Here is a 115343-nt window from a genome sequence, read left to right as displayed (position 1 = left end):
GCGCCCGAGGAGGCGCTGACCGAGGCGAACGGCGTCCAGGCGCCGGCCGGGAGCCGGGACCGTCCGCTGCTGGAGTCCCCCGAGTTCGACGCGTGTTCGCTCCAGGCGCGGCCCACGGACCTGATGCGGCGGCGCCAGCACGGCCGGGCGGCCCTCGTGGCGGCCGTGGCCCTCGGGGTGTGCGGCGTCCTGCTCGGCGTCCCCGGGGACGGCTGGGGGCGGGACGGCGCGGCGGCGCCCCTCTACGCGCAGAACCTCTCGGCGGAGCTCGCGCTGGATCCGGCGAAGCTCGGCCGCGTCGAGCCCGCCGCCTGGCGGGACGCCACCCGCTCCGACTACTCGGTGTGGCCCACGCGGGGTGAGCTGGCCGAGGACCGGGAGTTGCTGCGGCGGGCCCTCGCGGTGTGGGCGCGGCCGGGCGAGGGGGTGGCCGTGACGGCGACGCCGGGCACGGCCCCCGGCCCGGCGGCCGGCCCCCCGCAGCTGCTGTACGCGGGCGTGGTGGACGGTGCCTCGGTCGTGCTGCTGCACGACGGGCTGCGGGTCGTCCGGTACGCCGAGCCGCAGGACGGGACGGAGGGCCCGGTGGCGCTGGACTTCGCCCGCGCGGACGCGGCGTCCGGAGCGTCGGCCAGCGCCGTCCTGCTGACCCGCGGCGACGGCAACGCCCGCTACCTGATGGCTCCCTGGGTGACCGAGCTGGCGGTGACCGACCTGCTCAACCCGGGCGACACCGGCACCGCCGTCAAGCGCCGCGCCGACGGCGTCACCGACCCCGTGACCAGCCCGCCGCTCGGGCAGGGGACGTGCACGGCCTGGTCCGCGCTGCGCGTCTCCTCGGCCGGGCGGAAGGACCCGTACCTGGTGACGGACCTCGGCGAGATCACCCCGACACACCTGACCTACGGGGAGCCGGGCGAGACGCCGCAGGACCCGCTGAGCGCCGATGCGGAGGCGGCGCTGGCCCGTACGGCGTGCCAGCTGTCCTCGGTGGCCACCGCCGGGGTGCGCACGGTCAACACCTGGGCCTTCGCGACGCAGGAACTGCCCGAGGACAACGGCACGGGTCGCTGGGTCTGCGCCCGCGCGGAGACCTGGCGCGGCACGGGTTCGCGGGCGTCGGTGCAGTTCCTGCCGCCCGCCGAGGACCCGGCCACGCCCGGCGCCGTGACGGTACGGGTGGAGGACCGTCCGGCGTGCGGCCCCCGCGAGCCCCGGGTGCTCAGCGGCGTGCTGTGGAAGGCCTCGGGCGGCACCTGGTACCTGCTGGCGGCGGGCAGCTCCGAGGTCACCTCGATCACGGCCTCGGGGGACGTCGAGGCCAGCGCCCAGGGGCATCTGCTGGCCGCCGAGGCGACGCAGGGCGCCAAGGCCGACCTCACGGCGTCGCTGGAGGGCGGCGGCGAGCTCACGCCCCTGGCCGGTGAGGCGCCCTGACGCCGACGCCCGCCCCACCCACGCGGCCGTAGGGCCGTCCGGACGCCCGTCGCACCCTCCCCGCGACGGGCGTCCGCCACGTCCGGCACCTTCGGCGGCTCCGGGACGCGCCACGGCGTGCGGCGCGGACGAGCCCGTCCGGCCGTGGGCGGGCGACGCTCGGCGCACCGGCGCGGATCAGTCCTCCTCGCCCTCCGGCGGCTCCGGTTCCCGCACGTACCAGAGATCGAGCACGGAGAGGTGGTACCCGTTTCCGGTGACCACCCGGCTCCCGGAAAGCCTCAGCTCCTCGTCGTCACCGAGGAGGGCGTCGGCGTCGCCCGCAGCCCAGTGGCCGGTGCCGTCCTGGCGGGGGAACGGGCGGGGCGGAGGGGAGGGCGGAGGGAGGAGAAACGTTGCGGCTGGGGCGGGTCCATCGCCTCTCGACCAGGGCACCATCCGGCCTGCCCAGGATGGCGGTGCTTTGTCTCGACGCGAAAGGTGCGCCACTCCCCATGAACGCTCCGGTTCCCCCCTCGGTCGCCGATGCCATCCGGGCCCGCCGTAGCTTGCGTCACTACTCCTCCCGACCCGTCCCGCCGGAGCAACTGGGCGAACTGCTCGACCTCGCCTTGGAGGCGCCGTCGAGCTGGAACCACCAGAGCCGGTCCATCGTCGTGGTCTCCGATCCGGAGGTGCGGGACGGGCTCGTCGCGGCCACCGGTGGGCAGCCGCAGCCGAGGGAGGCGCCGGTCACCCTGGTGTTCGTCGCCGAGAGCACGGCCTGGGAGGGCGACCTCGACGACATCTACGCGCAGGCCCGCGAGCGCGGGGCCTGGAACGAGGCGTTCATCGCCTCCTTCCAGGAGGGCGGGCAGGCGTTCCAGCGGGATCTGGCCGAGCGCGGGCTGCTGCGGGAGTACGCGGTCAAGGACGCCATGATCGCCGCGTCGTTCTTCATGCTCGCCGCCGCCGGGGCCGGTCTGGCCACCTCGCCGATGAACGGCTGGGACGAGCAGGAGGTCAAGAAGGTCATCGGCGTCGACGACCGGGACGACCTGGCCGTCGCGCTGCTGCTGGCCGTCGGCCACCCCGCCGAGGAACGGATCCACCCCGGACGCCGCCCACGGGAGCGGAAGGTCTTCCACGACCGCTACGGCACGTGAGCTCCGGCGGCGCCACCCCACCGACCGCGGTCCACGGCACACGGCCCCACACGTCCCCGCTGCGATCCGCGCCGTCAGGGCTCCCACGGGCCCCGACGTACCACCGGACGAAGAACCACCCGAACCCCGGAAGATCCGCAAGTACCGGATGAGAAAGGCGTGTTGTCCGTGAAGAACCTGGTGCAAGTCGCAGGCGTCATCGATGCTGCCGAGGCGGCCATGCTGGTCGAGGAGAAGACGGACTGGCTGGGCTTCCCGCTGCGGCTGCCGTCCGGCAAGGACGACATATCCGAGGCCGCCGCCACCGAGATCATCTCCGGCCTGCGGCCCCCGCACGCCGGAGTGCTGATCAGCTACCTGACGAAGGCGGACGAGGTCGCCGCCTTCTGCTCCGAACTCGGCGTCACGGCCGTGCAGCTGCACGGGGACGTGGAGGCGGCGGAGCTGCGGGCGCTGAAGGCGGCCCGGCCCGAGCTGTACGTGCTCAAGAGCCTGGTGGTCAAGGAGGACAACGCCGACGAGCTGCTGAAGCTCGTGGACGAGGTCGCCGACTGTGTCGACATGTTCATCACCGACACCTTCAACCCGGCCACCGGCGCCAAGGGCGCGACCGGGCTGACGCACGACTGGTCGGTCAGCGCCGAGCTGGTACGCCGCTCCCCCAAGCCGCTGATGATGGCCGGCGGCCTGAACCCGGACAACGTCGCGGAGGCGATCCGCCAGGTGCGGCCGGCCGCCGTCGACGCGCACACCGGGCTGGAGGGCGCGGACGGCCGCAAGGACCGCGCCAAGGTCCGGCGGTTCGTCAGCGAGTCGCGCCGCGCCTTCGCCGAGCTCGACTGACGCCCCGGGCTCCGGGGCGCGTGCCGGCCCGGCCGCGCCCCGGCCCCCGTACCGACGATCGTCACACCTCGGGGAGGGACCGATCATGACGACGCATGCAAACGTTCACTTACTGCCCCAGACCGACCAGCTCCGCGCACTGCACACGGTCATCCGGAACCGCGACGCGCGCCGCGAGGACTTCGTCTTCCACTCGCGCCGCATCATCCGGATGCTCGTGGAGTCGGCCCTGGATCTGCTGCCCTTCGAGGAGCACGACGTCACCACCCCGGTGGGCGAGACGTACCGCGGGCTGCGGTCCGCCGCGAAGCTCTGCGCGGTGCCGGTCATCCGGGCCGGGGAGAGCATGGAGGCGGAGGTGCGCGACGTCCTGCCGGGCGTCCGCATCGGCAAGGTGCTGATCCAGCGGGACAAGCAGACCAAGCTGCCGCACCTGTACTACTCCCACCTGCCCGACGACATCGCCGAGCGGCACGTGCTGCTGCTGGAACCGATGCTGGCCACCGGCGGCTCGGCGCTCGCCGCGATCGACGTCCTGCTGAAGGCCGGCGTGCGGGAGGAGAACATCGTCTTCGTCAACTTCCTCACCTCGCCCGAGGGGCTGGAGAAGGTCATGGCGGCCCATCCCCGGCTGCGGCTGGTGACGTCCTCCGTGGAGCAGCGGCTCAACGAGCACGCCTTCATGATCCCGGGCATCGGTGACTTCGGCGACCGCTACTTCGGCACCGTCGACTCGGGTGCGCGATGAGCGGTCACCGCGTCATCGGGGACTCCGCGCTGACCGCGCTGGCTCCGGCCGTGTGGGGCAGCACGTACCTGGTGACGACGGAGCTGCTGCCGCCCGACCGGCCGCTGCTCGCGGCGATGATCCGGGCGCTGCCCGCCGGGCTGGTGCTGGTGGCCATCGGGCGCACGCTGCCGCGCGGTGAGTGGTGGTGGCGGGCTCTGGTCCTCGGCGTGCTGAACATCGGGGCGTTCTTCTACCTGCTGTTCGTCGCCGCGTACCACCTGCCGGGCGGTGTGGCCGCGCTGGTCATGTCCGTGCAGCCGATGATCGTGCTGCTGCTGGGCGTCGGCCTGCTGCGGCAGCGGATCAAGGCGATCCAGGTCGCCTCGTGCGCGCTCGGCGCCCTCGGTGTGGCGCTGCTGGTGCTCCAGCCACAGGCGGCGCTGGACGCCGTCGGCGTCGCGGCCGGGCTGGGCGGCGCGTTGTGCATGGCGGCCGGCATCGTGTTCACCAAGCGCTGGGGCCGGCCCGAGGGCGTCGGCCTGCTGACGTTCACCGGGTGGCAGCTGACGTTCGGCGGTCTGGTGCTGCTGCCCGTGGCGCTCCTGGCGGAGGGGCTGCCCTCCGAGATCACGGGCGAGAACGTCACCGGCTTCCTGTATCTGAGCGTCATCGGGGCCCTGATCGCCTACGCGGTCTGGTTCCGCGGCATCGAGCGGTTGCCGGCGCTGGCCGTCTCCTTCCTCGCCTTCGCCAGCCCGCTCGCCGCGACGATCCTCGGCTACGTCTTCCTCGGCGAGTCCCTGTCGGCGGCCCAGCTCGCCGGTGCGGCGGCCGTCGTCGCGGCCGTGGTCATGGCGCAGCCGAAGCCGTCCCGGCGGGGCGGTCCCCGGGCGGGCGGGACACCCCCGCCCGCGCCGCAGGACACGTCCCCGGACACGCCGCAGGCCGCCTCGGGCGAGGCGCCGCAGCCGTCCGTCACCCCGCACCACCGTCCATCAGTCGATCAGGGGGATCTCCGTGGAGACAGAAAACTACGCACGCATTCTCTGTAGACGCCTTGTCACCTGCCTGCCCAGCCTGCTGAACCAGCAGGCTGAGGCACGGCCGGACGACATCGCCGTGGTGGCGCACGACCGGACGCTCAGCTACCAGGAGCTGTCCCGGACGAGCGGTCGGCTGGCGGCCTACCTCCACCACCTCGGCGCCCGGCCCGACGACTGCGTCGGCCTGTTCGTGGACCCGTCGGTGGAGCTGATGACGGGCGTGTGGGGCATTCTCGGCTCCGGGGCGGCCTACCTGCCGCTGTCCCCGGAGTACCCGGAGGACCGGCTGCGGTACATGATCGAGGACAGCCGGACGCGGATCGTCGTGACCGAGGAGAGCCTCGTCGCACGGCTGACGGCGCTCGCCCCGCAGGGCACCCGGATCGTCACGGTGGCGGAGGCCGAGGAGTTCACCGGGCCGCAGCCGCCGGCGGCGTGCCCGAGCACGCTGGCCTACGTCATCTACACCTCGGGCAGCACCGGCAAGCCCAAGGGCGTGATGATCGAGCACAACAGCATCGTGGCGCAGATGCGGTGGCTGCTGACGAGCGGTCATCTGGGCCCGGGGACGACGGTGCTGCAGAAGACCCCGATGTCGTTCGACGCGGCGCAGTGGGAGATCCTCGCCCCCGCGACGGGCAGCCGTGTGGTCATGGGCACGCCCGGCATCTACCGGGACCCGGAGGCGCTGGTCACGGCCATCGCCAAGCACGAGGTGACGACGCTCCAGTGCGTCCCCACCCTGCTCCAGGCGCTGCTGGACACCGAGGCGCTGCCCGCGTGCACCAGCCTGCAGCGGGTCTTCTCCGGCGGTGAGGCGCTGTCCAACCAGCTCGCGCGGCAGTTCGCCGAGCAGCTCCCGGAGGCGTCGCTGGTCAACCTCTACGGCCCGACCGAGTGCACCATCAACGCGACGGCGTACCTGACGGACCCGGAGACGCTGGAGGAGGGCGCCGGCTCGGTGCCCATCGGCATACCGGTGGACAGCACGCAGTGCTACATCCTCGACGAGAACATGGCCCCCGCGAGCATCGGGGAGACCGGTGAGCTGTACATCGGCGGTGTCCAGCTCGCCCGGGGCTACCTCCACAAGCCGGAGCAGACGCGGGAACGCTTCGTGGCGTCCCCGTTCGTCCCCACCGAGCGGCTCTACCGCACCGGGGACCTGGCCTCCTGGAACCCGGACGGCACCATCCAGTTCGCGGGCCGGGCCGACAACCAGGTCAAGCTGCGCGGCTACCGGGTGGAGCTGGAGGAGATCGCCCTCGCGATCGAGGAGCACACCTGGGTGCGCCGGGCGGCGGCCCTGGTGACCGACGACGCGCGGACCGGGTTCCAGCGGCTGGTCGCCTGTGTGGAGCTGAACCCGAAGGAGGCCGCCCTGATGGACCAGGGCGTCCAGGGCGGCCACCACATGTCCAAGTCGAGCAAGCTCCAGGTGAAGGCGCAGCTGTCGGGCGCCGGTCTGCGCGAGGACGCCGGGGGGCGCCCGGTGCTGGCGCTGCCGGGCCGCGCGGAGCCGGCCGAGCAGCGGCGCCGCGCGTTCGCCCGCAAGACGTACCGCTTCTACGAGGGCGGCGACGTCGTCCGGGAGGACCTGCTCAGCCTGCTGGCCCCGCGCGGCGGGGCGGCGCGCTCCCGGCCGCTGGAGGAGCTGACGTTCCCGGAGCTGGGGACGGTCCTGCGCTGGTTCGGCCAGTTCCACAGTGACGAGCGGCTGCTGCCGAAGTACGCGCACGCCTCCCCCGGCGCCCTGTACGCGACCCAGATGTACCTGGAGACCGGCGGGTTGGAGTGCGGCGTCGAGGCGGGCGTCTACTACTACCACCCGGCCGACCACACGCTGGTGGCGATACCCGGCACACCCGAGGTGCCGCCCGGGCGGCTGGTGGTGCACTTCTCGGGCAAGCGCAGCGCGATCGAGCCGGTGTACAAGAACAACATCCGCGAGGTGCTGGAGTTCGAGGCCGGGCACATGGTCGGGCTGTTCGAGGAGGTGCTGCCGGAGTACGGGCTCGACATCCGCCCGCTGGAGTACCGGGAGTCGGTGCGCGAGCGGCTGGACGTGGCGGCGGAGGACTACTACCTCGGCACCTTCGAGATCCGCGCCGCGGACGGGCGGCCCCAGGCGGACCCGACGGAGGTGTTCGTCCAGGCGCACGGCGACCGCGTCGCCGGGCTCCCCGAGGGCCAGTACCGCTACGCGGACGGCGCGCTGGAGCGGATCTCGGACGAGCTGGTGCAGTCCAAGCACGTCATCGCGATCAACCAGGCCGTCTACGACCGGGCCGGCTTCGGCATCACCGCCGTCAGCCGGGCGCCGGAGCCGTGGCTGGAGTACGTGAGCCTGGGGGCCAAGCTGCACCACCTCCAGGCGTCCGGGCTCGGCCTGGGCTTCATGTCGGCGGGCTACAGCTCCAAGACGGGCAACCCGCTGCCGGCCGCGCGGCGGATGGACGACATCCTCACCGGCAGCGGTTTCGACACCGGCCCGCTGTACTTCTTCGTCGGCGGCCGGGTCAGCGAGGAGCAGCTGGCCAGCGAGGGCATGCACGAGGACGCGGTCCACATGAAGGGCCCGGCCGAGATGATCAAGGACGAGCTGGCCGGCATCCTGCCCGACTACATGCTGCCCAACCAGGTCCTCGTCCTGTCCGAGCTGCCGCTGACGGCGAACGGCAAGGTCGACAGCAAGGCGCTGGCCGCCTCCGACGCCGTCACCTCCGCCGAGGTCACCACGCCGTACGTGGCGCCGGGCACGCGGGCGGAGCGCTGGTTGGCCAAGGAGTGGGGCAAGGCCCTGAAGTACGACCACGTCTCGGTGGAGGACGACTTCTTCGCCTCCGGCGGCAACTCCCTCATCGCCGTGTCGCTCATCAACAAGGTGAACCGGGAGTTCGGGACGCGGCTGCCGATGCAGAGCGTCTTCCAGTGCCCGAAGCTGGGCGAGCTGGCCGCCCGCATCGAGAACGACACGGAGGAGTCGTCCTCGCGGCTGCTGCTGCTCAACGGCCGCCCCACCGAGGGGTCCGGGCAGGTGGAGGGCGGCGCGGCGAAGCGGCCCGTCTTCTGCTGGCCGGGGCTCGGTGGGTATCCGATGAACCTGCGGCTGCTGAGCGGCGAGGCCGGCGGCGGACGGCCGTTCTACGGCGTCCAGGCCTACGGCATCAACGCCGGTGAGGTGCCCTACCGGACGATCCGGGAGATGGCCTCGGCCGACGTCTCGGAGATCCTGTCCGTGCAGCCGGAGGGCCCCTACACCCTGTGGGGCTACTCCTTCGGTGCCCGGGTGGCGTTCGAGACGGCCTGGCAGCTGGAGCAGCTGGGCAAGGAGGTGGAGAACGTCCTGCTCATCTGCCCGGGCAACCCGAGCATCCGGTGGGCGGACGGCGACATGTTCGGCCGGCAGTCCTCGTTCGACAACCCGGCCTACGTGGCGATCCTGTTCTCCGTCTTCGTCGCCTCGCTCGGCGGTGAGGACCTGGAGCGCTGTCTCGCCAGGTCGCGTGACGAGGACAGCTTCGTCGACTTCATCGAGGAGGTCGTGCCCGCGCTGGACGAGCAGACGATCCGGCGGATCACCCGCATCGTCGGCGAGACCTACCAGTTCGAGTACACCTTCGAGGAGATGGCCGAGCGCAAGCTGCGCGCCCCGGTGACGATCTTCCGCGCCACCGGGGACGAGTACTCGTTCATCGAGGACGGCACCATCGACGGCGACGGGCCCCGGCCCACCATCGTCGACCTCGACGGCGACCACTACAGCGTGCTGAAGGAACAGGGCGTCGGCGAGTTGGCGTCGGCGATCCGCGAGCGCATCGGCGGCTGAGCCCGCGCCCGCCGCACCGTGAGACACGTGTCCGGTGCCCGGCCCGCGCGGCCGGGCACCGGGCACGCCCGATCCACCGAGGAGCAGCAGTCATGCCCCACGTGAGCCTCAAGCACTACCCCCGCGACTTCACGCCCGAGCAGAAGCAGCGGCTGGCGGACGCCGTCACCCGCCTCGTCGTCGAGCACTTCGAGGTGCCGGAGAACGTCGTCTCCGTCGCCCTGGAGGCCGTCGACCCGGCGCAGTGGCGGGAGAGGGTCGACGCGCCGGAGATCAGCGCCCGTCCCGACCTGCTCATCAAGACCCCCGACTACGGAAACTGAGGCGGCATCCGATGCCCGAACACACCGCCCCGCGCACCACGATCCCGCTGGAGTACAGCGAGGAGGTGCGGGAGGCCCTGCACGCCGGGGAGCCGGTCGTCGCCCTGGAGTCCAACGTCATCACCCACGGCCTGGCCTATCCGGACAACGCCGCGACCGCGAAGAAGGTCGAGGACGCCGTCCGGGCGGGCGGCGCGGTCCCGGCGACGATCTGCATCGACGAGGGCCGCGTCGTCGTCGGCATGAGCGAGGAGCGGATCGAGCGCTTCGCGCAGGCGTCCGGCATCCCGAAGGTCAGCAGCCGGGACCTGCCGGTCGTCCTCGCGCGCGGCGGGACGGGTGCGACGACGGTCGCCTCCTCGGTCGTCGCGGCCGAGCTTGCCGGCATCCCGTTCTTCTCGTCGGCGGGGATCGGCGGCGTCCACCGGGGCGCCGAGTCGTCGATGGACGTCTCCTCCGACCTCATCCAGTTCACCCGCTCCAAGGTGGCCGTGGTCTGCGCCGGGGCGAAGATGATCCTCGACCTGCGGCTGACGATGGAGTACCTGGAGACGCAGTGCGTCCCGGTGATCTCCTACCGCTCCGACGACTTCCCGGCCTTCTACTGCGTCTCCAGCGGCATCCGCAGCCCGCACCGGATCGACGACGCGGACGTGGTCGCGCGCGTCGTGGAGAACCACTGGGCGGCGGGCGCACCCGGCGGCGTCCTGGTGACGACGCCGCCGCGCGCCGAGGACGCGGTGGACCGAGCCGAGACGGAGGCGGCCATCGCGGAGGCTCTGGAGGCCGCCGAACGCGACGGCGTCTTTGGCCAGGCGATCACCAAGTACCTGATGCGCGCGGTCGACCGGGCCACCGACGGCCGGACGGCCGAGGCCAACATGGCCGTGCTGATCAGCACGGCGGAGGTCGGCGGGCGGCTCGCCGCCGCCCACGCCCGGCTGCGCCGCGCGCGGCCCTCCTGACGCCCGCACCCACCCACCACCCGACCACCCACCGACCGAAGGACGGCCCACATGACCGCCACCCCACCGCACTCCGCGCTGTTCGAGCCCCTGACCCTGGGCAAGATCGCCCTGCGCAACCGCCTCGTCATGGCGCCCATGACCCGCAACCGGGCGACCGTGGACGGCCTCGCCACGCCCCTGATGGCCGAGTACTACGCCCAGCGGGCGCAGGCCGGGCTCATCGTCACCGAGGGCGTGCAGCCCAGCCAGGTCGGCCAGGGCTTCCTCAACACCCCCGGCCTGCACACCGACGAGCAGACCGCGTCCTGGCGGCAGGTCACCGACGCGGTCCACGCCGCCGGGGGCCGCATCGTCGTGCAGCTGATGCACTCCGGGCGCATCGGCCACCCGTCCCTCTACCCGAGCGCCCACCGCTCCGTCGCGCCCTCGCCGCTGGCCGCCGGCGGGCAGTGCTTCACGCCGCAGGGCATGACGGACTACGAGGTGCCGCACGAGCTGACGGTCGAGGAGATCGCCGCCACCGTCGAGGACTTCGCCGACGCCTCCCGCCGGGCGGTCGACGCCGGGTTCGACGGGGTCGAGCTGCACGCGGGGAACGGCTTCCTGCTGCACCAGTTCCTCTCCGACAACACCAACCACCGCACCGACGGCTACGGCGGCGACCTCGCCGGGCGCATCCGGCTCACCGTCGAGGTGGCCGAGGCCGCCGCCGAGGCGATCGGCGCCGACCGCGTCGGCCTGCGCGTCTCCCCCGCCAACCCGTACAACGACATCGTCGAGAGCGACACCGACGAGCTGTACGGCGCGCTGCTGCGGGCGCTGCCGCCGCTGGCCTTCCTCCACGTGATGGAGGCCCAGTGCCGCCCGGTGACGCGGACGGTGCGCGAGGCGTGGCAGGGTGCGCTCGTCCTCAACCCGCACCGGGACGCGCAGGCCGGCGCCGTCACCCCCGAGGTCGCCGCCGAGGTGCTGGAGGAGGGGCTGGCCGACGCCGTCGCCCTCGGCGCCCTCTTCCTGGCCAACCCGGACCTGCCCGCGCGCATCCGCGCCGGAGGCCCGTACAACGCGCTGGACGAGGGCACCTTCTACGGCGGCGACCACCGGGGCTACACCGACTACCCCACCCTCGCGTGAGCGTGCCGCAGGCTTCGGACCACCGGAAGGCAGGACACACCACATGAGCGGGACCGTGCAGCGCGAGGAGCGCAAGCTCCTCCTCTTCTCCGGGCGTTCGCACCCGGAGCTGGCCGAGAAGATCGCGGGCCACCTCGGCACCGGCCTGGTGCCCACCAAGGCCGTCGACTTCGCCAACGGCGAGATCTACGTGCGCTACGAGGAGTCGGTACGCGGGGCCGACTGCTTCCTCCTCCAGAGCCACACCGCCCCCATCAACAAATGGATCATGGAACAGCTCATCATGATCGACGCGTTGAAGCGGGCCTCGGCGCGGAGCATCACCGTCCTCGTGCCGTTCTACGGCTACGCCCGGCAGGACAAGAAGCACCTGGGGCGGGAGCCGATCTCGGCCCGCCTCATGGCCGACCTGCTCAGCGCGGCCGGCGCCGACCGCATCGTGACGGTGGACCTGCACACCGACCAGATCGTCGGCTTCTTCGACGGGCCGGTCGACCACCTGTTCGCCCTGCCCGTCCTCGCCGACCACGTGCGCGAGCGCGTCGACGCCGACCGGCTCACCGTCGTCTCACCGGACGCGGGCCGCGTCCGCGTGGCCGACCACTGGTGCGACCGGCTGCACGCGCCGCTCGCCATCGTGCACAAGCGCCGCGACCCCCTCGTCCCCAACCAGGCGACGGTCCACGAGGTCGTCGGCGAGGTGGCGGGACGGGTCTGCGTGCTGGTCGACGACATGATCGACACCGCCGGCACCATCTGCGCGGCGGCCGACGCCCTGTACGCGCACGGCGCCGAACGCGTCATCGTCGCCGCGACGCACGGCATCCTGTCCGGACCGGCCGTCGACCGACTGAAGAACTCCCGCGTCAGCGAGTTCGTCTTCACCGACACGCTCCCCACCCCGAGCGAGGTGGAGCTGGACAAGATCACCGTGCTGTCGGTGGCGCCGCTGCTCGCCCACGCGGTGCGGGAGATCTTCGAGCACGGCTCGGTCGCCGCCCTCGTGGGCGACCTCTGAGACCGGCCACCGCCCCCGGCCGGACGGCTTCGGGGGCGGTGTCGCGCCCGCCCGCGTCTCGTTAGGGTGGCCCCATGGCTACCGGGGTACGGCGCAGGATGGGTGTGGAGGAGCGGCGGCAGCAGCTCATCACGGTGGCGCTGGAGCTGTTCAGCGAACGCTCGCCCGACGAGGTGTCCATCGACGACATCGCGACGGCGGCGGGCATCTCGCGTCCGCTGGTCTACCACTACTTCCCCGGCAAGCACAGCCTCTACGAAGCGGCGGTGCGCGTGGCGGCCGAGGAGCTGGCCGACCACTTCCAGGAGCCGCGCGAAGGGCCGCTCGGCGCCCGGCTGCTGCGCGTGATGGGCCGATACTTCGACTTCGTCGCGAAGAACGGCCCCGGCTTCTCCGCCCTGCTGCGCGGCGGCATGGCCATCGGACCGGCCCAGGCCAACGCCATGATCGACCACGTGCGCCAGCGCGCCTACGAGGAGCTGCTCTCCCACCTCGGGGTCGGCACGCCCGGCCCCCGGCTGGCCCTCGTCATCCGCTCCTGGGTCGGCGTCGCCGAGACGACGGCGCTGACCTGGCTGCAGGACCGGGCCGTCCCCCGTGCCGAGCTGGAGCGTCAACTCGTCCACGACTTCCTGGCGTTGGCGGCCGTCACCGCCACCACGGACGAGGAGACGGCCACTCTGGTGCGGCACGTCATCGCCCAGGAGCCGCCGGACAGCCCCTTCGCGGAGCTGGTGTCCCGGCTGCTGGCGCTCGTCCCCTGAACCGCGGACGGCCTCCCCGCGTCGGTGTCCGCCGTCCGAACGGCGTGCGCGGCGGGCGGCCGTGTCCTGCCCCGCCCGCTCCGCCGGCTGCGGAAGAGTGAGCCCGGCTCCGGACGGACGGGGGCGCACCCCGGCCGCCGGACCGACCGACGGAGGTGTGCGGACATGCGGCGACGGACGTACGGAAAGGCCGTGGCGGCGGGAGCGGCGGCCGCCGCGCTGCTGCTGGGCGGCTGCGGCGACGACGGCGGTGAGGACGGACCCCCGAGCCCGGAGGACGCCACCGGCCCCGCGACCGTCGCGGTGGAGTCCAGCCCCTACGGCGACATCCTGGTGGGCGAGGACGGGTACGCGCTGTACATGTTCGAAGCGGACTCACCCGGCGAGTCCGCCTGCGACGAGGCCTGCGCCGAGGTCTGGCCCCCGCTGACCACGGACGGCGAACCGAACGCGGGCGACCGGGTGGACGCCGACCTGCTGGGCACGGTGGAACGCACCGACGGCACCACCGGCGTCACCTACAACGACCACCCCCTGTACTACTACGAGCCCGACACCGAACCGGGCGATGTCGGCGGCCAGGCCGTCGACGGCTTCGGCGGGCTGTGGTACGTCGTCGGCCCCGACGGCGAGCCGATCGAGGAGGAGCGGCCCGAGGACGAGGCGACCGACGAGCCGGGCCCGTACTAACGGGTCGCGGCCGCGCTCGTTAGTACGGGCCCGGAGATCACGCACGGTGACCCGCATGTGGCGACGGTACGGGAAGCCGGTCACGCAGGACCTCCTTCGCCCCGCAGGTATGCTCCCGCGCGCGCCGCAGCTGCGGCGGCCTCGGCGGCCCGGTCTGCTGCGGCTTCGTCGAGGCTCTCGCCACTGGTCAGCAGGCGGTAGTAGAGGGGGGCGGAGACGGCACGAATCACCTCGTGGACATCGGTGCCCTCAGGCACCTCGCCCCGGTCGATGGCCTGCTGGACGCAGGGTGCCCACTCCTCGACACGGATGTCGTAGAAGCGGTGCAGGGCCTCGGCCGTCTTCGCCTCGCAGGTGGCGGCCGCGATCACTGCCTTGAACAGCGCTCCCTGCCGCGGGTCGGCCAAGGTGCGCTGCACGAGCCGAGCATTGGCCTTGAGATCGCCGAGCAGCGAGCCGGTCTCGGTACGTGGCAGTGACTGCTCGGCCATGTCCAGCAGCAAGTCGGCCACCAGACTGGTCACCGTTCCCCAGCGGCGGTAGACGGTGGTCTTGCCCACCTCGGCACGGCTCGCGATGGCGGCGAGGTCCAGGTGGGCGAAGCCATGCTCCGCCAAGGCGTCCCCAGCCGCCTGCAGCACCGCCGCCCGTACCCGCGCCGTGCGCCCTCCGGGACGGACGGTTCCCGGATCCGCACCCTCAAACCCCATAACGGGACTCCAGTTTCGTTAAGTGCTTACACCTGCTACGTTGAGGGACACGCTAACGGAACTCTGGAACCATTAGCCAGGTCAGTCAACGAGAGAGGAACAGCCATGGAATACAGGCGGCTGGGTGCATCCGGCCTCAAGGTCCCCGCGCTGAGCTTCGGCGCCGGCACCTTCGGAGGCCGAGGACCGCTGTTCGGCGCCTGGGGAAACACCGATGCGCAAGAAGCGCGCCGTCTCGTGGACATCTGTCTCGACGCCGGGATCACGATGTTCGACACCGCCGACGTCTACTCCGGCGGCGCCTCGGAGGAGGTCCTGGGCCAAGCGATCAAAGGCCGCAGGGACCAGGTGATCGTGTCCACCAAGACCAGCCTGCCGATGGGCGACGGCCCAGGCGATGCAGGCTCCTCCCGTTCACGTCTGATCACCGCATGCGAGGACGCCCTGCGTCGACTCGGCACCGACTACATCGACTTGTTCCAGCTGCACGCCTTTGACGCCGGCACGCCGATCGAGGAAGTCCTGTCCACACTCGACGGTCTCGTACGAGCAGGAAAGATCCGCTACCTCGGCATCTCCAACTTCTCCGGATGGCAGGCGATGAAGTCCCTCGCGATCGCGGAGGGGTACGGCCACCCGCGCTACGTCGCACACCAGGTCTACTACTCCCTCATCGGCCGCGACTACGAATGGGAGCTGATGCCCCTCGGGCTGGATCAGGGCCTCGGAGCCCTCGCCTGGAGCCCCCTCGGCTGGGGACGGCTCACCGGCAAAGTCCGCCGCGACCAGCCGCTACCGGCCAATAGCCGACTCCACCACACCGCGGACTACGGCCCGCCGGTCGAGGACGAGCACCTCTACCGCGTGGTCGACACCCTCGACGAGATCGCACAGGAGACCGGCAAGACCATTCCGCAAATCGCCATCAACTGGCTGCTGCAGCGACCGACCGTCTCCTCCGTCATCATCGGCGCCCGCAACGAGGAGCAGCTCCGCCAGAACCTCGGCGCCGTCGGCTGGACGCTCACGCCCGACCAGATGGCGAAACTCGATGCGGCGAGCAGCAAGACGGCGCCCTACCCGTACTTCCCCTACCAGCGCCAGGAAGGCTTCGCCCGGCTCAACCCAGCAGTCGTCGGGCCTCAGCCTGCTGCATGACATCGGTGTCAAGCAGCTGGAGTACAGGCGCGATGTCAGCCGCACCCGGCCGCTCGTCCTCCAGGGGGTCGGCGTCCGGCACCGAGCGCCTGGAGGTGATTCACGCTCCGGCCTCGGCGGCCTCGGCGGCGATCCGGTCGAACTGGGCGCCCATCGCCTCGGCGAGCGCCGTGGCGGCGGAGAGCGGCCGGACCATGACGGTGAACTCGTCGATCTTCCCCTCCTCGTCGAAGTGGAGGAGGTCGCAGCCCTGGACCTGCCGCCCGTTCACCGTGGCGGTGAAGACCAACGCGTGGTCGCGGGAGCCGGGTTGCGCGATCTCACGGACGTAGGTGAAGTCCTCGAAGACGCGCATGACCCCCCGCAGGATGGCGGCGGTGATCGCCTTGCCCGGGTAGGGCGAGAAGGCGACGGGGCTGACGAAGACGACGTCCTCGGCGAGCAACGCCTCGACGGCGACCGCGTCACGGTCCTCGACGGCCTTGCGGAACGGATGCACCACACCACCCCTCATCAATGAGTTGCCTCGGTGCATCGGAGGGTATGACCGCGTCGCGCCGACTGTCCACGAGGCCGTACGGGCGGCGATCACCGAGCGCACGGAGGACGAGTACCGCGCACGGGCCGAGCGGGCCGGGCCGGCCCGGGGCGTCCCGGTGCGGGGCCCCCGGTTCACCGCCGTGCCGGGCGGGAAGGTCTCCCCGTGGAGCCCCGCGTGCGGCGTGGCACGGGAACCGGACGGGGAGGCGGCGGGTGGCACAGGTGGGGCGAAGTGTTCCGGTGAGGCTCGACTTCGTGGTCGGCAGCATGAGTACCGGACGTACGGCGACAGCGCTGGTCGACCACTCCAGCACGCTGGAGCTCGAGCGGCCGGAGACGGGCGGCGCGACCCGCGAGATCGTCTGCGGCCATCCGGAATGCCGTCAGCGACTGCGGGTGCACGTCCTCGGTGTCCGGGAGACCCGGGCACGCCGCCGCACGCTGTGGCGGTGGGCGGCGGTCACCGGACTGGCGTCCGTCGTCTCGTGGACCCTGGTGGCCCTGCTGCTCGGCCACCCGCCCTCCGTGTTCTTCGGGCTCGCCGGGGCGGCGCTGACGGCGACCACCCTCGTGCTGGCGTTCATGGCGCCCGGCCACCTGGGCGTCAGCCGACCCGATCCGGTGCTGACGGGGCCCTCGGGCGGAACCGGCCGCAAGGGACGCCACGTCATCGTGTGAGGAACGCGCCGTGCGGCCCCGTGAATTCCTCGGAACCCATGACGGTGCCGGGTCCGTTCCGGTGTGATCGCCGGGGCGGGCACGGGTGACGCACGATCCAGCGGGGTGAGGGGGACGATGGACGACCCGGAGCGGGTGGGCCGGTACCGCGTGGTGCGGCGGATCGGCGCGGGCGGCATGGGCCGGGTGTATCTGGCCCGCTCGCCCAGCGGACGCTCGGTGGCCGTCAAGGTGGTCCGGCCCGAACTGGCCGAGGACCCCGACTTCCGGCGGCGCTTCGCCCGCGAGGTGGCGGCGGCCCGCCGCGTCAACGGCTTCTTCACCGCCGCCGTGGTCGACGCCGACCCCGACGGGGAACCGCCGTGGCTGGCGACGGCCTACGTGCCCGGCCCGTCCCTGGACACCGCCGTGCGGCGGGACGGCCCCCTCGACGCCGCGTCCGTCGCCGCCCTCGGCGCCGGACTGGCCGAGGCCCTGCACGCCGTGCACGCGGCGGGGGTGGTGCACCGGGACCTGAAGCCGTCCAACGTCCTGGTCACCGACGACGGCCCGCGCGTCATCGACTTCGGCATCTCGGTGGCGGCCGACGACACCGTGCTCACCCGCACCGGCGTCCTGGTGGGCACGCCCGGCTTCATGGCCCCCGAGCAGCTGACCGGGGCGCCGGTCGGGCCCGCCTGCGACGTCTTCGCCCTCGGCGCCGTCCTCGTCTTCGCGGCGACCGGGCGCGGACCGTTCGGCGGCGGCTCCTCCCACGGGCTGGGCTACCGGGTGGTGCACGAGGAACCGGACCTGTCCGGGGTGCCCGCACGGATCGCCGGGGTCGTCCGCCGCTGCCTGGCGAAGGACCCGTCGGACCGCCCGGCCGTCGAAGCGGTGCTGGACGAGCTCGCCCCCGCTCCCGCCCCCGTCGACCCCCGGGAGGCCCTGCGCACGCCACGGACCGCCGAGTCCCCAGCCGTACCGCCTTCACCCACCGTCCCACCCGCCCCGACGGCACCGGCCGTACTGCCAGGGACACCACCCCGGCGGCGTCTCCCGGCCCGGCGCCGCGTGCGGCGCGGCGCGACCGCCGCCGCGCTCGCGGCGCTGATCGCCGGCGTGACCGTGGGCGAGCGGCCGCCGCAGGGCCCGGCCGCCCTGTGGAGCTTCGCCGCGGACGACTCGGTGTACGCCGATCTCACCTGGGCCGGGGAGACCCTGTACGTCGGCAGCTTCGACGACCACCTCCACGCCCTCGACCCGGCCACCGGGAAGCGGCGCTGGTCCTTCCCGGCGGGTGCCGGCGTCATATCCGAACCCGCTTTCGGCGGAGGCGCGGTGTACTTCGCGGACACCTCGGGGGAGGTGCACGCCGTCGATGCCATCACCGGTCAGGAACGCTGGCGGGTCAAACGCGGGACGTGGATCGACTCCTCCCCCGCCGTCGTGGACGGCACGCTGTACATCGGCAGCGACGACCACCGGGTGTACGCGCTGGACACCGCCACCGGCGCGACGCGCTGGACCTTCACCACCGGGGACGACGTGGACACCACTCCGGCGGTGGCGGACGGCACCGTGTACGTCACCAGCCACGACCGGCGGCTCTACGCCCTGGACGCCGAGACCGGCGAGGAACGGTGGACGGCCGCCCCGGGCGACCTCGGCTTCGCCTCGCCCCTGGTGGCGGGCGGGACGGTCTACGTCGGTGGATGGGAGACCCGCCGCCTGTACGCCTTCGACGCCGCCACCGGCGCCCGGCGTTGGGCCTACACCACGGGGGCGGTCATCCACGCCACACCGCTGCTGGTGGACGGCACCCTGTACACCGGCAGCGACGACGGCTTCCTGTACGCGCTGGACGCCGAGAGCGGCGAGCTGCGCTGGAGGTTCGAGGCCGGGGAGCAGATCCACACCACACCCGCCCTGCACCGGGGCGTGCTCTACGTGGGCGCCCACACCAACCGCCTGCACGCCGTGGACGTGGAAACCGGCCGTCAGCTGTGGTCGTTCGACACGGGGGAGGCGGTCATCGCCGACCCCGTCGTCGCGGACGGGCGGGTCCACGTGGCCAACGCCGACGGCGAGGTCTTCGCCCTGCCCGTGGAGACACCGAAGCCCTGACGGCCCGCGTCCCCGCCGGACCGACCGGCGGTGTGGTGGCCAGCGCCCGGAGAACGGCGGCGGCCCGCCCCCGGGCGAGGGAGCGGGCCGCCGGTGTGGTGCGGGTCAGGCGGTCTGGAAGACCGCGACGGTACGGGCGGGGACGGTGAAGGTGCCGGTGTCCTGCGCGTGCGACGCGGACTTCACGGTCTCGTCCGAGCCCGTGGCCTGCGCCTCGTGCAGCGTGTACGCCGTCCCGGCCGTGTCGGTCAGGCGCTGCTCCTGGCTCTCGGGCGTCGCGTTGAAGACGACGACGAGGTCGTCGAGCCGCATCGTGATGACGCCCGGCGTCTCCCCCTCGCCCGAGAGCGGGAAGGACAGCGCGCGCTGTACCTCGGCCGCGTCGGTCAGGGAGAAGGCGTCCTCGGAGGAGCGGATCGTCAGCAGGTCGCGGTAGGCGGCCGAGGCGCCGTCGATCTCCGCGCAGCCGGGGTTGGCCTGCGGGAGGGTCAGCAGCGGCCGGGCGAAGGACCACTTGTCCTCGTTGTCCCAGGCCGGGGGCAGGCCCCGGGCGAAGCCGTTGCCGGCCGAGCAGTCCCAGTTGATGACGTTGAACCAGTCGCCGGAGTTGTAGCTGTTGCGGTCCAGGGACTTGCTGCGCAGCAGGTCGCTGCCGGCCTGGCTGAGCGCCGGGCCCTGGGAGAGCGCGGCCGTCGCCATGGCGAGGACCTGCATGCGCGCCCGGTCGGCGGCGGGGGTGTCGGTGGGCAGTTTGAAGGTGAGCGCGTCGTAGAGCGTCTCGTTGTCGTGGGCGTCGGCGTAGGCGAGCGCGTCGCCGGGGGCGTCGGCGTACCCGGCGGGTGAGCCGTTGTAGTCGACCTCGGCGCCGGTCACCGTGCGGCCGGAGCTGTCGGTGAACCGGTAGTCGGCGAGGTTGCCGGTGAGGCCGACCTTGATGAGGTCCTGGTACTGGAGCAGCCGCGCCTTCTGCTCGGCCTCCGAGCCGTTCGCCTCCGAGTCGTTGGGGTCGGTGTAGAGGCCGGAGGCGAAGCCCTGCACGCCGGGGTCCTCGTCGAAGGGACCGCCGCCGCGCACGGCGTCGCGGGCCCGGTCGGAGAAGGTGGCGATGCCGGTACCGGCCATGTTCTTCTGCGTGGCCTGGACGAAGCGGGCGTCGTCGGCGACCTCCCCGAAGTTCCAGCCCTCGCCGTAGAGGATGATGCTCTTGCCGTCGACGCCGTCCTTCTCCGGCGTCAGCTCGTCCAGCGCGGCGCGGACGGCGAGGATGTTCTCCTTCGGGTGGTGGCCCATGAGGTCGAAGCGGAAGCCGTCGACCTTGTACTGCTTGGCCCAGGTGACGATCGAGTCGACCGTGAGCTTGCCCATCATGGTGTGCTCGGGCGCGGTGTTGGCGCAGCACGTGGAGGTCGCGACGGTGCCGTCCTCCAGGAGCCGGTGGTAGTAGCCCGGCACGATGCGGTCGAGGACGGACTTCTCGTCCTGCCCGGCCGCGAAGGTGTGGTTGTAGACGACGTCCAGGACGACGCCCAGCCCCTCCTCGTTCAGGCTGCGCACCATCTCCCGATACTCGCGGGTGCGGACCGGCCCCTCGGGGTCGGTGGCGTAGGAGCCCTCGGGGACGGTGTAGTGCAGCGGGTCGTAGCCCCAGTTGTAGGCGTCCTCGTCCCGCACCTCGCCCACGCACTCCTGCTGCTTCTCGGAGTCGGCGGGCAGGGAGGCCAGGTCGCAGCCGGGCGTGGCCTGGTCGGCCGGGCGCTCGGGGGTGGTGGCGATGTCGTAGGTCGGCAGCAGGTGGACGTGGGTGGTGCCGGCGTCGGCGAGTTCCCGCAGGTGCGTCATGCCGTCGCTGTCCTTCTCCGTGAACGCCCGGTAGGTGCCCGGGTGCTCGGAGGTCGGGTCGGCGAGGGAGAAGTCCCGCACGTGCAGCTCCTGGATCTGCGCGTCCCGCAGGGCGACCGGCTCGGGCTTGTCCAGCGCGTCCCAGCCGCGCGGGGCGAGCTCCGGATCGTCCAGGTCGACGACGAGGCTGCGCTCGGAGTCCGTGGTGAGCGCCGTCGCGTACGGGTCGGTGACCTTGTTGGTGACGACCTCGCCCGCCTCGGGCGCCCAGACCGTGACGTGGAAGCGGTAGGGCTTGCCCTCCCAGCTCCGGTTTCCGCGCGCGCTCCACACGCCCGTGGCGTCGTCGCGGTGCATGCGGACGGTGCGGCCGTCCAGGTCGAGCGCGACCTTCTGCGCGGTGGGCGCCCACACCGACAGGGTGGGACGTCCCTTGGCGTCGAAGACGGGCCCGAGAGCGGCGTCGGCCGCGCGGTCGCCGTAGACGTCGTCGAGCACGCCGGGGATCTGCACGCCGGTCGCGGCGAGCAGGGCGCCGTTCGCGGCCCGCTGGGTGGCGACGACCTGGCCGCGCAGGGCCTCCCGCACCCGGTCGCGGTCGCGCGGGTCGACGCGGTAGGCGGTGTGGTCGGCCAGGTGCGGGAACTCCTCCCGCTGCTCCTCGGTGAGCCCGCCGTCGACGGGGGTCAGGCGCAGCCAGCGGCCCTCGTGGGCGAGGGTGCCGTTCTCGGCCAGGGCGATACGGCCCTTGCGGTCGTGCAGGAGCTGGGTGGTGGCCGCGTCGTGGTCGGTGTTCCAGACGACGGTGTTCCGGTCGATCCACTGCGCCTCGGCCTGGCCCAGGTCCAGGTCGGGGGCGCTGCCGGTGGTGGGCAGCAGGTAGCCGGGGGTGGCGCTGAGCTTCCACGCCTCGCGGCCGTGGGTGGCGAAGTCCAGCGCCTGGTCGGCGGCTTCGTCCTTCTCGTCGCCCCGGTGGAGGATGTAGCTCAGGGACGTGGCGCCCTCGGCGAGCGGCACCTCGAAGGTGGCGCCGAACGCGTCGCTGCGGACGGGCTGCAGCGGCTTCGCCCAGTCGGTGGGCTCGGCCGCGCCCGTCCAGGTGTGCAGGCCCCAGCCGTCGTAGTCGCCGTCGGGGCGGTGGTAGTGGAGGACGGCGGTGTTCTCGTCCTGCGGCGGGTAGACGCCCTCGGGACGCTCGTGGGCGGTGTCCTCGCCGCCCTGCTCGACCCACACCTCGCCGGAGCGGGCCAGGTCGATCGTGCGGGTGCCGCCGTCGGCGGTGCCGTCCTTCTCGATCGTGAAGCTCAGCGTGCCGCTCTCCTCGCCCTCCGCGGGCTTGACCCATGCGAAGGCGCCGAAGGCGTCGCGGCCGGTGAAGGCGGCGGTGCGGTCCCCGGCGACGAGCTGCCAGCCGTCGTAGTCGCCCTCGGGGCGCTGGTAGTGGACGACGGCCCAGTCCCGCTCGACGGCCGAGGGCACCTCGGGCGCCGGGGGCGTGCCGGAGACGCTGTCGGCCTCGGCGGACGCCGTGCGGCCCGCGTGGTCGACGACGACGGCCTTGTAGCGCAGCGGCGTTCCGGGCGCCACGTCGTCGCCCAGATGCTGGGTGACGGTGAACGGCGCGTGGTCGGCCGTGCCGAGGGTCCGCCAGCGGCCGTCGCCGACCTGGGCGGAGAAGACGACGTGCTGCAGCCCGCCGCCCTCGACGTCCGCGCGCAGCTCGACGGTGCCGGTCGCGCCCTCGCCGGGAGCGGTCAGCGTGATGCCCGGCTCGCCCTCGGGGGCGGGCACCGGCCGGTCGGCGCGGTGGACGACGGCGGACAGGGCCGGGACGGTGACCTCGACGGCCCCGTCCAACGCGGTGACGTCCTCGCCCTCGCCGTACAGCGACGCGAAGCGGGCGCCGTCGGTGCCGACGGGCACCCGCACGGTGCGCGGCTCCTCAGCGTTGTTGAGCGTGACGAGGTACTCGGTCGGGTCCTCGCCCGCGCTGAACCGGGAGGCGGCGTAGACGCCGGTGCCCTCGTCGGCGTACCGCTCGGTCTGGGTGCCGTCGCGCAGGGCCGGGTGCTTCGTCGTCAGCTCCGCCAGGTCGGCGATGGCCCGGTAGAGCGGGTGCCCGGTGTCGTAGGCGTCCTCCGCGTGGGTGCGCTCCGGGCTGCCGATCTGCCGGTTCCTGTCCGCGTCGAGGTAGTCGGGGGTGCGGGAGGCGAAGAGGGGCTGGCGGGCGTCCTTGTCGCCGCCGGGGCCGGTGAAGCCCTGCTCGTCGCCGGAGTAGACGACGGGGTTGCCCCGGCTGAGGAACATCAGCTCGTGGGCGAGGGTGGCCCGGCGCAGCAGCTCGGCGTCGTCCGCCTCGGGGTTGTCCTGGGTGAGGAAGGACCCGATGCGGCCCATGTCGTGGTTGCCGAGGAAGGTGACCTGCTCGTAGGCGTTGGACTCACCCGTGGTGTAGCGGTAGTCCTGCGCGAAGAGGTCGCTCAGCCGGCTCGCGTCGCCGCTGCGCGAGGCGAAGCCCCGGGCGGCGTCCTGGAAGGGGAAGTCGAGCGTGGAGTCGAGCCTGCCCTGCGTCACGTAGCGGGAGGTGACGGCCGGGTCGGCGGAGTAGACCTCGCCGAACATGAAGAAGTCGTCGTTCCCGCGCTTGGCCGCGTAGGCGTCCAGGGCCGTGGCCCACTGCGTCCAGAACTCCATGTTGACGTGCTTGACGGTGTCGATGCGGAAGCCGTCGATGCCGAAGTCCTTGACCCACCGCTGGTAGATCTTCTCCATGCCCTCGACGACCTCGGGCCGTTCGGTCCACAGGTCGTCCAGGCCCGCGAAGTCGCCCTGCTCGGAGGACTCCCCGGCGAACGTCGAGTCGCCCCGGTTGTGGTACATCGTCGGGTCGTTGAGCCAGCCGGGGACCTTGACGTCCTTCTCCTCCTCGGCCACGACGGGCGTGCGGGGGAAGGACTCCTCGTTCACGGCGGGGAAGTGCTCGCCGCCCGCGTGCGTGGCGTCGTCGAACGGCTCGCCGTCCTTCGTCAGGTAGGGGAAGGCGCCCTTGGACAGGTAGTGGTAGGAGTTCTCCTCGTAGGAGATGACGTCGGCGGTGTGGTTGGTGATGACGTCGAAGAAGACCTTCATGCCCTTGTCGTGGGCGGCCTTCGTCAGCGCCTTGAGGTCCTCGTTGCTCCCGAAGTGCGGGTCGATCTGGGTGAAGTCGGTGATCCAGTAGCCGTGGTACCCGGCCGAGGCGTTCTCGCCCTCGCCCTGGACGGGCTTGTTCTTGAACAGCGGCGCCATCCAGATCGCCGTCGTGCCCAGGCCCTTGATGTAGTCGAGCCGGTCGATCAGGCCCTTGAGGTCACCGCCCTGGTAGAAGCCCTTGTCCTCGGGGTCGAACCCGGTCTCCAGCCGGCCACCCGTCAGGCCGCCCTCGTCGTTGCCGGGGTCGCCGTTGGCGAAGCGGTCCGGCAGGACGAAGTAGAACTGCTCGCGGGTCAGCTCGTGCCGGGTCGGTGCGGCGGCGAGCTTCTCCTCCGACGGGGGTGGTGGCGCCGAGGTGTCCTCGTCTGGGGCGCAGGCGGACATGAGCGTCGTGAGCAGGCCGGCCACCAGGGCGGCGGCCGTGCCTCTGCGACGCACGGAGAAACCGTTCAAGGGTCGCTCTCCTTGCGGGACGGTCGGGGCGATCGGGACGGTGCGGTCGGGCAGGGGTGCCGCCCGGCTCCCGTCAGCGGGGACGGGTGGACGGGAGCCGGGCGGCGGGTCTACCGGGCCCGGCGCCGGACCTGGCGGTCAGGCGCCGGGCGGCGCGGTCAGGCGCGCCAGGTGTCGTCGAGCGTGACGCGGCCATCGGCGGGCACGGTGAGGGAGCGGTTGTCCCCGCTCTCCCACGTCACCCCGCCGCCGGAGTCCTTGCGGATGTACTTGTAGGCGCAGGTCGTCCCGGCGGGCAGGTCGACGTCGAGCTTCCACACCGGGTAGGCGGCCGGGTCGAGCTTCGGCGCGTCGGCCGTGTTCCAGCCGCCGAGAGCGGCGCAGTCCCCGGCGACGTGGACGTCCTGCCCCCACTGCGTGGTGGCGTCGACGGAGAACGAGGCCCCGGTGCCGTCCGGCGTCTCGGTGCCGCCGTCGTCACCGCACTCGCGGGCACCGGTGTGCAGGGCGAGGGCCGTGTTCGACTCCAGCGTCGAGGTGAACTGCCCGGAGCCGTTCACCGACACGGTGTCGCCGCTCTGCACGTCGCAGTAGTCGCCCGAGGGCAGCGACGTCTGGAAGGTGCGGGTCAGCGCGGACCCCTCGTGGTTGATGGCGACGTAGGCGGCGTCGCCGCGCCCGAAGGCGATGGCGTCGTTGCCGTTGTCCCACCAGTTCGTGACGCCCTGCCCGTGCGCGGTGTTGCGCAGTCCGACCATCGAGGAGATCTCGCGCCAGTCGTGCTGGCACTTCCACCCGTCCTGGTAGCAGGCGTTCACCGTGCCGCCCCCGGGCGGGCCGTCGTCCTTGGCCGCGAACTCGTACCCCGAGTGGACGTCCGGCGAGCCGTACGGCCAGGCCAGCATGAAGACGTGGGCGAGCGTGTAGTCGGCGCCGTCCTTGTAGGTGAGGGTGTCGCCGACGCGCTCGGTGTCGTGGTTGGCCACGAACACGGCGGACTGCCCGCCGTTCATGTACCCCCAGCTCTCACCGAAGTTCTCCAGGTGGGCGAGGCGTTCGCTCTGGAACATGCGCTTGAGGTCGCGCGCGTACCGGAACTCCTGCACGTCGCCCGTACCGAGGTACTCCGCCGGGTCGACGGCCTCGCCGGCGCCGTGGATGGCCTCCTGCTTCCAGTACACGTTCGGGTCGGAGAGCTTGGACTTGATCGCCGAGAGGTCGTCGGCCGGTATGTGCTTGACCGCGTCGACGCGGAAGCCGTCCACGCCCAGCGACAGCAGGTCGTTGAGGTAGTCGGCGATGCGCTGGCGGACGTACTCCTTGCCCGTCCGCAGGTCCGACAGGCCCACCAGCTCGCAGTACTGCACCTGGTAGCGGTCGCGGTAGTCGATGGAGTCGTTGCGGCAGTCGTTGAAGTCGCCGTCGCTGTAGGGCGCCTGCGGGTAGTCGTACTTCGTGTACGGCGACCCGCCGGTGCCGGTGCCGCTCCCGGCGCTCATGTGGTTGATGACGGCGTCGGCGACGACCTTCACCCCCGCCGCGTGGCAGGTGTCGATCATGTTGCGGAACTGGTCGCGGTTACCGAGACGTCCGGCGATCTTGTAGCTGACCGGCTGGTAGGACGTCCACCACTGCGGGCCCTGGATGTGCTCCTGGGGCGGCGAGACCTGGACGTAGCCGTACCCGGCCGGGCCCAGGGAGTCCGTGCAGGCCCGGGCGACGGAGTCGAACTTCCAGGAGAACATCACCGCCGTGACGTCCTTGGCGCCGGGCGGCGCCGCCTGGACCTGGGGAGCGGGCAACGATACGAGCGCACCTGCGGCACCCGCCACAAGGGCGAGCGACGCGGCCGTGGTTCTACGGACCACGATTCCTCCTGCCTGAGGGAAAGCTGTCTGCGGAGGCCTTCGCAGGGCAACGCGCCGCGCCCGTAAGGCTGGTGGGGGGAAGCGGCCGTGGAGAAGCCGCTGCAAATCACTGAAAGACCGTGGAAGCTCTTCCGAGGCATGACCGTAGAAGACCCCTCCACCGCGGTCAAGGGATCGGACAAACCCACGTAACGAAGGGGTCATCTGACCGCAACATCTATTGCAAGCTCTTGCAAGCTGCTACCTTCGGCCCGTCCCCGGTCCGCGGAGGACCGGGGGTCCGACCCGGACCCCACGCGCCCGGCCCCCCGGGCCGGGGACACCCACGGCCCCGACCGGCCCGCGTCCCACAGGACGCCGCGCGCTACAGGACGCCGCGCGCCCGGTCGATGGCCGCCGCCGCGTTGATCAGCCCGACATGGCTGAACGCCTGCGGAAAGTTCCCCAACAGCTCACCCGTGCGCGGATCGATCTCCTCCGCCAGGAGCCCCAGATCGTTCGCACACCCCGCGACCCGGTCGAACAACTCCTGCGCACGGTCCGGCTCCCCCGCCATCGCCAGCGCGGAGACGAGCCAGAACGAGCACAGCGCGAACGTCCCCTCACCACCGGCGAGCCCGTCCGCGCTCCCCTCGTCGGCGACGCGGTACCGCAACACCAGCCCGTCCTCCGTCAGCCCGCGTTCCACCGCCTCCACCGTGGACCGCACCCGCCCGTCCGTCGGCGGCAGGAACCCGTACAACGGCATCAGCAGCACGGCCGCGTCCAGCTCCTCGGAGTCGAAGGACTGCGTGAACGCCCGCCGCCGCTCGCTCCACCCCCGCTCCAGCACCGCCGCGTGGACGCGGTCCCGCGCGGCACTCCAGGCGGCCGTCCGCGCGTACCCGCCCAGCTCCGGCGCGAGCCGCACCGCCCGGTCCAACGCCACCCAGCACAGCACCTTCGACGACACGTGGTGCAACGCCGGCCCCCGCATCTCCCACATCCCGGCGTCCGGCTCCTCCCACCGCCGCGCCGCCGCGTCCGCCAACCCGGCCGCGAACCGCTGCACCTCCGGATGCAGCTCCCCGAGCCGATCCCGGTACAGGTACAGCGCGTTGAGCAACTCCCCGTAGACGTCCAGCTGCGTCTGGTCCCACGCCCCGTTCCCCACCCGCACCGGACGCGAACCCCGCCAGCCGGTGAGATGGCCGAGCTCACGCTCGGACAGGTCGTGCTCCCCACCGACCCCGTACATGATCTGCAGCGAGGAGTCGACGTCGGCACCGCCCCCGGCCGCGCTCGTCATGAAGGAGACGAAGTCCACGGCCTCGTCCGGGCAGGACCCCAGATACAGCGCCTCCAGCGTGAGGCTGGCGTCCCTGATCCAGGCGTACCGGTAGTCCCAGTTCCGCTCCCCGCCCACCGCCTCGGGCAGCGACGTCGTCGGCGCGGCCACGACCGCCCCCGTCGGCCGGTACGTCAGCCCCTTCAGCACCCGGGCCGACAACCGGACGGTGTCGCGGTGCGGGCCGTGGTAGATGTCGTGATCCGCCTCCCACGAACGCCACGCCTCCACCGTGTCCGCGATCCGCTCCCCCACCGCCTCCGGCGCCGTCGGCTCCGGCGGCACCTCCTCGGGCGGCGCCCACAGCAGCGAGAACCCGAGCCGCTCCCCCGCCCGGACCCGCAACCGGGCCCGCGCCGCGCCGCGACCGTCCCGCAACGCCACAGGCGAGCGCAACGCGCACGGATTCGGACCGCCGAACGTCCGCGCCCCGCGCCCGTCCACCCGCAGCAACGGCCGCACCAACCCGTACTCCGGGCGGGGCACGAACTCGACGTCGAACTCCACCTCCCCGTCCAGCCCCTCCACCGCGCGCAACAGCTCGTGCGGCGGCCGCAGCCCCAGGTCGTGCCCCCGCTGCCCCTCGGGCACGGCCAGCGCGTCCCGCAGGCACGCCGTGCCGCCCGCCGTCGTGAACGTCGTCTCCAGGACCAGCGTCCCCGGCACGTACCGCCGCCGGACGTCGAACGCCCCCGTCGGCGTCACCGACCAGTGCCCCGCGTCCTCGCCCAGCAGCCGGGCGAACAGGGCGGGGCTGTCGAAGCGCGGCAGGCACAGCCAGTCCACGGAGCCGCGCCGGTCGACGAGAGCGGCGGAGCTGCCGTCGGCGAGCATCCCGTAGTCGGCGATCGCGGTGAAGGTCACCCCACGCACCCTGACGGCCCCCCGGCGCCCGGTCCACGACCCTGCGGGCGCCGCCGCCGAATTCCCCCCACCCGGCGGAGGGTGGCGGAGGCGGGGGCGGCGGCCGGGCAAGCACACCACCCACACCCGCACCGAAGCAGGAGGGAACCCCGCATGCGCGGGGAGCAGCGACCGAGGCGAGCCCCCGACCACCGGGCGGAGGGACCATCCCCGCGCGTGCGGGGAGCAGACGGGCGGGAAGTCCGGCACAGTCGGGGCCAGGGGACCATCCCCGCGCGTGCGGGGAGCAGTCGCCGGGGGTCCGGCGGGGCGGCGTACCGCCGGGACCATCCCCGCGCGTGCGGGGAGCAGCCACTGGTGCGCACCGGGCGCCGTGTGAACGAGGGACCATCCCCGCGTGCGCGGGGAGCAGTTCACCGCTGACACGCTGGGCCTGTACGAAGCGGGACCATCCCCGCGTGCGCGGGGAGCAGCCGGTCCGGTGGCGGCCATGGGAGGCAGGACGGGGACCATCCCCGCGTGCGCGGGGAGCAGGATCTGGCCGTGGTTGCGGATCTGACCGCCGGGGGACCATCCCCGCGTGCGCGGGGAGCAGGACGCGCATCCGGGAAGCTCATCGCCTCAGCGGGACCATCCCCGCGTGCGCGGGGAGCAGCAGCTCCCGTTCCGCTCGCGGTACGCCCTGCGGGGACCATCCCCGCGTGCGCGGGGAGCAGGTGCGGATGGTCGATGCGGCCGGGTGCGAAGAGGGACCATCCCCGCGTGCGCGGGGAGCAGGAGCGCGGCCGACTCGATTGCGGCGACAATGCGGGACCATCCCCGCGTGCGCGGGGAGCAGCCCCCGCTCGTCCTGCCAGATGACGAGCGGCTGGGACCATCCCCGCGTGCGCGGGGAGCAGTCGGGGTTGGTGCTCGCGCGGCGGCCGAGGGCGGGACCATCCCCGCGTGCGCGGGGAGCAGGAGCGCGGCCCCCGTGACCCCACAGAAGGCCCTGGACCATCCCCGCGTGCGCGGGGAGCAGTTGTGCAGGCCCGTGGCCCGCACGATGTCCGCGGGACCATCCCCGCGTGCGCGGGGAGCAGAGCCGACCTGCTCGCCGCGAGCCAGGCATGAAGGGACCATCCCCGCGTGCGCGGGGAGCAGACTGCGTGACCTGGGGGTTTGCCGGGGCGGAGCGCGGGTTTTCATGACTTTCGTTGAGTCCGGCAATTCACTCATAGCTCGCATCACCGTCATCGGTTGCCGAAGCGGCGGCGTTTGGAGGCGGTGCTCCAGCCGCGTCGAGGGGTGGTGGTCGGTGCGGGGTCGAGGGGCTTGGCCTTCGGGCGGTGGATGAGGGTGACGCCCTCGTGGTCGACGGGGTGCCAGGCGTGGTCGTGGGTGCGGAAGGTGAAGCCCTGCTCGTTGTCGGTGGTGTGGGCGAGCAGGGCGCGGCCTTGTCCGGCGTACTGCTGGACCTCGTTCCACAGCACGTCCCGGACGCGGGCGGAGGGGTTGCCGATGAAGACCCCGGCGGAGATTTCGAGGAGCCAGCGCGTGAGGAATCCGCGCAGGCCCACCGGGCAGTTGGTCAGGACGATCACGGTCACCAGGTCATCGCCTCCGGGACATCGTCGTCCCCGCCTCCGTAGTTCCGTCCGGCGGCGACCTCCTGGCCGCCGTCGCTGTGGAGCCGGACGACGTCCGCGTCGTCGCCGACGCCCTCGGCGGACGTGGCGCCTGGGATCAGGAGCCGCTTGATGTCGTTGACGCAGCGGTCCAGCAGCCCCGTCTCGGCGATGCGGTCGCGCAGGGCGCGGCGCGTGCGCGAGGCGACGTCCTCGTCGCCTTCGGCGGCGACGTCGAAGGCGAGGGGGATGCCGACCTCGGTCTTGTAGAGGTCGGCGATGTCGAGCACGAACGACAGCTCGTGGCCACTGTGGATGAAGCCGAGCGCCGGGCTGCACCCGAGGGAGGTGACGACGGCGTGCGCGATGCCGTACATGGACTGCGCCGCCGCCGTGATCGCCTGGTTGACGGCGTCGCCGCTGGCGAAGTCGCCAGGGGTGTAGCGGCGCCCGCGCCACGGCACACCCGTGCGCCGGGCCTCCGCCTTGTAGTGGTCCTTGACGCGCCGCCCCTCCCGGCCGAGGAGTTCCTGTCGGGTGAGGCCGGTGGGGTCCTCGTCGGGGAAGCGCAGCCGGTACATGGCTCGGGCGACGGCGAGTCGGCTTCGGGGGTTGGCCCATTGGCGGGCCTGGGCCACCATGAGGGCCGAGGAGCGGGTGAGGGCGCGTCCGCCCGCGTAGTAGCGCGCGCCTTGTTCGCCGACCCAGCAGACGGCGGCGCCCGTCTCGCCGAGGACGCTCATCGCCTGGTGGGTGACGCGGGTGCCGGGGCCGAGGAGGAGGGTGCCGATGGTGGCGGACGGGATGTGGGTGGTGCCGTCCGCGTCCTCCGCCGTGATGGCGTTGGCGTCGCGGTGGACGACGCAGCGCTCCAGGTAGACGAACGAGGTGCGGTCGCCCGCCCGGCTGAGGTGACGCGGGGTGAGGGCCGGGCGGCGGGAGACGGTCGTCATCGCCTCATGCCGTCCGGGCGACGGGTGCGAGGGTCAGGAGGCCGCAGCCGTACGCCTTGGCGCGTCCGATGCCCTGGGTGAGGGTGCGGCGCAGCAGAGCGGGGTCGGTGACCTCCAGCCGGCCCTCGAAGGTGACGGTGACCAGGGTGACGGGCTGGGACTTTCGGCCGGAGGGCGCGGAGCGGCCGGACTTGTCGAAGGCGCGGGCCCGGAGGTCGCCGACGGTGAGTTCGTACTGGTCGCCATGGTGCTCGGTCTTGCTCTTGTACGTGGTGCCGCCGGGCAGGAGCCGGTCGGTGGCGGGCTTCTCGACGATCTGGAACCCGGCGTCCTTCTGGCGCTTCAGCAGCCACCCCATCTGGTGGATCGGGGTGCGGTGGGCAGTGAGCTTCTTGGGCTCGTCGTCCGTGCGCCGGATGGTGTGGACGGGGTTCGCGGTGAGCCGGAACGACCAGCGGCTACCAGCCGTGAGCCGGTCGAGGAAGGGGGCGTAGGGGCGGGTCTCCCATCCGGGCGTCTCCGGGTCGGCGAGCGCGGGCCAGCCGGCCTGCTCGACGAGGTGGGTCAGGTCGGGGCGGGCGGGGCTGACGACGTAGAGCAGCACTTCGGCCCGTGCCCGGTGGTCGATGCGCCACAGCACGCGCGGGCCGTCCGCCGACGTGCCGGTGGTGCCCGGCCCGTCGGACGGCAGCAGGCCGGGGAAGGACGACATGACGGCGGCGTGCAGCCTCTGGGGTGAGCCGAGGAGCCGACGGGCCCCGGGTCGCGCGGAGTTCACGCGGAAGCGGGTCAGGTACATCAGGGACTTTCTTCTTCCAGAGCTTCGAACGGGTCGTGCCGCTGCTGCGGGACACCCGGGTGGGGGACGTCCACGGTGGTCGTCACGACGGTGCGCAGGGCGTAACGGCGTTGCGCCGGGGAGAAGCTGAGAGGCTGGTCGCGTTGCACGTCGCCCGGCTCACCCTCCGCTCCCCCGGACGCCTCCCGCAGGACGTCGAGTCGGACGGTGGCCTCCCGATGCCGCCCCCGGTACCAGAGGGACGCCTGCCACGGCTCGGCGGCCAGCGCCCTGTGGAGGTCGGCATCCTCGCGGACGCGCAGCTCCACCGGCTGGGCTGGCGGGCAGGAGCGCCGTCCGAGGAACGGCGCGTAGACGGGGTCGCGCAGAGCGGCGTGGAGCCGGTGGAGCAGCTGCGCTTCGCCCTCGACGGCGGCGACGAACACGGCGTCGGCCAGGTAGAACCGCTCGGACAGCGGCATGGACTTGCCGGTGTCGCCGTGGTGGGCGGAGTGGAAGTCCCGGATGCGGGTGCCGGGTTGGTCGATGCGGACACCGAAGCGGAGTGCGGCCAGGGGCCGCAGCCCCGCCTCGTCCTGCCGGTCGATGCCGGCCGCCGCCGCGAGCAGCCCGATGACGCCGCTCTTGGTCGGGGCGGACTCGGTGGTGCGGCGGGCGAACCGGGCCGTGGCCCCCCAGGACTGGAGGGGCCCGGCGAGCCGCAGGGTCAGCACGCTCATGCGGGCTTGTCCAGGCGTTCGGCGACGGACCGGCCGACGGAGGCGACGAGCGTGCCGATGTTCTCCACCTCGGTGCCGATGTCGGCGAGCTTGGACGTGTTCGGGCCGACGCGCAGCACCCAGGTGACGGTGGACGCCTCGTCGCCGTAGGCGCGCTCGACGTCGGGGATGTGGGCGGCCAGGCGGTCGCAGGCTTCGCGGACGTGGCCGCCCTGATCGCCGCGCACCGGCTCCTCGAAGGCCGCGACGTAGCTCATCGGACGGGTGGTGCGCAGCGTGACGACGACGGCGTCGGGCGCCGTGTGATGGCCGAAGGTGTTGATCTTCCCCTTGGGCAGCGAGGCGAGGAAGCCGTGCACGAAGGCTTCGACGGCCCGCCGCACGGGTTCGGTGCGCGGCTCGTCCTCGCGCAGGCCCTCCCCCAGGTTGGCCGCGAGCTGGTGGACGCTGAGCGCCGCGTAGCGGTAGAGGGTGGCGGAGTTGAAGTCGACGGTGCCGATCATTCCGGCGCCCGGTTCGGCATCGCTGTTCTCGTCGTCCACGGCGGTGTAGTAGTCCGACTCGTTCTCCACGCGGTGGACGCTGAGCGCGTGGGCGACCTGGACGGCCGCGTCGACGTTGATGTCGGCGACGTCGGCGACCATGCGGCCGAAGAGCGCGATGTCGACGGAGTGCCGGGTGTCCGCGAGTGCCTTGGCGCGACCCTTGTTGTCCTTCTCCTTGAGGAACGCCTTGATGTCGTCCGCGCCCTCGACGGCGAGCCGGGCGAGGCTGTCGAGTTGCCGGGAGCTGAGGAAGAGGAGGTACTTGGACTGGGCGACGGGGGCCTGCTCCCCGTCCTTCTCGGCGTTGGCCTTGCGCTTGGGCACCTCGATCTTCAGCCCGGCGGACTGGATCACCTCCGCCGCCAGCTCCCGCGCCCGCTCCCCGGCCAGGGACTCCTCGACCCGGCCGATGCGGGACGCGAGGAGCTCCACGACCTTCTTCGTGCGCACGCCGAGCTCGCTCGGGTCCAGCAGGTGCTCGTCCGCGAAGAACTCCCTGGTGGCACGCTTCCACGCCTGGCTGGAGACCCGTGCCCTCGGCACTCCGCCGTAGATCGCGGACTTCGGCGCGCCGGTGTCGTCCCGGTTGAGGTTGCTGGGCGGCACGGTCTGGAGGGCGTGCACGTCGAGGAAGATGCGGTTCACGAGGCGTCCTTGTCGTGTGGTGCGGGGTGTCAGGGTGCGTCGGGAGTGTCGGCGGGCCGCTGCCCGTCCGGGGTGGGGTCGCCGCGCCAGGCGTGGAAGGAACGGCCCCACTCGGCGCGCACGGTGGCCGGTCCGCCGTGCCACTGCCAGGCGTAGAGCTGTCCTGCGAGGAGGGCGTAGTCCAGCTCCGCGCCGTGGGTGCGCAGGAGGGTGACGATGTCCCGCAGGCGCTGGGCGAGGCTGGTCAGGTCGGGGGCGGTCCCGGCCCGCACGAGGCGCTTGCGCAGCGGTTCGTCGATCTCCCCGTGCTGCATCGTGGAGCGGATGGCCGCGCCCAGGCCCCGGCGGGCCTCGCGCGTGTCCCGGCGGTGCATGCCGGTGCTGCGGGACTGCTGGTGGACGGCCCACAGCGTGAGCGCCACGTGCACCGCGCCCTCGGCCCGCGCGAGTTCGCTCTCGCGCAGCGGGCGGGCACCGTCGTCGGTGTCGTGCAGGGGGCCGGTGTCCACGAGGTCCCACAGGTCGGGGACGTCCCCGGCAGCGCGTCCGGCGCCGCGACGCAGCCGGGCCACGGCGGCCACGGCCTTCGGCTCGTCGGCGAGGTAGCCCCGTTGCAGGGCGCTGACGCGGCGGCCGGTCAGCTCGGCCACGCGCCGGCGTACGGGAAGGGAAGCGGGTGCGGTGACGGTCGTCATGCGGTGCGCCTTCAGGAGGTGATGGGCGCCGGGGCGGCCTCGGCGCCCGGCGGCTGGTCGGCGGAGAGGAGGGGGTGGGCCAGGCACTCGTCCAGGGCCCGGCGGAACCAGAGCCGGGCGAGCGTGGCGTTGAGCCACTCGGTGCGCTTCTTGAGCTCGACGATCCGCCCCTGCCACGCCGCGTCCCCCGCCTCGGCGATCAGCCGGTCGCCCAGGCGTCCGACGATGCGGTGGACCTCCCGCTGCCAGTGCGACCGCTGCTCCTCGGGGTCACCCAGTTTCGTCAATGACGAAAGCCAACTGCGGTACGGTCCGTCAAGCGCTGCGAAACCAAGTGCGCTAGCCGCCGTGCAGGCTCCTCCATACTCCGAGCCGGTGGCGCGCTTCAGATTGGCGGCGAGGTCAGTCAGGGCCTGGACAGCCCGCTCACTGTCCTTGGCAGCATCCATAGCGGTTCGCGCATAGCAAGGTTCTTCCCGATCGAGTAGAACGACGGCCATCGAGACGCGATCCTCATGCACATCGAAGAACGACGACTTCGCTGGCTTCTTAGCCCATGGTGGGTCGTAGGCCATTCCGATAGTGCAGGCGGAGATGAGGTGACCACGCCTCAGCTCGCCTTCTGCGACCAGTCGTGCGACCCATTCCATAACGACCGGACGGAGAACGTGGGATGGCTCGCTTTCGGTAGTCCTCGACGATCTCCCGACCAGCATGGCATCGAGCCCCCGCCAAGCAGCACGTGAGTGATCATGTCGCAAGGGCTTGTAGACCGGCGAGCGACGCAGTTCCTTCTCCGCCGCATGACTTCGCTTCCAAGAAGTCATCGGTTCGCGATCGAACCTGTTCACGATCTCAAGAGGGTCTCCGTAGCCCAACACGACGCCTATCACCGCCACATCGTCGTAATGGAGTCGGATTCTGCGCGATTGCCAAGTGTAGAGGTCGCGCAAGCCCGTAGGATTTCGAACCTCTCCCCCAGGGCCGCAAGGATCCCTCCGCCAAGCGGGCTTGTCGTTCTGTTCTACACGAAGGCAGTCAGTGTCCCAGGCGATCAAGTTGAGCAGAAGCGTTTCACGGAGGTTTTGACCCTCGACGTATACGGCACCAAGCTTGCCCAGCCAGCCCTCGCCAAGATCGGCACTTGGATATGTCCGGCCCCCTTTGGCACGTACGTCCCCCACAGGTCCGGTCTTGATGCCCGAGGTGTCGTAGGCGTGGGCGTGGACGACCCAGCGGGCGGCCTCGGCGAAGGAGAGCCGCTCCACCGTGGGCAGCCGGGCAGTGAAGAACGGTTCGCCGTTGGGGACGTCGGCGACGATGCGGTGGAGGGGGAAGACCTCGTCCTTCTCGGTGCGCAGACCGGCGGTCTGGAAGAAGGGGGCCTCGGTGTGGAGGAGGTCGAAACGGCCCCGGTGGGCGTCGAGGTACGCCCCGACCGGAGCGAAGCATTCCGGATCGGACCACAGGTCGGACCAGTCCTCGATGTCCTGCGGCCCCTCCAAGGCGTCGTGCGCCACAGCCAGCAGCAGACGCAGCAGGGCGAACTCCTGCGTGGGCAGGTCCCCGACGAGGCGGCGTAAGCCCGCCGCCTGGGCGAAGACCTCCCGCAGCGACAGCACTTCCTGCGTGCCGTCGAGCCGTAACACCTCCACCCAGGGACGGGTCGTCAGGTCGAACGACGGCGCTGTGTCGCGGCCGACGTCGTGGGATTCAGGCACGGGTCACCTCAAGGCCCTGGGAGCGGCTGTAGCTGAGTGCGAAGCCTGCCAGCCGGGTCTGACAGTCCTCGTCGAGTTCCAGGACGAGCTGACCGGCGAGCCAGTGGCTCTCCTTGGTCTGCCAGGCGTGCACGCACCCCTCCTCCAGTTCGGCGATGGCCCGGTCCATCACCTCGGCCGGGGAGAACTGCATCGGCAGCCGCAGCCCGGACGCGGCCACCGCGCGGGCCGCGAAGGCCGTCGGCACCTGGTCCACGGGCAGGGCGAGACCCGCCCGTTCCCGACCCCGCCCGTCGGGCGGCAGCCAGGGCACGGTCGTCAGGGCGCCGTCCTCCCGACGCTGCACGACGACGACTTCCAGGCTCTCCCTGCTGTCCCGCACCTGGGCCCGGCCCGCCGGGGTGTCGTCGACCTCGCCGACCCCGGCCGCGAGCCAGCCGAACAGCGGCCTGCCGGGCCGGCCCACCGGACCGAGCCCGAAGGTCGCGGCGCGCTCGGCCTGGTCCGCGCGGTGGCGCTCGAAGCGCGTGAACGCCTCCTCCAGGGCGTCGGCCCAGCCCTCGGGGACGTCGGGCTTCTCCGCGTACGCCGCCTGCACCAGCGGGCTGATGTCCGACGGCAGCCGCACCGGACGTCGCCCGTCCCCGTCGAGGTGGGGCCGCAGGGCGGCGGCCGACCGCAGCAGCGCGTACGCCCCGTACACCGCGACCGAGCCCCGCACCGGGGTCGGGACCGCCGTCGTCCAGTCGACGCCCGTCACCAGGCAGCGGGCGGTGCGCAGGCCCGGCGGCCGGTCGCGCTGGCCCGCGCCGCGCGGATGCCGGTGCAGCCGGCCCGCCCGTTGCAGCAGGAGGTCCACCGGGCAGAGATCGCTGACCAGCAGGTCGAAGTCGACGTCCAGGGACTGCTCGGCGACCTGGCTCGCGACCACCACGTGCGGTCCGTCCGGGCGGCCCTCGGACTTCTCCGGCGGGCCGAACCGCTTGAGTAGATTCGCGTCGTTGGCGGCGCGGTCCAGGTCGAGGAAGGAGGAGTGGGCGACCGTCACGGCTGCCTCGCCGAAGCGGTCCCGTAACGCGCGCGCCGTTTCCAGGACGCGCGCGACCGTGTTGCGGACGACCAGCACGCAACCGCCGTCCACCAACTCCCGCCCGAGGCGGTCGGTGAGGACGTCGAGATCGTCGTCCAGCGGCTCCAGCGCGACGTCCGTGCCACGGCCGGAGGAGGCGGGCCGCCGCAGGACGGGCGGGCCGCCCGGACTCACCGCCGTGAGCAGCGGATACGCGTTCTCCTCACCGACCTGCACGAAGCACTCGTCACCACCGGCGCCCCGGCCCGGCGTCCCGGCGTAGCCTTCCGTCAGCGCGCGGCGTCGGGCGGCGGGGAGCGTCGCGGACAGCACCACGACCGGCACCCCGTAGGCACCCAGCCACGAGAGCACCCGATCGAGGTAGACGCTCATGTAGGCGTCGTAGGCGTGCGCCTCGTCAACGATCACCACCTTGCCCGCGACCGCGAGGTGCCGCAGCGCCAGGTGCCGGCTCTTCAGCCCGGCGAAGAGGAGCTGGTCGATGGTGCCCGCGACGAAGGACGCCAGCATGGCCTTCTTCCGCCCGCGCAGCCACGCGTGCGCGACCAGCTCACCGGGCGCCTGCCCGCCGCCGTCGGCCCGGCGGTGCGGGGCCGACGACGGCGCGTCGATATCGACGGCCGCGACGCGACCGCCCCGCCGCATCAGATCGGCGAAGCTCTCGTTCAGGGCCGCCTTCGAGTGCGCGAGATGGACGGAACGGCGTTCCCCGTCCTCCGCACCGGGCAGCCGCTCCAGCCAGTCCAGCAGACGCGGGAACATGGCGTTGCCCGTCGCCATCGTCGGCAGCGCGAAGAACACGCCGCCCGCGCCGGAGCGGGCCGCGAAGATCTCCGCGACGGCCAGGGCCGCCTCCGTCTTCCCCTCCCCCATCGGCGCCTCGACGATCAGCAGGCCCGGCGTCTCCATCGACCGTGCCACGTCGACGGCCGCCTCCTGCACCGGCCGGACCGTCGCTCTCGGCGGCAGGTCGAACCGGGAGGCGAACAACTGCTTCGTGTCCAGCGGCGGTTCGGTCGCCGTCCACGGCGCCGGGAGGTCCAGCCCCCGCCAGGCGGCGGCCACCCGCTCCGCACCGCTGCGGGGCTGCTCCTCGGGGAAGTAGGGGAAGAGGTCCGGATTGCTGGCGATCCAGTCGGCGACGATGACCACCGCCGTCAGCAGCACCTGCACCGGCTGCGGCAGCCGCACGGCCCGCCACGCCTCCAGCCGCTCGCGGACGCCGTACTCCTCGGCGCAGGCGTCCAGCAGCTCGCCCTGGGCCTGCCGCCACAGGTCCCGGCTCGGGCCGGAGGAGCGCAGGAGCTGGCCGTGACCGTCCAGGTCCGTGATCTGCGCATGCTCCGGCGGCACACCGTGATGCCCGCCCACCGCCACGGTGAACTGCCCCGCCTGCTTCACCGTCCAGCCGTGCCGCTCCTCCAGCCACTCCCCCAACAACACCTGCCCCGCCAGCCCGTGGGGTGCCATCGCCCGGTCCGGCCCCATCGCCTTCCGGGACCGCATCTCCAGACCGGCGTCCCGCATCCGGTCGGCCAGCTCATCGACCTGGCAGGCGAAAGCAGGCGTCGCCTTCCCGATGTCGTGGACGCCCGCCAGCCACACGGCCAGCCGCCGCGCGTCCACCTCCCCCTCCGGAAGGGCGTCCGCGACCAGCCGCCGCACACTCAGCGGCAGCCACTCGTCCCACAACAGGCCGGCGACAGCGGCACTGTCCTCCATGTGACGCCACAGCGGCAACCAGCCGCCGAAATCCCGATCGTGCTTGGCCCACACCGACAGGACGGGCCCGTTCAACCTGCTCCGGAGGCCCTCCAGGGCCCTCCCCCCAACGTGCATGGGCACAGGAATACACGCAACGCACAGCGCGCGTCAGCCGGTTGAAGGAATCGCGACGACGGAAGTTTCGACCTCACCGGAGTGGCCACCGGGACGCCGACCCAACCGTTACGATGACCGCTTTGAGCTGCCGCAGCTCTGGACACCAACCTGCGAAGTGAGCACCTTGTGCACGATTTGCCGGATTCCGCGAAAGTCATGGAAAACTCGCACCGCACGCCATAAACCCGCAGGTCACGCAGTCTGCTCCCCGCACGCGCGGGGATGGTCCCTCGAAGTCGCCGTCGCCGAACTCGTCGGGCTGCTGCTCCCCGCACGCGCGGGGATGGTCCCCGATCCCGTTGAAGGAGCCCCCGGTGCACGCCCTGCTCCCCGCACGCGCGGGGATGGTCCCGCCGCGTCCATCTCGAAAAGAAGATCAAGGTCCTGCTCCCCGCACGCGCGGGGATGGTCCCTACCCGGCCACGCTGATGCGTCGGGCGGTCGACTGCTCCCCGCACGCGCGGGGATGGTCCCTGTCCGAACCGAAAGGAGGACGCATGACCGACCTGCTCCCCGCACGCGCGGGGATGGTCCCACCAACGTCGATCCGGTCATCAGCGTGCACTACTGCTCCCCGCACGCGCGGGGATGGTCCCGCCAGGCACACGTCCGCGCCGAGGCGGACCATCTGCTCCCCGCCCGCGCGGGGATGGTCCACGTCCGGTCGGGCCCCTCCGGTAAAAGCGCGGCTGCTCCCCGCACGCGCGGGGATGGTCCCAGTCCCCGGTAACACCCAGGAGACCCCCGTGGACACGCCCTGCTCCCCGCACGCGCGGGGATGGTCCGCGCCGGCCTCGTAGGCGACGCCACCATGCGCGCTGCTCCCCGCACGCGCGGGGATCGTCTCCGCGCGTGCGTAGGGTGGTCAAAGGCGCGACCGCTGCCCGCACACGCGAGATGGCTCCGGCGCGGCCCAAAGGGACCGCCCCGGAGTCAGAAGGCTGTCAGCCCTGGCTGGCTGACAGTGAAGTGGATCAGCGCACCGCTGTCGGAACTGTTACGGGCAGTCGGCTGAGCGTTGCATCGGCTCTGAGACCAAGCCGTTCACGAAGGCGGACCAGTCGGCGGCGGCGAACCTCAGAACCGGGCCGTTCGGGTTCTTACTGTCACGGACAGGGATGACCCCGGAGTGGCCGTAGCCCGCCTCAAGACAGTTGCCGCCGTTGGTGCTATAGCTGCTCTTGATCCACGTCATGGGCATCAGAATCCCTTTGCGGTCATCAGGCACGGAGCTGGTCGGACGACACCCCCGCCACGAAGGCGGACCACCCGGTGGCGGTGAACTTCAGCGCCGGGCCGTTCGGGTCCTTGGAGTCACGGACGGGGACGATTCCCGGGATGCCCTCGCCAACCTCCAGGCAGTTGCCGCCATTGCTGCTGCTGTAGCTGCTCTTGCGCCAGCTGACAGCCAGTTCCTTCGCAGTGTTCATCTGGTTCGGTACCTCACGATGTAAGTACGGATCAGCTCGGCAGAATCCTCGTGCGACAGGGCCAGGGCCCTGAGCAGATCATAGGCGTGTCGGGCGTGCGAGAGTTCGCGTGCTTCCAGCCCAATTCGCCCTTGCGAGAAGCCGTCAACGTAGAGAACGTCCGGTGACTCATCAAGGCTGAGCACCGTGAAGGCTCCTTCCACTCCTGGGTGCGCGGCCACACGTTCGGGCACCACCTGAATGACTGTCCTCGGCTCCTCCCCTGCCGCGAGCAGCCGTTCAAGCTGCCTCACCATGACCTGATGGCCGCCGATGGGGCGCCGGAGGACCTGCTCGTCGAGGACGAACCAGGCGCGGGGTCGATCATCTTCCTCCAGGATCGGCTGACGGCTCAGGCGGGCCGCTACGAGGTCGTCCAGGTTGTCCGGGCGGCCGCTTGCCAGCAGTGGTCGTGCGTAGTCCTCTGTCTGGAGCAGTCCTGGGACGACTTGGCTCTCGAACGTCTTGATCGACGTCGCGTCCCGCTCCAGTTCGACGTACGGGAGGAACCAGGTCGGGTAGGCGTAGCGGAGGACGAGGGGGTGGAGGCGGGTGAGGTGGCCGTCGGTGTGGAGGGCGGTGTCGAGGTCCCGCGTCAGCTCCTCGGACGGTACGCGCTGGGCGGCCTCCAGTTTGCTGATCATCGACTGGGTGGTGTGGGCGCGCTTCGCGGTCTCGCCTTGGGAGAGGCCCGCTTCGGTCCGGAGGCGGCGGAGCTCGGAGCCGAAGAAGGCGAGCATGGACGACGAAGGGTCCGGCCCTTCGATTTCAACTGCCATGGCGTGTTCCCCTCATGACTGATCGGTTGTCATAACCGCCGTTGATGACTGACAGTTACTGAGGTTGAACTCGTGGAGTCGTAGGGGCTGACGGCTCCTCGCCGGTGCGGTATCACCGGGGTATGCGGTATCCACAAGGGGGCGGGCTGACCGCCGAACGGCAGCAGTTCCGCGAGGAGTTACGGCTGAAGGCCGCCGAGAGGTTCGCCCAGGGCGAGGCGAGCTCGGTGATCGCCAGGGACCTGCGGGTCAGCGTCCGCTCGGTGCAGCGGTGGCGGCGGACGTGGGATGAGGGTGGTCCGCGGGCTCTGCGGTCACAGGGTCCGGCATCGTTGCCGAGGCTGAGCGAGAAGCAGTTCGCCCAGTTGGAGGTGGAGCTGGCCAAGGGGCCGGCCGCTCACGGCTGGGAGGACCAGCGCTGGACCCTGAGCCGGGTGAAGACGGTGATCGGTCGACGCTTCCACCTGACCTACACGATCCAGGGCGTGCGCAAGCTCCTGGTGCGCAACGGCTGGTCCTGCCAGGTCCCGGCCCGCCGCGCCATCGAGCGGGACGACGAGGCGGTGGCCGGTTGGGCCCGGGAGGTGTGGCCCTGCGCGGAAGACTCGCGGCGGTGAGTGGAGCATGGCTCGTCTTCGAGGACGAAGCCGGATTCTCCATGACGCCGCCGCAGGCGAAGACCTGGTCACAGCGCGGCCGGACCCCGGTGGTGCGGGTCCGCGGCCGTTCCCGCAGGCGGATATCGATCGCCGCGCTGACCTGCTACAAACCCGGCCACCGGTCCCGGCTGATCTACCGGCCGCGCCGGGACGACGGCCGACGCGACGGACGTAAGAGCTTCTCCTGGCGCGACTACCGGGACCTGCTGATCGCCGCCCACCAGCAGCTCGGCGGCCCGATCGTCCTGGTCTGGGACAACCTCAACGTCCACAAGGCCGCCGGCCTGCGGGATTTCGCCGACTCCCGGGACTGGCTGACGATCTACTACCTGCCGCCCTACGCACCCGACCTCAACCCCGTCGAGGGGATCTGGTCCCTTCTGCGACGCGGCTGGCTCTCCAACGTCGCCTTCTCCACCCCCGAACACCTCGTCCAGCGCATCCGACACGGCCTACGCCACATCCAATACCGCAGCCACCTCATAGACGGCTGCCTCGCCGAGACCGGCCTGACCATCAGACCCACCTGAGCGACCCAGCGACATCACGAGTTCAACCTCAGTAGTCATCCGGCCCCCGCTTTTCGAGCCTACGTCGTTCGGTAATGCTGTGAGTGCGAAACGTGAAAGCACGGCGGATGGGACGGGAACCGGTGGATGAAGTCGAGCGGGCCGAACGGGTGTGTGGGGAGCTGGATTCCGCGTTGAGGGCGGCGGGAATCGTGCTTCCGTCCCTCGGCCTGGACGTGGCCTCGTGTGCGAGTACCCCGCCACGGCCGCTGGTGGAGCTGGGGCGTTGCCGTCCCGAAACGGCGAAGGCGCTGGTGGCGGTCGTGTGGGCGGGGGTGGGGCGGTGACGGCGGCGGACGGCCTGGGCGGCCGGCTCCAGCGGCTCAGCCGGGAAATCGAGGCGCACTTGGCGGGACTGGGAAAGGGGTCGTCGCGGGCGACGTACCGGTTCCGGGAGTTCCGGATCGCGCCGGACGGGGAACCGGACGCCGAGGACGTCACCTTCGCCGCGCAGTGCGCGGTGTGCGGGGAATGCGGACGGCCCGGAACGGACCCGTCGGGGGCACGACAATGGATTGTGCGGCACCTCTCCGCACACCCCGAGCATTATTCATACCGGGAATTGATCAGTCGTCCCTATCGGGCCGTTCCGGGGGCGTGGCGGTGAGCGGGGTGGCGTCGGACGGGTACCTCTGCTCGGTGTTGGCACATCCGCTGGCGGCGGGGCACGAGATCGTGCTGGGCCGCCACCGGGCGTGGACGCCACGGCTGGCGGTGCGGTGGTTGCGGGGGCAGGCGGCGCGGCTGGCCGACGCGCTCGACCCGGTTCCCGGCCGGGTCCCGTTCCCCGCCGGTGTGCTGCGGCCGGTGCTGGACGGGAGTCCGGACCCGGGCGGCGTCCTCCGGGCGTGGCTGGCGGATCACGCGCTCCAGGAGGAGCAGTTGGCGTCTCTGCGTTCGGGGCGGCGCGTCGGAGTCACCGCGCGGGACGCGGAGTTGCTCTACTCCCTGTCGGCTCAGCCGATCCCGGCGGACGCGCTCCAGCCGTGGGGTCCGCTCGTCGTCGGGGCCCCGGTGGCACGGGCGGGGGTGGGGGTTCCGTAGCGGCCGGGCGCGGCAGCCCCGAGCGGCGGGAAGCGGGGCGTCACGTCGGGGTGGCTCCGGCGAGGACGGCGGTGTGGACGGCGCGGGCCAGGCGGGCGCCCCAGCGGGAGCGGGGGCCGGCGAAGGGTTCCGGGGTGCGGCCGGGGGTGGGGGGTGCGGCGACGACGCAGACGGCGTCGGACGGGGTGCCCGAGCAGTCCGCGCCCACGTCCAGGAGGGCCTGCACCTTGGCCTCCGTGGCGGTGGCGACGGCGTTGACGAGCGCGGCGTCGCCGAGGGGGACGGGCAGGAGGACGACGATGTTGACGGTCCCGGCCGCCGGTGCGCCGAGCCGTCCGGCGGCCGGGGAGGCGGCCCAGGTGCGCACGCCGAGCCCGGTGGTGACGACGGCGTGCACGCCGTCGTCGTGCGCCTCGGTGGCGGCGTCCACGTCGGCGGCCGTCATGAGGGCGGCGCCGCTGCCGCGCAGTCCGGCGCGGGCGGCGATGTCGGCGAGGTGGGCGGCCGGGTCGGTGCGCCGGTAGCCGGGTGGGACCTGGGCGTTGAGGACCCAGTCGCGCGCGCCGAGGCCGCCGCCGAGGACGGCGGAGGAGCAGACGCGGCTGCCGGGGGCGAGGTGCCAGGCCAGGTGCGGGAGGCGGTGGCCGTCCTCCTCGCGCGCGCCGTGCGCCGGGGCGTGCGACGGCACGGCGGGTGAGGACGTCATCGGGGGCTCCTGGGGGCGCGGCGGGAGGGCGGCGGGCCGATCGATCCTAGGACGCCCGGACCGAGGTGGCGGGACCGGGTCGGGGCGGGTCGGACGCGTCGTGGGGGTGTGGTGGCGGGGCGGGACGTGGCACCGTGGCGAGGATTGGTCTGGACCTTAAGACGGGGCCTGATGCGGAGGGGGCGTGCGGCGCGTGCGCGGGACGACGGTGTTACCCGGAGGCGGAAGCGAGGAGGAGGAGCAGGCGTTCCCCATGCACCGGCTGGCGGTGCCGATGCCGAACGTCCTCCCCTTCGCGGTGGGGACGTTCGACTCGATCGGTCCGATGTCGCGGGCGGCGTTCCCGCACCGGCACACGTTCTACGAGATCGTGCACGTCACCGCGGGGTCGGGGCGGCACGTCATCGACCTGACGCCGTGGGAGCTGCGTCCGCCGCACCTGGGGGTGATCGTGCCGGGGCAGGTGCACCACTGGGAGGACGTGGTGGGGCTGGAGGGTTCGGTGGTGCTGTTCACCGAGGACTTCCTGCTGGACCACCCCGGGGACCGGGAGGTGCTGCGGCGCGCGGGTGAGCGGCCCTGGCTGGCGCTGGACGCGGCGGAGGACGCGCGCACGGGGCGGCTGCTGGCCGAGCTGGACGCGGAGTACCGGGGCGGCGCGGAGGGGTTCGCGAGTGTGCTGGCGGCGTTGCTGCACGTGCTGGTGACGCGGGTGGGGCGGCTGACCGCTTCCGAGGTGCCCGGGGCGGCGGCCCCGGAGCGGGCGGGAGTAGGACGCCCGGGCGGGGTGGCGGCGGAGTTCGTGCGGCTGGTGGGGCGCGGGGAGCCGGAGCTGTGGTCGGTGCGGGTCTGCGCGGACCGGATCGGCGTCACGTCCGGCTACCTGGCGGAGGCGGTGAAGGCGGCGACGGGCCGGACGCCGGGCGGGTTGGTGCGGGAGGCGCGCGTCCGCGAGGCGAAGCGGCTGCTGGCCCGCACGGACCTGACCGTGCGGCAGGTGGCGGCGCGGGTGGGGCTGGCGGACGCGGCGTACTTCTGCCGGTTCTTCCGGCGGGAGACGGGGATCAGCCCGGGTGACTTCCGGCGGGGCGCCGATTTGCACCACGACCACCGGATCGAGTCCATCGCCCCGCCGGGGCGCTCTGCGTAGCTTCGTTGCCGACCCCGACGCCCCCCACAAGGAGCTGACATGGACGACGAAGACCGCGGCGAGCAGCGGACGGGTGCCCGTCACCCGAGCCGGAAGACGGTGCTGCGCGCGGCGCTGGCGGTGGGTGTGGCCGCGCCGGCGGTGCTGGCGGGTGGGCCGGCGCTCGCCAGGACGCTGACCACGCGGACGGACGGCACCCCCGAGCTGACGCCGATGTGCGACGACGGGGACGACCCGACGCCGCCGCAGATGGAGGGGCCGTACTTCAAGCCGAACTCGCCGCGCCGGACGTCGCTGGTGGACGCGGGCACGCCGGGGACCCGGCTGACGGTGACGGGGTACGTGTTCGGGCTGGCCTGCCGTCCGGTGTCCGGGGCGCTGCTGGACTTCTGGCAGGCGGACAACAACGGCGCGTACGACAACGTGGGCTTCCGCTTCCGGGGGCACCAGTTCTCGGACGCCCAGGGCCGGTTCAGCCTGACGACGATCGTGCCGGGCCTGTATCCGGGGCGCACGCGACACATCCACGTGAAGGTGCAGGCGCCGGGCCGTCCGATCCTGACGACGCAGCTGTACTTCCCCGGGGAGCCGCGCAACAACACGGACTCCCTCTACGACCCCCGGCTGCTGATGGCCGTGCGCAGTGTGGGCGGGGGCCGGGAGGCGGACTTCGACTTCGTGCTCAACGTGCCGCAGGACCCGGACCCGAGCGATCCGCCCACGGACCCGCCCGGCGGCACGTGGAAGGCGGGCTCGGCGTACCGGTCCGGTGACCGGGTGACCTACGGCGGCTCCGGGTATGTCTGCCTCCAGGCACACACGGCGCAGGTCGGCTGGGAGCCGCCGAACGTGCCCGCCCTGTGGCGCGCGGGGTGAGCTGAGGCAGCCGGCGCCGGGTCAGCGGCGCCGGTCCCGGGGCGTCCCACCTCCCTCAGGCCGGAGGTGGGCCGCTCCGGGTGACCCGCCGTCCCGGAGGGGGACGGCGGTGCGGCTGGGCCGCCCGGAGGAGGGGCCGGGCGGCTCAGCCGTTTTCGGGGTCCGGTACGAGGGGGCCGGGCGGATTGTCCTCGGCGAGACGGACGAGGGCGGCGGCGACGTCGCGCAGCTTGGTGTTGGTGCGCTGGGAGAGCGTGACGAGGACCTGGAAGGCGTCCTCGGGGGCGCAGCGGCGTTCGGCCTGGACGATGCCCATGGCCTGGTCGATGGTCGCGCGGGAGTGCAGGGCCTCGCGGAGCTGGTCGACCTCCGCCTTCAGCTCCGCGATCTCGCGGCGGTCGCGCGTGGCCTGCGCCCGCCGGGCCAGGTGGTGGGCGTAGGCGCGCTGGGCCACCGCGCTGTGGGCGCGGGCGGTGGGGGTGTCGATGCGTTCGTAGGCGCGGCTGACGCGCCGCAGCTCCTCGTGGAAGAGGGTGACGTCCTCCACGTGGTGCAGGAGGCCGAGGAGCTGCCCGTCCGGGTCGAGGAGGGGGCTGTTCACCGGGCTCCAGAATCTCTCCTGGAAGCCGGTGGGGCTGGCCTGGTGGGGGATGTCGTACTTCTGGACGTCCATGGTGTGCGGGGTGCGCGCACTCATGACGCGGCGGAAGGAGTCCTGGAGGTTGGCCATGCCGTCGGCCTCCGGGTCGTGGGGGTTGTCCGGGAACGCCTTGAAGACCGGCACTCCGATCAGTTCCTCGCGCTCGCGCATGGTCACGGCCGCGTAGGAGCGGTTGACGTCCGTGATCACCAGCTCGGTGTCGAGGACGAGCAGCGGTGAGACCGAGGCGTGGAAGACGGCCTCGAAATCTGCCGGGGGCGAAACGCGCGGGGACATGAATTCCAACCTACTGCAGGGCCGCGAGCGCCTCCCGGCGCGTGTGGGCGGCGCCACTCCTCAGGGGCGGGGCGGGGTGGGGCGTCCGTGCGCCGGGGTCGCAGGTTCGACCTGCGGGGTCGGGGGCGGGGGCAGCCAGTCGCGGGCCGGGTCGTACTCCAGCCACCGGCTCCGCCCGGCCTCGGCCGCGCAGGCGGCGGTCAGCTCCTCCAGCCCGGGGTGGTGGTGTTCCGTGCGCCACAGCAGGGACCAGGCGTACAGGGGCGTGGGGTCGGTCAGGGGGACGGTGCGCAGGTCGAGGACGTCGGGCAGGGGGACGTCGGCGGGGAGCAGCGAGACGCGGTGCGGGTCCTGTGCGAGTTCGGTGAGGAAGTGGTCGAGGCCGAGGTTGAGCCCGGTGGCCCGGTGGTGGAGGCCGAAGCGGTCGGCGAAGCGGTGGAGGAAGTCGAGCCGGTCGAGGGGGCCGGGGGTCCACAGGACGCTGTCACGCAGTTCGGTGGGGCGCAGCGTCGGCCGGGCGGCGAGGGGGTGGCGAGGGCGCGGGTTCACCCGGGGTGGGGCGGGGTTGACCGGCTGTCTACCGTAAGCCCATGGCAGAGACGCGAACGTCCGGCCCGGTGGGCCGAGGGGGACGGCGAGCCGTCGACGGTTCCGCCGGCGGGAACGGGGCCGGGGCCGCGAACGGGGCCGGCGACGGGGGCGGGCCGGGGGCGCTGGGGCGGCGGGTGCACCGGCTGCGGACGGCCCGGGGGCTGACGCAGCGGGAGGTCGCGGAGCCCGCGTACACGGCGGCGTACATCTCGACCGTGGAGGCGGGCAAGGCGCAGCCGTCCGAGCGGGCGCTGCGGCACATCGCCGAGCGGCTGGGCACCACGCCGGACGAGCTGACCAGCGGGCGGCCCGCCCACCTGGCCACCGAGCTGCGACTGCGGCTGACCGAGGCGCAGCGCGTCCTGGCGACGGCGGACCCGGCGCAGGCCGCGTCCCGGTACGCGGCGGTGGAGGAGGACGCCCGGCGGCACGGGCTGGCGGCCGAGCGGGCCGCCGCGCTGGTGGGGCGCGGGCAGTGCGCGGTGGAGGGCGGTGACCTGGTGGCGGCGCGCGGCCTCTTCGAGGCGGCCGAGGGGCTGCTGGTGGAGGCGGGGGCGACGTTGCCGCGCCGCGTCCCGGCGCTGCGCGGGCGGGCGTTGACGCATCTGCTGGCCGGTGAGCTGCGCTACGCCTGCTACCTGTTGGAGACGGCGCTGGACGAGCTGAACGCCTCGGGGCTGCGCGACCCGGAGGCGCTGGTGCTGCTGTACACGGCGATCATCGCGCCCTACATGGATCTGGGGGCGCACGCGCGGGCCGCGCAGGCGGCGGAGCTGGCGCTGGCGCTGGCGCCGGAGGTGTCCGATCCGGCGCTGGTGGCGCAGATGCACCGGGGCGTGGCGCGGACGCTGATCGCCGAGGGCCGGGCGGCGGAGGCGGACGCGGCGCTGGTGAAGGCGGCGGACGCCTACCAGCAGCTGCAGATCCGCACCGAGTTGGCGCACTGCCACTGGATGCGCGGGTACGTCTTCGCGCAGTCCGGCGATCTGGCGCGGGCGGAGGACGCCTACCGCACGGCGCGGGACATGCTGGCGTCGCGGCGGGCGCCGCTCTACGCGCATCAGGTGGGCGTGGAGCTGGCGGACGTGCTGCACCGCCGGGGCAAGGACGCGGAGGCCGAGACGTTGCTGCGGGAGCTGCTGTCGGGGCTCGGCCCGGAGCGCGGCGCCGTGCACGAGGCGGGCGCGCACCGGCTGCTGGGCCTGGTGGCGGAGGGACGGGACGACGTGGAGGGCGCCGAGCGGCACTACGTCACGGCGATGGGGCTGCTGGAACGGGCGGGCGCGGCCGGGGACCTGGCGGACGTCTGCCGGCTGCTGGGCGACCTGCTGCGGCGGACGGGTCGGCCGGAGGCGGCGCTGGACGCGTACCGCACCGGCCTCGGCCACCGCGCGGCCCCCGGCACGACGACGCTCGGCCCGGCCCCGGCCCGCCCGTTCTGACCGGCCCTCCGCCCCGGCTGGGCGGCTGGGCGGGGGCGGTGGGCCACCGGGGGTCAGCTGTGGGTGTCCGGCGGTGTCGGGTGGGTGGGTGGCAGGCCGGTCAGTGCCGTGCCCAGCGGGGAGGACACGTAGTACACCGTGCGGCCCACGCGGTAGCGCGTCACCAGGTCCGCGTCGCGGAGCGCGGTGAGGTGTCCGGAGACGGTGGCGGGGCTCAGGCCGAGGTCGCGGGCCAGGGAGCTGGTCGAGGCGGGCCGGCGCAGGCTGGTCAGCACGCCGGCGCGGGTCCGTCCGATGAGGCGCTGGAGGCTGCGGGGGGCCGACGGGCGGGGCGAGGGGTGCCAGAGGTCCCCGACTCCGCGCGCGGGGTAGATCAGGGTCGGCTGCCAGGGCGCTTCGACGACCACCGTGAGCGCCGGCCACACGAAGGCGCTCGGCAGGAGCAGGAGGCCCTGGCCGCCGAGGGGGTGGCGGGTCTGGTGGGGCGCGGCGATGTGGAGCGCGCCGAGTTCGTTCCAGGTGAGGGTGGGGTGTAACTCGGTGAGTGTGCGCAGGAGTCCGCCCTCGGCCAGTTGACGGGACCTGACGGCGATGTCCGCGTCGAGCAGGTCCCGGAGCTGGGGCCACTGCGGGGCGATGAGCCAGTTCCAGCAGCTGCGGATGAGCGTGACGAGCCGGGCGAGCGTGCGGGCGGGGTCGGCGAGGAGACGTTCGGCGATCTCGGGGAGGGGAGGCGTCGCGCGTTCGGCCCCGTGGAGGCAGCGGTGGAGTTCCCGCCGCACGTGGGTGAGGGGGGTCCGCGCCACCCGGGCCAGCTCGTCCTCGATCTCCGCGAGCGGGCCGGTCGGGGGCGGGGTGAGGAAGTCCGGTGTGTACCCGGCGCGGGGCAGGAGGGCCAGCAGCGGGGCGAGTTGCTCCTCGTCGAGCTCGGGCCGCAGCTTCCTCAGCCAGGGCTGGTGGTAGGCCTGGCGGCGGGGGTCGGCGAGGGTCCGTACGGCGGCGACGGTCTCCCACAGGGGGGAGCGCGCGAAGCGGCACTTCAGCAGGTCGGCCGTCTCCACGAGCAGCTGCACCGCCATGACCGCACCTCGTTTCTCACGGGTCTCTTCCGGGTCTCTTCCGGCCGCGACGGGCCGGTGGTTTCGGCTATTCCCGAATCCATTGAACCCGTACCGGGGTGATCAGGATGCTGCGTCCCATGTCTCAGCAGAGCGACCCCGCCGCCTCCCTCGCGTCCGCCCCCCTCGCGCCGGCGACGTACCGTTCGGTCCTGGCGGTCCGCGAGTTCCGCATGGTCTTCCTCGCGCAGGTGATCGCGACGCTGGGGAACGTCGTCGCACAGATCACGCTCTCGATCATGGTCTACGAGCGGACGCGGTCGCCGCTGCTCTCCTCGTTGACGTTCGCGCTGGGCTTCGCCCCCTACGTCTTCGGGGCGACCCTGCTGTCGGCCGTGGCCGACCGGCGTCCCGCCCGGGACGTCATGGTGGCGTGCCAGGCGGTCAGTTGCGTGGTGGTCGGCGTCATGGCGCTCCCCGGCATGCCCATTCCCGTCCTGCTCGCCCTGCTGCTGGTGCTCGGCACCGTCGCCCCGGTGTTCCAGGGCGCCCGCGCGGCGAGCCTGCCGGACCTGCTGTCCGGGTCCGGGTACGCGCTCGGCCGCTCCCTGCTGCGGCTCGTCTCGCAGAGCACGCAGATCATCGGCTTCGCGGTCGGCGGGCTGCTGCTGCTGGTGATGTCCTCCTCGCAGGCCCTGCTCGCGGCGGCGGTGACGTTCGGCCTCGCGGTCCTGCTCCTGCGGTTCGGCGTGCGGCGCCGTCCGGCCCGCCAGCCGGAGGGCGACGCGGGCGGTTCGGTGGCCCGGGCCTCCCTGGCGGGCGTACGGCAGGTGCTGGCGGTTCCCGGGCTCCGTCCCCTGCTGCTGCTCACCTGGCTGCCGCCGGCCTTCGCCGTCGCCCCCGAGGCCCTGGCCTCCCCCTACGCGGACGAGTTGGGCGGCGGCTCGGCCGCTGTGGGGCTGTTGCTGTGCGCCGCACCGGCGGGCTCGGTCGTCGGCGAACTGCTCGCCGGGACCCTGCTCAGCGCACGGACCCGGGTGCGGATGATGCTGCCGACCGCCGTGCTGATGTTCGTCCCCCTCCTCGGTTTCGCGTTCCGCCCCGGCCTGTGGGCGTCGGTCGCTCTGCTGACGGTGTGCGGTCTCGGCTTCACCTACGCGATGGGGCTGGACCAGCGGGTGATCGACGCGACCCCCGAGGCGCTGCGCGGACGGGCGCTGACCATCACGCTGGCGGGGCTGATGATCACCCAGGGGCTGGGGTTCGCCGCCGCCGGCGCGGTCGCGGAGTTCCTGCCACCGCACGTCGTCATCGTGCTCGTGGGCTCGCTCGGCCTGCTGACCCTGGCCTGGTGCGGCGCGTCGATGCGCCCCCGCACGGCGCGGCGGGCGACGCGACGACCGGCGGCGGACCGGGCGGGATAGGTCCGCGACGTGACCGGCGCCGGAGCGCTCAGTGGGGCAGGGGGCGGAGTGCGGCCCACTCCCGGTTCCGGTCGAGCCATCGGGCCAGGGCGAAGCCGGCTGCCTCGACGATCTTCCCGAACTCCTCGTCGGAGTGGACGACGTCGGTCCACGCGTGGGTCCAGGTGGTGTCGCCGTGGCGGCATTCCTGCGCCGCGCGGAGCACCCCGGCTTCGAGGCGGGCCTCGGTGATGGTGACGACCATCGGGCCGGAGCGGACGGTCTGGCCCGCCTTGAGGGCGGCGGCCCAGGTGGGCGAGGTGCGCTGGACCAGGACGAGCCCGTCGCCGGTGACGTGCCGGTGGCACGTCTCCAGGAAGGCGTCCCGCTGGCCGGGGACGATCGTGTTCACGAGATAGCCGCCGAGCACCACGACGGGGAAGCGGTCGGGCAGGGCCAGGGCTTCGACGTCCGCGTGGATCCGGGTTCCGGTGCGCACGTGGGCCAGCATCTCGGCGCTCTGGTCGACGGCGACCACGTGATGGCCGAGTGCGGCCAGCTCGTGGGTGATCCGGCCCGCGCCGCAGCCGAGTTCGAGAATCGCGGCGGCGGCGGGGGCGGCCTCGTGGATGATCCGCGGTTCCCGGCCCGCCGGGAACGCGCGGTAGAGGCCGACGGGGCTTCCGTCCGGAGCCACGGGCCCCCCGTCGGACGCCGTGCCGCACCCCAGGGGGCTCATCCGGGCAGTCCGCTCACCGGAAGCTCCCGCAGCCCCCGCAGGGTCGCGTGGCGCCAGTGGACCGGCTCACCGGCCAGGCACAGGTCGGGGGCGTCGCGCAGCAGCGTGGTCAGGGCCACGGAGCAGGTGAGCCGGGCCAGGGACGCACCGGCACAGGCGTGGGCGCCCCAGCCGAAGCCCAGGTTGTGGTTCGGCTCCCGCGTGAAGTCCAGCGCGTCCGGGTCCGGGAACCGCCGTGGGTCCCGGTTGGCGGCGGCGACCAGCACGATGACGTCGTGCCCCCGCCGGATCGTCCGGCCGCCGAGTTCGTGGTCGGAGGCACAGACACGGGAGACCGCCTGGACCGGGCCGGAGTGGCGCAGCAGTTCCCTGAGCGCCGCCTCGCTCACTCCGCCGCTGCGGAGCTCCTGCCACCGGGCGGGGTCACGCAGCAGGGACAGGACGGAGGCCGCGACGAACCTGCTGGTGGGGGCGTACCCGGCGTGCAGTGTGGCGCGCAGCGTGTTGAGGATCATGTCGCGGGAGATCGCCGCGTCGGACTGCGCGCGGAGGAGGTCTCCGAGAAGTCCGCCGTGCGGCCGCTGGTCGAGCCAGTCGGAGATCTGGGCGCTGAGGTGGTCACGGGCCGCGGTGCCCGGAGCGGCCGCCTCCGGGGTGAGGCCCGAGTCCATGGCCGCGACGATGGCCTCCGACCAGGCGACGATGTTCTTCTCGTCGGCGTCCGGAACGCCGAAGAGTTCGGCCACGGCCGTGAAGGCCAGCGGCGCGGTGTAGTCCGTGACCAGTTCGCAGCCGCCCCGCCCCCGCAGTCCGCGCAGCAGCTGACCGGCGCGGTCCTCCAGCCGGGCCCGGATGGCCGCGAAGTCCTGGCGGCGGTAGGCGTCCATGAGGACGCGGTGGACGCCGCCGTGCTCCGGGGGGTCGAGGGTCTGGATGCTGAGCAGGTTGTCGGGGACGTCGATACCGGCCGCCCGCAGGTCGGAGGAGAACGTCTCGGTGCGGCGCAGCGCGAGCAGGCAGTCCTCGTATCCGCTGACGACCCAGGCGCCCAGCGGCTCGTACCAGTGCACCGGTTCGGCCGAGCGCAGGCGGTGGTACATCGGGTGCGGGTCGCGGATGGTGGCGTCGTCCAGCGGGCGGAACAGGTGCATCACGTGCCTTTCTGCCGTGCGTGACGGGCGGCGGGCGCCCCCGGGTCGTGGCGGGGGCGCCCGCCCACTGCTCGTGGATCAGTGGAGGTAGCGCATGATGTCTCCTCCTCTCCCGGGGTCTTCGGATCTGCGGCTCTCCGGATCTCCGGGCCGGCTACGTACGACGAGCTGTTCAGTGCAGGTAGCGCATGGTGGACCTCCTCCTGCCGAGCCGCTCGGAAGCGGCGGTGGGTGGGCGGGCGCGGGCCGCACCGTGCGGAACGGCGCGGAACTCCCACGCGGTCGAAGGGGTGCGCCGACGGTCCTGCGGGCGCACCGGGAGAGAAGCTGGACGGACGGCGCGTCAGGGCGGCGCCTCAGGGCCGCGCGTCAGGCCGTGCCCCAGGGCCGGACGTCAGGAGCGTGCGAGCGCGGCCTTGCGGGTGACGTGCCGTCTGCGGCGTCCGCAGCGCGTGAAGAAGACGGCGCGCGGGGAGTCGCCGAAGAGGTCCAGCCGGACGCCGCGCTCCTCGGTCCACCCCTGGAAGCGGAACTCTCCGCCTCCGACGTGCACCAGGGCGATGCCGGGGCCGTCGGCGACCTGGAGGACGAGCGTCCCCGCGTCGTCGATCACGCGTGCGGGCAGGTCCGGTTCGGTCGACTCGCCGGCCTGGTCGTCCAGGCGCAGCGCGAAGGGAGGGACCGGGACCTCACAGCGGAAGTCGGCGAGTTCGAAGGCGTGCAGCGGCACCTCGGGGCGGCTGTAAGCGACCTCGCTCACGGGGACGCGTCTGCGGAACGCCTCGGGGAACAGGGCGAGCAGTTCCGGGCTGACCAGGCAGTCGACCACCAGGTGGATCCGTGCCCGGTCCCCCGTGTTGGACACGCTGTGCGGGCGGCTGAAGTCCCCGTACCACAGCGTTCCGGGCTGCCAGCGGTGCTCCACGCCGTCGATCGTCAGGACGGCGCCCGGGTTCGTGCGGATCGGCACGTGCACCCGGACGAATCCGTACGGCAGCCCGGTCGGGGTGTCGCGGTGCTCGGGCACGGTCACGCCCGGAGCCAGGGACATCAGACGGGCGCTGCGCAGTTCGGCGGGCAGCGCCGCGAGGACCTCGGTCAGGTACGGCGCGTGCGCGGCCCACGGGGTGTCGGCGAACCCCTCGACACCGGGACCGCCCGGGTCGGTGCGGTCGGGGTCCCCGCCGGGGGCGCGCAGGGCCAGGCAACGCCAGTCGGTCTGCGCGGACGGCGTCAACCCGTCCCCGTCCACCAGGGATCGCTGGGTGCCCCACGTTCGTGCGCCGAGTCGGTCCACATCGGCTTGCAGCTGTTCGGGATCAAAGGTCAACCGCAGTTTCGCGGCTTCGGGTAAGTCTGCGATCGGGTCGATTGACGCGCTCACGTGTTCCCCCTCCGGATGTTCGCCGGACCCGAATGAGCATTCATGGGCGGGTATGCCCCGCGCAAGTGGGCACGCGTTCTTTTTCTTTGTCGGGAGCTTTGGTACGGGGGTGGTCGGCTCCGGTTCCGCAGCGCTGCCCCGTCCTCCCTCGCGGGGAGCGCCGCAGCTTCTGACCTGCGGTAACGGGCCCGCGCCCGGTCGACGGCACGCGGCGCCGAGCAGGGTCTCCACGGGATGGCCACCGGATGGCCACGGACGTCGAATGGCTGAAAAGTCGCCTCCCGTGACGGGGCGCCAGGGGCCGTCGCGGTCTTGTCGCACGCGCCTGCCTTATGGGTTGTCAGGGACCCATCAGAGGGCTAACTTAACCGCTCACACGTGTGCACTTAACCCCCCGCTTAAGTGTCGTGCGCCCCGCTCGGCCCCACCGCCGTGCCCGGCGCCGCGCCCGCCCCCACGAGGAGACGCCCATGCGCCGACGACGTCCCGTGCTCCTGTCCCTGACCGCCCTCGCCACCGTGTTCGGCTGCGGGCTCGCGGCCCTGCCCGCCACCCCGGCGACCGCCGGACCGCCGCCCCGCACGGAGTGGCGGGAGGTCTTCTCCCCCGACGGCTCGATCACCCGCGTCGAGATACCCCGGCAGGCCGAGCAGGCGCCGAGCGCCCGGGACCGGGACGCCGCGGCCGCCGCCGAGGTGGTGCCCATCCAGCAGACGGGCCTCTCCGACCGCCGGTTCGACATGGTGATCGTCGGCGACGGCTACACCGCCGCCGAGTCGGCGACCCTGCGGCGCCACGCGGAGGAGAAGTGGGCCGAGATCGCCGAGACCGCCCCCTGGGACCGGCACCGCGACGGGGTCAACGTCTGGCTGGTGAACGTCGTCTCCGCCGAGTCGGGCGTCGACCACGACCCGCAGCGCGGCGTCTACCGGGACACCGCGCTCGACATGCACTTCTTCTGCGGCGGCATCGAGCGGCTGCTGTGCCTGAACGAGGCCAAGGCCCAGTCCTACGCCGCCCAGGCCCCCGACGCCGACGCCATCCTCGCCGTCGGCAACACCACCAAGTACGGCGGCGCGGGCTACCCCAGCCTGGCCACCGTCGCGGGCGGCAACGACCAGGCCGGGCGCATCGCCATCCACGAACTGGGCCACTCCGTCGGCGGGCTGGCCGACGAGTACTGGACGCCCGGCACCACCTACAGCGGAGGTGAGCCCGCAGCCCCCAACGTCACCACGGACCCGACCGGCGCCAAGTGGGCCGCCTATCAGGGGCGTTCCACCCCGGACGGTGGCGTGATCGGCGCCTTCGAGGGCGGCCACCAGTACGAGAACGGCATCTACCGGCCGTCGCAGGACTCGCTGATGCGCAACATCAACAAGCCCTTCAACCTCGTCGGCCTCGACGTCATGGACCGCGCCATCAGCGCCGAGATCAGCGACGGCCCCGGCACGGCCTGCACCGGGCACGAGACCACCCGCACCGGCGACCTCACCGCCGGGGGCTCGGCCTACCAGCCCGACGGCAGCTCCTTCCACGCCGCCGCCGGCACCCACCGCGCCTGCCTGGACGCCCCTGACGGCGCCCGCTTCACCCTCGCCCTCCTGCACTGGGACGGCCGGGCCTGGCGGACGGTCGCCACCGGCGACGACGGCGGCAGCCTCCAGCACACCGGCCCCCGGGGCTACTACACCTACCGGCTCCACGCCGCCTCCGGATCGGGCGCCTACACCCTCGGCTACGACACTCCCTGACCCGCCGCCACCCCCGGCCCCCGGGCCCCGCGCACGCCACGCGCGGGGCCCGGCCGGCGCGGGGCGGCGTGGTGCGCGGCGGGACGGCGGGGGATCATGCACGGGAACGCCCGACGCGGCCCCGACGCGGACCCGCCGCACCCGAGACGTGGAGGAGTGACCGATGCCCGACGAGCACGCCGGACGGCCGGCCCGGCCCGAGGACCTGATCGACGTCGCCCGGCTCGTGACCGCCTACTACGCCGTGCGCCCCGACCCGGCCGACCCGGCGCAACGCGTCACCTTCGGCACCTCCGGGCACCGGGGGTCCGCCCTTACCGGCTCGTTCAACGAGGACCACATCGCCGCCACCAGCCAGGCCATCTGCGAGTACCGGGCCCGGCAGGGCACCGACGGGCCGCTGTTCCTGGCCGCCGACACGCACGCCCTGTCCGAACCGGCCCGGGCGACGGCGGCCGAGGTGTTCGCCGCCAACGAGGTGACGCTGCTGGTCGACGAGGCCGACGGGTACACCCCCACCCCGGCGCTCTCGCACGCCGTCCTGACCCACAACCGCGGCCGCGCCTCCGGGCGGGCGGACGGGGTCGTCGTCACCCCCTCGCACAACCCGCCCTCGGACGGCGGGTTCAAGTACAACCCGCCGCACGGCGGACCCGCCGGATCGCAGGCCACCGGCTGGATCCAGGAGCGGGCGAACGAGATCGTCGCGGGCGGGCTGAAGGAGGTGCGGCGGCTGCCCCTGGCCCGCGCGCTGGCCGCGCCGACCACCGGCCGGTACGACTTCCTCGGCTCCTACGTGCGCGACCTGCCCTCCGTCCTCGACCTGGACGCCGTCCGCGCAGCGGGCGTGCGGATCGGCGCCGACCCGCTCGGCGGCGCCTCGGTCGCCTACTGGGGCCGCATCGCGGAGGAACACCGGCTCGACCTCACCGTCGTCAACCCGCACACCGACCCCACCTGGCGCTTCATGACGCTGGACTGGGACGGGAGGATCCGCATGGACTGCTCCTCCCCCTACGCCATGGCCTCCCTGATCGAGGCGCGCGACGCGTACCAGATCGCCACCGGCAACGACGCGGACGCCGACCGGCACGGCATCGTCACCCCCGACGCCGGCCTGATGAACCCGAACCACTACCTGGCCGCCGCCATCGCCTACCTCTTCCGGCACCGCGAGGGCTGGCCCGCGGGGGCGGGCGTCGGCAAGACGCTGGTGTCCTCCGGGATGATCGACCGGGTCGCGGCGGACCTCGGCCGGGAGCTGGTCGAAGTCCCCGTCGGCTTCAAGTGGTTCGTGGACGGCCTGGCCTCCGGCACGCTCGGCTTCGGCGGCGAGGAGTCGGCTGGTGCCTCGTTCCTGCGCCGCGACGGCTCGGTGTGGACGACCGACAAGGACGGCATCGTCCTGGCCCTGCTGGCCGCCGAGATGCTGGCCGTCACCGGACGCACGCCCAGCGAGCAGTACGCCCACCTCACCGAGCGCTTCGGCGCACCGGCCTACGCGCGCGTCGACGCCCCCGCGACCCGCGAGCAGAAGGCGGCCCTCGGCCGCCTCTCCCCCGGCCAGGTCACCGCCGACACCCTCGCGGGCGACGCGATCACCTCCGTCCTCACCCACGCGCCCGGCAACGACGCGCCGCTGGGCGGCATCAAGGTGTGTACCGCCGACTCCTGGTTCGCCGCCCGGCCCTCGGGCACCGAGGACGTCTACAAGGTGTACGCGGAGTCCTTCCGCGGCCCCGAGCACCTGGCCCACGTCCAGGACGAGGCCCGCGCCCTCGTCACCCGCGCCCTGACCACCACCTGACCGCCGCCGACCCCGGCGTCGCCGCACCGCTCGACCCCGTGGCGGTGCGGCGACGCCCGTCGTAGGCTGATTAACAGCCGTCAGCTGCACCGGAGTTGCTCGGAACGCGCCGTCAGCCTCGGTGCGGCCCCGCGCTCTGCCCCCGCCGAAGGATCCCGCCGCCATGACACTGACCGACGCCATGCGGGACCTCGTCTCGGCCCAGGGGCTCGGGTTCGTCGCCACCGTCCGCCCGGACGGCACACCGAACCCGTCGCCGAAGGGCACGACGGAGGTGTGGGACGACGGCCCGCCCGCACCCTGCTGAGCCGTCCGCCGGGGAGCCGAGAGGACGTCGGCCGCTTGGAGCACGCGGGCAACAGCGGTCAACAGGGCATGCACTGACGACGTGTTGTTTCGGCCAGATTGACGGCCTCGGTTCCCCCGGCGGACAAGGCCACGCCACGGCCGGACGCCCGGCTCCGTACCGCTCCTTCCGCAGGCATATTCCGGCTTCACGCCTTCTCCATCCGTAGCCGATCTCCCCCACCGGACCTTCACCGAAGATGACCGGAGTGCGACGGCGGGCGTCGGGTGTCCGTTGCCGGTCACGGATCGTGATGTGAGCATGACCGGTGCCCGATGACCGTCGCAGTCGGCGGGGGAAACGGTGCACCGACCGGCCGGTCCTCCGCGTGGCTGCGCACTGCCCAAGGAGTCCGTCACATGAAGCGATCGAGAATCCGTACGGCCATCACCGCGGCGACCGGCGCGGCAGCGCTCGCCCTCGGCGGCCTCGCCGCCGCGCCCGCAGCCGCCGCGCCCTCCGCCGCGCCGTCGGCACAGGAGAGCGGCACGGCCGCCTCCGGCTTCTGGGCGTGCACCGTCCCGGCCGGAAAGACCTACAGCGACACCGACCGCCGCTACCGGGGCACCTGCAACCCCTCCGGCTGGGGCACCAGCTACTACGTCATCGACCCGGCCGACGGTGTCTGGGCGTGCACGGTCCCGTCCGGCTACACCTACACGGACACCGACCGCCGCGACCGGGGCAACTGCAACGCCACCGGCTGGGGCACCAGCTACCTGCTCGCCGAGCCCCGCACCGGGATCTGGGCCTGCACCATTCCGTCCGGCTTCTCCTACACCGACACCGACCGCCGCTACCGGGGCAACTGCAACCCGACCGGCTGGGGCACCAGCTACCTCCTGGTGGGCTGATCCCGCTCCCGTCCGTGCGCCGCGCCGCCACCACGGCGCGGCGCACGCGCCTGCCCGGCCGGGCAGCGACCGACTACCCGCGTTCGGCACGGAGATGGACGACGCCGGCCGGGTTCCGCACCCAGTGCGCCCGGGTCGCGGGGTCGTCGAAGGGCTCGACCTCGTCGCAGGGGGCTCTTCATGGCGACGTTGACGCCGCCGTCGAACGTGGGAGTCGTCATGACTCGCACCGTAGCCACCGGCTCGGACCTTCCGGCCGACCTCAGGACGGGAGGCGGGTGACGGAGACGAGGGTGACGTCGGGGTCGTCGGGGACGCCCGGGCCTCCCCCGTCGACGAGTTGGCGGCCCGCGCTGGTCGACGCGCCGGGGGCGAGGGCGTCGAAGTGGTACGTGCCCTCGGCCCGGTAGCCGTCCGGGCCCGTCACCGCGACGGCGATCTCGTAGGTGGCCGACTCACCGCCGTGGTTGGTGACACCGACCGTGACCCACACCCCGGCCCGCCGGGACGTCGCCTCCAGGACGGCCGCATGGTCGGAGGAGTCGGCCGCCTGGACGCCGGGTGGCTCGGCCTCGCGGGGTGTCGGCGCGGCCTCCGTCTCCGCCTCCCCCTCCGTCCGGGGCTCCGTCCCGTCCGGCGCGGTGGTGGCGGCGGACGGGGAGGGCGAGGCGGAGGAGTCCGGTTCGGAGGCGGCCGGAGGCTGCGGGGACGGAGCGGCGGGGTCGGAGACGTCCGAGGTCGCCGGGTCGCCGCCGCCGGGCTGGGGGTAGGTGTCCACGGCGGAGGGCACCGCGCTGTCGGCGGGGCGGGCGTCGGGCCACAGACTCGCGGTGAGCACACCGGCCAGGACCAGCACCACCGCCGCGCCCACGACGAAGGCCGGGCCCGCGCCCCTGGGTCTTCTGTGCCGACTCACTCGCTCTCCGCCCGCCTCGCCACGCTCAGGCCGCTCGACGGCCCCGCGCCAACATAGACGCTCGCCCCGGGCGGCGACGCACGAGGGCTTCCCCCGGCCTGCGGGGGCCGCGATAGGTTGGCCGAAGCGAGGATCGACAGCAGCAGTGAGGTGACGACCCGTCGTGACGTCGGAGGGCACGGTGCGGGTCGCTCTGCTCGACGCCCACCCCGTCGTCCTGGCGGGCCTCGAAGCCTGGTACGCGGCCTCCGGCGAGCCCATCACGGTGTGTGCCACCGGCCGTGACCTCGCCGCCGTCCTCGCCGGGCCGGGCCGCGAGGCGCACGTCGTCGTGCTGGACCTGCACCTGTCGCCGGGGCGCTGCGCCTACGAGGAGCTGCGGGCGCTCGTCGCCCAGCGGCGTCGGGTGATCGTGTACGCCCCGAGCGACAGCCGGGCGGCGGCGGTCACCTGCCTCGACCTCGGCGCCCACACCCTGGTCACCAAGGCCGAGGGTGCCCAGCACCTGGTGGCGGCCACGCTCGCGGCGGCCGAGGGCACCGGCTACACCTCCCCGGCGCTCGCCGCCCTGCTCGGCGGAGCCACCCGGCCGGGTCGGCCGCACCTCGCCCCGCGCGAGACGGACGTCCTGCTGACGTGGTTCCGCTCCGACTCCAAGACGGCGGTCGCCGCCGACCTCGGGATCTCCGTCCGGACCGTGAACACCTACCTGGACCGCATACGGGACAAGTACGGCGACGCGGGGCGTCCGGCCCGCACCAAGGCCCACCTCGTGGCACGCGCCGTCCAGGACGGCCTGATCGCCCTGGACGACCTGTAGGCCGTCCGCCTGCTCCCGGGAGCCCGCCGACAACCGGCTTCGGCGGCACGGCTCTTGTCCACGGCACGCCGCCTGCGCCATATATGCGGGTCTTCGATCTGGAGCGGTGCACAGCGTCTGGGCCACCGACGTGCAGTCACGGTGAGTGACGGGCTTGTCGACCTGGTTCTGTTCTCAAGACCGGACAGCGATCAGTCAGTATTGCGCGGCCCTTGTGAAACCGTGAGGGGCGCGGATCGTCGGCTGGTGGGCAGGGCTCTGAACGCCCGCCGGTATGCCTGGGGCGTCGTGCCGAGGTGTCGGGCGAAGTGGTGGCGGAGGTTGTCGACGGTACCGAAGCCCGTGCGGTGGGCGATCGCGGTTACTGGGTCGTCTGTGGTCTCCAAGTGGTGCTGCACGAGCAGGACCCTCTGTCCGGTCAGCCATTGCAGCGGCGTGGTCCCGGTCTCCTGTCGGAAGCGTCGGGCGAAGGTCCGTGGGGAGAGGTGGGCACGACAGGCCATTGCGTCGACGGTCAGGTCCTGGTCGAGGTTGGCTTCCACCCAGGCCAGGACAGGGGCGAGGGACCCGGTCCCCTCCCGGGGGAGGGGGCGTTGGCGGTACTGGTGCTGGCCGCCGTCACGGTGCGGGGGTGTGACCATGCGGCGGGCGATTGCGTTGGCGACGGCGCTGCCGTGCTCCTTGCGGATGAGGTGGAGGCAGGTGTCGACGCCGGCGGCGGTGCCGGCGCCGGTGATGACCGGGTCCTCGTCGACGTAGAGCACGTCCGACTCGACCCGGGCACGCGGGTGGCGGCGGGCGAGTTCGTCGGTGTAGCGCCAGTGGGTGGTGCAGCGTCGCTCGTCGAGCAGCCCGGCCTCGCCGAGGAGGAAGGCGCCGGTACAGACGCTCAGGACCCGAGCGCCACGCTTCACAGCAGCCCGCAGTTCCTCGGTCAGGTGGTCCGGCTGGCGCACATCGAGGTCGTAGGCGGGGACGCAGATGAGGTCCGCCGAGGCCAGCCGCTCCAGGCCGTGCCGGGCCCGCACCTCGAAGCCGTGGCGGGTCGGCACGCTGTCGCCGGTGGCCGAGACAAGAGCGAAGTCGTACACGGGCAGCGCGTCGTCGCTGCGGTCGATCCCGAAGACCTCGCAGAACACGCCCAGCTCGAACGCGTGGGCACCCTGGAGGGCCAGGACGGCGACGTCGCGAAGCACAGGTTCCCGATCCCTTCTTACAACGGTGGCAGGAATTTCAGCTTACCTGTCGTTTCTGCCACTCTCAGGTGGGAGCACCGGGCTGGCAGGCTCGCAGGCATTCATCCATCCCGCGAACAGCTAGGCACAGCGCATGACCACGCAGACCCCCGCCACCAACGCCGCCCTCTCGTCACAGGCTGCCCAAGTCCTGCGTGGGCTCGCGCTCGACGAGGAGCTGAAGTGGCGCGTCCCAGGCGACCCGGTCCTCGGCCCTCTGGCCCGCAAAGTTGCGCGGCGGTACGTGGCCGGTGAAACCCTGCCCGACGCCCTGGACCGGGCGCAGCAGGTCCTGGCCGTCGGCCACCGCGTGAACGTCGAGTACATGGGCGAGAGCTGCCGCGACCCGCGGCGAGCCACGGAAGAGACCGACACGTTCCTCTCCGCGGCCCGGCTACTGCCACCCGGGTGCTCGATCTCCCTGGACTCGTCCCACATCGGCCTGGCCGTCGATGCGGAACTTGCCCTTGCCAACGCCTCCCGCATCGCCCAGGCCACCGCCGACACCGGGCGGGAGATGGTGATCTCGGCTGAAGGCTCCGACCGTACCGACGAGGTTCTTGCCCTGCACCGCAAGCTGTGCGAGCGGTTCGACCATGTGGGCATCACCGTCCAGGCACGCCTACATCGCACCGCAGACGACCTGGCGGAGCTGCTTTCCCGTCCCGGCCGCATCCGCCTGGTCAAGGGCGCCTTCCTCGAATCTGAGGCCATCGCCCACAGGCGCGAGGCCCCGGCCCTGACCGCCGCCTATCTCGCGTACGCGCAACAGTTGGCCGACTCGGGCCATCCGTGCTCCTTCGCCACCCACGACTGGGATCTGATCAACCGCATTGACCAGCACCTCGGAGGGAAGGGCACCGATTCCGATCCTTGGGAGTTCGAGACCCTCCTCGGCCTCGGGCCCGACCGCCTCCAGGCCATGGCCGAGCGCGGCCACCCCACCCGGGAGTACATCGTCTTCGGCACGGAATGGTGGCTCTACGTCTGCAACCGCATCGCCGAAGACCCCCAGCGCCTGCTCCAAGCCCTCGTCGACGCGGCCGCATGACCACCACCTGATCCGGGGCCCACGTCATGACGCCTGAACACACTGCCCTGCGAAGCGCCAGTGACCCGACGGCCAGAGCCGATCCGCCGCAACGACAGCCCCGGGCCGCTGCTGCCTCGCCATCGAGCGCGTGATCAGTTCTGTTCTCCGGGGAGAGATCAAGCAGGAGCCACGGGCTTGCCCAACGAAGCGACGTTGCTGCTCGACCTCGACGGGGTGTCCGTCATACGGGTCGAGCGGCTTGAGGACGGCACCCGCCGGGTGCATCTGGCCACGGCGGAGGAAGCGGCTCGCGCCTGCCCGGAGTGCGGCGCCTTCGCCTGGAAGGTGAAGGGCACAGCCCGGACCCGTCCTCGGGATCTTCCCTACGGGGAGCACGGGCTGGTGCTGTTGTGGCACAAGCGCCGCTGGTGGTGCCGCGAGCCGACGTGCCCGAGGACGTCGTTCACCGAGAGCGTCGCCCAGATACCGGCCGGGGCACGGATCACCACCCGGCTGCGCCAGGCGGCCGGGCGCCGGGTGCGCGATGCCGGCTCCACGGTCATCCAGGCGGCCCGCGACCTGCACCTCTCCTGGCCGACGGTGACGAGGGCCTTCCGTGCATCGGCGCGCGAGGTCGTCGACGTTCCGCTGCCCGAGGTCCATTGCGACAGGGAGCGCGTCGCGCGGGTGCCCGGCGAGACGTACATGGTGGACGTCGACGGGCTGCGGCCCTCCTCCGAGTACACCTTCACCGTCCGGGCCGAGGACGGGGACGGCAGCCTCTCACCGTTCAGCAGGGAGGTCACCGTCACGACGCTCCCCGACCGGCCGGACGAGAAGCCTCCGACGCGGCCGGAGGACCTGCGGGCGCGGGCGGACGGCTCCCGGGCGGCCACCCTCACCTGGCGGGAGGCGACCGACGACACCGGCGTGACGTCCTACGACGTCCTCCAAGGCGGCACCGCGATCCACAGCGTGACCGACGGCTCAACCACCACCTACGAGATCCACCTCGACGGGGAGTTCGCCGCGACGCTCGTCTGGGGGGCCCGGCACGCGGTCAAGGTCCGAGCCAAGCTCCCCGACGGCCACTGGGGCGCCTTCACCCCGCCGCGCACCGCCACCACCCCCTGAGCCCGACGGGAACGGCTCGACACGGGGCGCGAACATGGCAAGTGAATGTGGTGGTGCCGCGCCGCAAACACCACAGCGCGACACCACCACACTGAGCACACCCTCAGGACGACAGAGAGCCTCCGGAGGAGTCTTCAGGGAACTGCGCAGCACAGAACCTACCGCGCACCCATTCGGAGAACGCGCACTCGGCCGGATCATCGGGGGTCATGAGGGAGACGTAAGTGCCGACAGGAAGACTCACGCAACCCGTCCAGGCATAGCCCCGCTCGGAAGAACTCCCCTGGGCAGCGTTCAGGAGGACCTTCTCCTCAACTCGGTACAGGAGACCAACAGGCCCCTCTCCCGCAGGGTCCACAGCGTAGCCGTTCTCCTCCCAGAAGGCTTCCATCGCTTGATCGCGCGAGAACGTGACGACGTCGGCCGACTCGGCGAGAACCTGCTCCCGCAGTGCTTCGAAGTCGAAGCGGTCACATTTTTCTTCGTTCACCAAGTGCTGAGGCCACCTGTCGCGCAACCCGAAGGAGAACCTCCGGACGACGTCCACGAAGTCACCTCCCACAATGAACTCTGTGGAAAACCCTGTGATGTCCACTCTTTTCACCCCGCTACCGGTTCACTCGGCCAGCGTACCGGATGGCCGCTCTCGCAATACTGAGATCACCAGGTGCATACCAGACGTGTTGCCGTCCACCTGGCAGTCTTCCCCCTACAGAGCAAGCGCAGGTTTCGAACTCAATCATGTACTCGGACTTCTCCTTGGTTAGCCCGAGGTAAGACTTGAATCCGCCGCGCTTCTTCAGGACGTCCGAGGGCCCCATACCCGTGACATAAACACCGCGCGGGTTTCCCTTCGACGGACTTGAAGCCCTGAGAGTGATGGATTCCTTGCCGCTGCCCATAATCTTGTTGAAGCTTTTCTTGGACGTGTAGTGGTAGGCGGTGACGTTCTTCTTGCAGTTGTGAGCAAGTGCTGAGGCTGAACCCACCTGCACGTAGTACGTGTGGAGGTCCGTGACGGTGAGGTTGTGGACGGTGGCCTGCTGGGTCCAGCGTTCGACCGCGGTGATCTGGACGTGGGTGCCCGCGCTGGTCTGGAGCCACTGGCCGGACCGGAGCTCGGTCGCGTCGATCCACTCGTCCAGTTCGGGGACCCAGAACGGGTGGCCGTCGGTCGCGGTGACGGAGGCCGTCTCCTCGCCCTTTTCGCCGTCGAGGTCGAGGGTGACCTTGACGAGGTTCTTGGCTCCCGAGCCGGTGATCTCCGCCGTGACGGTTTCGACTTCGGTCTCGCCCGTCCCCGGATCGGTGGCGATGACCTTGTCACCGAGCTCCACGTCCTCGATCGGCTTCGTGGACCCGTCGGCCATGAGGACGCGGGTGCCGGGGACGAAGCTGTTCGTCGCGCAGCTACCGCCCTCCGGGCCGTCCGGGCTCTCCGCTCTGGACGGGCGGTCGGCGCCTTCGGGTTCGGAGCGGCCTTCCGAGCGGTTCTTGCTCGCCTTCTTTCTGGCGGCACTGAGTTTGTCCTTGGCCTTGCTGAGCGTCTTGGAGTGCTTCCACATCCCCTTGACGCCCGAGGTCAGGTCGCCCAGGAGACCCCAGACGCGTTTGACCATGCGGGCGCCCTTCGCCCACTGCCAGGGTGCGCCGTACTTGGCGAGGATCTTGCCCGCCAGGCCGCCGACGAAGGTGCCGGCGATGTTGAGCGCGGTCTCGCCGCAGGCTGCCAGGTCGCCGCTGGAGAAGCAGTCCATCGCCGCGTTGATGCCGAGGATGTCCTTGGCGATCTCGACGAGTTCCTTGGCGGCGTCGACGGTCTGCTGCCGGGCGGCGTTGTAGTTGCTCTGGGCCCGGTTGACGTCGTCCTGGGCCTCGCGGACCTCAGTGGACTCGTGGCCACGGCCATTCCCAAGACCGAGGGCGATGGCCCACCCATCGACGAAGGTTCCGCTACTGCTACCGCCACCGCCGCCACCGATGAGCAGCAGACCCGACGGGTCGGAGTTGGTGACCGGGCTGTTGTTGGCGTAGGCGTAGCCGTTGACCTGCTGCGGGTCGGTGTAGTCGATGATCGGGTCGACCGAGATGAACTTGCCCAGTTCGGAGTCGTACTGACGTGCTCCTATGTGAGTGAGGCCGGTCTGGCGGTCGATCGTGCCGCCGACGTAGCCCTTCTCGCCCGGCCACTGGCCGGTGGGGGAACCCCGGTCCTGGCCGTAGGGGTTGAAGCGGCGCTGAGATACCTGGCCGGTCGCGGCGTCGACGGCCAACTGGGCGGTGCCCTGGTGGTCGTCGGCGAGGTAGGAGAGCGTGCCGTCGTCGGTGCGGACGGCGATGGTCTGGCCCGCGAACGCGTAGTAGCGGGTGGCTTCGACGGTGGTCGAGCCGTTGGCGAGCCGCAGCTCCATGCCGGGCAGGTACACCGTGGTGGACGTGGCGTCGCGCCGCAGGACGCGGTCGCCGCCGGCGTTGTAGACGTAGCTCGCCTCGTCGCCGCCGGCCTCGGTGGTCCGGGTCAGCTTGCCTTCGGCGTTCCACTCCAGGGTCTGGGTGTCGCCGCCGATGACGCGCTCGGTGGTGTTGCCGGTCGCGTCGTAGGCGTAGGTGGACTGCTGGTCCACGGTGGGGCCGTCCTCGACGACCTTGGTGACCGCGTGGGGACCGGCGTCGCCCTCGCCGTAGGTGTAGGTGCGGGTGGTGTCCTGGGCCGGGTCGAGGCCGGTGTCGTGCTGGACCTCCTGGGTGCGGTTGCCGATGGAGTCGACCGTGTAGGACGACCAGTAGGGCGCCGGGCCGCCGAGAGGGGCGGCGCCGGGGGCGGCGTCACAGGCGGACGGGCTGCTGCCGTCCAGCTGGCCGCTGACGGTGCCGGAGCCGGCGGCCGTCTGGGTGTCGGCCGCCGGGGTCCACGCCTCGGACAGGCGTCGGCCGGTGTCGTAGGCGAAGCACTGGACGTCGGGGGCGACGCCCGCGCGGTCCGCGATGGACAGGATGTTGCCCGCCGCGTCGTAGGAGTAGTCCGCCGAGCGGAGCGGGGTCTCCTGCGTGGACGCGTCGAGCAGTGAGCGGGTGAGCCGGTCGGTGCCCTTCTCGTAGTCGAAGGTCTGCCACAGCGTCTCCCCGTCGTCCATGTTCAGGGCGAGTTGCTGGAGGAGGCTGGTCGGCGAGTACGTCGTCTCCTCGACGTAGGGCGTGTCGTTGCCCGACAGGCCGGTCGCGCGCTGGAGTTCGTCGTAGTCGTAGGCGAGTGACTCCGCCTCCAACCCACCGGCGGCGGGCATTCCGGTGCTCTGGAGGGTGCCGTCGCGGTTGTAGCTCTGGGTGAAGGTGTAGACGCCCGCGAGGGCCCCTTCGGAGTCGGGCACGCGGTGGGCGGTCTTCAGTGGCCGGTAGAACTCGTCCATGGACTGGACGACGGAGCCGAAGTACTCGTCGCCGTCCCCGGTGTAGCGCAGCGAGGCGTACGCCTGGCCGAGCCAGCCCTCGCGGTCGTAGCGGGTCTCGGTCAGTCTGGTGCCGGTCTCCGGGTCGCCCTCCCAGGTGGTGGTGGGGCGGCCGAGTACGTCGTAGACGGTGGAGGTCTTCTCGCCACGGGCGTCGGTGCTCGAGACGAGCTGGTCCAGCTCGTCGTAGACCATCGTGGAGGTGCCCGCGTCCGGGTCGATGCTCTTGACCTTGCGGCCCAGCTGGTCGTACTCGTACCGCCAGGTGTTGCCCTCCGCGTCGGTGACGGTCTCCAGTCGCCCGGCCGGGGTGAAGGTGTAGGCCGTGGTGTCGTAGCCGTTGCCCGGTCCGGCTCCGCCGCCCGGGTTCGGGGTGGGGCCGTCCCAGTGCCACACCTCGGTGGTCTGGCCCGCCGCGTTGGTGACGGTCGTGGTCGGCACGCCGCCCTCGGGCGGGTCGACGTGGGTGTACTGGCCGTCGTAGTCGGTGGTGGAGCTCCACTGCTCCACCCCGGCGACGGCGAACGTCTGCCGCGTCGGCCGTCCCAGACCGTCGTACTCGTGGAGCGTCTGGGCGCCGACCTCCCCGTCGGAGACGAGCAGCAGCTCCGACGAGGGAGTGCCTGCGGCGTTGTAGGTGGCGGAGGTCTTCCAGACCTTTCCGGTGCCGTCGTAGTGGGCGTCGGCGACCATGCGGGTGCCGTCGGGGCCCTCGGTCTGCTTCTGCCGGGGGCGGAGGAGGCCGTCGTAGAGCTGGTACTCGACACCGTAGGTGCCGCCGATCTCCAGCTTCTCGGTCCTGACGGCGACGGGCTCGTCCCGGCTGATGTCGTAGCTGTACTTGATGCTCGGGGACTGGCTCGTGTCCCGGTCCGGCATCCACACCGAGACCAGGCGGCCGAGCGGGTCGTACGCCAGGTCGGTGCGCTGCCCGTTGGGGTCGGTCTGGCCCCGGGACTGGCCCCAGGCGGGGGCGTAGTCGGTGGTGGTGACGTGCCCGAGCGCGTTGGTGACCTCGGTCTTCGCGATGAGGCCGTGGACGTCGGTGTACTCGGTGGTGGTGGTCGCGCCGCCCGCGTCGGTCTGGGAGGTGGGGCGGCCGAAGGCGTCGTAGGCGGTGGTGCCGGTGGCCTGGTAGGTGGCGGTGGTGCCGTCGTGGGACGTCAGCCGCTCGGTGGTGGTGGGGTCGCCCTTGGTGGGGGCGTCACCGACGTCGCCGCCGTCGTAGGCGGTGCGCTCGTCCGCGAGGACGTCCGTCGTGCGGTCCGGGGTGGTCGAGCAGTCGACCGCCACCTTCTCGCTGCGCGACGGCACCTCGTACATGTTCTTGTCGGGGTTGTCCGCGTACCACAGCCGGGTGCAGGTGTCGTCGTCGGTGGTGGAGAGGTCGCCGAGTTCCTCGATCCGCGTGGCACGGCCGCTGCGGACGGACGTGTCGAACGTGGTCGTGGACTTCGTCTCGCGCCAACTGCCGTCGGCGAGTGCCTTGAAGCCGCGGCTGGTCTGTGGCCGGACGAGGGTGGCCCTCGTCGTCTTCCACGGCTTGGTCTGGGTCGCGGTGACGTGCTTCCACGGCTCGCTGATGGTCTTGGCGACGACCTCGTCGCCGTCGTAGGTGGCCGCTTCCAGCTCGAAGCCGGTGTACTCCTTGTGCCCGGTGTAGCTCGTGCCGGTGGAGTCGGTGACGCTTTCGGTGCGGGTGCCGCCGCCGGGCTTCTTGTCGCCGTCGAGGCCCTGGAGGAAGGTGTAGTCGATCCGGGTGGGCATGGTCTGGCCGTCGCCGCTGGTGACGGTGACCTTGCCGTAGCCCTGCCACTGGTCCCAGGTCAGCATCTCCTCGTCGGTGATGCCGTCCTTCTCGCCGTGCCGCCAGCCGGCCGGGCCCTGGTAGTCGTAGCGGGTGACGAGGTCGCGGGCGCCGCCGGTGCGGTCGGTCTGGATGATCTCGGCGACGACGTACTTGTGGAACCAGTCGGTGATCGGGTCGATGTGGCCGGGCGGGGCCCAGCGCACGGGGTAGCAGCGCTTGGTCTGCTCACCGGGCTCGGGCAGCGCGTCGGCGGTGCACTCGGTGGGCGCGTAGTTGACGTCGAGCTGGGTGCCGGTCTCGGTGAGGACGGAGCTGAGGCGGAAGCGGTGGAAGGGGGCGATGTTGTCGCCGTCCGCGTCCACGCGGTTGACGAGCTGTTCGCCCTGGAGCTCCAGGGCGGGCAGCTCCGCGCTGCCGTCGACCTTGCCCTCGTGGTCGATCTTCGAGAGCCACAGCGTCTTGGAGTCGTCGCCGTTGTCGGTGAACAGGTGCGTGAACGTCCAGGCGTCCACGTCCTGGTAGGAGCCGTCACCGGTGTGCATCTGGGTGGTGATGCCGGTGAGCCGCTTGCGCGTCCAGAAGGTGGCGGACGCCTGGCTGGCGTCGCACTCCGTGCCGGCCTTGCAGTACCGGTCCACGGGGGTGTCGGGCCAGTGCTCGGCGTTGTCGTCGGTGAACTTGCTCGCCGCGCAGTCGAAGTCGTCGGTGGGCAGGCAGCGCTCGGCGGTGGTGAAGACGACGCGGGCGGCGGGGTCGGTGGTGAAGACCTCTCCGTCGCGCTGGCCGTAGTCGACGCGCTTGAGGTAGCCGCCGCGGGTGTAGGACGTCCCGTCGACGTCCGTCTTCCCGTTCAGCGCGTAGTGGTTGGTCTCCTTGCCGTACAGGTAGGACATCACGTTGCCGTGCGTGTCCTTGACGTAGTCCAGGTTCCAGCGCCAGGCCTGCTGGCAGTGGGCGTCGGCGAAGGTCGCGTCGTAGCAGGGCTCGCCGGAGTCGTCGCCGAAGACGGGGGTCGTCCAGGTGGAGTGGGTCTGCTCGTCGCCGGAGGACCAGCCGGGGCGGCGGTTGAGCCCGAAGTAGTACTCGGTGCCGTCGGTGGTGGTGACCTTCCAGTGCTCACCGTTGTCGTCGCCGTTGGAGGCGCCGGTGAGCTTCTCGATCCGGGCGCCGTTCTCGCCGGTGAGGTGCCACTCGCCGGTGTCGTCGTCCTTGATCAGCTCACCGGAGGCGCCGTCGAGCATCATGGTGGCGTTGTCGAAGGCCCAGCACTGCTCGGCGGAGGTGTCGTGGCCGTCGTCGGCGCAGGGCTTGTAGCGGCGCTCGATGTAGCCCGGTTCGAAGGAGAAGCCCTCACCGATCCAGGAGCCCTGGTTGTTGGTGGCCGAGGTCTGGCCGTCCACGGCCTGCGAGGAGTAGCTGAGCCCGATGCTCGGCTTCAGCCCGCCCGGCGTCGGCACCGTCCGGAACGGGTAGCTCCAGGAGAACCCGCCGGAGGACTTGGCCACCGACCACTCCGCCGAGGGCGAGAGCTTGGTGGCCTTGTAGTCGCCCTGGGCGGAGGAGTCGCCCGCGCTGACGGCCAGCAGCCGTGCGGGCTCCCCGGCCTGGGTGGAGAGGCCGTCCCGGGCTCCGTGGGCCTCCACGGTGGCGGTCAGGGTGTGGCCCGCGACGTCGTTGCGGGTGGGCAGCGGCTCGGGAAGCTCCGGGCACTCCGCGCTGCCGGGGGTGGCGTGTGTGGCGCACTCGGGGAGCTGGACGAGGCGCAGCCGGGCGCCGTAGCCGCCGCCGTAGGCTTCGGCGAACTCGCCGTAGTCGAGCGTCAGTTCCACGGAAGCGGGGTCGGCCTCGCCGTCCGCGCGGGCGACCTTGAGCAGGGCCGCGCTGCCCGTCTCGGCGGCCCGTTCGCGGCCGAGCGAGGAGACGGTGACCTTGGCGGGGTCGGCGGCGTCGGCGTCGGCGGCCGTGACCGTGACGGGGAGGCCGCCGATCACGGTGGCCTTGCCGGAACCGTCCCGTTCACCGACGGGCACGGAGGCGCTGGCGGCGTGCGGCCAGTCGGCGTCCTCCAGGGTCGTGACGGCGGCGTCCCGCGCCGGGTCGGAGGCGCGGGGCTTCGCCTCGGCGTTCCTCCCCTCGGCGGGGTCGCCGGAGCTCTGGACGTCGGGCCGGCCGTCGCCGGTGTCGTCGAAGGCGACGAACTGCACCAGACCGGTGGCCACGGCGAGGCTCAGCCCGACGGCGATCGGGACCTTCGCGCGGCGTGGGACGCGCCGGTCGGGCAAGCGTCCTCTGAGGGACTTCACTGGGTCTCCACTCCCTGGGTTGCCTGTGCGGGGCGGTACGGAGGCGATGGCGCGGGTCCGGGCGCGCGCCGGGACCGGTGCTTCCGGTCCCGGCGGCGCCCGGGGCGCGTCAGAGGTCCGGCGTGGCGGTCAGGGACGCCATGTGCCGGACGGCGGCGGGGTCGGCGGCGCCCGCGTAGACCCGGACCTCGTCCAGGGCTCCCGCGAAGTGCTCGCTGCCGCCGTCAAGTGCCGAGCGGCCGACCTGGAGGCCGCCGGTGGCCTGCCACAACGTGGTGTCGGTGGCGATGGCCGTGTCGGCGAGCTGGCCCTGGACGTAGAGCCGCAGCTCGTTGGCGAACGCGTCGTAGACGACGGCCAGGTGGTGGCCGGAGCCGCCGGTGGTCGGCAGCTGCTGGTCGTCGGTGACGGTCACGGTGGCCGCTCCGGCGGTGTCCTCCTCGGCCACCTCCAGCTCCCACTGGCCGGTCTCGGCCTGGTAGCGCACCGCGAACCGGTCGGCCGCGGCGCCCGGCAGCGAGATGACGGTCTGGGAGCGCTCCGGGTCGAGCGTGGTGGGCTGGGCCCGGACGGCGACGGTGAAGCTGGAGTCGCCGCCGACGGGCGGGGTGGCGGTGGTCGCGTGGCCTCCGGAGCCGTCGAGCTCCAGGTGCCCGTCGCCCACGAGCGCCGCCTCGTCGAAGAGCGGGTCGGCGGGCCGGTAGATCGCCGCGTTCCCGGCCAGCTCCAGCGGCGCTCCGCCGTCGTGGACGTTGGGTGACGTGCCGTCGGCCGCGTCGTCCAGCATCCAGTAGCCCGCGCGCTGGGCCTTGACGGTGATCAGCTCGGCCACCTGCGCGGCGGGCAGGACGCGGGTGAAGGCCCGCACCTCGGCCAGGTCGCCGTGGAAGTGGTCGCGGTAGCCGGTGCGGTCCAGGGAGCGGCCGATCTGCAGCGGGCCGTAGGACCTCCAGGGCGAGTGCCGGGTGACGCTGCCCTGGTCCTGGTCGTCCACGTACAGCCGCAGTTCGGGGCCGCCGGGGGCCTGGGCGTCGTAGACGCCGGTCAGCAGCGTCCACTGGTCCGCGACGGGGGTGACGTCGGCGCTGACCTCCCAGCGGCCGAGCGAGTCGACGTCGGAGACGGGGGTGGAGAAGGTCCAGCTCCCGGCCGCCGCGTCGAAGCCGAGGACGAAGCCGGGTTCGCCGGTGCCGTCCTGGCTGACGACCGTCATGTCCCGGTCCAGGGACGCCGGGCGGGCCCAGGCGCTGACGGTGAAGCCCTCGGCGGTGTCGACCACGGTGTCACCGGCGTCCAGGTAGGCGTCGCCGGTGCCGTCCAGACGTGCGGCGTAGTCGGCGTGGCTGCCGGGGCCCGGGACCCCGAGGGTGACGCCGTCGCCGGCGGTCGCCGGGTGGCGGCCGGACTCGTCGTGCGCGTCCGGTGCGCCCGGTGTGTCGGCCAGGTTCCACTGCCCGGCGGCCGGTTCGCCGTCGGTGACGAGGAACTCGTACTGCGCCCGGGTGCTGGAGTTGTTCGCCTTGTCGTAGGCCTCCACGGTCACCCAGTGCCGGCCGGCGGTCTGCGGGGTGCGGGTCACCGAGGCGGGGCCGCCGGGCTGTTCGGGGGCGAGGGCCTGCATGGGCTCGCCGTCGAAGGCGTAGCGGTACTCCACGACGTCGCTGTCGGGCCCGGCGTCGTCGGGGTTCGGGGTGAAGGTGAAGGTGCCGGGCGTGCCGACGCCGTGGTGCCAGATCCCGTCGTCCGGGTACTGCTCGGAGTCGACGTCGGGTGCTCCCGGCCGGGTGGTGTCGTAGACGAACTCGCAGCGCTGCGGGCTGCCGTCGTAGCTCCACGGGCCCCACGCGTCACCGTCGTAGGCCCGTGCGGACCAGTAGACGACGGCGTTCTCCGGGATGGTCTCCCGGACTTCGTGGGAGAAGGTCGTGCCGGGGTTGGGTGCTTTGTAGGGCGTGTCGTAGGTGTAGGACTCCTCGTCTCCGGAGGCGTCCTGCCAGGCCACCTTGAACCGCATCTTGACCTTGTCGGTGCGCGACGAGGTGTGGTCGGGGTCGCGGGCCTCGGCGCGCAGGACGGGCGGCCGCTCGACGTAGGGGCGGTCCTCGCCCCAGACGCAGGCGCCGCCGGGGTCGGAGGACATCAGCGTGTGGTCGACCTGCTCGGGCGCGGTGTTGTACCGCACCGACAGGTACGCCTTGCCGCAGACGCGCTTCCACTCCTCGTAGCGGCCCTCGTCCGTGGTGCGCAGGCCGAGGGAGAGGGAGGACCAGTCGCCGTCGGCCGCGGTCTGCACCTCGCTGGTCAGCTCGCCGCCCTCGAAGTGGAGATTGGCCTGACCGGAGCAGGACGTCGGCGAGATCTTCCGGTCCACCGTCGCCAGATAGTCGTCCCAGTCGTCCTTGGTGTTGGACCAGTCGCTGTTCGAGGTGACCTTGTAGTTCTTCCCGCCGATCCGGTACAGGCGGATCGGTTCGGCGCTCGCGTCGGCCCAGTACACGTGGGCCACGCGGGCCGAGAAGGTGGCCCCCAGGATCTGCTTGCCCCGGAAGCCGGACACCGGCATGGTGAACAGCGCCCGACGCACCCCGATCCCGTTGCAGCCCACCGGGTTGTAGTTGGTCGGGCACCGGCCGACGCCCTGGTCGCCGGAGTACTTCCAGCTCTGCGCGGAGGGCTTGCCCGACATCACGTTCGTCCAGGCCGAGCGGTGCACGGTCTTCTGGATCGGGTCGATGACGACGGGGAAGACGGTGTCCTCGCCGGTGAGCAGGTCCCGGTCGGGGACGAGGGCCATCGCCCCGTCGGTGACCTCGATGTCCACCGGTGCCGTCCGGCCGCCGTCCCCCGGGCCGCGCAGCGCGGCGTCCTCGGCGGCGTCGTCGGACCGCAGGGCGGCCGGTGTCGCGGTGGCGGACGCCGGGGTGACGGACGCCGGGGTGGCGCCGGAGCCGGTCGTGGTGTCGGAGCCGTGCGGTGCGGCGGCGTCCCACATCACCGGCGCGCCGGCCTCGAAGACCGTGCCGCCGACCGCCGAGTCCACCACGCGCAGGGCGCCGGAGGCGTCCTCCTCGACCTTCAGCCCCTGGGTGCCGAGCCCCATCTCGATCCGCTCCAGCTCCGGCTGGGCGGCGGCCTCGGCGGACTTGACGACGAGCAGGTGACCCATGCCGTCGATCTCGGCCCGGGCGACCAGGTCGACGCCGGGCAGCACCTCCTCGTACGTCGCGCTGTCCCCGTCGACGCGCGGCTCGGGCAGCTCCCCGCCGGGCCACGTCAGCGAGAACTCCCGCCCGGCCGTGCGCATCCGGGCGAAGGGGCCGTCCCCGCCGCCGGAGAACTCCAGCTCCACGGTGGACGCCTTCGGCGACCAGCCGCCGGCCTCCCGCCGGGTCAGCGTCGCGTCGACGTCGATCCAGGCGCCGTCCCGCACGGTGCGGACGGGCTCGGTGTACTCGATGGCGGTGAAGGTGCCGTCGGGGTTGGCTAAGACCGTGCGGCGCTCCTCGTTCAGCTCCGTCACCTGCACGCGTTCCCCGCTCTCCGTCGCCTCGGCGCGGGCCTCCCGCTCGGCCGCCGACGCCCGGTCGGCGGCGGGAGCGGTCGGGGGCTGGGCGGGCAGGGTGGTCATGCCGGTGCCGAGGACGGCGAGGGTGGTGGCGGCCGTCAGCGCGGTGCGCATCCGGCCGCCGAACCGCCCGCGCCGGTGGCCCGTCGGTCGCTGTCTGGTCACTGGGGTGCTTCCCGGGGTCGTCGCGGTGTCGTCACGGGGGTCTCGGGGGGCTTCGCCGGTCATCAGCGCACCACCGCGCCGAACGCCCGCCGCTCGGCGGGCAGACCGCCCTCGCCGGGCTGCCACGTCACGGCCGGCTCGCTCCCGTCCGCGAGGACGTTGGCCCACGGCAGGGCGTGGACGCCGTGCCGCTCGGCCGTGCCGTAGGGCGTGGCGATGTGGAGGTGGCCGGTCGTGGCGAACAGGCTGGAACCGACGTACTCCCGCAGGCCGTACGGCCCGGGCAGCCCCATCCGGCCGGCCTGGATCCACCGGTCGCTCGCGCCCGGTGCGCCGGCCAGGGAGAAGACCTGGACGGCGCCGGTGTCCCGGATGCCCGCCAGGTCCTCACCGGGGACGCCGACCGCCACCGTCACGCTCTCGGCGTTCGCGGGGGCGTGCGGGGCGAGGTTCACCAGGGCGAGGTGCTGGCCGAACTGGTCGCCCGCCTCGCTGTCCCCGATGACGTCCGCGACGTCCTGGCTGAGCTCGCCGCGCTGCTCGACGGCACCGGACGCCGTGACCTCCAGCAGCACGACCCGGCCCGCCGCCTCGGCCCCGGCGATGTTCTCCCCGGGCACCCCCACGGCGATCACCGAGTGGCTGGGGGACTTCTCCCCCTCGGGCCGGTACGCGGTCATCGCCAGCGCCGCGCCGAACCGGTCGCCCGGCTCGGCGGCGCCGCTGACGCCCTCGCTGTTCTGGTCCAGGCCGGTCAGCGGGGTCGGGATGCCGTCCCCGCCGAGGGTGTGGCTGAGGACCTGCGTGCCCCCGGAGAACGCCTCCGCCCCGATGGCCTCGCCGGGCGCGCCGATCGCGAGGTGGTGGCCGGTGGCGGCCACCGCGTACCCGAACCGGTCGTCGGGCTCGACGACTCCGGCGACGCCGGGCTTGTCCTGGTGCACCGCCACGTTCACGCCGCCGCGCAGGTAGTGGGCGGAGCCGGCGTCCCGCACGGAGCCGAGGTCCTCGCCCGGCACGCCGATCAGCAGGTAGGGCTCGCCCTGGACGGTCTCCCCGGCGGCGAGCGCGTAGCCGAACCAGTCGCCCGCCTCGGCCGCCGAGGCGCCGACGCTGCCGTCGCCCTGGCCCTGGACGAGCTCGCGCGTGGCCCCGCCCGAGCCCAGGCCGTCCGGGCCGCCGTACACGACGTGCACGACGCCGGCGTCGGCCTGGCCCGAGACGTCCGCGTGGGGGACGCCGATCACCAGGTCGTCGTAGCCGTCCTGGTTCTCGTCGTAGACCGCGAGCGCGCTGCCGTAGCCCTCGCCCGACTGCGCGTCCCCGGGGATGCCCGGGGTGGCGCGGGAGAGCTCGGCGGTGCCCTCGCCGCCGCCGTGGACGATCCGGACCAACCCGGCGCCCCGTTCACCGGAGACCTCGGCCTCCGGGTCGGCGATCGCGGTGTCCTGCACGCCGTCACCGTTGAAGTCCGTGGTGGCGCAGACCGGGGCGGACCAGGTGCGCTCGGCCCGGCCGTCGAGGTGCAGGCGCGCGGTGTGCCCGTCGTCCCCGGCGGCGTCCTCGGGGCCGACGACGCCGGTGAAGCCGTGGTGGCGGGCCTGCTCGGCCAGGGTGCACAGCGCGTGCGGCTGCGCGGCGAGGTCGGCCGCGTCGCCGTACAGGTGGCGGCTGTCGGCCGCGCCGCCCTGGTCGGTGTTGCACGCCGCCGAGCGGAACCCGTCGGTCACGGTGATGGGCTGGTCGCCGAGCGCGTGCCGCAGCGCCTCCAGCTTCCACATGACGCGCTTGGTGTTCTCGCGGGCCTCCTCGGCGCCGACGACGCCGCCGCTGTAGTCGTCGTTGCAGCGGTTGAGCTCGCTGAAGGTGAAGTGCGCCGGGGAGCAGTCGGCGCTCTGGAGTTCGTAGATCCGGTCGAAGGTCTGCGCGCCGGCGATGCCGTCGGCGTCCAGCCCGTAGGCCGCCTGGAAGCGCCTGACGGCCGCTTCGGTCGCGGGGCCGAACTCACCGTCGACGGTGAGGGTCTGACCGTATCCGGGGTAGCCCGCCACCCGCACCTGGAGTTCGGTGACGTCCTCGCCCGACATGCCCTGGCTCAGCGTCCGGTCCCAGGTGTAGCAGGTGTCGGCGGAGGCGACCGGTGGGGTCGCGGCGGTGCCCGACGGAACGGCCACCGCGAGGACCACCACCGACAGCAGCGCCGCCGCTGCCCGTCTGAGCCTGCGGCTCGGGCCTGGTCTGTGTGCCATGGAAGGTCAGCAACTCCCTCGGTCGGTGGGGCCGGTCCGTCGCGGACGGGGGCGGGCCCCGCGCACGCCGGACCGTGCGCGGGCAGGCGGAAAGGGTGTGTGGCGGGCCCGCCCCTCGGTTGCGGCGGCCGTGCACGGCCCGGACCGGCACGGCCCGGGACGACGTCGGCCGACCGCCGCACACAGAGCTGCGGCGCGGAGGCGGGTGGGACCACGGGTCCACGTCGTTCGCGTGGGGGGAGGCGAGGAGTGGACGCGGCGTGAGGAACGTACAGGGGCTTCTCACGGTGCGGTGACGGTCGAACGACCCTCACGCGGCCCGCTGTGCGACCCGCGTCCGGCCGTTCCCCGCGTCCCGGCGGCGGGCCGTTCGCCCCTGTCCCGGCCGACGCCGTCCCACGTCCCGGCAGCATCCCGTGCGGAGCGTCGTCCTCGCAGGTCAGCGGCTGGGTAGGGAACTTTCCGTCCCTCGTTTTCCCGCGTTGACATCGGGACGGCGGGGGCCCCGAACGGGTCGTCGAGACTGAGCCGCGTTCTGAAGAAATCCGCGAAGAAGGAAGTGCGCATGAGACGCCTCCCCGCCGTCGTCGCGGCGGTACTGACCGCCGTCCTCGCGACGTTGCTCTCCGCTCCCACCGCGCAGGCGGCCGACTGGCCCGTGCTCGGCGACGGCAGCACCGGCCCGCGCGTGACCGCCGTCCAGCACCTGCTCACCGCGCACGGCCACGGCACCACGGCGGACGGCGACTTCGGCCCCGCCACGACGGCGAAGGTCGAGGAGTTCCAGAGCGCCCAGGGGATCACCACCGACGGGTACGTCGGACCGGCCACCTGGCCCGAGCTCGTCGTCACGGTGTCCAGCGGCAGCGACGGCAGCGCCGTGAAGGCGGCCCAGGTCCTGCTCAACACCCACGGCCACGGTCTGGCCGTGGACGGCGACTTCGGCCCCGGCACGGACGCCGCCACCCGGGACTTCCAGGACGCCGAGGGGCTGTCCGTGGACGGGGTCATCGGCCCGAACACCTGGCGCGCCCTGGTCTCCGACGGCGGCTCCGGCGGCTCGGACGAGAAGCTGACGCACAGCCAGGCCGCGTCGATGTTCACCTCGGCGGGGATCGCCTGGTCCTCCTCGGGCAACTGCTCGGACCGGTACACCCGCACCTGCACCTCGTTCGACCAGCTCCGCCGCACCAGCGCCGAGGGCGTCATCGCGCTCAAGCGGGCGAGCGGCTGCTCGGTGCACATCACGGGCGGCACCGAGACCGGCCACGCGAGCGGCACCTACAGCCACTGGAACGGCTACAAGATCGACTTCGCGCCGTACTCCTGCGTCAGCTCCTACATCACCGGCACCTTCACCTACCTCGGCCAGCGCTCCGACGGAGCAGCGCTCTACCGGGCCGGCACCGGCGACGTCTACGCCCGTGAGGGCAGCCACTGGGACGCCACCTACCACGGCTGAGCCGCCGGGGCCCGCCGACCGTGCGGACGCCGGAGGGGGCGTCCGCACGGTGGGGCGGGATCAGCCGTCGCGCACGGACTCGTCCTCGGGCTCCACCGGCAGCGGGGAGTTCCCGCCCCGGTCCGTACAGACCTCCCGCCCGTCCAGCAGCAGCGCGCAGGCCCGCACCGCCCCGGGGAAGGGGGCCTCGATCATCGGTGAGTAGGTGTCCCCGTCGTACCGGATCGCGCGCTCCTGGGCGACGCCGTCCTCCCCCTCGACCCGGGCGACGTCCCCGACCTCGGCCTCGGTGACCCGGGACCAGGCGGCGCGGCAGGCGGGACTGTAGCGCAGCTCGACGTGTGCCCCCTCGACGACGGTGAGGGCAGCCGTCCAGACACCGATGTGGCAGCCGAGGCGCTGCGGGTCCTGCGCCCGGCACTCGAAGTCGGTGCAGCCCGGCAGTTGGGGGCTGCCCTCCTCGCCCGTCCCGATCGCCCCGACCGCGTCGGCCGTTCCGGACGTCCCGGTCTCCTCCGACCCGCCGGGCAACCGGCCCAGCAGCAACCCGGCGGCGAAGCTCAGGACGGCGACCCCGGCGACGGCCGCGATCACGCCGGCCCGGGGCCACCGGCGGAGCCGGGCCACCGGGCCGGCCCCGCCGGTGGACGCGGGTTCGTGCGCCGGTTCGGGCGCCGTGCGCGGCGTGTGGTCCCGCTCCGGGACGTCGGCGCGCGTCGGCGGCGCTTCGTCGGGTGACGCGTCCACCGGGGACGCGGCCACCCCGTCGGCCGCGTCACCCTGTTCTCCGTCCCGGTTGTCCTCCGGGGCCTCGGCCCGGACGGCGTCGCCCTCGGCCTGCCCGGGCTCCGCGTCGACGTCCTCCGCGGCGGCGGACCGCTCCGCCAGACCGCGCAGCGCCAGCAGCGCGTGCGGGCTGGCGCCGGTGGTGCGGGCGAAGGCGATGACGGCCTGCTCGGGCGGCAGGGCCTTGGCGTTGAGGTAGCGCTCCCAGGAGGACTTGCTGTAGCTGGTGCGGCGTGCGAGCGCGGCGAGCGTGAGACCCCTGGCCTTCCGCAGCCGCCGCAGCTCCCGGGACAGCTCCGGTGCCAGCGCACGTCGGTCCTCCGTGCCCATGTTCCCCCTCCGCGATCCGCACCCGGCACAGCGCCATCGCAACGGCCTGCCAAGCTGCTGGTCAGACAGGGCTCATCCTAGCCACCGGGGTGATGGCCGGAACAACCCCCGGACGCCGGGCCGGTCCTCCGGGCCCGCAGGCCGGGGCCCGGAGGCCGGGGGCGCCGCCGGGTCAGGAGGGGGCGAGGGAGGTGGAGGCGCGGACGACGAGTTCGGGCTGGAAGACGAACTCGGTGCGCGGCACCGGGTCGCCGCCGATCTCCTCCAGGAGGGACTGCACGGCCGCGTGGGCCATCGCGCGGACGGGCTGGCGGACGGTGGTCAGCGGCGGGTCGGTGAAGGCGATCAGCTCCGAGTCGTCGTAGCCGATCACCGACACCTCACCGGGGACGTCCAGGCCGCGTTCGCGGGCGGCCCGCACCGCGCCGAGGGCCATCATGTCGCTGCCGCAGACGATGCCGGTGCAGCCCGCCTCCAGGAGGGCGCCGGCGGCCGCGTGCCCGCCCTCGACGGTGAAGAGGGTGTGCTCGACGTGGCCGTGCAGGCCCGCTTCGACGACGGCGGCCGTGAAGGCCTCCGTCTTGCGCAGCGACGGCACGAAGCGCGTGGGGCCGACGGCCAGCCCGACGCGCCGGTGGCCGAGTTCGGCGAGGTGGCGCACGGCCATGCGGGAGGCCGCGCCGTCGTCCGGGGAGACGAAGGGCGCGCCGATGCGCTCGTTGTACCCGTTGATGCAGACGAACGGCACGCCCCGCCCGGCGAGCCGCGCGTAGCGGTCGGGCGAGGCGGAGAGGTCGGCGTGCAGGCCGGACATGAAGATGATGCCGGTGACGCCGCGTTCGACGAGCTGGTCGACGAGTTCGTCCTCGGTGACGCCGCCGGGCATCTGCGTGCCGAGCACCGGCGTGTAGCCGTACCCGGCCAGGGCCTGCTCGATGACCTGCGCGAACGCCGGGAAGATCGGGTTGGTCAGCTCCGGGATGACGAGACCGACCAGGCCGGCGCTGCGCTGCCGCAGCCGCACGGGCCGCTCGTAGCCGAGGACGTCCAGCGCGGCCAGCACCCGCTGCCGGGTGGCCGAGGCCACTCCCGCCTTGCCGTTGAGGACACGGCTGACCGTCGCCTCGCTGACCCGGGCCTGGACCGCGATGTCGGCGAGCCGGGCGGGCGCGACGGCCGCGCCCGGCTCGATGACACTCATGCGCTCCACCACAGGGTGGTGTCGCCCGGCAGGACGCCGTCGCCGGCGTAGGGGCCGCTGGCCAGCAGGACCCGGCCGGGGACCTCGGGCAGCGTCACCGGCGCGGTCGTCGTGTTGACCGTGCAGACGAAGTCGCCGCGCCGGAAGGCCAGGACGCCGGCGGGGGCGTCGAGCCAGGTGACGGCGTCCCCCGCGCCGAGGTCGGCGTGCTCGCGGCGGATGCGCAGGGCCGTGCGGTACAGCTCCAGGGTGGAGTCCGGGTCGCCGGTCTGGGCCTCGACGCTGAGGTCGGCCCAGTCGGCGGGCTGGGGCAGCCAGCCGCCGCCGTCGCCGAAGCCGAGGGAGGCGCCCGTGCGCGTCCACGGGATCGGCACCCGGCAGCCGTCGCGCAGGCCGTCCTGGCCGTTGGACTTGAAGAACGACGGGTCCTGGCGCACCTCGTCGGGCAGGTCGGTGACCTCCGGGAGCCCGAGCTCCTCGCCCTGGTAGACGTAGGCCGAGCCGGGCAGGGCCAGCATGAGCAGGCTCGCGGCACGGGCGCGGGTGAGGCCGCCGCCCAGGCGGGTGCGGTGCCGCACGACGTCGTGGTTGGACAGCACCCAGGTGGTGGCGGCGCCGACGGGCCGCAGCGAGTCCAGCGACTCGTCGATGACGCCGCGCAGCTCGGCGACGTCCCAGGAGGCGTTCAGGTAGTGGAAGTTGAACGCCTGGTGGAGCTCGTCGGGGCGCAGGTAGAGCGCGGTGCGGTCGGCGCTGGGCGTCCAGGCCTCGGCGACGCCGATGCGGTCGCCGCCGTACTCCTCCAGGATGAGGCGCCAGGAGCGGTAGATCTCGTGGACCCCGTCCTGGTCGAAGAAGGGCAGCACCTGGTTGCCGAGCAGCCTGAGCTGCTCGCCGTGGCCCATGTCCGGCAGGCCGGGGGCCTTGACCATGCCGTGCGCGACGTCGATGCGGAAGCCGTCGACGCCCATGTCCAGCCAGAAGCGCAGCACCGAGCGGAACTCGTCGCGCACGGCCGGGTGGTCCCAGTTGAAGTCGGGCTGCTCGGGGGCGAAGAGGTGCAGGTACCAGTCGCCGGGCGTCCCGTCGGGGTTCTTCGTGCGGGTCCAGGCGGGCCCGCCGAAGATGGACTCCCAGTCGTTGGGGGGCTGGGCGCCGTCCTCGCCCTTGCCGGGACGGAAGTGGTACCGGTCGCGCAGCGGGGAGGCGGGGCCCTCGCGCAGGGCGCGCTGGAACCAGTCGTGCTGGTCGGAGGAGTGGTTGGGCACGAGGTCGACGATGACGCGCAGCCCGAGGGTGTGGGCGTCGCGGATGAGCGCGTCGGCGTCGTGCAGGTCGCCGAACATCGGGTCGATGGCGCGGTAGTCGGCGACGTCGTAGCCCGCGTCGGCCTGCGGCGAGGCGTAGAAGGGGCTCAGCCAGACGGCGTCGACGCCGAGCTCGGCGAGGTAGGGCAGCCGACGGCGGATGCCGGGCAGATCGCCCATGCCGTCCCCGTTGCCGTCGGCGAAGGAGCGCGGATAGACCTGGTAGATGACGGCGTCGCGCCACCAGCCGGGGCGGCGGTCGCGGTCGGCGGCCGTGCCGGTCTCAGGTGCGGCGAGGTGCTGGGTCATGTCATCCCTGGGTGTCGTGAACGGGTGGGGGTGAGGCGCTCGAGGGCGCCGGACGCGTCAGGACTTGACGGCGCCGGCGGTCATGCCCGAGATCAGGTAGCGCTGGGCGAACCCGAAGACGAGGGCGGCGGGCACCGCGATGAGCACGGCGGCGGCCGTCATGGAGCCCCAGTCCTGGGTGTACTGGTTGACGAAGGTCTGCAGGCCGCGTGCGAGAGTCAGTTTGTCCTCGCCGGTCATGAACGCGGAGGCGTAGGCGACCTCGGCCCAGGCGGTGACGAAGCTGTAGAAGCCGGTGACCGCGATGCCGGGCTTGGCCAGCGGCATCACGAGCCGCCAGAAGGTGCCGAAGGGGCTCAGCCCGTCCACGCGCCCCGACTCGTCGATGGAGATCGGGATGGTGTCGAAGAAGCCCTTCATCATCCAGGCGCAGAACGGCACGGCGATGGTGAGGTAGGTGATGACCAGGCCGATGGGCTGGTTGAGCAGCTGGAACTTGGCCATCAGGTTGTACAGCGGCACGATCAGCACGGCCACCGGGAACATCTGGGTGATGAGCAGCGTCCACAGCAGCGGCCGCATGCCGGGGAACTTGAAGCGGCTGAGCGCGTAGCCGGTGGTCGAGGCGATGAACACGCCGAGGACGACGGTCAGCACGACGACGAGCACGGAGTTGCCGAACCAGGTGAGGAACGCCGTCTCACCGAGGACGTGTGTGTAGTTCTCGGTGGTGAAGTCCTTCACCAGGTCCAGGCCGAAGGCCTCGTTGCGCGGCTTGAACGACGTCACCAGCAGCCAGAACGGCGGGAAGACGGCGACGACGACGGCGACGAGCAACCCCAGGTGCAGGGCGAGCGAGGCGAGCGGGCCGCGTTCGCCCCGCTTGCGGACGCGCTTCGGCCCCGGGGGCGGTGCGGCGGGCGGCGTGGCGGGGACGGCGCGGCCGGGCGTCGCCGCCTCGGCCGGGCCCGCCGGTCCCTTGTCGATCGCGTGGTTCGGCATCTCGGTCACCACACCTCTCCCTGCTTGCGGAGCGAACGGCGGTAGAACACCGCGAAGATCATGAGGATCAGCAGGATGAGCACGCCCCAGGTGGCGGAGCCGGCGAAGTCCCGCGGGCTGCGGACGAAGGCGAGGTTGAACGCCTCGGTCACGAGGATCTCCGAGGAGCCGTAGGGCCCGCCCTGGGTGAGCAGGAAGATCACGGGGAACATGTTGAACGTCCAGATGGTGCTCAGCAGGATCACCGTGGAGCTCACCGTGCGGATGCTGGGCAGCGTGATGTTGGTGAACCGCTGCCAGGGGCCGGCGCCGTCCATCTCGGCGGCCTCGTAGAGCTCGCCGGGGATGGACTGGAGCGCGCCGAGGGTGGCGACGAGCATGAAGGGCACGCCGAGCCAGACGTTCACCGCGATGACGGCGATCTTGGCCCAGGTCGGGTCCTCCAGCCAGGTGACGCCCTCGACTCCGCCGCCGGTGAGGACGCCGTTGAAGACGCCGTCGTCGTTGAAGAGCAGCCGCCAGGCGAAGATCGAGACGAAGGCGGGCACCCCCCACGGCAGGATCAGCAGGACGCGGTAGAGCGCGCGCCCTCTGACCTTGCGGTTGAGCATGTTGGCCAGCGCCAGGCCGATGACGAAGGTGATGGTGACGCAGGAGACCGTCCAGAGGATGGTCCAGCCCATCCGGCCCCAGAACGCGTCGCCCGTCAGCACCTCGACGTAGTTGTCGAAGCCGACGAACTCGTAGGTCGCCTCCAGCGTGCGGGCGCCGATGGTGCGCTCGACGTTGCGCTCGTCGGCGTTCGTCATCGAGAGGTAGACGCCCCGCGCGAGCGGGTATCCGATGATCACGCCGATCACGATGACGACCGGGGCGATCATCGTCCACGCGTACCAGTGCTTGGACAGCGCACGCCGCATGCGTCCCGGTGTCCTCTCGTCGTGCCCGCGCCGAGGGCCGCGGGCGGTGGTGCCACCGCCCGCGGCCTTCGTCACCGGCTGACCGGTGTCGACAGCCATGGTCCTTCGTCAGCCTTTCCGTTGCGTCCCGGCCTGGGCCGGCCCGGCGCTTACTTCCAGCCTTCGAGCAGGTCGCGGTACTGCTTGGCCGTCGAGTCGGCGGCCTCCTGCGGGGTGGCCGCGTCCTTGATGACCTTGGCCAGTTCCTTGTTCAGCGGGTCGAAGAGGGAGGCGGCCTCGGGGATCCAGGCGCGCTGCACGGCCTTGTCGACGGCCGGCTTGAAGAACTGCACCATCTGGTTGTCCTTGACCGCCTCGTCCTCGTAGACGGAGGCGCGGGTCGGCAGGAGGCTCAGCTCCTCGGTGGTGCGCTGCTGCACCTCGGCGGAGGACATGTACTTGGCGAACTCCTTGGCCGCGTCCATGTTGTCCGGGTCGGTGCCCGCGTAGACGGACAGGTTCCAGCCGCCCTGCGGGGCGCCCTGGCCCTCGCTGCCGGCCAGGACGGGGGCGACGCCGAGGTTGTCCGGGTCGTCCTTGAACTGGTCGCCCGCGAGGGTGCCGGCGATGGCCCACGGGCCGTTGACCATCATGGCGACGTCGCCGTCGTTGAAGGCCTTCTCCTGGTTGGCGTAGCCGTCGGTGAGGTCGGTCTCGGCGACGCCCTCGTCGAGGAGGTCCTTGATGGTCTCGAAGGCGGCGACACCGGCCGGGCCGTCGACCGTCACCTCCTTGGCCTCGGCGTCGACCAGGTCGCCGCCCTCGCCGTAGATGTAGGGCAGGAACCAGTAGGAGTCGTCACCGCGCAGGTAGAGCGGCGTGACGCCGGCCTCGTCCTTGATGGCGTCCGCCGACGCCTTCAGCTCCTCGACGGAGGTGGGCACCTCGACGCCCGCCTTCTCCAGCAGCGCCTTGTTGTAGAAGAGGGCGAGGGTGTCGGTCACCTGGGGAAGGGCGTACGTGGTGCCGTCGTACTGGGTCGAACCCCAGGGCTGCGGCAGGTAGTCGTCCTTGTCCTCGACGACGTCGTCCAGCGGCTCGATGAGCTGGAGGCTGGCGAAGTCCGAGACCCAGGCGACCTCGGTTCTCATGACCTCGGGCGCCTCGCCGGCGTTGGCGGCGTTCTTGAACTTGTTCTGGGCGTCGTCGAAGCCGATGTTCACGTACTTGACGTCCACCTCGGGGTGCTTCTTCTCGAAGTCCTCGGCGATCGCCTCGAAGACGGCCTTCTCGGCCTCGTTCGAGGTGTCCCAGAAGGTGACGGTGCCCGAGAGCTCCCCCGAGTCGCTGCCGCTTCCGCTGCCGTCGCCGCTCCCGCCGTCACCGCTTCCGCAAGCCGTTGCCGCAAGAGCCAGCGCCGCCACGAGTGCAGTGGTTCCTATGCCACGCCGCATGATGAAAAGTCCTCCAAGGTGGTGGGCCCGTACGAGGGAGCCCTGACCGCTTCCTCTCGGCCGCTCTCGGCGGCGCCGGGCTGACCAGGAACGTAACAGCGCCGCAAACTTTCCGAAAGACCTTGCGGCAAATTTCTGCAACTCACGTTTCAGCCACTTACGCAAGGAGTTGCAGTGCTGCTAGGTTCCTCCGAACCCAGCGGGCGATCGGGCAAAGGGGAGATATCGATGAGGCGACGAAGAGGTCACGGAAGCCGCTCACGCGCAGCCGCGGCGGGTGTCACGGCCCTGGCGCTGACGCTCGCGGCGACCGGCTGCACGGCGGCGGACGACAGCGATCCGGCGGACGTCACGGGCTCGATCACCTGGTGGGACACCTCGGGGCCGACCGAGGCGCCCGCCGTTCACCGGCTCGTCGCGGACTTCGAGAAGGAGCACCCCAAGATCGACGTGGAGTACGTGAACGTCGACTTCTTCGAGGCCCAGCAGAAGTACCGGGACGCCGTGCGGGACGGGAGCGAGGTGCCGGACGTCCTGCGGGCGGACGTCGGCTGGATGGCCGGTTTCGTGCAGGACGGCCTGCTGGCCGACCTCACCGGCACCCCGGCCGTCCCGGAGCCGGAGGGCTTCCTGGAGACCACCACGGCCTCGGTCACCTTCGACGAGCGCACCTACGGCGCGCCCCAGGTCACCGACCCCCTCGCGCTGCTGTACAACAAGGAGCTCTTCGACGAGGCGGGCCTCACCCGTCCCCCGGAGACCTGGGAGGCGCTCCAGGACGCGGCGCTGAAGATCAAGGAGACGACCGGCGTCGACGGCATCGCCCTCAACACCGACGCGTACTACGCGCTGCCCTTCCTCTACGGCGAGGGCGGCGACCTCCTCGACCCGGAGCTGTCGCGCATCACCATCGCCGACGACGCCTCCGTGCGGGCCGCCTCCACCGCCGCCGGCCTCGTCAGCTCCGGCGCCGCCCGCAAGCCCCCGGCCGAGGACGCCTACGGCGCCATGCAGTCCGCGTTCCAGCGCGGCGAGGTCGCGATGATCTTCGACGGGCCCTGGGCGACGACCGGCATATTCGAGGGCGCGGCCTTCACCGACCGCGAGAACCTGGGCATCGCGCCCGTCCCGGCCGGCTCGACGGGTGAGCGCGGCTCCCCCACCGGCGGCCACAACCTCGTCGTCTCCGCCGGCACGGAGCACCCGGAGGCCGCGCAGCTGTTCGTCGGCTTCATGACGGCCGCCGAGCAGCAGGAGGAGCTCGCACTGAAGCTGAGCCTGCTGCCGACCCGCAAGGCCGCCTACACCCGCCAGGTGCTGTCCGACCCGATCCGCAACTCGTTCTACTTCGCCAGCACCACGTGCGTGCCCCGGCTGTCGGTGCCCGAGGGCGCGGAACTGCTCGCGACGTTGGAGCCCCGGTGGGAGGCGATCCTGCGGGGCACGGAGCCGCCCGAGGAGGCCCTCGCGGAGACCGCCGAGACCTGGAGCACCTCCGTCCTGCCCGACTGGCCCGTCGCCCGCTGAGCCCGGGTCCGCGCACCCGTCGGACCGGCCCCTTTCGCGCCGTCCCCGGCCGGAGGGGCCAGGGCGACGGGTGCGCGGGACGCGGTCCGGCCGGTACAGTCCGTTGCTGTGACCGCACGGCTAGCTGACATCGCAGCCCAGGCGGGGGTCAGCGAGGCGACGGTCAGCCGGGTCCTGAACGGCAAGCCGGGAGTCGCCGCTGCCACCCGCGAATCCGTCCTGACCGCGCTCGACCTCCTCGGGTACGAGCGCCCGGCGCGGCTGCGGCAACGCAGCGCCGGGCTGGTCGGGCTGATCACGCCGGAGCTGGAGAACCCCATATTCCCCGCCTTCGCGCAGGTCATCGCCCAGGCGCTGACCCGCCAGGGCTACACCCCGGTCCTCGCCACCCAGACGCCCGGCGGCTCCACCGAGGACGAGCTGACGGAGATGCTCGTCGAACGCGGGGTGGCGGGGATCATCTACGTCTCGGGGCTGCACGCGGACACCACCGCGGACATGCAGCGCTACGAGAAGCTGCGCGGCCAGGGCGTCCCGTACGTCCTGATCAACGGGTTCTCGCCGAAGGTGCGGGCGGCGTTCATCTCCCCCGACGACCGGGCGGCGATGCGGCTCGCGGTCACGCACCTGGTCTCGCTCGGCCACGAACGCGTCGGGCTGGCGCTCGGCCCGGCGCGGTTCGTCCCCGTGCAGCGCAAGATCGAGGGCTTCCTGCGCTGCGTGGAGGAGCAGCTCGGGCTGAGCGGACCGGACGCCGAGGTGCTCGTCCAGCACTCCCTGTACACGCTGGAGGGCGGGCAGGCGGCGACCGGCGCCCTGCTGGAGCGCGGCTGCACCGGCGTGGTTTGCGCCAGCGACATGATGGCCCTCGGCGCCATCCGGGCCGCCCGGCAGCACGGGCTCACGGTGCCCGGGGACGTCTCCGTCATCGGCTTCGACGACTCCCCGCTGATCGCGTTCACCGATCCCCCGCTGACGACGATCCGGCAGCCGGTCAACGCCATGGGGCAGGCGGCCGTCCGCGCCCTGCTGGAGGAGATCGGCGGCACCCCCGCCCCGCACGGGGAGTTCATGTTCCTGCCCGAACTGGTCGTCCGCGGTTCGACGGCGGCGGCGCCCGCGACTGCGCGCGCGGGGACGGGCTGAGACACTGGGAGCGGTGTAGACCTCACGGATGACGGGGGTCGGCGGGAACCCGACCGCGGGATGATCGGCGGTACCGGCCCGTCTGGCAGACTGACCTCTCATGGGGGTACCGACAACGCGACACAAGGGTGACGACGGGGTGGCGACGGCGAGTCCGCTGGCTGACAACGGAGCGTCGTCGAGGTCCCGGTGGGCGCGGCGGCGGTCCCCCCGGCGCCCGGTCATCTGGTTCGAGCTCGGCCTCATCGGCGTCAGCTACTTCCTGTACTCGATGATCCGCAACGCGGTGCCCGAGCACGAGACGGTCGCCATGAAGAACGCGCACTGGGTCTGGGACCTGGAGCGCGGCCTCGGGCTGGCCTTCGAGGAGAGCTGGAACCACGCGATCAACAGCGTGACATGGCTCATCGTCTCGATGAACTACTACTACGCCACGCTGCACTTCGTCGTGACGATCGGTGTGCTCGTCTGGCTCTACCGGTTCCAGCCCGGCCGCTACGCGGCCGCCCGCACCGCGCTGTTCGCCACGACGGGCGTCGCCCTGCTCGGTTACTACCTGTACCCGCTCGCACCGCCCCGGCTCATGACGGGCGGTGACTTCATCGACACGGTCATCGTGCACGACACGTGGGGTTCGATGGCCTCGGGCAACATGGCCAACGTCTCCAACCAGTACGCGGCGATGCCCTCCATGCACATCGGCTGGTCCGCCTGGTGCGGTGTGCTCATCGTGCTGCTCGCCCGCCCGCTGTGGGTGAAGGTGCTGGGCGTCCTCTACCCCGCCTTGACGCTCGTGGTGATCGTCGCGACCGCCAACCACTTCTGGCTGGACGCGGTCGGCGGCCTGCTGTGTCTGGCCTTCGGGTTCGCGGTGGCCCTGCTGTGGTCCGGACGGCTGCCGCACCGGCTGCCCGCGCAGGCCGCGCGGCGCGGTGAGGCGGAGAGCGGCGACCTTCCGGCGGGCGAGCCCGCAACCGTCCCGGCGAGTGCCCCGGCGGCGTCGGAACCGGCTGTTCCGGCGGGCCCGGAGGCCGTCCCGGGCCCGGACGGGAAGCCGGGCCCCGACGGGAAGCCGGAGCAGGACGTCCCGCCGGCCCCGGTGCCGCAGGCCCCCGTGCGCGCGGCGCGGAGCGACGGAACGCGGCGGGCCGCCCCGGCGGGCGCCCACCCGGGGGCGGGCACTCAGCCGCCCGCGCGGTCCTCGTCCTCGTAGAACAGCCGCTCCATGACGGCGCGGGCGCGCCGCGTCGTGCGCCGGTAGTCCTCCAGCAGCTCCCCGACGTGGCCCGGCTCGTACCCCAGGTAGCGTCCGACGGCCGCCAGCTCACGCGGCTCGGACGGGAAGGTGTCACCGGGCCGGCCGCGCACGAGCATCACCGCGTTGCGCACCCGGGTGGCCAGCAGCCACGCCTCGTCCAGGACGTCGGCGTCGTCGCCGTCCAGCAGGTGGGCGGCGCGGGCGGCGGCCAGGGCGTCCCGCGTCCGCGTCGTCCGCAGGTCGGGCACGTCGTGCGCGTGGCGGAGCTGGATCAGCTGCACCGTCCACTCCACGTCGGACAGGCCGCCGCGGCCCAGCTTGGCGTGGGTCGTCGGGTCGGCGCCGCGCGGCAGCCGCTCGGACTCCATGCGCGCCTTCAGCCGCCGGATCTCGCGCACCGCGTCGGCGGACGGCCCGCCCTCCGGGTAGCGCAGCGGGTCGATCAGCGCGAGGAAGCGGCGGCCCAGCTCCGCGTCGCCGGCGACGGGCTCGGCGCGCAGCAGCGCCTGGCTCTCCCAGGCCAGTGACCAGCGGCGGTAGTACGCCTCGTAGGAGGCGAGGCTGCGCACCAGCGGGCCGGACTTCCCCTCGGGGCGCAGGTCGGCGTCGATGAGCAGCGGCGGATCGGTCGTGGGCAGCTGGAGGAGGCGCCGCATCTCGCCCGCCACGGCGAAGGCGGCCTCGGCGGCCTCCCGCTCGCTGACGCCCTCCCGCGGCTCGTGCACGAGCAGCACGTCGGCGTCGGAGCCGTAGCCCTGCTCCAGGCCGCCGAAGCGGCCCATGCCGATGACGGCGAACCGGGTCGGCAGCGTGTCGCCCCAGCGGGTCCGCGTCGCGGCGCGCAGGGCCCCGGCGACGGTGGCGGCGTTGAGGTCGGAGACGGCGCGGCCGACCCGGTCGACGGCCGGGGCCGGGTCGACGTGGGCCGGGGACTCCTCGGTGCCGTAGGCGCCGATGATGTCGGCGGCGGCCGTCCGGAACAGCTCCCGGCGGCGCACCCCACGGGCGGCGGCGACAGCCTGCTCGGCGGTGTCCGCCCGTCCGACGGCGGCCAGCACCTCCTGGGTCAGCGCCTCCCGGCCGCGCGGCGCCAGCTCCTCCGCGCTGCCCAGCAGGGCGACGGCCTCGGGCGCCCGCATCAGCAGGTCGGGCGCGAGCCGGCCGGCGGAGAGCACCCGGGCCAGGTTCTCGGCGGCGGCCCCCTCGTCGCGCAGGAGCCGCAGGTACCAGGGGGTCTTGCCCAGCGCGTCGGAGACCTGGCGGAAGCCGAGGAGACCGGCGTCCGGGTCGGCGGAGTCGGCGAACCAGCCGAGCAGCACCGGCAGCAGCGTGCGCTGGATGGCGGACTTGCGGCTGACGCCGGAGGCCAGCGCCTCCAGGTGCCGCAGCGCCCCGGCCGGGTCGGCGTAGCCGAGGGCCTCCAGGCGTTCCCGCGCGGCCTGCGTCCGCAGCCGCGTCTCGCCCGGCGCGAGCTGGGCGACGGCGTCCAGCAGCGGGCGGTAGAACAGCTTCTCGTGCAGTCGCCGCACCGCCGCCGCGTGCCGCTTCCACGCCTGGTGCAGCTCGGTGACCGGCTCGGCCCGGAAGCCCAGGACCCGGCCGAGGCGACGCAGGGCGGCGTCGTCCTCGGGCATGAGGTGGGTGCGCCGCATCCGGTGCAGCTGGATGTGGTGCTCGACGGTGCGCAGGAAGCGGTAGGCGGCGTCCAGGTCGGCGGCGTCCCGGCGGCCGACGTAGCCCCCGGCGGCCAGCGCCCGCAGCGCCTCCAGGGTGGTCGGGCTGCGCAGCTCCGGATCGCTGCGGCCGTGCACGAGCTGGAGGAGCTGCACGGCGAACTCGACGTCGCGCAGCCCGCCGGGGCCCAGCTTCAGCTCCCGCTCGACGTGGGCGGCGGGGATGCCGGCGATCACGCGGCGGCGCATCTGCTGGACGTCGGTGACGAAGTTGTCCCGCTCGGCGGCCTGCCACACCAGCGGCGAGACCGCGTCGCAGTACGCCCGGCCCAGCTCCCCGTCACCGGCCACGAAGCGGGCCTTCAGCAGGGCCTGGAACTCCCAGGTCTTGGCCCAGCGCTGGTAGTAGGCGAGGTGGCTGGCGAGGGTGCGGACGAGCGGGCCGTTGCGGCCCTCGGGGCGGAGGTTGGCGTCGACGGGCCAGATGGTGCCCTCGGCCGTGGTGTCGGAGCAGATCCGCACCAGGTGCGCCGCGAGCCGCGTCGCCGCCTGGAGCGCCCCCGGCTCGTCGGCGTCCTCGGGGGCGCCCTGCGGCAGCTCGGCGACGAAGATGACGTCCACGTCGGAGACGTAGTTCAGCTCCCGGCCGCCGCACTTGCCCATGCCGATCACGGCCAGTCGGCAGGCGGCGGCGTCCTCGGGGGCGGCGGCCTCGGCGATGGCCAGCGCCGCGCGGAGGGTGGCGGTCGCCAGGTCGGCCAGCTCGGCGGCCGTCCGGGCGAGGTCGCTGGTGCCGCACACGTCGCGGGCTGCGATGCCCAGCAGGGCCCTGCGGTAGGCGACGCGCAGGGCGTCGGGGGTGTCGGCGCCGTCGAGCGCGGCCTCGAACTCCTCGACGCCCGGGTGCAGGTCGGCCGTCTCCCAGGTGACCAGGGACTGCCAGTCGGTGGCGTGGGTGACCAGGTGGTCGGCCAGGGCCTCGGAGGCCCCGAGCACCCCGAGCAGCCGGTCCCGCAACGGCTTCGCGGCCAGGACGGTGTCCAGCAGCCGCTGGCCGCCGTCCTCGCCGCCGCAAAGCCGCTGTGCCTCCATCAGCCGCAGCAGACCGCGCAGGGCCAGGTCCGGGTCGGCGGCTCCGCCGAGCCCGTCGAGCAGCACGGTGTTGTCGCGGTGCGGGGCCAGCTCGGGAGCGGCGAGGAGGCGGGCGGCCTCGGCCGGGTCGGTGAAGCCGTACCGCAGGAGGCGGCCGAACGCGCTGCGGCGCCGCCCGCCCGCGTCCGGCCCGCCCGGCCGCTCGGTCCCCGTCGACGCCCCCGCGCTCACCGGACGTTCGCCGCTCACAGGACCGGCAGGGACTTGCGCAGTTCGAAGGCGGTGACCTCGGAGCGGTACTCCTCCCACTCCTGGCGCTTGTTGCGCAGGAAGAAGTCGAAGACGTGCTCCCCGAGCGTCTCGGCGACCAGCTCGCTCTGCTCCATCAGGTCGATGGCCTCGCCCAGGTTCTGCGGGAGCGGCTTGATGCCGAGCGCGCGGCGCTCGGCGTCCGACAGCGCCCACACGTCGTCCTCGGCGCCGGCGGGCAGTTCGTAGCCCTCCTCGATGCCCTTGAGCCCGGCGGCCAGGAGCACCGCGTAGGCGAGGTAGGGGTTGGCCCCGGAGTCCAGGGAGCGGACCTCGATGCGCGTCGAGCCGGTCTTGCCGGGCTTGTACATCGGCACCCGGATGAGCGCGGAGCGGTTGTTGTGGCCCCAGCAGATGTAGGACGGCGCCTCGCCGCCGGCGCCGGCCGTGCGCTGGGTGCCGCCCCAGATGCGCTTGTAGCTGTTGACCCACTGGTTGGTGACGGCCGAGATCTCCCCGGCGTGCCGCAGCAGTCCGGCGATGAAGGACCGGCCCACCTTGGAGAGCTGGTACTCGGCGCCCGACTCGTGGAAGGCGTTGCGGTCGCCCTCGAAGAGGGAGAGGTGGGTGTGCATGCCCGAGCCCGGGTACTCCGAGAACGGCTTCGGCATGAACGTCGCCTGCACGCCCTGCTCCAGCGCGACCTGCTTCATCACCAGGCGGAACGTCATGATGTTGTCCGCGGTGGCCAGGGCGTCGGCGTAGCGCAGGTCGATCTCCTGCTGGCCGGGCGCGCCCTCGTGGTGGGAGAACTCCACCGAGATGCCCATCGACTCCAGCATGGTGATCGCCTGCCGGCGGAAGTCCATGCCGACGTTCTGCGGGGTGTGGTCGAAGTACCCGGAGGAGTCCGCCGGGGTGGGGCGGGAGCCGTCGACGGGCTTGTTCTTGAGGAGGAAGAACTCGATCTCGGGGTGCGTGTAGAAGGTGAACCCGAGGTCGGAGGTGCGGGAGAGGATGCGCTTGAGGACGTAGCGGGGGTCGGCGTAGGACGGGGAGCCGTCGGGCATCAGGATGTCGCAGAACATCCGCGCGGTGCCGGGCGCCTCGGCCCGCCACGGCAGGATCTGGAACGTGCTCGGCGCCGGCTTGGCGATCATGTCGGACTCGTAGACGCGGGCGAAGCCCTCGATGGCGGAGCCGTCGAAGCCGATGCCCTCGTCGAACGCCTGCTCCAGCTCGGCGGGGGCGACGGCGACGGACTTGAGGAAGCCGAGCACGTCCGTGAACCACAGCCGCACGAACCGGATGTCCCGTTCTTCGAGCGTCCGGAGCACGAATTCCTGCTGCTTGTCCATATCCACCCATCCTCGCTGGTCAGGCCGCCCTGCCGACGAGGGGCAGGGCCGGATTCGCGCTTCGAGCATGCCACCGCGCGGTTTCCGCCACGTTTCCGCCGGGCCTGCCCCTCATTGTGCGCCACGGGCCCGATCTTGGTCGACCTGCCCGGCCGGACGCGTCGAGCGGGAGCCGGGGCCGGCAGCCCGCTTGCCGCCCGCGCACGCGGTCCTAGGCTGGGAGGGGAGCGAACGTTTCCGGTGCGCCGATGCCCGTCGACGGCCGGGAGCACGACGGGAGATGAGGGCCATGGCTCTCGACGTGGTGGCGGGCGCGGCCGTGGACGACCTGCGCACGACGCTCTCCGGTGACGTGCTGGTGCCGGACGACCCCCCGTACGACGAGGCCAGAGCGCTGTTCAACGGCATGATCGACCGCCGTCCGGCGCTGATCGTCCAGTGCGCGACACCGTCCGACGTCACCGAGGCACTCCGGTTCGGCCGGCAGCTCGGCCTCCGGATCGCCGTACGGGGCGGCGGGCACGGCGTGGCGGGCAAGGCGCTGGTGGACGGCGGGCTTGTCATCGACCTGCGGCCCATGCACGACGTCACGGTCGACCCCCAGGCCCGCACGGCGCGCGTCGGCGGCGGGGCGACGATGGGGCACCTGGACCGGGCGGCCGAACCCTACGACCTCGCGACGACGGGCGGCCGGGTCTCCACGACGGGCGTGGGCGGCTTCCTGCTGGGCGGCGGCACCGGCTGGCTGGACCGGAAGTTCGGGCTGGCCAGCGACAACCTGCTGTCGGTGGACCTGGTGACGGCCGACGGGGAGCGGCTGACGGCCAGCGAGGACGAGCACCCCGAGCTGTTCTGGGCGCTGCACGGCGGAGGCGGCAACTTCGGGGTGGCCACCTCGTTCACCCTGCGGCTGCACCCGCTGCCGGTGGTGACGGTGATGCTGCTGCTGTGGGGGCCGGAGCGGGGCCCGGAGGTGGTCCGCACCTACCGCGACCTGATGGAGACCGCGCCCGACGACGTCTGCGGCGGGGTCATCTACCTCACCGCGCCGCCGGAGCCGTTCGTCCCCGACGGGCTGGTGGACCGGCTCGCGTGCGCCGTCCTCGTCGTCTACACCGGCCGTGAGGCGGCGGCCCGGGAGGCGGCGGCCCCGCTGCTCGGGCTGCGCCCGGAGGGGCGGATGATCGCGGAGATGTCCAACGCGGACCTGGAGAGCATGCTCGACGACCCGCCCGGCTACCGGAACTACTGGTCGGCCGAGCACCTGGACGCGCTCCCGGACGAGGCGGTCGACCGCTACTGCGCGCGGGCCGACGACATGCTCGTCCCCTCGCCGACCCAGCACGCGCTGTTCCCGCAGGGCGGGGCGGCCGGCCGCAGCACCTCCGACCACCCCCTGCCGTGGCGGCACGCCCGGTGGGCCGTGCACCCCTTCTGCCTGTGGGAGGACCCGGCCGACGACGAGCGGTCCCGGCGGTGGGCCCGCGCGGTGCGCGAGGACGTCCGGCCGTGGGCGAGCGGGGCGGTGTACCTCAACTTCATCGGCGAGGAGGGGAAGGACCGCGTCGTCGCCGGGCTGGGGGAGGACAACCACCGCAGGCTGGCCGAGGTCAAGGCGCGCTACGACCCGGAGAACGTCTTCCGGCTCAACCACAACATCCAGCCGGCGACGTTCGGCAGCTGACACGGCGCCGGGTCCACGTCTCCCGTGCGGCCGCACGGGAGACATCGCGTCAAAGTGACGGTAATGTGGGGGCGTGCCTCAGATTCGACTCGCCCTGAACCAGATCGACTCCACCGTCGGGGACATCACCCGCAACGCCGAGGCGGTCGTGCAGTGGACGCGCCACGCCGCGGACCAGGGGGCGCACCTCGTCGCGTTCCCGGAGATGATGCTGACCGGCTACCCCGTCGAGGACCTGGCGCTGCGCGCGTCGTTCGTCGACGCCAGCCGGGCGGCGGTCTCGGCGCTGGCCGCGCGGCTGGCCGAGGAGGGGATGGGCGAGGTGCCCGTCGTCGTCGGCTACCTGGACCGCGCCGAGCACCACAGCGCCCGGTACGGGCAGCCGGCCGGTGCGCCGCAGAACGCGGCGGCGGTGCTGCACCGGGGGGAGGTGGTGCTGACGTTCGCCAAGCACCACCTGCCGAACTACGGCGTGTTCGACGAGTTCCGGTACTTCGTGCCCGGCGACACCCTGCCGGTGGTGCGCGTCCACGGCGTGGACGTCGCGCTGGCCATCTGTGAGGACCTGTGGCAGGACGGCGGCCGGGTCCCGGCGGCCCGCAGCGCGGGTGCCGGGCTGCTGCTGTCGGTCAACGCCTCGCCCTACGAGCGGGACAAGGACGACACCCGCCTGGACCTGGTGCGCAAGCGCGCGCAGGAGGCGGGGTGCACGACGGCGTACCTGGCGATGATCGGCGGCCAGGACGAGCTGGTCTTCGACGGGGACTCGGTGGTCGTGGGCGCGGGCGGGGAGGTGCTGGCGCGGGCGCCGCAGTTCGCCGAGGGCTGCGTCCTGCTCGACCTGGACCTCCCGGCGGCGGCTCCGGAGCCCCCCTCGGGCACGGTGGACGACGGGCTGCGCGTCGAGCACCGGACGCTGTCGGCCGACCCGCTGCCCGCCTACGAGGCCGAGGTGCACGGCGAGGTCGCCGAGCGGCTGGGGGACGAGGAGGAGATCTACACGGCGCTGGTGGTGGGGCTGCGGGCGTACGTCGCGAAGAACGGTTTCCGCTCGGTGCTCATCGGCCTCTCCGGCGGCATCGACTCCGCGCTCACGGCGGCCGTCGCCTGCGACGCCGTCGGCGCCGAGCACGTCCACGGCGTCTCCATGCCCTCCCGCTACTCCTCGCAGCACTCGCGGGACGACGCGGCGGAGCTGGCCCGGCGGACGGGGCTGAACTTCCGCACGGTGTCCATCGAGCCGATGTTCGACGCCTACAAGGCGTCGGCCGAGCTGACCGGGCTGGCCGAGGAGAACCTCCAGGCCCGGCTGCGCGGCACGCTGCTGATGGGGCTGTCCAACCAGGAGGGGCACATCGTCCTCGCGCCGGGCAACAAGTCCGAGCTGGCCTGCGGCTACTCGACGCTCTACGGGGACTCCGTCGGGGCGTACGGGCCGATCAAGGACGTCTACAAGTCGACCGTCTTCCGGCTGGCGCGCTGGCGGAACCGGTCGGCGGCCGAGCGCGGCGAGACCCCGCCGATCCCGGAGAGCTCGATCACCAAGCCGCCCAGCGCCGAGCTGCGGCCCGGCCAGGTGGACGCCGACTCGCTGCCGGAGTACGAGGTGCTCGACGCCGTTCTGGAGCTGTACGTGGACCGGGACCTGGGGGCCGAGGAGATCGTCGCCCGGGGCTTCGACGCGGAGTTGGTCACCCGGGTGCTGCGGATGACGGACACGGCGGAGTACAAGCGCCGCCAGTACCCGCCGGGCACGAAGATCTCGCCGAAGGGCTTCGGCAAGGACCGCCGGCTGCCCATCACCAACCGCTGGCGCGAGTCCGCCGGGCCGCGCGGCTGACGCGGGGCCGGTGCGGGGCCCGCTGGCCCGCCGCCCGCTGCGGGCCCAGGTTCGCGGGCGGCGGGCCGGGGTACCCCGTCGGGCCGTACGCCCGTCACTCCGCACGGAGGTGCCCCGATGCACGCGCTCGCCAAAGGACTGCTCGCCGGAGCGGCCGGTACGACCGCGCTCAACCTCGTCACGTACGGCGACATGCTGCTCCGCGCCCGGCCCGCCAGCCAGGTGCCCGCCGAGGTGGCGGACCGGCTGGCGGACACGGCGGGCGTGGAGCTGGGCGGCGGGGAGGAGGAGACGAACCGGGAGCAGGCGTCCGGCGCCCTGCTCGGCTACCTCACCGGCCTCGGCGTGGGGGCGGCCTACGGGCTGCTGCGCGGGGCCGGGGTGCGGCTGCCCGGCTGGCTCGACGGCCCGGCCCTGGGGGCGCTGGCGATGGCCGGCAGCGACGTCCCGGCGTCCGCGCTGGGTGTGACGGACCCGTCCTCGTGGGGCGGCGACAGCTGGGTCTCCGACATCGTGCCGCACCTCGCCTACGGCGTGACGACGGCGCTGGCCTACCGCGCCGTGGAGTGACGCGGGGCGCCGTGGAGTGACGCGGGGTGACGCGCCGCCCGCGGCTCACACGCGCTGGTGGTCCCGCGTCCGCAGGGCGCCCCGGAAGACGACGCGGGAGGCGGGCCGGGGGGTGGCGGGATCGCGGTCCAGCCGTCCGGCGGCGACGGCGACCGCCAGGCCCAGCACGGCCAGCCCCGCGCCCACCAGGGACGGCGAGGTCCAGCCCCAGCCGGCCGAGACGGCCAGGCCGCCGAGCCAGGCACCGCCCGCGTTGGCCAGGTTGAACGCCGAGTGGTTGGAGGCGGAGGCCAGGGTGGGCGCCGCCCGCGCCTTGTTCATCACCAGCAACTGGAGCGGTGTGGTGGTCATGAAGCCCACGGCGCCGATGAGCACGACGGTGACCAGGGCCGCCCACCGGACGTGGGCCGTGAAGTGGAAGGCGAGCAGCACGAGGGCCAGCGCGGTCAGGGAGCCGTAGAGCGTGGGCCGCAGCGCCCGGTCGGTGAGCGGCCCGGCGACGAGGGCGCCGAGCGTCATGCCGATGCCGAAGAGGGCGAGGACGAGCGTCACCGAGGACTCCGCCAGGCCCGTCACCTCGGTGACCGTCGAGGCGAGGTAGCTGTAGACCGCGAAGACGCCCGCGAAGCCGAAGACGGCGGTGAGCAGCCCGAGGAGCACCTGGCGGTCGGCGAGCGCGCGCAGTTCGCCGCCCAGTCCGGCGCCGGACTCCCGGGGCAGCCGGGGCACGAGCGCCGCCAGGGCGGCCATGGCCACGACACCGACGGCGGTGACGACGAGGAACGTCGCCCGCCAGCCGAAGTGCTGGCCGAGGGCGGTCCCGGCGGGGACGCCGACGACGTTGGCCACGGTCAGGCCGAGGAACATCGCGGCGACGGCGCGGGCCTGCCGGTCCGGGGCGACCAGCCGGGCGGCGACCACGGCGCCGACACCGAAGAAGGCGCCGTGCGGCAGGCCGGCGAGCAGCCGTCCGGCGAGCAGGGTGCCGAAGCCGGGGGCGAGCACGGAGGCCAGGTTCCCGACGGTGAACAGGGCCATGAGAGCCACGAGCATGCGGCGGCGCGGCACCCGGGCGCCGACCGCCGTCAGGAGCGGGGCGCCGATGACGACGCCGATGGCGTACGCCGAGACGAGGTGCCCGGCGGTGGGGACGGAGGTGCCCAGGTCCTCTGCGACGTCGGGGAGCAGGCCCATCATCACGAACTCGGTCATACCGATACCGAAGGCGCCGATCGCCAGGGCGAGCACAGCGAGGGGCATGCGGGGGCCTTTCCGTTCCGGTCCGGGCGTCGGGAGCCAGGTTATGTTTACCGCCGAAACAAAGTCTCGCACGGCCGTGCCCCCACGACGAAATCCCCGGCCCGCGCCCCCGGCGTCCTCAGCCGGACAGGGTGAGCGACGCGGCCACCGGGAGGTGGTCGCTGCCGGTCGCGGGGAGGGTCCAGGACGAGACCGGCTCGAGCCCGCGCACCATGATCTGGTCGATCCGCGCCATCGGGAAGGACGCGGGCCAGGAGAAGCCGAAGCCGTCCCCGGCGGCCCCCTGGGTGGAGCGCATCTGCGCGGTGACCGAGGCCAGGGCCCGGTCGTTCATGGTGCCGTTGAGATCGCCGAGCAGGACGACGTCCGCCAGCGGCTCGTCGGCGATGGCCCGGCCCAGCTGGTCGGCCGCGTCGTCACGCTGCCCCGCCGTGAAACCGGCGTCGAGCTTCACCCGGACCGAGGGCAGGTGCGCCGCGAAGACCGCGACCGGCCCCTGCGGCGTGACCACCGTCGTCCGCAGGGCCCGCGTCCAGCCGATCTTGATGTCGACGGGTGCCGTGTCCCGCAGCGGGAACCTGCTCCACACGCCGATGGTGCCCAGCACCGCACGGTGCGGGTACTCCTCGGCGAGGGCCCGCTCGTACACCTCGGTCGAGCGCGTGGGCAGTTCCTCCAGCGCGACGACGTCCACCCCCGACTCCGCCAGCGCCTCCGCCGTGCCCGCCGGGTCCGCGTTGCCCGCGTCGACGTTGTGGGTGAGGACCGTGAGGTCACCGCCCTCGGCCGACTTGGTCGTCAGCAGCCCGCCGAACATCCCCGCCCACACCACGACGGGCACCAGCAGCGCGGCCAGCGCCGTCATCGAGCGCCGCAGCAGGGCGGCCACCAGCAGCACCGGGACGCCGAGGCCGAACCACGGCAGGAACGTCTCCACAAGGCTGCCCAGGTTGCCGACCGCGTTCGGCATCCGGGCGTGCAGGGCCATGGTGGCGCCCAGCAGCACGGCGAGGACGGCGAGGACGATGCCGCGACGCCAGATCCCGGGAGCGCGCCAGCCCCGGCCGGTGCGGCCGTCCGCGGCGCCGGGGCGTTCGGCGGTCGACTCCTCGTCGCCCGCGGCCGCGTCCGTGTGCACCGTGTACGCCCGTGCCATGCGTGTTCCTCACTGCCGGTGGTCCAGTCCCGCTCGTGCCCCCCTGGTCATCGAAGCACGAACCCGCGGCGGGCACGCCCCTCCCAGGGGAACTCCCGTACGGTCGGGCGCGGCCGACCGTACTGCGGGAAGGACGATCCCGTACATCCCCTCAGTTCCGCTTCCTGCCAGGTGAAGCGGCTCACGCCGTGCCACCGGCGGGCTCCGGGACGGGACGCGGCGGCTGCGTTCAGCGGCTCTCGGGCGCGCCGCGACGGCCCTGCGGCGTACTGGGCGCGGCGCCGGGGCCGTCCGGGACCCGGTGTGACGCGGCCCCGCTCCCCTTCCCCCGGAGCCGCCGGAGGTGCCACCATGGACAGCGATCCGGAGACGCCGTCAGGGCGCTTCGAGACGACACACCAGGAGCCCATGCCATGACGCATGCCCACACGGCTGCCGACAGCAGCCAGGCCGTGAAGAGTCTGTACGGTACGGCCCAGAACCGGCGCATCACCGTCCGCGACCTCGCCGCAGCCAAGGAGCGCGGCGAGAAGTGGGCGATGCTCACCGCCTACGACGCGGTGACCGCCTCCGTCTTCGACGAGTCGGGCATCCCCGTCCTCCTCGTGGGGGACTCGGCGGGGAACTGCCACCTCGGCTACGACACCACGGTCCCGGTCACGCTGGACCAGATGGCGATGCTCTCCGCCGCCGTCGTGCGCGGCACGCGCCGCGCCCTGGTCGTCGGCGACCTGCCCTTCGGCTCGTACCAGGAGGGCCCGACCCAGGCGCTGCGCAGCGCGACCCGGCTCGTCAAGGACGCCGGCGTCGGCGCGGTGAAGCTGGAGGGCGGCGAGCGCTCGCTGGCGCAGACGGAGCTGCTGGTCTCCGCCGGCATCCCCGTCATGTCGCACCTGGGGCTGACCCCGCAGTCCGTGAACACCATGGGCTACCGGGTGCAGGGCCGGGGCGACGAGGACGCGCACCGGCTGCTGCGGGACGCCAAGGCCGCGCAGGACGCCGGCGCCTTCGCCGTCGTCCTGGAGATGGTCCCGGCCGAGCTGGCCGCCGAGGTGACCCGCTCCCTGCACATCCCCACCATCGGCATCGGCGCCGGTGGCGCCTGCGACGCCCAGGTGCTGGTGTGGACGGACATGGCGGGCCTCACCGGCGGCCGGGTGCCGCGCTTCGTCAAGCAGTACGCGCAACTGCGCGCGGCCCTCGGTGACGCCGCGAAGGCGTTCGCCGACGACGTCGCGGGCGGCGCCTTCCCGCAGGAGGAGCACACCTTCCACTGACTTCTCCCGGCACACCGCGCGGCCCGTCGGCCCGGCCCCTCCCCCAGCCCCGCCGACGGGCCGTGGCGTGCCCGGGCCCGCCCGCTGTCGGCGGTCCGTCGGTGGTGCGTCGGTAGCGCCGGGAGGATGTCGGCGGCCCGTCGGCGGGGGCTGGCACCGTCGTCGGCATGACGCGCACAACGAACGGAAGCGACCTCGCCGTGGACGTCCACGGCCTGGTCAAGCACTTCGGTCAGACCCGGGCCCTGGACGGGGTGGACCTGGCGGTGGCGGAGGGCACGGTGCACGGCGTGCTCGGGCCGAACGGCGCGGGCAAGACGACCCTCGTCCGCTGCCTGGCCACCCTGCTCGTGCCGGACGCCGGCCGCGCGAGCGTCGCCGGACTCGACGTCCTCCGGCAGCCGGCGTCGCTGCGCCGGGCGATCGGGCTGACCGGGCAGTACGCCTCGGTGGACGAGAAGATCTCCGGCTGGGAGAACCTCTACCTCATCGGCCGGCTCCTGGACCTCTCCCGCGCGGACGCCCGGGCCCGCGCCGACGCGCTGCTGGAACGGTTCTCCCTGACGGAGGCCGCCCACCGCCCGCCCCGCACCTACTCGGGCGGCATGCGGCGCCGCCTGGACCTGGCGGCCTCCATGATCGGCCGCCCCCGGGTCCTCTTCCTGGACGAGCCGACCACCGGGCTCGACCCGCGCACCCGCAACGAGGTGTGGGACGAGGTCCGCCGGCTGACCCGCGAGGGCACGACCGTCCTGCTCACCACCCAGTACATGGAGGAGGCCGAGCAACTGGCCCGCGCGCTGACCGTCGTCGACCGGGGCAGGGTCATCGCCGAGGGCACGGTGGACGGCCTCAAGGCCCGGGTCGGCGGGCGCACCCTGGAGGTCCGTCCCGGCGACCCCGGCGAGCTCCACCGGCTGCTCGGCGCCCTCGCCCAGTCCCGGGCCGCCGGCCCGACCGCGCCCCGCGCCGACGTGGCCGAGGGCGTGGTGCACGTGCCCGTCGTGAGCGACGCGCACCTGACCGACGTGGTCCGGCTGCTGGCCGAGCGCGGCTTCGCGCTGGCTGGCGTCGGCACCCACCTGCCCAGCCTGGACGAGGTGTTCCTCGCCCTCACCGGCGAGCGGACCGCACCCGCCGACGCCCCCGCCGACACCACCGCACCCGCCACCGAGGAGGCCGCCGCATGACCACCGCGACCGCGACCCGCTCCCCCGCCTCCGCCGTCGACGTGGGTGCCCCCACCCCGCGCGACCACCTGCGACACGTCGGCGCCCTCGTGCGCCGGCAGGCCCTCCAGGCCAAGGGCGACCCGCAGTCGATGATGGACGCCCTGCTCATGCCCATCGTCTTCACGCTGCTGTTCGTCTACGTCTTCGGCGGTGCGATCGGGGCCGACGGCGACCGGGACCGGTACACCGACTACCTGATGCCCGGCATGATGGCGATGACCAGCATCGGGATCGCCATGGCCGTCGGCACCGGCCTCAACGAGGACCTGCGCACCGGCGTGATGGACCGGTTCCGCGCCCTGCCCATCGCCCGCTCCTCGGTGCTGGTCGCGAAGGTCGTCGTCGAACTGGGGCGCATGCTCGTGGCGTTCGCCGTGCTCCTGCTGGTGGGACTCGCCGTCGGCCTGGACGTCGACGGCCGCTGGGCCGAGCTGGGCGCGGCCGTCGCGCTGACGGCGCTGTTCGGCACCTCGCTGCTGTGGATCTTCATGCTCCTCGGGCTGCTGCTGAAGAGCGCGCAGGCCATCCAGGGCGCCTCGTTCCTGGCGCTGATGCCCCTGCAGTTCGGGTCGTCGATCTTCGTACCGGTCGAGACGATGCCGGGCTGGCTGGAGGCGTTCGCCTCCGTCAACCCGCTCTCCCACGCCGCCGACGCCGCACGTGGGCTGATGATCGGTCAGGGACCGGTGGCGCAGCCGGTGCTGTGGACGCTCGTCTGGGCCGTGGGGCTCACCGCCGTGACGGCCCCGCTGGCCGTGCGCGCCTTCCGCCGCCGCACCTGAGCGCCCGCGCTTCCGGCGGCCCCGCCCGCCCCGGCCGGTTCACGCCCGCCGGGGCGGCTTCACCGCCGGGGGCCGCCGCACAGCGGGGCGACGTCGGCGGGGGCGAGACGGGCACCGTCGGTGTGGGCGCGGGCGTACGCGGCGTCCCCGAGCACCGGGCGGACGGCGGCCTCGGCGCGTTCCCGGCAGTCCCGTACGTTGCGCGTGCCCGCGCCGAGGGGCAGGTCGCGGGCGTCGAAGGCGCCCAGCACCCGGGCGGCGTCCTCGGCCCGGCCGACCCCGGCCAGCGCCTCGGCGGCGGTGGCCAGCTGGGTCGTCGTCAGGTGCGGGGCGACCAACTGGGTGACGCGGTCCTCGGCGGTGCGGGCGAGGGCGTCCCGCAGCAGGACGAGGGCCTGCCCGTGCGCTCCCTCCAGCACGTGCAGCCAGGCCGCCATCCCGTCGAGCATGCCCCGGAACATCGGGGGCGCGCCCTCGTGGAAGCGGGTCCGCAGGACGCGCACCTGGTCGTGGGCCTCGCTCGTCCTGCCGTGCCGCCCGTGCCACATGGTCAGCAGGACCCGCACGTAGACGACGACGTCCTCGCTCTGGCCCTGGCCCTCGCGCAGCGCCTCCCGCAGGATGTGGCCGACCAGCTCCGGGTCCTCGTCGGCCTCCAGGTGGACGCCCGCGAGCCGGGCGCGCAGGAGGGGCACCTCGCTGTGGGCGCCCAGTTCCTCCGCGAGGGCGACGGCCGCCTCGTAGTTCCCGGCCGCCGAGGCGCGGTCGCCGCGGCGCTCGTCGATCTCCCCGTGGCCGGAGAGGGCCTGCGCGACGCCCCACGCGTCCTGCAGCCGGGTGAAGATCGCGAGGGCCTCCGCGGCGTCGCGGGCCGCCTGCTCCAGGGCCGGGGGACGTTCCAGGGCGAAGCGGGTGCGCATGTGCAGCGCGAACGCCAGGTCCCACTCCTCCCCGCCGGCCCGGGCGGCGTCGACCGTGGCGTCCAGGGCGCGGAAGAGCAGCTCGCCCTCGCTCAGGAGGATCAGCGCGTACAGCCAGGCGTAGCCGGGCGGGTGGCAGGTCTGCGGCAGGCCGGGCCGGTAGACGCGGATGACCTCGCGCAGCCGGTCCTGGTAGACGGGGTCGGACACGAGGTCCATGTCGGGTTCGCCGCTGCACAGCTGGAGGAGCCACGCGCCGCGCCGGGCCTCGGCGAGCCGGTCGGGCGGCAGGGGCGGGGGGACGGCCGTGGCCCGCCCCGGCACCGGCACGGCCGGTTCGGCGGGGGGCGCGAACGGGTCGGGGAAGAGCGCGCAGACCTCTCGGGACCAGGTGGTGACGTCGCCGCTGTGGCCGCGCAGGGCCCAGAACCACTGCATCGAGTGCAGGAGGCTGAGCGCCTCGTGCTCCTCCGCCGCCTCGACGGCCCGGCGCAGGGCGGTGCGGAGGTTGTCGTGGTCGCGCTCCAGCCGCTCCAGGTGCGCCCGCTGGCCCGGTCCGCGCAGCAACGGCTCGGTGGTGCGGGCGAGTTCGCGGTACGCCGTGAGGTGGCGCCGCCGGGTGGCTTCCCGCTCCCCCGCCTCGTCCAGCCGCTCGGCGGCGTACTCGGCGACCGTCTCCAGCAGCCGGTACCGCATCCCGTCCGGCGTGGTGTCCGCGACGACCAGCGACTTGTCGACGAGGGAGCCGAGGAGCGGGACGACGTCGCGGGCGGCCACGCCCGCCCCCGCGCACACCTCCTCGGCCTGCTCAGGAGCGCAGCCGCCCGAGCAGACGGCGAGGCGGCGCAGGACGGCGCGCTCGGCCTCGTCCAGCAGGTCCCACGACCAGTCCACGACGGCGCGCAGCGTCTGCTGCCGGGGCAGGGCCGTGCGGCTGCCGCCGGTCAGCAGCCGGAACCGGTCCCCCAGCCGCTCCACGAGCTGGCGCGGGGTGAGGGAGCGCAGCCGGGCCGCCGCCAGTTCGATGGCCAGCGGCAACCCGTCCAGCCTGCGGCACAGGTCGGCGCAAGGCCCCGGGTCCTCGGCGGTGGAGAAGCCGGCGCGCGTCGCCGCGCCCCGGTCCTGGAGCAGGCGCAGAGCCATGGCCTGCGGCAGCGGGTCGACGACGACCACCGACTCGCCGCCCACCCCCAGCGGCTCCCGGCTCGTGGCCAGCACCGTGACGTGCGGGCAGGAGAGGGCCAGCCGCTCGGCCAGCCGGGCGGCGGCGTCGATCACGTGCTCGCAGTTGTCCAGCAGCAGGAGCATGCGGCGCGGCGCGCAGTGCTCGGCGAGCCGGTCGAGCGGGTCGGCTGCGGGCCCCCCGGCGCGGGTGGCCGCGCGCAGGCTCTCGGACGTCCCGAGCACCGTCTCGCGCCCGCCGAGTGCGGTGAGCACGGCCTCCGGCACCGTCGCCGGGTCGCGGACGGAGGCCAGCTCCGCGAGCCGGACGCCGTCGGGGTAGTGGTCGGCCAGGGCGTCGGCCGCCTCCTGGGCCAGCCGGGTCTTGCCGCAGCCGCCGGTGCCCAGCAGGGTCACCAGGCGGTGGCGGGGCAGTGCGGCGCGCAGGGCGGCCAGCTCCTCCTCGCGGCCGACGAACGAGGTCAGCCGGGGGCGCAGGCTCCCCGGCGGGAACGCCGAGGGGGCGGACGGCGGGGCGGATGGCTCGGGATGCGGGGCGGTGGGCGGGGCGGTCGTCCGGGTGAGGAGTTCGGCGTGCAGGGCCCGCAGCCCGGGGCCCGGGTCGGTCCCCAGCCGCGCGGCCAGCCGGGCGCGGACGCTCTCGTAGGCGGCCAGAGCCTCCGCCGGACGCCCGGCGTCCCGCAGCGCCCGCAGCCGCAGCAGCTGGGCGCGTTCGTCGAGGGGGTGCTCCGCGCACAGCTGCGCCAGCTCCGGCAGCGCCTGCGCGGCCCCGCCCGTCGCCAGGACGGCCTCGGCACGCGCCCGGCGCGCCTCCGTCCGACGGGCCTCGGCGCGGCGGGCCGCCGGGTCGACGCCCGCCGGGTCGGCCGCGTCGGGCAGGTCGGCCAGGGCGGGGCCGCGCCACAGCGCCAGCGCCTCGTCCAGCACGGGCACGGCGGCGGCCGGACGGCCGGCGTCCAGCGCGGCGATCCCCTGGGCGGTCAGCCGTTCGAAGCGGTGGAGGTCGACGTCGTCGGGGCGGGCGTCCAGGCGGTATCCGCCGTCCGCCAGCTCGACGGCGTCCCGGCCGAGTGTCCGGCGCAACCGTCCGACCAGGGCCTGCAGCGCGGCCTGCGGGTCGGCCGGGGCGTCACCTTCGGGCCACACCGCGCCGGTGAGCGCCGGCAGCCCGACGACGTGCCCGGGGCGGACGGCCAGCGCCGTCAGCAGCGCCCGCAGCCGGGCCCCGCCCACCGCGACGGCGGACCCGTCGTCCCGCTCGACCCGTACCGCGCCCAGAACCCCGTACCGATACACGGCGCCATTGTCCCCTCCGGGGCGCGGCCCCGCGCACGCCGGGGCTGATCGCGGACGCGCGGCGCCGGGGGGCGGTGCGCTCTCTCAGGGAGCGAGGGAGAAGTAGTTCTCCTCTTCCTGGGTGAAGTGCAGGCGCAGGACGGTGTTGAGGCCGTAGAGGCAGGAGCGCAGGTCGTCGAGCTGCTCGGGAGCCGGACCGTCGCCCCTGGGGGCCATGCGGAGGTGGGTCGCGATGCGCCGGGAGAGGCGTTCGATCTCGACGTGGGCGCGGCTCATGGTGGCGGTGGCTTCGGGGCCGCCGAGAGCGGGCGCGAGGGCCGGGTAGAGCTCGTGCTCCTCGGCGCGCTCGTGGGGCAGGAGGCGTTCCGTGAGAAGTCGGTGGGCCTCCTCCACGGCGGCGAGCGCGCCGGGCCCCGGTGTGTCCGAAAGACGGTCGGCGGCATCGCGTACGGCGTCCAGGACGTCCCGGAGATCGTCGTGTTCGGCGGAGAAGCGGTGGATGAGGGCCTCGGCGGTGGGAGTGAGGCGGGGCCGAACGGCCCGGTCGACGCGCAAGGCGCGCAGGGCGTTGAGGATCACGGCGACGTCGATGGCCTCCTGCAACAGGGCTCCGGCGGCCGGCGGGAGCAGGCCGGCGGCGGCCGCGGCCATGGCCGCCAGGGACATCACCATGCCGCCGAGGGCGCTTTGGACCGCGATCCGGCGGGCCCGCTGGGCGAGGGTGACGGCGTCGGCGAGCCGGTCCACACGGTCGGTGGTCAGCACGATGTCGGCGGCCTCGGAGGAGGCGGTGGAGCCGCGGGCCCCCATGGCGACGCCGATGTCGGCGGCGGCGAGGGCGGGTGCGTCGTTGACGCCGTCACCGACCATCACGGTGGTGGCGCGTCGGCGTTCCGCACGCACGGCGGCGACCTTGTCGGCCGGGCTGAGTTCGGCGCGCACGTCGTCGAGACCGAGGACAGCGGCCACCTCACGGGCCGGCGCCGCGCGGTCACCGGTGAGGACCAGCAGCCGGTCGATGCCCGCCGACCGCAGGTGGCGCAGCGTGCGCGGCGCGTCGTGGCGCAACGGGTCGCGCAGCAGGACGGCACCGGACAGGCCGCCGTCCACGGTCAGCCAGGCGACGGCCGCGCCGTCGAGGAGGGCGCGGTTGTCGACGGCCCCGGCCCACGCGGGACGCGGGGCAGCGGCGTCGAGGCGGCCGATCGAAACGTGGTGTCCCTCCACGGTGCCGAAGGCACCCCGGCCGGGACGCTCGGTGACACCGGAGGCCGTCGAAAGCGTGAGGCCGCGGTCACGGGCGGTCTCGACGATGGCCTGGGCCAGCACGTGGGGCGAGTACTGGTCGAGCGAGGCCGCGAGGCGCAGCACCTCGGCGGGTTTGACGCCGGGGGCGGCCGTGACGTCGAGGACGCGGGGGCGCCCGCGGGTCAGGGTGCCGGTCTTGTCGAGCAGAAGCGTGCGGGCGCGGCCCAGGTTCTCCAGCGCCCCGCCGTCGCGGATGACCACGCCGAGGCGGGAGGCCCGGTTGAGCCCGGAGACGATGGCGACCGGAGCGGCCAGCAGCAACGGGCACGGGGTGGCCACCACGAGGACGGCCACGGCTCGGACGGCGGAGCCACTGATCCACCAGGCGAGTCCGGCCACCGCGAGGGACAGGGGAAGGAACCAGGCGGCGTACCGGTCGGCCAGCCGGACGACCGGAGCGGACTCGGCCCCGGCCTGCTGGGCCAGCCGCACGATCCCGGCATAGGTGCTGTCCTGTTCGGTGGCCGTGGCGCGCAGCTCGAAGGCACCGCCCGCGTTCACCACCCCGCTGCGCACGCCTTCCCCCTGCCCGCGCTCGACCTGGAGGGGCTCCCCGGTGAGCACCGACTCGTCAAGGACTGCGGCGGCGCGCTCGACCCGACCGTCCACGGGGACCACCTCGCCGGGGCCCACGACGAGCAGGTCCCCGACAGCCACCCGGTCCAGCGGCACGGTGGTCACCCCGGTGGCGTCGAGGCGACGGGCCGATCGCGGTGCGTGTTCCAGCAGGGCTCGCAGGTCGTGGGAGGCGCGGCGCCGGGCCGCCGCCTCCAGCGTGCGGCCGGTGGCGAGCATGAGCGCGATGAGGGCACCGGCCAGGTATTCGCCCACGGCCAGCGTGCCGCCGAGGGCCAGTACCGCGATGAGGTCCACGCCCGCGCGTCCGTGCCGCAGCGCGGCGATCACCCATCCCACAGCGGGCGCGACGGCGCTGACGGTACCCAGGATCCAGAACGCGTCCGCGAGGGGGCCGGCCCCCGCCAGCCAGGCGATGCCACCGGCCGTCAGTGCCACCGCCGTGACGGCCAGGAGGGCGGCCTCGGCCCGAGGGAGGACGACGAGGTGGGCGGCCGCCCTACGCCCTAGGGCCACCAGGGGTTCGATGGGGTTCATGGCGTACCTCGGGAAGTCCGGCGTGACGCCCGTGGGAACGGTTCCCCTCCATCACAACGCGGCGCACGTCCCTACGCCACGGGAGCGACGGCCTGCTCCACCGCGGACCGCCCTCGGTGTGGGGCCCGGAGGCGTCACGACGCCCCTCGGTCCCCACTCGCTGCCGCCTCGCGGTCCATGCAGGCCTTGCGCCAGTAGAAGTAGGCCATGTTGGAGGAGACGCCGGCCATCAGGAGCCACACCACCCCGAGGAAGCTCCCGTTGACGAACGACAGCACCGCGGCCACCGTGGTGAGCACACAGACGAGCACGGCGTACAGGGCGATGCGGGGCATGGGGTGGGGCTCCAGGTTCACGCGGTCGGTCTTGCGCCTACGGCCCCCATTGTCCCCCATGCCCCCACGGCGTCAGATGTCGGTGAGGCGCAGACCCGCGTGGGCCTTGTAGCGGCGGTTGACGGAGATCAGGTTCGCCACCAGGGACTCGACCTGGTGGGCGTTGCGCAGCCGGCCGGCGAAGACGCCGCGCATGCCGGGGACGCGGCCGGCCAGGGCCTGCACGATCTCGCAGTCCGCGCGGACCTCGCCGAGCACCATGACGTCGGTCTCGATGCGCTCGATCGCCGGGTCCTTGAGCAGCACGGCCGACAGGTGGTGGAACGCGGCCGTCACCCGGGAGTCCGGCAGCAGCGCGGCGGCCTGCTCGGCGGCGCTGCCCTCCTCGGGCACGAGCGCGTAGGCACCCTTCTTGTCGAATCCCAGCGGGTTGACGCAGTCCACGACGAGCTTGCCGGCCAGCTCCTCGCGCAGGCTCTCCAGGGTCGCCGCGTGGCCGTCCCAGGGGACGGCGACGATCACCACGTCACCGCGCCGGGCGCACTCGGCGTTGTCGGCGCCCTCGACGCCGTGCCCGAGCTCCTCGGCCGCGCTGCGGGCGCGGTCGGCCGAGCGCGAGCCGAGCACCACCTTCTGGCCGGCCTTCGCCAGCCGGTAGGCCAGGCCGCGTCCTTGGTCGCCGGTGCCCCCGAGCACGCCGACGGTGAGCCCGCTGACGTCCGGGAGGTCCCACGGGTCCTTCTTGGGTGCAGGTGCAGTCATGCCCCGATCCTGCCAGGCCCGGCGCGACGGAACGGCGCCCCCCGGCGCCCGCCGGGCCGTAATCCGGTTGCCGGACGCCCGCGCCGGGCCCGAGCATGACTGGTCGTGCCCGCCCTCCTGCCCGACCTCGCCCCCTGGCGCACGTCGCCCGACTTCCGGGCCCTGTGGTGGGCCGGGGCCGTCGCCACCCTGGGCCGGGGCTTCACCGCCGTCACCCTGCCCTTCCAGCTCGCCCAGCTCACCGGCTCACCCCTGGCCGTCGGCCTGATCGGCGTCGTCCAGCTCGTGCCGCTCGCCCTGTTCGGGCTGGTCGGCGGCGCGCTGGCCGACGCCGTCGACCAGCGGCGGCTCGTCCTGTGGGCGGAGGCGGGGCTGGCCTGCGTGGCGGGCCTGCTCGTCGTCAACGCGGTGCTGCCCGTGCCGCTGGTGTGGCCGCTGTACGCGGCGGCGGCGCTCTCCAGCGCGCTCACCGGCCTCCAGCAGCCCGCCATGAGCGCGCTGGTGCCCCGCGTCGTCGCGCACGGCCAGCTGTCGGCCGCCGCCGCGTGGAGCGCGCTGCGCTGGCAGCTCGGGGCGGTCCTCGGACCGTCGCTGGCCGGGCTGGTCGTGGCGGGGGCGGACGTCGGCACGGCCTACGCGGTGAACCTGCTGGGCTGCGGCCTCGCCCTGCTCCTGGCCCGGCGGCTGTCGCCGTCCCCGGCGCGGCCGGGCGCCCGGCGGGTGTCGCCGCGCGGCATCGCCGAGGGCGCGGGCTACGCGTGGCGGCGCAAGGAACTGCTCGGCAGCTACCTCGTCGACCTCGCCGTGACGTTCTTCGCCTTCCCGATGGCGCTCTTCCCGTTCCTGGCCGAGGACCTCGGGGCGACGTGGGCCCTCGGGCTGATGTACGCGGCCCTCCCGGCCGGCTCGGCCGTCGTCAGCCTGACCAGCGGCTGGACGGCGCGGGTGCACCGGCACGGGCGCGCGGTGGTCTGGGCGGCACTGGGCACGGGGGCCGCCACCGCCGGAGCCGGCTGGGCGGCGGGCTCCGGTCAGCTGTGGCCGGTCCTGCTGCTGCTCGCCGTCGCGGGGGGCTTCGACATGGTCAGCGGCGTCTTCCGGCACACGCTGTGGGACCAGTCCGTCCCGGACGCGCTGCGCGGGCGGCTGGCGGGCATCGAGCTGCTGTCGTACGCCGGGGGCCCGCAGCTCGGGCAGGTGCGGGCGGGCACGATGGCGGACCTGACCTCGGTGCGCGCCTCGGTGTGGGCGGGCGGGCTGCTGTGCGTCGGGGCGGTGGGCCTGCTCGTGCTGTGCCTGCCGAGGCTGCTCGCCTACGACGCCAGGACCGACCGGTACGCCCGGGCCGTCCGGGAGGAGCGGGACGCGGGGACGTGACGGCCGGTGGCGTCAGCGGCCGGGCCGGCCGTCGGGGGCTGCGCCGTCGTCGGGGCGGTCCTCGGGACGGTCGTCGGGGTCGTCGTTCCAGGCGGGGTCGGTGCGCCACTCCTCGTTCCGCTCCCGCGCCGTGTCCATCGCGTGGGCGGCCTCCTCCCGGCTGGGATAGGGGCCGAAGCGGTCGGCGGCGCCGCACTGCGGGCCTTCCTCGACGGTGCCGTGCCTGAGGCAGTAGTACCACTCGCCCGGTTTGCCCGGGGTCCTGCGCTTGAAGAGAGCCATACCGGCATGCTGCCCCACCCGCGCCCACCCCACCACGTCGGTCGCTCCCGGACGAAACCTCTAGACTCGCCCCCATGTCCAGCCAGTCTCTGCTCGTTCCCGGCACCCTGTCCCCGAGGCGTACTGTTCCGGCCTCCATCGCGCGCCCCGAGTACGTGGGCAAGGAGGCGCCGACGCCGTACACCGGGCCGGAGGTGCAGGACTCCGAAACGATCGAGCGCATGCGGGTGGCCGGACGCATCGCGGCGGGCGCCCTGGAGGCGGCGGCGGAGCACATCGCGCCGGGCGTCACCACGGACGCGCTGGACGAGGTCGTGCACACCTACCTGTGCGACCACGGGGCCTACCCCTCGACGCTGGGCTACCGCGCCTTCCCCAAGTCGCTGTGCACCTCGGTCAACGAGGTCATCTGCCACGGCATCCCCGACTCGACCGTGCTGCGCGACGGCGACATCGTCAACCTGGACGTGACCGCGTACATCGGGGGGGTCCACGGCGACAACAACCGGACCTACCTGTGCGGAGAGGTCGACGAGGTCTCGCGGCTCCTGGTCGAACGTACCGAGGAGGCGCTGAACCGGGCGATCAAGGCGGTCCGTCCGGGTCGGCAGATCAACATCATCGGCCGCGTCATCGAGGCCTACGCCCAGCGGTTCGGCTACGGCGTCGTGCGCGACTTCACCGGCCACGGCATCAACAGCGCGTTCCACTCCGGGCTGATCATCCCGCACTACGACGATCCCCGGGCGACGACCGTGATGCAGCCCGGCATGACGTTCACCATCGAGCCGATGCTGACGCTCGGCACCCACGAGTGGGACATGTGGGAGGACGGCTGGACGGTCGTCACCAAGGACCGCAGGCGCACCGCGCAGTTCGAGCACACCCTCGTCGTGACGCCGACGGGCGCGGAGATCCTGACGCTGCCCTGAGCCGGGGCGTCACCGAAGGGCCGCCCCCGCCCGGCGCGGGAGCGGGGACGGGTAGGGTGCCGCCTTGCGGCGGACGGAACCGGGGTCTCGGGGAGGGCACGGGCATGAGGGCGTGGGTGCGTGCGGCGGCGGTCACGGCCGCGCTGGCGGGCATGGTGGCGGGGCTGACCGGCTGCATGACGGTCCACGGCGAGACGGCCGTCGTCGCGGCGACGACGGAGGCCGAGGCCGGGAAGGCGCTGGAGCGCTACGTCAGGGTGACGAACGAGGCGCG

Annotated in this window: 86 protein-coding genes, 1 pseudogene and 2 CRISPR repeat arrays (2 of these 89 cut by a window edge); of the genes and pseudogenes, 43 read left to right on the top strand and 44 right to left on the bottom strand. The window is 73.1% G+C overall.

Features of this window, described 5'->3' with window-relative positions; genetic code table 11:
• From V6D49_RS21200 to V6D49_RS21145, 12 genes are all read left to right on the top strand, one after another.
• Window positions 1-1437: the 3' portion of a hypothetical protein gene (locus V6D49_RS21200; protein WP_445330572.1), read on the top strand. The gene continues 561 nt to the left of window position 1, outside the view; only the last 1437 of its 1998 coding nucleotides appear in the window; its start codon lies beyond the left edge, outside the window; its stop codon occupies window positions 1435-1437.
• Between the two features lie 494 nt (window positions 1438-1931).
• Window positions 1932-2582, top strand: coding sequence for a nitroreductase family protein (locus tag V6D49_RS21195; RefSeq protein ID WP_340561969.1), 651 nt, complete (start codon window positions 1932-1934; stop codon window positions 2580-2582).
• A gap of 159 nt (window positions 2583-2741) precedes the next feature.
• Window positions 2742-3425: a phosphoribosylanthranilate isomerase gene (locus tag V6D49_RS21190; RefSeq protein ID WP_340561967.1), complete on the top strand. Its 684-nt coding sequence runs from the start codon at window positions 2742-2744 to the stop codon at window positions 3423-3425.
• Window positions 3426-3510: 85 nt separating this feature from the next.
• Window positions 3511-4173, top strand: a complete 663-nt coding sequence (gene upp / locus V6D49_RS21185) for a uracil phosphoribosyltransferase (protein WP_340561965.1) — start codon at window positions 3511-3513, stop codon at window positions 4171-4173.
• Complete coding sequence (locus V6D49_RS21180; RefSeq protein ID WP_340561964.1) at window positions 4170-5207, top strand: EamA family transporter; 1038 nt, start codon at window positions 4170-4172, stop codon at window positions 5205-5207. The genes upp and V6D49_RS21180 overlap by 4 nt, the downstream gene beginning before the upstream one ends.
• A complete protein-coding gene (locus V6D49_RS21175; RefSeq protein ID WP_340561963.1) occupies window positions 5173-9027 on the top strand; it encodes a non-ribosomal peptide synthetase family protein in 3855 nt (1284 codons plus the stop codon). The genes V6D49_RS21180 and V6D49_RS21175 overlap by 35 nt, the downstream gene beginning before the upstream one ends.
• Before the next feature lie 92 nt (window positions 9028-9119).
• Window positions 9120-9350: a tautomerase family protein gene (locus V6D49_RS21170; RefSeq protein WP_340561962.1), complete on the top strand. Its 231-nt coding sequence runs from the start codon at window positions 9120-9122 to the stop codon at window positions 9348-9350.
• Window positions 9351-9361: 11 nt separating this feature from the next.
• Window positions 9362-10315: a pseudouridine-5'-phosphate glycosidase gene (locus V6D49_RS21165; RefSeq protein WP_340561961.1), complete on the top strand. Its 954-nt coding sequence runs from the start codon at window positions 9362-9364 to the stop codon at window positions 10313-10315.
• A gap of 51 nt (window positions 10316-10366) precedes the next feature.
• Window positions 10367-11452: an alkene reductase gene (locus V6D49_RS21160; RefSeq protein WP_340561959.1), complete on the top strand. Its 1086-nt coding sequence runs from the start codon at window positions 10367-10369 to the stop codon at window positions 11450-11452.
• A gap of 43 nt (window positions 11453-11495) precedes the next feature.
• Window positions 11496-12470, top strand: coding sequence for a ribose-phosphate diphosphokinase (locus tag V6D49_RS21155; RefSeq protein ID WP_340561957.1), 975 nt, complete (start codon window positions 11496-11498; stop codon window positions 12468-12470).
• A 74-nt stretch (window positions 12471-12544) separates the two neighbouring features.
• The gene (locus tag V6D49_RS21150; RefSeq protein WP_340561955.1) at window positions 12545-13234 is read left to right on the top strand and encodes a TetR/AcrR family transcriptional regulator; all 690 of its coding nucleotides are present in this window, start codon (window positions 12545-12547) and stop codon (window positions 13232-13234) included.
• A gap of 165 nt (window positions 13235-13399) precedes the next feature.
• Window positions 13400-13924, top strand: coding sequence for a COG4315 family predicted lipoprotein (locus V6D49_RS21145; RefSeq protein ID WP_340561953.1), 525 nt, complete (start codon window positions 13400-13402; stop codon window positions 13922-13924).
• A gap of 80 nt (window positions 13925-14004) precedes the next feature.
• Here V6D49_RS21145 and V6D49_RS21140 read toward each other — a convergent pair whose 3' ends face one another.
• The gene (locus V6D49_RS21140) at window positions 14005-14634 is read right to left on the bottom strand and encodes a TetR/AcrR family transcriptional regulator (RefSeq protein ID WP_340561951.1); all 630 of its coding nucleotides are present in this window, start codon (window positions 14632-14634) and stop codon (window positions 14005-14007) included.
• A gap of 105 nt (window positions 14635-14739) precedes the next feature.
• On the opposite strand from V6D49_RS21140, the gene V6D49_RS21135 reads away from it, so the two are divergent.
• Window positions 14740-15792, top strand: a complete 1053-nt coding sequence (locus V6D49_RS21135) for an aldo/keto reductase (protein ID WP_340561949.1) — start codon at window positions 14740-14742, stop codon at window positions 15790-15792.
• A gap of 100 nt (window positions 15793-15892) precedes the next feature.
• Here the strand turns inward: V6D49_RS21135 and V6D49_RS21130 are convergent, their stop codons facing one another.
• Entirely contained in the window at window positions 15893-16291 is a 399-nt protein-coding gene (locus V6D49_RS21130) for a nuclear transport factor 2 family protein (RefSeq protein ID WP_340564193.1), read from the bottom strand.
• A gap of 308 nt (window positions 16292-16599) precedes the next feature.
• On the opposite strand from V6D49_RS21130, the gene V6D49_RS21125 reads away from it, so the two are divergent.
• Both V6D49_RS21125 and V6D49_RS21120 read left to right on the top strand, forming a co-directional pair.
• Entirely contained in the window at window positions 16600-17010 is a 411-nt protein-coding gene (locus V6D49_RS21125) for a hypothetical protein (protein WP_340561947.1), read from the top strand.
• A gap of 117 nt (window positions 17011-17127) precedes the next feature.
• Window positions 17128-19116: an outer membrane protein assembly factor BamB family protein gene (locus V6D49_RS21120; RefSeq protein ID WP_340561945.1), complete on the top strand. Its 1989-nt coding sequence runs from the start codon at window positions 17128-17130 to the stop codon at window positions 19114-19116.
• Between the two features lie 105 nt (window positions 19117-19221).
• Here the strand turns inward: V6D49_RS21120 and pulA are convergent, their stop codons facing one another.
• The 14 genes from pulA to V6D49_RS21050 all read right to left on the bottom strand — a co-directional run bounded on the left by pulA (window position 19222) and on the right by V6D49_RS21050 (window position 41562).
• Window positions 19222-24600, bottom strand: a complete 5379-nt coding sequence (pulA, locus tag V6D49_RS21115; RefSeq protein WP_445330571.1) for a pullulanase-type alpha-1,6-glucosidase — start codon at window positions 24598-24600, stop codon at window positions 19222-19224.
• A gap of 158 nt (window positions 24601-24758) precedes the next feature.
• Window positions 24759-26402, bottom strand: a complete 1644-nt coding sequence (locus V6D49_RS21110) for a carbohydrate-binding module family 20 domain-containing protein (RefSeq protein ID WP_445330570.1) — start codon at window positions 26400-26402, stop codon at window positions 24759-24761.
• A gap of 430 nt (window positions 26403-26832) precedes the next feature.
• Window positions 26833-28659, bottom strand: coding sequence for a glycoside hydrolase family 15 protein (locus V6D49_RS21105; RefSeq protein ID WP_340561940.1), 1827 nt, complete (start codon window positions 28657-28659; stop codon window positions 26833-26835).
• A 200-nt stretch (window positions 28660-28859) separates the two neighbouring features.
• A CRISPR array of direct repeats spans window positions 28860-29802; the repeat unit is 29 nt; unit sequence GGGACCATCCCCGCGTGCGCGGGGAGCAG.
• A gap of 89 nt (window positions 29803-29891) precedes the next feature.
• Complete coding sequence (gene cas2e, locus V6D49_RS21100; protein WP_340561938.1) at window positions 29892-30248, bottom strand: type I-E CRISPR-associated endoribonuclease Cas2e; 357 nt, start codon at window positions 30246-30248, stop codon at window positions 29892-29894.
• The gene (gene cas1e, locus V6D49_RS21095) at window positions 30245-31219 is read right to left on the bottom strand and encodes a type I-E CRISPR-associated endonuclease Cas1e (RefSeq protein WP_340561936.1); all 975 of its coding nucleotides are present in this window, start codon (window positions 31217-31219) and stop codon (window positions 30245-30247) included. Before cas1e ends, cas2e begins: the two co-directional genes overlap by 4 nt.
• A gap of 4 nt (window positions 31220-31223) precedes the next feature.
• Window positions 31224-32018: a type I-E CRISPR-associated protein Cas6/Cse3/CasE gene (cas6e, locus tag V6D49_RS21090; protein WP_340561934.1), complete on the bottom strand. Its 795-nt coding sequence runs from the start codon at window positions 32016-32018 to the stop codon at window positions 31224-31226.
• On the bottom strand, window positions 32018-32737 hold the full coding sequence (cas5e, locus tag V6D49_RS21085) for a type I-E CRISPR-associated protein Cas5/CasD (RefSeq protein ID WP_340561932.1): 720 nt from the start codon (window positions 32735-32737) through the stop codon (window positions 32018-32020). The genes cas6e and cas5e overlap by 1 nt, the downstream gene beginning before the upstream one ends.
• Window positions 32734-33927 carry a type I-E CRISPR-associated protein Cas7/Cse4/CasC gene (gene cas7e, locus V6D49_RS21080; RefSeq protein WP_340561929.1) on the bottom strand — a complete coding sequence of 398 codons (1194 nt, stop codon included), beginning with the start codon at window positions 33925-33927 and terminating at the stop codon, window positions 32734-32736. The genes cas5e and cas7e overlap by 4 nt, the downstream gene beginning before the upstream one ends.
• A gap of 29 nt (window positions 33928-33956) precedes the next feature.
• Window positions 33957-34622, bottom strand: coding sequence for a type I-E CRISPR-associated protein Cse2/CasB (casB, locus tag V6D49_RS21075; RefSeq protein WP_340561927.1), 666 nt, complete (start codon window positions 34620-34622; stop codon window positions 33957-33959).
• Window positions 34623-34633: 11 nt separating this feature from the next.
• Window positions 34634-36343, bottom strand: a complete 1710-nt coding sequence (casA, locus tag V6D49_RS21070) for a type I-E CRISPR-associated protein Cse1/CasA (protein ID WP_340561925.1) — start codon at window positions 36341-36343, stop codon at window positions 34634-34636.
• Window positions 36336-39272, bottom strand: coding sequence for a CRISPR-associated helicase Cas3' (gene cas3, locus V6D49_RS21065; RefSeq protein WP_445330569.1), 2937 nt, complete (start codon window positions 39270-39272; stop codon window positions 36336-36338). The genes casA and cas3 overlap by 8 nt, the downstream gene beginning before the upstream one ends.
• A gap of 243 nt (window positions 39273-39515) precedes the next feature.
• Window positions 39516-40161: direct repeats of the CRISPR family, unit length 29 nt; unit sequence CTGCTCCCCGCACGCGCGGGGATGGTCCC.
• A 150-nt stretch (window positions 40162-40311) separates the two neighbouring features.
• Window positions 40312-40509 carry a DUF397 domain-containing protein gene (locus V6D49_RS21060; protein WP_340561923.1) on the bottom strand — a complete coding sequence of 66 codons (198 nt, stop codon included), beginning with the start codon at window positions 40507-40509 and terminating at the stop codon, window positions 40312-40314.
• 25 nt (window positions 40510-40534) lie between these two features.
• Window positions 40535-40744 (bottom strand): DUF397 domain-containing protein, encoded by a 210-nt coding sequence (locus V6D49_RS21055; protein ID WP_340561921.1) that lies wholly within the window; start codon window positions 40742-40744, stop codon window positions 40535-40537.
• Window positions 40741-41562: a helix-turn-helix domain-containing protein gene (locus tag V6D49_RS21050; RefSeq protein WP_340561919.1), complete on the bottom strand. Its 822-nt coding sequence runs from the start codon at window positions 41560-41562 to the stop codon at window positions 40741-40743. The genes V6D49_RS21055 and V6D49_RS21050 overlap by 4 nt, the downstream gene beginning before the upstream one ends.
• A gap of 122 nt (window positions 41563-41684) precedes the next feature.
• On the opposite strand from V6D49_RS21050, the gene V6D49_RS26265 reads away from it, so the two are divergent.
• From V6D49_RS26265 to V6D49_RS21035, 3 genes are all read left to right on the top strand, one after another.
• Window positions 41685-42751 (top strand): IS630 family transposase gene (locus V6D49_RS26265; protein ID WP_445330511.1). Its coding sequence is split into 2 segments (ribosomal slippage): window positions 41685-42128 and window positions 42131-42751, totalling 1065 coding nucleotides; the frame shifts between segments, so codons are not numbered across the junction.
• 151 nt (window positions 42752-42902) lie between these two features.
• A complete protein-coding gene (locus V6D49_RS26260; protein ID WP_445330568.1) occupies window positions 42903-43397 on the top strand; it encodes a DUF7848 domain-containing protein in 495 nt (164 codons plus the stop codon).
• A 32-nt stretch (window positions 43398-43429) separates the two neighbouring features.
• A complete protein-coding gene (locus V6D49_RS21035; RefSeq protein WP_340561917.1) occupies window positions 43430-43834 on the top strand; it encodes a hypothetical protein in 405 nt (134 codons plus the stop codon).
• 40 nt (window positions 43835-43874) lie between these two features.
• Here the strand turns inward: V6D49_RS21035 and V6D49_RS21030 are convergent, their stop codons facing one another.
• Window positions 43875-44540, bottom strand: a complete 666-nt coding sequence (locus V6D49_RS21030; RefSeq protein WP_340561915.1) for an adenosylcobinamide amidohydrolase — start codon at window positions 44538-44540, stop codon at window positions 43875-43877.
• A gap of 253 nt (window positions 44541-44793) precedes the next feature.
• On the opposite strand from V6D49_RS21030, the gene V6D49_RS21025 reads away from it, so the two are divergent.
• Window positions 44794-45690: a helix-turn-helix transcriptional regulator gene (locus V6D49_RS21025; RefSeq protein WP_340564187.1), complete on the top strand. Its 897-nt coding sequence runs from the start codon at window positions 44794-44796 to the stop codon at window positions 45688-45690.
• A gap of 39 nt (window positions 45691-45729) precedes the next feature.
• Window positions 45730-46566 carry a dioxygenase family protein gene (locus V6D49_RS21020; RefSeq protein WP_340561913.1) on the top strand — a complete coding sequence of 279 codons (837 nt, stop codon included), beginning with the start codon at window positions 45730-45732 and terminating at the stop codon, window positions 46564-46566.
• Window positions 46567-46711: 145 nt separating this feature from the next.
• Here V6D49_RS21020 and V6D49_RS21015 read toward each other — a convergent pair whose 3' ends face one another.
• Both V6D49_RS21015 and V6D49_RS21010 read right to left on the bottom strand, forming a co-directional pair.
• Window positions 46712-47503 carry an ANTAR domain-containing protein gene (locus V6D49_RS21015; protein WP_340561911.1) on the bottom strand — a complete coding sequence of 264 codons (792 nt, stop codon included), beginning with the start codon at window positions 47501-47503 and terminating at the stop codon, window positions 46712-46714.
• Window positions 47504-47563: 60 nt separating this feature from the next.
• Window positions 47564-48052: a hypothetical protein gene (locus tag V6D49_RS21010; RefSeq protein ID WP_340561909.1), complete on the bottom strand. Its 489-nt coding sequence runs from the start codon at window positions 48050-48052 to the stop codon at window positions 47564-47566.
• Between the two features lie 41 nt (window positions 48053-48093).
• Between V6D49_RS21010 and V6D49_RS21005 the strand changes: the two genes are divergently transcribed.
• Window positions 48094-49536 carry a helix-turn-helix domain-containing protein gene (locus V6D49_RS21005; protein WP_340561907.1) on the top strand — a complete coding sequence of 481 codons (1443 nt, stop codon included), beginning with the start codon at window positions 48094-48096 and terminating at the stop codon, window positions 49534-49536.
• Window positions 49537-49589: 53 nt separating this feature from the next.
• Here V6D49_RS21005 and V6D49_RS21000 read toward each other — a convergent pair whose 3' ends face one another.
• Entirely contained in the window at window positions 49590-50615 is a 1026-nt protein-coding gene (locus tag V6D49_RS21000; protein ID WP_340561905.1) for an ArsR/SmtB family transcription factor, read from the bottom strand.
• Between the two features lie 119 nt (window positions 50616-50734).
• Here V6D49_RS21000 and V6D49_RS20995 point away from each other — a divergent pair, with 119 nt between their 5' ends.
• Window positions 50735-52018 (top strand): MFS transporter, encoded by a 1284-nt coding sequence (locus V6D49_RS20995; RefSeq protein ID WP_340561903.1) that lies wholly within the window; start codon window positions 50735-50737, stop codon window positions 52016-52018.
• 28 nt (window positions 52019-52046) lie between these two features.
• Here the strand turns inward: V6D49_RS20995 and V6D49_RS20990 are convergent, their stop codons facing one another.
• From V6D49_RS20990 to V6D49_RS20980, 3 genes are all read right to left on the bottom strand, one after another.
• On the bottom strand, window positions 52047-52694 hold the full coding sequence (locus V6D49_RS20990; RefSeq protein ID WP_340561901.1) for a class I SAM-dependent methyltransferase: 648 nt from the start codon (window positions 52692-52694) through the stop codon (window positions 52047-52049).
• A 38-nt stretch (window positions 52695-52732) separates the two neighbouring features.
• Window positions 52733-53887, bottom strand: a complete 1155-nt coding sequence (locus tag V6D49_RS20985; protein WP_340561899.1) for a cytochrome P450 — start codon at window positions 53885-53887, stop codon at window positions 52733-52735.
• 394 nt (window positions 53888-54281) lie between these two features.
• Window positions 54282-55139: an aspartyl/asparaginyl beta-hydroxylase domain-containing protein gene (locus tag V6D49_RS20980; RefSeq protein WP_340561897.1), complete on the bottom strand. Its 858-nt coding sequence runs from the start codon at window positions 55137-55139 to the stop codon at window positions 54282-54284.
• Window positions 55140-55741: 602 nt separating this feature from the next.
• On the opposite strand from V6D49_RS20980, the gene V6D49_RS20975 reads away from it, so the two are divergent.
• From V6D49_RS20975 to V6D49_RS20960, 4 genes are all read left to right on the top strand, one after another.
• Complete coding sequence (locus V6D49_RS20975; RefSeq protein ID WP_340561896.1) at window positions 55742-57025, top strand: M64 family metallopeptidase; 1284 nt, start codon at window positions 55742-55744, stop codon at window positions 57023-57025.
• A gap of 163 nt (window positions 57026-57188) precedes the next feature.
• Complete coding sequence (pgm, locus tag V6D49_RS20970) at window positions 57189-58832, top strand: phosphoglucomutase (alpha-D-glucose-1,6-bisphosphate-dependent) (protein WP_340561894.1); 1644 nt, start codon at window positions 57189-57191, stop codon at window positions 58830-58832.
• 163 nt (window positions 58833-58995) lie between these two features.
• On the top strand, window positions 58996-59139 hold the full coding sequence (locus V6D49_RS20965) for a pyridoxamine 5'-phosphate oxidase family protein (RefSeq protein WP_340561892.1): 144 nt from the start codon (window positions 58996-58998) through the stop codon (window positions 59137-59139).
• Window positions 59140-59537: 398 nt separating this feature from the next.
• On the top strand, window positions 59538-60032 hold the full coding sequence (locus V6D49_RS20960) for a hypothetical protein (RefSeq protein ID WP_340561890.1): 495 nt from the start codon (window positions 59538-59540) through the stop codon (window positions 60030-60032).
• Between the two features lie 262 nt (window positions 60033-60294).
• On the opposite strand, the gene V6D49_RS20955 is transcribed toward V6D49_RS20960, so the two are convergent.
• Window positions 60295-60948 (bottom strand): hypothetical protein, encoded by a 654-nt coding sequence (locus V6D49_RS20955; RefSeq protein ID WP_340561888.1) that lies wholly within the window; start codon window positions 60946-60948, stop codon window positions 60295-60297.
• Window positions 60949-61111: 163 nt separating this feature from the next.
• On the opposite strand from V6D49_RS20955, the gene V6D49_RS20950 reads away from it, so the two are divergent.
• On the top strand, window positions 61112-61768 hold the full coding sequence (locus tag V6D49_RS20950; protein ID WP_340561886.1) for a response regulator transcription factor: 657 nt from the start codon (window positions 61112-61114) through the stop codon (window positions 61766-61768).
• A gap of 191 nt (window positions 61769-61959) precedes the next feature.
• On the opposite strand, the gene V6D49_RS20945 is transcribed toward V6D49_RS20950, so the two are convergent.
• The gene (locus V6D49_RS20945; RefSeq protein WP_340561884.1) at window positions 61960-62964 is read right to left on the bottom strand and encodes a GlxA family transcriptional regulator; all 1005 of its coding nucleotides are present in this window, start codon (window positions 62962-62964) and stop codon (window positions 61960-61962) included.
• A gap of 133 nt (window positions 62965-63097) precedes the next feature.
• On the opposite strand from V6D49_RS20945, the gene V6D49_RS20940 reads away from it, so the two are divergent.
• Together V6D49_RS20940 and V6D49_RS20935 are read left to right on the top strand one after the other, a co-directional pair.
• Window positions 63098-64054 (top strand): proline dehydrogenase family protein, encoded by a 957-nt coding sequence (locus tag V6D49_RS20940; RefSeq protein ID WP_340561882.1) that lies wholly within the window; start codon window positions 63098-63100, stop codon window positions 64052-64054.
• Window positions 64055-64231: 177 nt separating this feature from the next.
• On the top strand, window positions 64232-65170 hold the full coding sequence (locus tag V6D49_RS20935) for a transposase family protein (RefSeq protein ID WP_340561881.1): 939 nt from the start codon (window positions 64232-64234) through the stop codon (window positions 65168-65170).
• Between the two features lie 103 nt (window positions 65171-65273).
• On the opposite strand, the gene V6D49_RS20930 is transcribed toward V6D49_RS20935, so the two are convergent.
• From V6D49_RS20930 to V6D49_RS20915, 4 genes are all read right to left on the bottom strand, one after another.
• On the bottom strand, window positions 65274-65765 hold the full coding sequence (locus tag V6D49_RS20930) for a hypothetical protein (protein WP_340561879.1): 492 nt from the start codon (window positions 65763-65765) through the stop codon (window positions 65274-65276).
• Between the two features lie 13 nt (window positions 65766-65778).
• Entirely contained in the window at window positions 65779-72708 is a 6930-nt protein-coding gene (locus V6D49_RS20925) for an RHS repeat-associated core domain-containing protein (protein ID WP_340561878.1), read from the bottom strand.
• Between the two features lie 130 nt (window positions 72709-72838).
• Window positions 72839-76459 (bottom strand): LamG domain-containing protein, encoded by a 3621-nt coding sequence (locus V6D49_RS20920; RefSeq protein WP_340561876.1) that lies wholly within the window; start codon window positions 76457-76459, stop codon window positions 72839-72841.
• 62 nt (window positions 76460-76521) lie between these two features.
• On the bottom strand, window positions 76522-78708 hold the full coding sequence (locus tag V6D49_RS20915) for a D-Ala-D-Ala carboxypeptidase family metallohydrolase (protein ID WP_340561875.1): 2187 nt from the start codon (window positions 78706-78708) through the stop codon (window positions 76522-76524).
• 565 nt (window positions 78709-79273) lie between these two features.
• Here V6D49_RS20915 and V6D49_RS26255 point away from each other — a divergent pair.
• Window positions 79274-79531, top strand: a pseudogene (locus V6D49_RS26255) (peptidoglycan-binding domain-containing protein); the annotation flags it as partial.
• A 30-nt stretch (window positions 79532-79561) separates the two neighbouring features.
• A complete protein-coding gene (locus V6D49_RS26250) occupies window positions 79562-80170 on the top strand; it encodes a peptidoglycan-binding domain-containing protein (RefSeq protein ID WP_445330655.1) in 609 nt (202 codons plus the stop codon).
• A 60-nt stretch (window positions 80171-80230) separates the two neighbouring features.
• On the opposite strand, the gene V6D49_RS20900 is transcribed toward V6D49_RS26250, so the two are convergent.
• The 6 genes from V6D49_RS20900 to V6D49_RS20875 all read right to left on the bottom strand — a co-directional run bounded on the left by V6D49_RS20900 (window position 80231) and on the right by V6D49_RS20875 (window position 87458).
• Window positions 80231-81286, bottom strand: a complete 1056-nt coding sequence (locus tag V6D49_RS20900; RefSeq protein WP_340561874.1) for a helix-turn-helix domain-containing protein — start codon at window positions 81284-81286, stop codon at window positions 80231-80233.
• Between the two features lie 172 nt (window positions 81287-81458).
• Entirely contained in the window at window positions 81459-82487 is a 1029-nt protein-coding gene (locus V6D49_RS20895) for a LacI family DNA-binding transcriptional regulator (protein WP_340561872.1), read from the bottom strand.
• Window positions 82484-84103, bottom strand: a complete 1620-nt coding sequence (locus tag V6D49_RS20890; protein ID WP_340561869.1) for a glycoside hydrolase family 13 protein — start codon at window positions 84101-84103, stop codon at window positions 82484-82486. The genes V6D49_RS20895 and V6D49_RS20890 overlap by 4 nt, the downstream gene beginning before the upstream one ends.
• Before the next feature lie 57 nt (window positions 84104-84160).
• On the bottom strand, window positions 84161-85105 hold the full coding sequence (locus tag V6D49_RS20885) for a sugar ABC transporter permease (protein WP_340564185.1): 945 nt from the start codon (window positions 85103-85105) through the stop codon (window positions 84161-84163).
• A 5-nt stretch (window positions 85106-85110) separates the two neighbouring features.
• Window positions 85111-86124 carry a carbohydrate ABC transporter permease gene (locus V6D49_RS20880; protein ID WP_340561868.1) on the bottom strand — a complete coding sequence of 338 codons (1014 nt, stop codon included), beginning with the start codon at window positions 86122-86124 and terminating at the stop codon, window positions 85111-85113.
• A 50-nt stretch (window positions 86125-86174) separates the two neighbouring features.
• Window positions 86175-87458 carry an extracellular solute-binding protein gene (locus V6D49_RS20875; protein ID WP_340561867.1) on the bottom strand — a complete coding sequence of 428 codons (1284 nt, stop codon included), beginning with the start codon at window positions 87456-87458 and terminating at the stop codon, window positions 86175-86177.
• A 228-nt stretch (window positions 87459-87686) separates the two neighbouring features.
• Between V6D49_RS20875 and V6D49_RS20870 the strand changes: the two genes are divergently transcribed.
• The 3 genes from V6D49_RS20870 (at window position 87687) to V6D49_RS20860 (ending at window position 91344) form a co-directional block, all read left to right on the top strand.
• Window positions 87687-88985: an extracellular solute-binding protein gene (locus tag V6D49_RS20870; protein ID WP_340561865.1), complete on the top strand. Its 1299-nt coding sequence runs from the start codon at window positions 87687-87689 to the stop codon at window positions 88983-88985.
• 108 nt (window positions 88986-89093) lie between these two features.
• Window positions 89094-90131 (top strand): LacI family DNA-binding transcriptional regulator, encoded by a 1038-nt coding sequence (locus V6D49_RS20865; protein ID WP_340561864.1) that lies wholly within the window; start codon window positions 89094-89096, stop codon window positions 90129-90131.
• 139 nt (window positions 90132-90270) lie between these two features.
• Window positions 90271-91344: a phosphatase PAP2 family protein gene (locus V6D49_RS20860; RefSeq protein WP_340561862.1), complete on the top strand. Its 1074-nt coding sequence runs from the start codon at window positions 90271-90273 to the stop codon at window positions 91342-91344.
• Here the strand turns inward: V6D49_RS20860 and V6D49_RS20855 are convergent.
• Together V6D49_RS20855 and glnA are read right to left on the bottom strand one after the other, a co-directional pair.
• Window positions 91314-94385: a bifunctional [glutamine synthetase] adenylyltransferase/[glutamine synthetase]-adenylyl-L-tyrosine phosphorylase gene (locus V6D49_RS20855; RefSeq protein WP_340564183.1), complete on the bottom strand. Its 3072-nt coding sequence runs from the start codon at window positions 94383-94385 to the stop codon at window positions 91314-91316. The genes V6D49_RS20860 and V6D49_RS20855 overlap by 31 nt on opposite strands.
• Before the next feature lie 14 nt (window positions 94386-94399).
• Window positions 94400-95761, bottom strand: coding sequence for a type I glutamate--ammonia ligase (glnA, locus tag V6D49_RS20850; RefSeq protein ID WP_191207755.1), 1362 nt, complete (start codon window positions 95759-95761; stop codon window positions 94400-94402).
• Window positions 95762-96050: 289 nt separating this feature from the next.
• Between glnA and V6D49_RS20845 the strand changes: the two genes are divergently transcribed.
• The 3 genes from V6D49_RS20845 (at window position 96051) to V6D49_RS20835 (ending at window position 99855) form a co-directional block, all read left to right on the top strand.
• The gene (locus V6D49_RS20845) at window positions 96051-97445 is read left to right on the top strand and encodes an FAD-binding oxidoreductase (protein ID WP_340561861.1); all 1395 of its coding nucleotides are present in this window, start codon (window positions 96051-96053) and stop codon (window positions 97443-97445) included.
• 73 nt (window positions 97446-97518) lie between these two features.
• Window positions 97519-99285, top strand: a complete 1767-nt coding sequence (locus tag V6D49_RS20840) for an NAD+ synthase (protein WP_340561860.1) — start codon at window positions 97519-97521, stop codon at window positions 99283-99285.
• 117 nt (window positions 99286-99402) lie between these two features.
• Window positions 99403-99855 (top strand): hypothetical protein, encoded by a 453-nt coding sequence (locus V6D49_RS20835; RefSeq protein ID WP_340561858.1) that lies wholly within the window; start codon window positions 99403-99405, stop codon window positions 99853-99855.
• A 45-nt stretch (window positions 99856-99900) separates the two neighbouring features.
• Here the strand turns inward: V6D49_RS20835 and V6D49_RS20830 are convergent, their stop codons facing one another.
• Together V6D49_RS20830 and V6D49_RS20825 are read right to left on the bottom strand one after the other, a co-directional pair.
• On the bottom strand, window positions 99901-101115 hold the full coding sequence (locus tag V6D49_RS20830; protein ID WP_340561856.1) for an MFS transporter: 1215 nt from the start codon (window positions 101113-101115) through the stop codon (window positions 99901-99903).
• A 118-nt stretch (window positions 101116-101233) separates the two neighbouring features.
• Complete coding sequence (locus V6D49_RS20825) at window positions 101234-102271, bottom strand: endonuclease/exonuclease/phosphatase family protein (RefSeq protein ID WP_340561854.1); 1038 nt, start codon at window positions 102269-102271, stop codon at window positions 101234-101236.
• A gap of 413 nt (window positions 102272-102684) precedes the next feature.
• Between V6D49_RS20825 and panB the strand changes: the two genes are divergently transcribed.
• The 3 genes from panB (at window position 102685) to V6D49_RS20810 (ending at window position 105562) form a co-directional block, all read left to right on the top strand.
• On the top strand, window positions 102685-103548 hold the full coding sequence (panB, locus tag V6D49_RS20820; protein ID WP_340561852.1) for a 3-methyl-2-oxobutanoate hydroxymethyltransferase: 864 nt from the start codon (window positions 102685-102687) through the stop codon (window positions 103546-103548).
• Window positions 103549-103715: 167 nt separating this feature from the next.
• A complete protein-coding gene (locus V6D49_RS20815) occupies window positions 103716-104738 on the top strand; it encodes an ATP-binding cassette domain-containing protein (RefSeq protein WP_340561850.1) in 1023 nt (340 codons plus the stop codon).
• Entirely contained in the window at window positions 104735-105562 is an 828-nt protein-coding gene (locus V6D49_RS20810) for an ABC transporter permease (RefSeq protein ID WP_340561848.1), read from the top strand. The genes V6D49_RS20815 and V6D49_RS20810 overlap by 4 nt, the downstream gene beginning before the upstream one ends.
• Before the next feature lie 59 nt (window positions 105563-105621).
• Here V6D49_RS20810 and V6D49_RS20805 read toward each other — a convergent pair whose 3' ends face one another.
• The 4 genes from V6D49_RS20805 to npdG form a co-directional block, all read right to left on the bottom strand.
• Window positions 105622-108960 (bottom strand): AfsR/SARP family transcriptional regulator, encoded by a 3339-nt coding sequence (locus tag V6D49_RS20805; RefSeq protein ID WP_340561846.1) that lies wholly within the window; start codon window positions 108958-108960, stop codon window positions 105622-105624.
• Between the two features lie 84 nt (window positions 108961-109044).
• Window positions 109045-111381, bottom strand: coding sequence for a heavy metal translocating P-type ATPase (locus tag V6D49_RS20800; protein ID WP_340561844.1), 2337 nt, complete (start codon window positions 111379-111381; stop codon window positions 109045-109047).
• Between the two features lie 134 nt (window positions 111382-111515).
• Window positions 111516-111737 (bottom strand): hypothetical protein, encoded by a 222-nt coding sequence (locus V6D49_RS20795; protein ID WP_445330567.1) that lies wholly within the window; start codon window positions 111735-111737, stop codon window positions 111516-111518.
• A 51-nt stretch (window positions 111738-111788) separates the two neighbouring features.
• Complete coding sequence (gene npdG, locus V6D49_RS20790) at window positions 111789-112478, bottom strand: NADPH-dependent F420 reductase (protein ID WP_340561842.1); 690 nt, start codon at window positions 112476-112478, stop codon at window positions 111789-111791.
• Between the two features lie 105 nt (window positions 112479-112583).
• Here npdG and V6D49_RS20785 point away from each other — a divergent pair, with 105 nt between their 5' ends.
• Window positions 112584-113855: an MFS transporter gene (locus V6D49_RS20785; protein ID WP_340561841.1), complete on the top strand. Its 1272-nt coding sequence runs from the start codon at window positions 112584-112586 to the stop codon at window positions 113853-113855.
• A gap of 12 nt (window positions 113856-113867) precedes the next feature.
• Here the strand turns inward: V6D49_RS20785 and V6D49_RS20780 are convergent, their stop codons facing one another.
• Complete coding sequence (locus V6D49_RS20780) at window positions 113868-114137, bottom strand: hypothetical protein (RefSeq protein ID WP_340561840.1); 270 nt, start codon at window positions 114135-114137, stop codon at window positions 113868-113870.
• 74 nt (window positions 114138-114211) lie between these two features.
• On the opposite strand from V6D49_RS20780, the gene map reads away from it, so the two are divergent.
• Both map and V6D49_RS20770 read left to right on the top strand, forming a co-directional pair.
• On the top strand, window positions 114212-115069 hold the full coding sequence (gene map / locus V6D49_RS20775) for a type I methionyl aminopeptidase (protein ID WP_340561838.1): 858 nt from the start codon (window positions 114212-114214) through the stop codon (window positions 115067-115069).
• A 104-nt stretch (window positions 115070-115173) separates the two neighbouring features.
• A protein-coding gene (locus tag V6D49_RS20770) for a hypothetical protein (RefSeq protein ID WP_340561836.1) crosses the window boundary here: on the top strand, window positions 115174-115343 show its 5' end (the start). The gene runs 811 nt beyond the window's last position; 170 of the gene's 981 nt are visible here — the first part of the coding sequence; the start codon lies at window positions 115174-115176; the stop codon falls past the right edge of the window.

The sequence above is a fragment of the Streptomyces sp. GSL17-111 genome (assembly GCF_037911585.1).
Taxonomy (GTDB): Bacteria; Actinomycetota; Actinomycetes; order Streptomycetales; family Streptomycetaceae; genus Streptomyces.
Note: the sequence above shows the minus strand (reverse complement) of the source record. Positions and strands in the feature narration are given on the sequence as shown.

Excerpts from the sequence above, each read along its gene's own strand:
- cas5e (WP_340561932.1), bottom strand. The coding sequence starts at position 32,737 with ATGAGCGTGCTGACCCTGCGGCTCGCCGGGCCCCTCCAGTCCTGGGGG.
- V6D49_RS20880 (WP_340561868.1), bottom strand. The coding sequence starts at position 86,124 with ATGGCTGTCGACACCGGTCAGCCGGTGACGAAGGCCGCGGGCGGTGGC.
- V6D49_RS21140 (WP_340561951.1), bottom strand. The coding sequence starts at position 14,634 with ATGGGGTTTGAGGGTGCGGATCCGGGAACCGTCCGTCCCGGAGGGCGC.
- V6D49_RS20845 (WP_340561861.1), top strand. The coding sequence starts at position 96,051 with ATGGCTCTCGACGTGGTGGCGGGCGCGGCCGTGGACGACCTGCGCACG.
- glnA (WP_191207755.1), bottom strand. The coding sequence starts at position 95,761 with ATGGACAAGCAGCAGGAATTCGTGCTCCGGACGCTCGAAGAACGGGAC.
- panB (WP_340561852.1), top strand. The coding sequence starts at position 102,685 with ATGACGCATGCCCACACGGCTGCCGACAGCAGCCAGGCCGTGAAGAGT.
- V6D49_RS20800 (WP_340561844.1), bottom strand. The coding sequence starts at position 111,381 with ATGAACCCCATCGAACCCCTGGTGGCCCTAGGGCGTAGGGCGGCCGCC.
- V6D49_RS20835 (WP_340561858.1), top strand. The coding sequence starts at position 99,403 with ATGCACGCGCTCGCCAAAGGACTGCTCGCCGGAGCGGCCGGTACGACC.
- V6D49_RS21170 (WP_340561962.1), top strand. The coding sequence starts at position 9,120 with ATGCCCCACGTGAGCCTCAAGCACTACCCCCGCGACTTCACGCCCGAG.
- V6D49_RS21120 (WP_340561945.1), top strand. The coding sequence starts at position 17,128 with ATGGACGACCCGGAGCGGGTGGGCCGGTACCGCGTGGTGCGGCGGATC.
- V6D49_RS20890 (WP_340561869.1), bottom strand. The coding sequence starts at position 84,103 with ATGACCCAGCACCTCGCCGCACCTGAGACCGGCACGGCCGCCGACCGC.
- V6D49_RS21165 (WP_340561961.1), top strand. The coding sequence starts at position 9,362 with ATGCCCGAACACACCGCCCCGCGCACCACGATCCCGCTGGAGTACAGC.
- V6D49_RS21145 (WP_340561953.1), top strand. The coding sequence starts at position 13,400 with ATGCGGCGACGGACGTACGGAAAGGCCGTGGCGGCGGGAGCGGCGGCC.
- V6D49_RS20830 (WP_340561856.1), bottom strand. The coding sequence starts at position 101,115 with ATGCCCCTCGCTGTGCTCGCCCTGGCGATCGGCGCCTTCGGTATCGGT.
- V6D49_RS20915 (WP_340561875.1), bottom strand. The coding sequence starts at position 78,708 with ATGGCACACAGACCAGGCCCGAGCCGCAGGCTCAGACGGGCAGCGGCG.
- V6D49_RS21135 (WP_340561949.1), top strand. The coding sequence starts at position 14,740 with ATGGAATACAGGCGGCTGGGTGCATCCGGCCTCAAGGTCCCCGCGCTG.
- V6D49_RS21055 (WP_340561921.1), bottom strand. The coding sequence starts at position 40,744 with ATGAACACTGCGAAGGAACTGGCTGTCAGCTGGCGCAAGAGCAGCTAC.
- map (WP_340561838.1), top strand. The coding sequence starts at position 114,212 with ATGTCCAGCCAGTCTCTGCTCGTTCCCGGCACCCTGTCCCCGAGGCGT.
- V6D49_RS21160 (WP_340561959.1), top strand. The coding sequence starts at position 10,367 with ATGACCGCCACCCCACCGCACTCCGCGCTGTTCGAGCCCCTGACCCTG.
- cas6e (WP_340561934.1), bottom strand. The coding sequence starts at position 32,018 with ATGTACCTGACCCGCTTCCGCGTGAACTCCGCGCGACCCGGGGCCCGT.
- V6D49_RS20940 (WP_340561882.1), top strand. The coding sequence starts at position 63,098 with ATGACCACGCAGACCCCCGCCACCAACGCCGCCCTCTCGTCACAGGCT.
- V6D49_RS20815 (WP_340561850.1), top strand. The coding sequence starts at position 103,716 with ATGACGCGCACAACGAACGGAAGCGACCTCGCCGTGGACGTCCACGGC.
- V6D49_RS20870 (WP_340561865.1), top strand. The coding sequence starts at position 87,687 with ATGAGGCGACGAAGAGGTCACGGAAGCCGCTCACGCGCAGCCGCGGCG.
- cas1e (WP_340561936.1), bottom strand. The coding sequence starts at position 31,219 with ATGACGACCGTCTCCCGCCGCCCGGCCCTCACCCCGCGTCACCTCAGC.
- V6D49_RS21000 (WP_340561905.1), bottom strand. The coding sequence starts at position 50,615 with ATGGCGGTGCAGCTGCTCGTGGAGACGGCCGACCTGCTGAAGTGCCGC.
- V6D49_RS21155 (WP_340561957.1), top strand. The coding sequence starts at position 11,496 with ATGAGCGGGACCGTGCAGCGCGAGGAGCGCAAGCTCCTCCTCTTCTCC.
- V6D49_RS21195 (WP_340561969.1), top strand. The coding sequence starts at position 1,932 with ATGAACGCTCCGGTTCCCCCCTCGGTCGCCGATGCCATCCGGGCCCGC.
- casB (WP_340561927.1), bottom strand. The coding sequence starts at position 34,622 with ATGACGACCGTCACCGCACCCGCTTCCCTTCCCGTACGCCGGCGCGTG.
- V6D49_RS20985 (WP_340561899.1), bottom strand. The coding sequence starts at position 53,887 with ATGCACCTGTTCCGCCCGCTGGACGACGCCACCATCCGCGACCCGCAC.
- V6D49_RS20900 (WP_340561874.1), bottom strand. The coding sequence starts at position 81,286 with ATGGGCACGGAGGACCGACGTGCGCTGGCACCGGAGCTGTCCCGGGAG.
- V6D49_RS21180 (WP_340561964.1), top strand. The coding sequence starts at position 4,170 with ATGAGCGGTCACCGCGTCATCGGGGACTCCGCGCTGACCGCGCTGGCT.
- V6D49_RS21015 (WP_340561911.1), bottom strand. The coding sequence starts at position 47,503 with ATGTCCCCGCGCGTTTCGCCCCCGGCAGATTTCGAGGCCGTCTTCCAC.
- V6D49_RS21060 (WP_340561923.1), bottom strand. The coding sequence starts at position 40,509 with ATGACGTGGATCAAGAGCAGCTATAGCACCAACGGCGGCAACTGTCTT.
- V6D49_RS21125 (WP_340561947.1), top strand. The coding sequence starts at position 16,600 with ATGAGTACCGGACGTACGGCGACAGCGCTGGTCGACCACTCCAGCACG.
- upp (WP_340561965.1), top strand. The coding sequence starts at position 3,511 with ATGACGACGCATGCAAACGTTCACTTACTGCCCCAGACCGACCAGCTC.
- V6D49_RS20975 (WP_340561896.1), top strand. The coding sequence starts at position 55,742 with ATGCGCCGACGACGTCCCGTGCTCCTGTCCCTGACCGCCCTCGCCACC.
- V6D49_RS21025 (WP_340564187.1), top strand. The coding sequence starts at position 44,794 with ATGCACCGGCTGGCGGTGCCGATGCCGAACGTCCTCCCCTTCGCGGTG.
- V6D49_RS20995 (WP_340561903.1), top strand. The coding sequence starts at position 50,735 with ATGTCTCAGCAGAGCGACCCCGCCGCCTCCCTCGCGTCCGCCCCCCTC.
- V6D49_RS21005 (WP_340561907.1), top strand. The coding sequence starts at position 48,094 with ATGGCAGAGACGCGAACGTCCGGCCCGGTGGGCCGAGGGGGACGGCGA.
- V6D49_RS21030 (WP_340561915.1), bottom strand. The coding sequence starts at position 44,540 with ATGACGTCCTCACCCGCCGTGCCGTCGCACGCCCCGGCGCACGGCGCG.
- V6D49_RS20875 (WP_340561867.1), bottom strand. The coding sequence starts at position 87,458 with ATGCGGCGTGGCATAGGAACCACTGCACTCGTGGCGGCGCTGGCTCTT.
- pgm (WP_340561894.1), top strand. The coding sequence starts at position 57,189 with ATGCCCGACGAGCACGCCGGACGGCCGGCCCGGCCCGAGGACCTGATC.
- V6D49_RS20780 (WP_340561840.1), bottom strand. The coding sequence starts at position 114,137 with ATGGCTCTCTTCAAGCGCAGGACCCCGGGCAAACCGGGCGAGTGGTAC.
- V6D49_RS20885 (WP_340564185.1), bottom strand. The coding sequence starts at position 85,105 with ATGCCGAACCACGCGATCGACAAGGGACCGGCGGGCCCGGCCGAGGCG.
- V6D49_RS21150 (WP_340561955.1), top strand. The coding sequence starts at position 12,545 with ATGGCTACCGGGGTACGGCGCAGGATGGGTGTGGAGGAGCGGCGGCAG.
- npdG (WP_340561842.1), bottom strand. The coding sequence starts at position 112,478 with ATGACTGCACCTGCACCCAAGAAGGACCCGTGGGACCTCCCGGACGTC.
- V6D49_RS21050 (WP_340561919.1), bottom strand. The coding sequence starts at position 41,562 with ATGGCAGTTGAAATCGAAGGGCCGGACCCTTCGTCGTCCATGCTCGCC.
- V6D49_RS20825 (WP_340561854.1), bottom strand. The coding sequence starts at position 102,271 with ATGGCACGGGCGTACACGGTGCACACGGACGCGGCCGCGGGCGACGAG.
- V6D49_RS20965 (WP_340561892.1), top strand. The coding sequence starts at position 58,996 with ATGACACTGACCGACGCCATGCGGGACCTCGTCTCGGCCCAGGGGCTC.
- V6D49_RS20960 (WP_340561890.1), top strand. The coding sequence starts at position 59,538 with ATGAAGCGATCGAGAATCCGTACGGCCATCACCGCGGCGACCGGCGCG.
- V6D49_RS20895 (WP_340561872.1), bottom strand. The coding sequence starts at position 82,487 with ATGAGTGTCATCGAGCCGGGCGCGGCCGTCGCGCCCGCCCGGCTCGCC.
- V6D49_RS20810 (WP_340561848.1), top strand. The coding sequence starts at position 104,735 with ATGACCACCGCGACCGCGACCCGCTCCCCCGCCTCCGCCGTCGACGTG.
- cas3 (WP_445330569.1), bottom strand. The coding sequence starts at position 39,272 with ATGCACGTTGGGGGGAGGGCCCTGGAGGGCCTCCGGAGCAGGTTGAAC.
- V6D49_RS21020 (WP_340561913.1), top strand. The coding sequence starts at position 45,730 with ATGGACGACGAAGACCGCGGCGAGCAGCGGACGGGTGCCCGTCACCCG.